The following is a 115,343-nucleotide window of genomic DNA, read 5'->3' on the forward strand; positions in this document are numbered from 1 at the left end:
CGTCAGTTGACTACGTATATTTTGAAGGATCACCGGGAGGGGGCTGCCGGTACACTGGCAGAGTTTTTGCCGCCTGCGTCCGCTTTGGTGAATGATGGAGCGGAAGACGAACTTCAGGATTCCGGAGATGAGAGCTTCGTGTCGATGGACCATCCTGCCTTGGAAAGCGAACAGTTCCTTTTTGCACAGGAAAGCGGAAATCCATCTGATGCGCAGGGATGGGAGGAGGAACACGAACCGATCGCGATCATCGGAATGAGCGGCAGATTTGCCGGTTCGGCCGACGTAAATGAGCTGTGGGAGCACTTATCCCGAGGCGAGGAGCTGATCGGCACCTCTCCAAGGTGGGACCTGTCCGACCACTATCCACCGGGCTCGGCATTCTGCGAGGCTGGGGGATTTGTGGACGGCATCGACCAATTTGATCCTTTCTTTTTTAACATTAACGGACTGGAAGCCACCTACATGGATCCGCAGCAGCGGGTCTTCTTGGAGGAATGCTGGAAAGCGCTGGAGGATTCCGGATACGCAGGCAATCGCGTTCAGGGGAGCCAGTGCGGCGTGTATGTCGGCTGCCTGGGCGGTTCCGGCGATTATTCGTCTCTGGCGGGAAGCGAGCGTCCGCCGCAGGCCTTTTGGGGAATGGCCGGGTCGGTCGTCCCTGCCAGAATCGCCTATTATCTGGATCTGAAAGGCCCCGCCATCGCCATTGACACGGCGTGCTCCAGTTCGCTGGTCGCCGTCCACCTGGCCTGCCAGGGGTTGAGGTCCAGGGAGACGGAATTGGCATTGGCCGGGGGCGTATTCCTTCAGTCAACGCCTTGGTATTATTTGAGCACCAACAAGGCGGGGATGCTATCGGCTACAGGGCACAGCTATACGTTCGACGAACGTGCCGACGGTTTCGTCCCCGGAGAGGGAGCCGGCGTTCTGGTGCTGAAGCGTCTGAAGGAGGCCTTGGCAGATGGGGACCGGATTTACGGGGTTATTCGGGGCAGCGGGCTCAATCAAGACGGGACGACCAACGGGATCACCGCGCCAAGCGCCCTGTCCCAGGAAAGGCTGGAGTGCGGCGTATATGACAAATACGGCATCGATCCTTCGCATATTCAAGTCGTCGAAGCGCATGGCACCGGAACGAAACTGGGCGATCCGATCGAATACCAGGCGATTACGCGAGCTTTCCGTAAGTATACCGACCGAAGCGGCTACTGCGCGATCGGCGCGATCAAGACCAATATCGGGCATGCCGCTCACGCGGCGGGCGTGGCCGGCATCATCAAAATTTTGCTTGCTTTAAAACACGGGCAAATTCCGCCTACGCTGAATTTCCACCAGGGCAATCCCGGCATTTCGTTCGAAGACAGCCCTTTTTACGTCAATACAAGCCTGAAAGAATGGACCCCGGAAGGGCAGCGCCCAAGGCTTGCCGCCGTCAGCTCATTCGGTTTCAGCGGAACCAACGCCCATGTCGTCATTGAAGAAGCTATAGCTCCTATGCGAGTATCGGCAAGCCGGCCGGGGCACCTGATCGTCTTGTCCGCACGGACCTCTGAGCAGCTGCGTGAGCAGGTTCGACAGCTGTCGGACTTCATGGCTGAGCACAAAAAAACGCCGCTTGCCGACATCAGCTACACGCTGCTGCTGGGGAGAAAGCATTTGAACCATAGGTTTGCCTGTGTGGTCAAATCGGAAGTAGAGCTACAATCACTCCTTCATGGGTGGCTGTCAGGTGGTCATCTGCAGCAGCAAGTCTTTACGGCTTCCTTTCAGGAAAACGAACGCAGCGAGAGGCTGACTCTAAAAAGATACGGAAATCAATGCATCCATGAGCTGCAGGGCATTCATGATCCGGACGAGTATATGGAACGCCTGACGGCCGTAGCAGAGCTTTTCGTACAAGGCTATGTTCTGGATATCGAGGCTTTGTTCCAAGGGACCGGGCATACCGTTGTCTCGCTTCCGTCGTATCCATTCGAAAAAGGAAGATACTGGATTTCGGAAACTTCCAAGGAACGGGAAGCAGCGCGGCGACTGCATCATCCATCCGGATCTCCTTTAGAGCGCCACCCGCTGCTGCACGACAATGTATCTGATTTGTCCGGTGTAAAATTCCGTTCCCTCATAACCGGAGATGAGGATTACCTGATCAAGCTTCAGGAAAAAGGAGGTTACCGTCTTCCTGGAGGAGCATGCCTGGAAATGGCGAGAGCAGGTGCCGCGCTGTCGTCCAATAGTTTGAAACTGCCGGCTGAGGACATCGTTCTTAGGGGCGTGGCATGGTCCAAACCGCTAGATCTGGTGCAGGATGGTGTCACCTTGGAACTGGAGCTGTTTGCCGAAGAGGACCAGACCCTCGCTTATGAAATTCGGGCACAGCCGCTGGCTGAGGGTACCGAGCCCGAGCCCGTCGTACTCAATCAAGGGTCGGTTCTTTGGGAGACGGTCCCGGAAGAGCGCGCAGATCTTTCGACGATTCAAGCCCGCTGCTCCATCCAAACCTGGACGAAACAGGAGTGGTACCGTTCATTTGAAACATCCGATATCCTCAGTGCGCCCGAACAGCGGATTATCGAGAGCGTATGGGGCGGAGACGGGAAGGTGCTGGCTAAAATTTCGGCTGACTGCTTGACGAATGACCAAGAGCACCGAATGGTGCTTCATCCCATCGTATTGGATCAAGCCCTTCAGCTAGCTTGCGCGATCGATTGGACCAGGGTGAATCCGCTGGGCGAACCGATTCGCTTTCGTGCGGCTTCTCTTCCGATCACAGCTGCAGAAATTCGAATCAAGGACACGGGTGCCCACGCAATGTGGGTTTACGTCTCGCTATGCGAACAGGATGGCGGTTTCAGTGAGACGCGGACGATTGATTTGGACCTATATGATTCAAAGGGAACTTTGTGTGCGCGATTCAGTCATTTGACGGTGAAAATGCCTGAGCGGGATTTCCGTTCCGCCGTAACAATTTCAGAAATGGGAGAGATGAGAAGATGAGCAGACCGACCCACGGGGATGGATCCGGCAAAGCAGCACCATCCGCAGATATTCTACAACTCACCCCGTTTTATCAAGAAACGGACTTTCAGGCTAATGAGTTTCAGGAGGCGGATGCTGCTTATACGCAGCACATTCTGTTTTTGTGCGGACTAGAACCTCACTTCCAGGATCTCTGCCGCAGCAGGCTGCCCGAAGCGCAGCAAATCGTTTTGGCAAGCAACCGCTCTGAACGGCCAGATCTGGATTTGATGGAAAATGCCGATCGCATGTTATTAGCACTTCAGGAGGCGATGAAAGACAGAGGAACAGGAAAAGTGTTGGTTCAACTCGTCATCCATTCAGCGGGAGAGCTCAAATTGCAGACGGGGCTGTATGCCTTTTTAAATACGGCTCGTCAGGAAAACCCCCGGATTGTCCCGCAGCTGATCGAGATCGGTGAAGGCGTGAACGAAACAGCAATTGTTCATTGGATCATGGAAGCGAAGTCCACCGGCAACTGTGAAAGACTCCGGATTCAATTCGGGTCTGTTAGCTGTTTTGGCTGGAGGGAAGAGAAGATGGAAGAAAGGGGTGCAGTCACCCCTTGGAAAGATGGAGGAGTCTACCTGATTACCGGAGGCATGGGTGGACTCGGACGCCAATTTGCAGCCGATATCTGCCGAAAAGCCATCCGCCCTGTCGTCATTCTTTCGGGCCGCGCTCCCTTGGACGCGAAGAAAGAAGAGCAGCTGGCGTTTCTAAGCTCCATAGGGGCGAATGTCGAATATATTCAGGCCGATATCGCGGACAAAGATCAGGTTGACGACCTGGTCCTGCTTCTGATACGCAAATATGGCGTTCTGAACGGAATCATCCACTGCGCGGGGGTCATCCAGGACGGATACATTCTAAGGAAAACGGTTAAGGAAATGCACAGGGTGTTGTCCCCCAAAGTGACAGGGCTGACCTTTCTGGATCAAGCAACACAAGACATGGCTCTAGACTTCCTTGTTCTTTGCTCTTCCATTGCCGGAAGCCTCGGCAACCCGGGACAGGCGGATTATGCGCTTGCCAACGCCTATATGGACGCGTACGCGGCCTACCGGAACCGGCTCGTTGCGGAAGGATTGAGATTCGGCCGGACGATATCGATCAATTGGCCGCTCTGGAAAGATGGGGGAATGGAAGTCGCAAACCATACGGAGGACGGCAGGAACGGAAACCGGGGACTGACCGCCATGGAAACGTCAGACGGACTCGAGGTTCTATATTTCGGAATCGCGACCAAACATGATCAGATCATGACATTATCCGGAGATATCGAACGCTGGAGGCATGAGCTGTTAGGCGCGGCTGAAAGTTCGCGTCTTTCTGAATCCACTAGCTCTCTGGCGCAAACCGCTGCATCGTTTACTCACTTAAACTCAGATATGCTGAAGGAACGTACCGCCGAACAGCTTAAAGAGCTGTTCGGGAAAACGATCCAGGTACCGTCTTCCCGAATAAGCCTTCACGAACCGTTGGAGAGCTACGGCCTCGATTCTTTGATCGTCAATCAAATGAATCGGCAGCTGGAGGAGATTTTTGGAGATCTGAGCAAAACTTTATTTTATGAATACATGACGCTGGGGGAGGTCGCGGATTATCTGTCATCGGCCCATACCGATGCATGCTTCCGCTGGAGCGGTTACGAAAATGAATCCGTTCAGGAAACGACCGCACCGGAGGAGCAAGCGCAGAGCGTATTTCCGACTCTGGTATCCCGAAGAAAAAATCGGCAGGCAGCATCAACCCTGCCTGCAACGGTGCAGACGGATCGACCAGAACGGCAGGAGAAACCGGCAAATGAACCCATCGCTATCATCGGGATAAGCGGCCGTTATCCACAGGCAGATGATGTCCAGCAATTTTGGGATAATCTGATGGCTGGGAAGGACTGTATTACCGAAGTACCTGAAGAGCGGTGGTCTTTAAATGGGTTTTACACGCCGGATCCCGGGACGGCCGTCGAAAGCGGCATGAGCTATAGCAAGTGGGGCGGCTTTTTGGAGGGATTTGCGGAGTTTGACCCGCTGTTCTTTAACATTTCCCCGAGAGAGGCCATGATGATGGACCCGCAGGAGCGTTTGTTCCTGCAAGCCTGTTGGCATGCGCTGGAGGATGCCGGTTATACACGCGAGCTGCTGTCAGTCCGGCATCGCCGGCGGGTTGGCGTGTATGCGGGTGTTACGAAAACGGGCCACGATCTATACGGGCCTGAGGTGAGGGATAAGGGGGATAATGTCCATCCCTACACATCGTTCAGTTCCGTGGCAAATCGGGTATCGTACTTCCTGAATGTCAACGGTCCGAGCATGCCGGTGGACACGATGTGTTCTTCCTCCTTGACAGCCATTCACGAAGCCTGCGAACATCTTCGCCGGGACGAGTGCGAGGTCGCCATCGCAGGAGGGGTAAACCTATATCTTCACCCTTCAAGCTATACCTTGTTAAGCGCGCAAAACATGCTGTCCGCGGACGGAAAATGCCGCAGCTTCGGCGAAGGAGCTAACGGTTTCGTACCCGGCGAGGGCGTCGGCGTCGTCATTTTGAAGCCCTTGTCCACCGCCGTGCGTGATCGGGATAACATCCATGCCGTCATCCGAAGCACCAGCATTAATCACGGAGGCAAAACGAACGGTTATACCGTTCCAAGCCCGAAAGCTCAAGGTGATCTGATCCGGGCCGCACTCGACAAAGCTGGCGTCGACGCCAGAACGATTACTTATCTTGAAGCCCACGGAACCGGAACCGAACTGGGCGATCCCATCGAGATTAAGGGTCTCACCCAGGCGTTTGCTGTGGATACGAAGGATACCGGTTTCTGTGCAATCGGTTCGGCCAAATCCAACATCGGTCATTTGGAGGCGGCAGCCGGCATCGCCGGCTTGACCAAAATCGTTCTGCAGATGAAGCACCGGAAGCTCGTTCCAAGCCTACATGTTTCACGGCTGAATCCCAATATTTCTTTTCAGAAGACGCCGTTTAAAGTGCAGCAGCATATGGAGGACTGGCAAAGGCCGATGATCCAGGAGGAAGGAAAAAAGCATGTCTATCCACGCAGGGCAGGTATTTCCTCGTTTGGTGCCGGAGGATCCAATGCCCATACCATCCTGGAGGAGTATTTGCCGGATGAACCGGGAATTACCCGGTTATCGCCTAAGCAACGAAAGCAGTCCATCATCGTCATCTCTGCCAAAAATGAAGCCGGCTTAAAGATGAGAGCGCAGCAGCTGCTCAAGGCCGTCCACGGCGAATTCGCGCTTGAAGCTGATATCGGCGACATTGCTTATACGCTGCAGGTAGGCAGAGAGGCTATGGAGGAACGGTTGGCATTTCTGGCGGGTTCCATGGAAGATCTGAGGTTTACATTGGAGCAGTTTGTCAGCGATCAGCAACGAAGCCTTCAGGACGGACTTTTCCGCGGGACCGTCATGGGGGGTGCCCAGGTAGAGGTCCAAGCCGAAATCGACCGGAACATCGAGGCATGGGTCCGGGATGAACAGTTCAGACCTGTAGCGGAACTCTGGGTGCAGGGCGCCGCACTTGACTGGGAACGGCTGTACGTGGACATGAAACCGAGGCGCATCAGCCTGCCGGGGTATCCTTTTGCCAAGGAGCGATACTTCATCAGAGATCAGGTGAGACGCACGCCGATCGTCAATAAAGAAACGTCAGCCGTTACTATGAAGAGCACAATGGCTCAACCGTCCACCGGCAAAGGACGGAGAGCGGAGATGCTCGGTCTGCAAGCAGTGCAATGCCTGGAGCTGGACGTGAAGGAGCAGATTTCGGGAATTCTTCATCTTCCCGTGGAGCGGCTGAATCTCAGCACCAATTTGGCGGATTTCGGATTTGATTCGATCAGCCTGTCCCAACTGGCAGCCCGGCTCTCCGGGCTACTCGGGATTGACCTTTCTCCGTCCGTCTTTTTCGGCCATTCCACGATTGAAAAGTTGTTGCATTACATGAGCCAGGAGTTTCGGGATGTCATCGCCGACTTTTACAGGGAAACGCCCGCAGCAGAGGGAGTACAGCCTCTCCCAACGCGGTTACGGACAACGGCGGTTAACACTGACGCAAAAGGACTGCCCCGTGCTTCTTTATCGTCGTCTGAAGAGCATCCGGAACCCGTCGCCATCATCGGCATAAGCGGCCGGTTTCCCGGAGCAAGAGACATCGAAGAAATGTGGTCCGTCCTTGCCGGGGGGCGCATCGAGGTTTCGGAAATCCCGGATGACCGGTTTGACTGGCGTTCGTATTACAGTGATTCCGGAAGTGCAGCGGGGTCCATGGACAGCAAATGGCTGGGAAGTCTTCCCGGTGTCAGGGAGTTCGATCCCTTATTCTTCGATATCGCTCCGAAGGATGCGGAAACGATGGATCCCAGGCAGCGACTTCTGCTGCAGGAAGCGTGGAAAGCGTTGGAACATGCAGGATATGGAGATGCCCAAATTAAGCAGGGGCGTATCGGCATGTTCGTCGGTGCCGAGCAAGGGGATTATCAGCAGCTCCTGCACGAACAAGGAATTACCTCCAACCATAATGCGATCCTTGCGGCAAGGCTTTCTTATTTCCTGGATTTGAAGGGACCTGTGCTAACGGTCGACACTGCTTGCTCATCCGGACTTGCCGCCGCACATCAAGCTTGCCTTAGCCTCCGCAGCGGCGAATGCGATACCGCTATTGCTGCAGGCGTGAATTTGATGCTTACTCCTGCTCCATACTTGGCGATGAGCAAGGCCGGTATGCTCTCCAAAGACGGGAAATGCTTGACGTTCGATAAGCGGGCGAACGGCTTGGTTCCCGGAGAGGCGGTTGCCGTTGTCGTACTGAAAAGGCTCTCCAAGGCGGAAGAGGATGGAGACCCGATCCTGGGTGTCATCCGCGGCAGCGGAATCAATTACGACGGCAGAACCAACGGAATTACTGCACCGAGCGCGGTTGCGCAGACGGAACTGATCCAGTCGGTGTACGATCAGGCCGGGATTCATCCGGAGCATATCGAATATATCGTCTCGCACGGGACAGGAACCAAATTGGGGGATCCGGTTGAGGTAGGCGCGTTGCAGGAAGCATTTAGACGTTACACGGATCAAAAAGGCTTCTGTGCCATCTCATCCAACAAGCCTCATTTTGGACACACGTTTGCCGCTTCCGGACTGGTCAATCTGATTCATTTGGTTCAGGCGTTCCGTCATGAGCTGATTCCTGGCAGCACACATTTGGAGCAGGGTAATGATTTTATACAGTGGGAAAACAGTCCCGTATATGTCAGCAGGGAGAGTGTCCCCTGGCCGGAAACGGAATCCGGACGCTTGGGTGCGGTAAGCGCCTTCGGCATGAGCGGCACGAATGTTCACATGGTTGTTCAAAGCTACGCTTCATGCCCTGAGCCCGAAACAGGAGTGGAACCCTCCCATTTCCTGTTCGCCCTTTCCGCCAAAACGAAAGAAGCGCTGGAAACCAAAGCCCGTGAATTGGCGGAATGGCTGCAAAAGGACTCCTTTACCGAACAGAATCTTGTAAACGTATGCTATACGCTGCTGACGGGAAGGCAGCACTTCCAGCACAGAATGGCGGTGGTGGCCAGAAATGTGCAGGAAGCCATTTTCCTATTGGCAGCATCCGGCGGAAGAGACAAACAGGCGAACCGTTTTACGGGAAAAGTAGCTGTTGATTTTGTCGGACAAAGCATGATCGGTCAATATGCATCCGACTTAACCCGCAGAGCTGCGGAACAGGAAGAACCAGAGGATACATATAAGGAAATCCTATTGGTCTTGGCGGATCTCTACTGCCAGGGATATTCCGTTGATGGAACTACCCTTTATGCCGGTTGCTTTCCACGCCGAATCGAACTGCCGCCCTATCCATTCGAAAGGGAACATTATTGGGCCGCCCATCAGAAATCGATGCCAACAACCCAAGAGCAAGGTTGGCTAAGCGTTCAGCCGCAAAGCGTACCCCTCCAAACGGAAACGATTGGAGGAGCGCATGAGATTGCCGAGTCGGGATATCGTTCGTCCCCGCTTCCTGAGGAAAGCGAGGTGCTGATGTCGTTCGAGGAGGTTTGGGCCCGGGAGGATCTTCCACATGACGGTTCATTATCTTGGAAGCCGCGTACGCTGCTCTGTTTCCTGAACGAAGATGAGCATAAACAGCAGCTATTAGCGATGGTCCGTGAACGGAGCCCAGAGACCCGCATCATGTTTATTTCCCGCCACACCCCCGATACCGGGCTGTCAGTGGACGAGCATACCTTAACTGTCACCGATCCGAAAACGTATGCGGATGCGCTCGCCAATGTGAAAGAGCGATTCCCCGAAGTGGACTCCGTTCTGTACATGTGGGCAATGGAGAATCCGGCGTTGTCCTGCGATTATGCATCGATTGTTCATATCATTCAAGCCATGGCCTCAGCCCGCCTGAAACCGAAACAGCTGCTTCTTGCGGGGCGCTGTTCCAATCCGCTGGAACGCTGCCACTTGGAATCATGGATTGGATTCGAGCGCTCGCTTGGACAGGTCATGCAGGGCATACAGGTGACCACCGCAATATTCGCTGCGAATTCCGGCCATGAAGAAGGACCGCTGGCCTGGTTCCGGCACATCTGGGATGAGCTTGGAGCCGAACTCGGGCAAAGCGTCCTGTACGAGGGGGACGACCGCCGCGTCTGCCGGGTCCACCCGGTGGCGGATCAGGAAATAAGCACCGATGAACGAAGCGTCCGCAGCTGGATCCGGGAGGGCGGCACGTACTTGATTACCGGCGGCTGCGGTGGGATCGGATTACAGTTCGCGAAGCATGCGGCAGCTAGGCATGCCGTGAACCTGATTTTGACCGGCAGATCCACGCTGGAACCGGCCAAGCAGTCGGAGATTGACGCTTTGGAGGCGCTAGGTTGCAATGTTTATTATTTGCAAGCAGACCTTTGCGATATCGAGGCTATGCGAAACGGTTTAGATGATGCACGGCGCCGTTTTGGAAAAATAAACGGGGTCCTTCATGCGGCAGGCATCTCGGACGGCAGAAACATTCTGCAGAAAGACGCGGAAGCGTTTTTGCAAGTGCTGGCGCCCAAAATTTCCGGCACCCTGATTCTGGATGAGCTTTTGCAGTCCGATCCGCCCGAATTCGTTTGCTATTTTGGTTCTTCATCATCCGTGCTGGGCGATTTCGGCGCCTGCGACTATGCGGTGGGCAACCGTTTTGAAATGGCTTATGCACAGCATCGGGCCGATTCGGTAATCGGGAAAACACGAATCATCAATTGGCCGTTATGGAAAGAGGGCGGCATGGGCTTCCACGATCCAGACAGCACAGATATGTATTTGCGAACCAGCGGGCTGCGTCTGCTCGAGACGGGAGAGGGATTGGATGCTTTTGACCGCATTCTCGCGTCGAAACAAACGCAGGTGCTGCTACTTCCGGGCCGTCCAAGCCGCATACGCCGTTTTCTGGGCATTTCCGGGTCAGAGGCAGATCGGATACAGGAAACTCAAACGGCAATCAATGCAACCTTCCAGGTGCCTCCGGACTCTCCGGGAGGAAAAGGACGCAAAAAAGAAATGAAAGGGTGGAGCATCGAGCAGTGTCTGGAGTGGGACATAAAGGAGAGGATCGTCGAACTGCTTCACATTCCGGCCCATCATCTCGATTCCGATGAAAACTGGGCCGATTTCGGCTTTGATTCCATCCATCTGGCCCAATTTGCCACTAGGCTCAGCGAGTATTACGGTCTCGACATTTCGCCGTCGATATTTTTCGGGCAGTCGACGATTGCTAAACTGACAGGCTATTTCATGGATGAATATGAAAAACCCATGCTGTCCTTCTATGCGGAAGGGCTGGACAGATCGGCAGAAGCAGCCAAAGCGAACGAGGAACAGATTCTGCTTGTCTCCGGAATACGGGAGCCTGCCGCGGATTCGAGCAGTCGCCTGGCTGCGCGCCCAAGCCCGATACAAGCTCCGGAAGCCGGTCAAGCCGAGATTACCCGACCACATGTGTCGGAACTCTCGCATTCGGTGTCGGAAGCCACAGGTGACCGAACGGAGCCTGTCGCCATCATTGGAATGAGCGGACGATTCCCTGGAGCCAGAACGATCGATGACATGTGGACCATTTTGTCGGAAGGAAAATCGGCCGTTTCGGAGGTGCCTCTGGACCGCTTTGACTGGCAGCATCATACCCGCGAGGCCGAAGCAGTCGGAGACAAGGTATTCTGCCGGTGGTCCGGAACGATTCCCGGTGTCGGCGAATTCGACCCCTTGTTCTTTGAGATCTCCCCCAAGGAGGCGGAATGGATCGATCCGCGCCAGCGTCTGCTGGTACAGGAAGCCTGGCGGGCGCTGGAGGATGCCGGATATGGGGAAGAACGGCTCAAGTCAAGCACGATCGGCATGTTCGTCGGCGTTGAGGAAGGCGACTATCATTTGTTGACTAAAGAGCAGGGCAGCATCACTTCCAATCACAATGCGATCCTGGCAGCAAGATTATCCTACGTACTCAATTTGTCGGGGCCGAATATGGCGATTAACACCGCATGCTCTTCCGGGCTGGTGGCAGTGCATCAAGCCTGCATGAGCCTACGAAACGGGGAATGCGACACAGCCGTCGCCGCAGGCGTCAACCTGATGCTTACACCTGATGCCTACGACGGCATCAGCCATGCGGGCATCCTGTCGGAGGACGGAACATGCTACGCCTTTGATCAGCGGGCCAACGGAACGGTTCCGGGCGAAGCGGTTGCGGTCATCGTACTGAAACGCTTGTCGAAAGCAGTGGCCGATCGGGACCCGATCTATGCGGTGATCCGCGGAAGCGGCGTCAATTATGACGGAAAGACCAACGGCATCACGGCACCGAGCGAAATGGCACAAGCACGCTTGATTCGTGACGTCTACCAGCAGTATCACATTGACCCGGAACGGATCGAGTATATCGTCACGCACGGCACCGGAACCAAGCTTGGCGACCCGGTCGAAATCAACGCTTTGAATGAGGCGTTCCGGACCTTTACGGGCAAACGGCGGTATTGTGCGGTAACGTCAGCCAAAACCAATTTCGGACATACTTTTGCAGCCTCCGGCCTCGTCAGCCTGATCAATCTGGTGATGGCCATGCGTCATGGCGTCATTCCAGCAAGCCTGAATTTCGAGCGTGAAAATGAGTATATCCGTTGGGACGACAGTCCGTTTTACGTCAATGGGGTCAGACGGACATGGGACGTATCCGGAAAGGGCACCCGGGTCGGTGCCGTCAGTGCCTTCGGCATGAGCGGGACCAATGCGCATATGGTGGTGGAAAGCTATCCGGATGCGGCAAACCGGGCGACAGCCGGAAATCCGCCGTATTACCTGCTTCTATTGTCGGCCAAGACCAAGGAAGCCCTGAGGACCCGGGCGGAGGACTTGACCGAATACCTGGCTGCCGGGGATCGGTCCGATGAAGAACTTAAGGAGATCAGCTACACCCTGCTTCAAGGTCGGCAGCATTTTCAATACCGGTCGGCTGTCGTGATTCGAGACTTGTCGGATGCCCAAAACGTGCTGCGGCAGTCCCTTCAGGGTATGAACTCCCCTCATTACGTGGAGGGCAGGGTATCGCGCCAATTCACCGCCCAACGGGCATTGAACCAGTATGTCGATGAGCTGATGCGGCAAAGCCAAAGTCAACGGGGAGATGCGCAAACCTACCGGGACACGCTGCTCGCTCTGGCGGATTTGTACTGCCAAGGCTATTCCTTAGATGGAGATCGGTTGTTTGGCGAGGAACCGCCGGGCTTTGTCCATTTGCCAACCTACCCTTTTGCCCGTGAATATTATTGGGTGAAGGCGGTACAAGGCCAGGAGGATGCCGCGTCCGCAAAGGTAATATCCATTCGGGAAAAGAGTGATAAGGATCTCTCCTCACGTGGAGATAGAGAGCCTACTCTGCCGAAGGATGGAATAATTCCGAATGACGTTAGAATCCAATCGGAACAGGATGGACAGATGCGTACCAACGGGCGCCATGATGAAACAACGGCGCTGGCGGCAGCGGCAGTCGGCCATTTAAGAACGATCGTGGCCGAGGTCACCGGCGTTCCCTACGATCGGCTGGAGGATGAGGCCTCCTTTGAGGAAATCGGTCTCGATTCCTTGATGATCACCGGATTGAACGCCAAAGTCGAACAGTGGATCGGAACGCTGGAGTCCACCTTGTTCTATCAATATAACAATATCCAGCAGCTCGCCGACTATTTGGCGGTTCATCACAAGGAGGCGGTGGAGTGCCTGCTTCCCGATGTTTCCGAGCCCTTACCAATCCATATTTCTGCTCCAAAAGATCGGAAATTGGCCAAGCAGGCTTCCCTTGTGGAGGAGACAGTCCCTGCACCATCTCACCGGGAAAGCCAAGATTCAGCGACTAAGAACGAGGCAGGTCCAGATGCCGGCGCCATATCTGGGCTAAACCTAAGCCCAAATGGAGGACAGAACGGAGCTGTCGATATTGCCATCGTCGGTTTGGCTGGTCGATATCCCCTGGCGGATACGTTGGATCAGTTTTGGTCGAATCTTTATGAAGGTAAAGACTGCATCGAAGAGATTCCTGCAAAGCGCTGGCCGCTAAAAGGCTTCTATGAGCCGGATCGGACCAAGGCGGTGGCAAACGGGCTGAGCTATAGCAAATGGGGCGGTTTCCTGGATCGGATCGAATACTTTGACCCGCTATTTTTCAACATCTCGCCTCGGGATGCCATGTACATGGATCCGCAGGAAAGGTTGTTTCTCGAGACGGCCTGGGCATGCGTGGAAGATGCCGGATATACCCGCGATTCGTTGAGACAAGACGGTTACGGGAACCAGATCGGCGTATTCGTGGGAGCAACGTTTAACAATTACCAGCTTTATATGGCTGATGCCGCGAACAAAGCCAATCAGGAGGAATACCTCGCAACGAGCCAAATGTTCTCGATCGCCAACAGAGTCTCCTACGTGATGAACTTTACCGGACCGAGCCTCACGGTGGATACCGCCTGCTCCTCATCCCTGTATGCTGTGCATCTGGCCTGCGAAAGCATCCGAAACGGCCAATCACGGCTGGCCATTGCAGGCGGCGTGAATTTATCGATTCATCCCAGCAAATACGTGACGCTCTGCCAGGGACAATTCAATGCATCGGATGGACGCTGCCGGGCATTTGCCGAGGGGGGGACCGGATATGTTCCGTCCGAAGCAGTTGGCGCCGTCCTGCTGAAACCGCTGGATGAAGCAATCCGGGATCATGACCAAATCTATGGGGTGATCAAAGGAACCGCTGTCAGTCATGCGGGCAAAACCAACGGATATACTGTTCCCAGCCCGGTTTCCCAATCCCAGGCGATCGACAAAGCGCTGGGACAGAGCGGAATTCATCCGCGAACCATCAGCTGCATCGAAGCCCACGGCACAGGAACAGCGCTCGGCGACCCGATCGAAGTGAAGGGACTGACCGACGTCTTCACCCGATATACCGATGCAAAAGGTTACTGTTCCATCTCGTCCGTAAAATCGAACATCGGGCATGCCGAAGCGGCCGCCGGGATTGCCCAATTAACCAAAGTGCTGCTTCAGATGAAGCACCGGACGCTGGTTCGTAATGTGATGCACGCCGGACTGAATCCCAACATCGATTTTGGTCGAACGCCTTTTACCGTACAGACGGCAACCGCTCCATGGGAGCGACCGGTCATTGACGGCAGGGAATACCCGCGCAGATCCGGCATTTCTTCGTTCGGGGCGGGTGGTGCAAATGCGCATGTCATCGTGGAAGAATACAACACCGATCCGCTGGATCACCACAACGATAATGGAACCGTTAACCGAGCCTTGATTTTGTTGTCCGCCAAAAACGAGGACCGGCTCAAGGCCCAAGCGGAGCGGCTGCTGTCCTCGATACGCCGCGGGCAGTGGTCCGATGAGCAGCTGCCGGACCTTGCTTACACCCTTCAAGTCGGGCGCGAGGCGATGGAGGAAAGGCTGGGCTTAATCGTTCAGAGCCTCGAGGAGCTTGAGAAGAAGCTCGATGCTTTTATGCAAGGAAGAGGGCTCGGCAAAATCTACGTTCGGGGACAGGCTAAACGGAATAAAGAGATTGTGTCCGTCATTGAGGCAGACGCCGACTTTCAGGAGACAGTGCTGAAATGGATGGAACGGGATAAATACGATCAGTTATTGGGACTGTGGGTGAAAGGACTGAATGTGGATTGGAGCCTCCTTTACGGAGAACGTAAACCATTCCGCATCAGTCTGCCAACGTATCCTTTTGCAGGTGAACCATACTGGGTTCCTGAGATTGAGAACTTATCCGCGCCTCGAGATGATCAGGCGGCATCTAGCGGTCCCCGGTCCGCTGTTCTTCATCCGCTATTGCATCGCAACACTTCGGACATATCGGGCGTCCGATTCAGTTCCACGTTCGATGGGACGGAATTCTTCCTGGCGGATCATGTGGTAAAGGGAAAACCAGTCCTTCCTGGCGTCGCTTATCTGGAGATGGCAATTCAAGCCGTGACACTAGCGATGCCGGAATCCGGCCTTCAGCACAGACATCCCGATATCCGGTTGAAAAACGTGGTGTGGGCCCGGCCGATCGCGATAGAGGGAACGCCAGTGGAAGTCCATGTGGATCTGCTCCAAGATGAACACGGCGAGATTGCCTACGAAGTTTATACCGTCCAACATCAAGCGGATGAGCAGGCGGAAGTGACCCTGCACAGTCAGGGTTCTGCGACCGTCGGCAGCTGTGGTGAGCGTCCGGTGATCGACTTACAGAAGGCCCGGTCCCGCTGCCGTCCCGATCCGATCCCTCCCGAAGAGCTTTATGCGCTTTACGGCAGCATGGGGATTCAATACGGTCCGGCACATCAAGGAATTCGGGGGATATGGACGGGAGACGGGCAGGTCGTGGCAGAAATCGCGCTTCCTGACGCACTGGCGGGAACGGAAGCGGATTTCCTGCTTCATCCAAGCCTGCTCGATTCCGTGCTTCAGGCGACCCTCGGCTTCGTGATGGGGCCGGACCGGAAGGCGGAAGGAGAGACAAAACCCGGTCTTCCGTTCGCGCTGCAAGAACTGGAAGTCTATGGCCGCTGCCCCGAAGCGGTGTGGGCGGTGATCCGATTTAGCGAAGACCACAAGCCTAACAGCCCGGTTCAACGGGTGGATATTGATGTATGCGATGAGATCGGAACGGTCATGGTGCGCATGAAAGGATTTTCCACCAGGATGCTGGAGGCGGCCTCGGCCGTTAAAGGACCGGAAGACGATGCCGGCGTGCTGTTGTTTGAGCCCATTTATTCGGAGAGTCCAGCGCCACTGTACGAAGGGATTCCGTCCTATGCCAGCCGCTTCGTGTTCCTGTGCGATTTGGAAGAAGCCTCCGCTATCCGTATAAACTCCAAAGAGTCGGCATTACCTACCCGGTTTGTCGCACTAAACATGGCGACCGGAAACATGGCGGAGCGTTATGCTTCATATGTGGAAGCCGTGTTCACCGAGATCCGGAGCGTTTTACGGCAGAAACCGAAGGATCGGGTTCTCGTCCAGGTGGTGATGCCGACCCGCGAGGAGCACCGGTATCTCGCAGGACTTGGCGGTCTATTGAAAGCCGCGCAGTCGGAGAGCTCCAAGCTGGTGGGCCAAGTAATTGAGCTTGATCGCATCGATTCCGGCCTTATCAACCGATTGGACGAGTGTGCGAAATGTCCGGGCGATTCCCGGATCCGCTATGCGGACGGCAAACGCTGGACAGCAGGATGGAGCGAGCTTGCAGGCAAATCGGACATGCTAGCGCTGCCATGGAAAGATCGTGGCGTATACTTGATCACCGGCGGCACAGGCGCCTTGGGATTGATGTTTGCCCGGGAAATCGCAAGTCAGGTTCAATCGCCGACTTTGATCCTCACCGGCCGTTCGCCGCAATCCGCTGCTGTGGAGCGAGCGATGCGCGATTTAAGCGACGCCGGAGCCCAAGTGATATACAAACAGGCGGACGTGGCAGACCATGAGCAAACGGCGGACCTGCTCCGGTGGGCAGCGGAACGGCATGGAACGATTAACGGGATCATTCATGCGGCAGGCATCATCCGTGATAATTTAATCGTCAACAAAGAGGTCGACGAGCTGCTGGGCGTGCTGTCAGCAAAAGTCGCAGGTCTTGTGAACTTGGACGAAGCTAGCCGCGAGCAGCCGCTGGACGTTCTGATTGCGTTCTCCTCCGTGGCCGGAGCCACGGGCAATCCGGGGCAAGCCGATTACTCGGCAGCCAACGCTTTTATGGATGCCTATGCCGCCTACAGAAACCATTTGGCCCAAGCGGGACAGCGGCATGGACGCATGCTGTCGGTCAATTGGCCGCTGTGGAAGGAAGGCGGCATGTCCGTGGATGAGGACGTCGTAAAAATCATGCGCCAAACATTGGGCACCTGGCCGATGGAAACCGGGGATGGAATCCGTGCCCTATATCAGGGGCTGGCTGCGGGAGCGGATCAGGTTGTAGCCATGGCCGGGCTCGGTTCAAAAATCCGTGCCAGAATGCTGCCATCGAATCCGTTGCCTTCAGCAGTACAAGTACAGGATGCCGATATGCCATCCAGGGAAACAGGTGCTGATACGTTGGAACAGATTTACACCGTGCTGCGGAAAAGTGTCTCCCATCTCCTCAAAGTCAAAGAGGAAGATATCGACGCCGATTCCGAGTTCAGCGATTACGGATTCGATTCCATTTCATTGACCCAATTGGCCAATCTGCTGAATGAAAAGTACCCGTTGGAGCTTACGCCAACGCTGTTCTTTGAGTACACGACGCTGGGCAGCTTTGCAGAATACTTGCTGGACCGTCATGCCGATGCATTTTCGGATCGTGCCGCTCCGGAAACCAGCCAAGCTGCAGCTCATGTATCTTCAAACGTCCGTTTTGCTGATGACGAGGATTCAGAGGACGCACTGCCGAATGCGGCAGAGCACACGATCCCTGTTATGCAGCCAAGGGGCGGATATCCCAGGCGATCCCGTGCTCCGTTGAGCGGAAAATCGGTAACAGATTCAGGACATGACGATTTAACCGTGCCTCCGGAAACCCCTGTTGTGATGACGATCCCCGAGCCCGAGCCGGTTGCGATTGTCGGTGTCAGCGGTGTCTTCCCGGGTGCAAAGAACATCCATGAATTTTGGAGAAATATTATAGACGGAAATAGCGCCATCACCGAGATTCCTTCGGATCGATGGGACTGGCGGGATTACGCTGGCGAATCCGCGGCGGAAGGAACGGTAACCAGCCTGAAATGGGGAGGCTTCATCGATGGGGTCAAAGATTTTGATCCCTTGTTTTTCAGTATTTCGCCAAGGGAAGCGGAACTGATGGACCCACAGCAAAGGCTGTTGCTGATGGAAGCCTGGAGGGCTGTGGAAGATGCGGGCATCGCAGTGCAGCGGCTATCCGATCATAGTACAGGTGTCTTTGTTGCCGCCGGTCCAGGGGACTATATGAGCATGACGGGCATCGAACAAGGAAATCCGCAAGCCATGACCGGCGTCGTTCCTTCGCTGATTCCGAACCGGATTTCCTATGCGCTGAATCTGCACGGACCAAGCGAATATTATGAAACCGCATGTTCGTCCACGCTGGTGGCCCTCCATCGTGCCGTCCGTTCCATTCAGGGCGGGGAATGCGATCAGGCGATTGTGGGCGCCGTGAATCTGTTGATTTCACCCGATCCTTTCGTCGGATTTGAATCGATGGGATATTTAAGCCCCGAGGGACGGGCATCATCGTTTCAGCCGGATGCGAGCGGATTCGTCCGCAGCGAAGGGGTCGGTGCCGTCATGCTGAAACCTCTGTCCCGTGCCATAGCGGACCGGCACGAAATTTACGCCGTTATTCGAGGGACCGGCATATCTCATGGCGGCAAAGGCATGTCTCTAACATCGCCCAATGCCCAAGGGATGAAGACGGCAATGAAGCAAGCTTTCCGCCAGTCCGGTATCGATCCGAGGACTGTTTCGTACATCGAAGCGCATGGGATTGCGTCTCCAATAGCAGACGGAGTCGAAATCCATTCCCTCAAAACAGGCTATCTTGAGATGGCGGAGGAAATCTCCCCCAAACCGTGGAATGATCCGTGCTATATCGGTTCGCTTAAGCCGCTAATCGGACACTGCGAGGTCGCTTCAGGAATGGCGTCTCTCATCAAAGTGCTCTGCGCTTTCCGGCATAAGGTGATACCTGGAATACACGGTTTTACGGAGCCGAGCGGCCAAATTTCCTTGAATGGCACTCCGCTGCGGCTGACCTCGGAGCACTTGACTTGGTCCGCATTGACGGATGCGGAAGGGCGGGAGCTTCCACGGAGGGCCGCGTTGAACAGTTTCGGGATCGGAGGGGTGAACGGACATATCCTTCTGGAGGAGTACACCTCTCAACATACGAAGGCGGCACAGGAACATCCATCAAACAGGAAGCACCTATTTGCTTTGTCTGCGCGAAATGGGGACCGCTTGAAAGCCTATGCCCGTCAGATGCTTGAGTATGTCGAGGGCATGGAGCGTCTGCCGCTCGCGGACATGGCGTTTACGCTTCAGCTTGGCAGAGAAGCCATGCATTCGCGCCTCGCCCTGATCGCCGGCACCCGTGAGGAACTGCTTGCCGGATTAAGTGCATTTTTGCAGGATGGCAAAATAACCGGATCAACAGTATCTTGTGCGGTTTCTATTGCCGTCGGCAGCGCAGAAAGCCCGCCAAAGGATGTTTCGGAGCAGGATGTAGCCGAATGGATAGCAGCTGAAAATATTCAGAAGCTTGCGGCTTATTGGGTACAGGGCGTCAGGGTGCCATGGGAGCAGCTGTATCAAGGAAGCAAACAATGCCGAATCCCGCTGCCAACTTATCCATTTGAAACCAGAAGGTGCTGGCGCGAAGTCCCGATGAGCCGCCGGGACGCGGAGGGTACAGCCAAGATGAACAACCTGGCCTGGGAGGAGACGGAGGCAGCCGCTGCCGCCATACAGGCAGGCAAACGAATCACTGGAGTCGTAAGCGCCCTGCTTGGGATGGATCCTGAAGAAATGAATCCCGACCTTCCGCTGGATCAATATGGACTCGATTCGATTCTGTTCATGCAGCTGCTGCAGCGGCTGCAGCAGCACATCGATCCGGGAATCGACTTATCGAGCCTTCAGGAATGCCATACTCTTAAAGATTTGATTCGGATTGTCCCGCCATCCGTTGTCCAAACACAGCGGGACAATCCCATTGATGGCGAACAGCGGGTTATACGCGAAGTCAGGACATGGCCAGCCTTTCCGGAGCTGATTTTGCTGAACTCAGGTTTCCGGACGCTGCGGCCGGTTTTCTGGTTTCACGGCGGCCTTGGCGGCGTAGAGATGTACCAGGATCTATCACGCCAGAGCGATCGACCATTCTATGGCATTCAGGCAAGAGGATGGATGTCTGAGCGGGCGCCGCTTCAGGGGGTGGCCGCTATGGCAGCCTATTATGTGCATATGATTCTCTCCGTGCAACCCGAGGGGCCGTACGATCTGGGCGGCTACTCCCTTGGCGGCGTGTTGGCCTACGAAGTTGCGAGACAGCTTCAAGAGCTGGAGCACAAGGTAAATACCATTGTCATGCTCGATTCCCCGTATGGCGAAGCTTTTCAGCAAGGGGAGATTTCCAGGCCGACAGCGGTGCTGCAGGCGGTCAATCTCGCCTTGGCTTCAAACCAATTTCAGCGTCCGGACACTTTTGCCGAAGCCCTCATCCACAGGGACGAGCTGGAGCTTGCCTCGGACGAAGAAGGGCTCCTGCGGCAGCTTATACAGCTAGGTTACGGGCGGGGTTTAACCAAAACGGAGCAGCAGATCCGCGCGATGATCGATGCAAATATCAAAATGCAGCACGCATACCAGTTTGACCGTTTCTCGGTGAAGCCGCTCAGTAATGCAGCGGAGATCACCTGCTATTATTTCCGTAACAAACGAGGCTTGATTTTCGGAGAGCTCGAACCGTACTTTTCCATTCACGAAGACACAACACCATTGGACCAAGCGGCTTATTGGGAAGAATGGGAGCGGCAGTTCCCCAACATTCACATGATTGACATTGATCCCTCCAATCATATGGTGCTGCTCTCGGAACCTCAGTCTTATGAGAAGATCTACGAGTTCTGCGCCCGGTTATATTCGAAGGAAGGTGCTTCGGAGGCATTTCTGAACGATTTTAAAAGAAGAACGGCAAACGCGATAAGCGGCTAAGCGCGCATCCCGGTCGTGAGGCTGTATGCTCCGCCATTCGACCGGGACCTGCGCTTCCGTTGAAGAACAGGAGAGGGGGGAGCTCAACTGAGCTATGATGTTTATCCGCTGCGAACCGTTTCCCTGCCTTTTATTAATTACACGTATATCGTGGTGGATTCCCGCACACGCCAAGGCATGCTGGTTGATCCGGCTTGGGACATCCAAATCATTACAGGTAAACTGAAGGAGCTGCAAGTGAAAGTGCAAGGAATCCTGCTGACGCATTCCCATCAAGACCATGTTCATCTAGCATCAGAGTTAACGGAAATTTACGGTTGTGCCGTCTACATGTCCGCGATAGAGGTAGAGGACTATGGCTTCAGATGCAAAAATTTGATAAAGGTGTATGATAGAGAGAGACTGCGCTTTGGAGAAACTACGGTGACGTGCATCTGGACGCCAGGGCACACCTCGGGAAGCATGTGCTACTTTCTGCGGGAATGCGTGTTCACTGGGGATACGCTTTTCATTGAAGGGTGCGGGGGATGTCAATTTAGAGGGAGCTCAGCAGACCAGATGTTTGACAGCATTCAAAAAATCAAAGCCAGTGTTACACCCGACATGCGCGTTTTTCCCGGCCATTCGTTCGGTGAAGCTCCCGGTGCAAGCTTTTCCCACTTGTATGACCGGAACATTTACGTGCAGCTGGAGTCCCGCAAGCACTTTGTCGACTTCCGTATGAGACCAAACCAAAGCCAAGCGTACCATTTTCAATAATCTGGAGGTTACTTCAACATCATGGCAAAACCCGTCGTTTTCTTGTTTCCCGGTCAAGGCTCCCAATATTACCAGATGGGAATCGAACTTTACGAACGGCATTCCGGATTCCGGGCATGGATGGACCGGATGGACCGGTGGCTGTATCAGTCGGCGGGCAGGTCTGTCGCCTTGGAATTGTACGATAGCGTCCGTAAAACGGGCGAACCTCTGGATCATTTATCCTACAGTCATCCGGCCATCTTTATGGTGGAATATGCATTGGCGCAGGTGATGATAGAAAACGGGGTATATCCGGATATCGTGCTGGGGACGAGCTTAGGCGAGTTTGCATCCTGTGCCGTTGCCGGCGTTATCGATTGGGAAACGGCTTTGGAGCTTGTTGCCGCTCAAGCCGACGTGGTCCAGCAGACTTGCGAGCCGGGCGGCATGATCGCCATCGTAAGCGATCCCGCGATGTTCGAGCAAACCGTTGAGCTGCATGCGCACACCGAGCTGGCCGCCGTGAATTTTCATTCCCACTTCGTCGTATCCGGCACAGCGGAAGGCATCCGGCAGGCCAAAGCATTCTTAACGCAAACCCGGACTGCCCATCAGGTGCTGCCTGTGCGCTACGGCTTTCACTCCGCATCAATCGACGCAGCGGAGACGGCGTATAAATCTTATTTGAAAGGGATCAAGTTTAACCGGCCGCAGGTGAAACTGATTTCCGGTCTATATGGGATGGGCATCACGTCGTTATCTTCAGACTATGTCTGGGACGCCGTTCGACATCCGATCCGTTTTCTGGAAGCGATCCAGCGGCTGAGCCCTTCGGAGCATATCTGCGTAGATTTAGGGCCGTCCGGAACGCTCGCGAATTTCACAAAGCATCTGTGGAAAGCATTATCCGGTTCAGGAGTGTACAGCGTGCTCAGTCCTTTTCAAAAGGATTTGGACCGGTTGGAAACGACGATACGCCGAATACAGCAAGAGTAGCGGTATTCTTGATCTAATCCCATTCCCACAAGCTGGGGATGGGATTTTTTTATGGGAATAAGTGTGAATAGAGCATGCATGGATGCTTACACAACTGCACCAAACCGGATTGAAAACGTAAATGATAACGTAATATATATTATGTTAACCAAAATTGGCTGATACAATTTTCTATTTATCACATTTATATTTAATATCATTAATAATATTCTCATTTCCCTGCAATTCACTCCAATTTATTCACTAGGGCTAACTCTGACCTTGACCTGGAGTCAGCTCCAGCGTTTACAATAAGGGGGAAAGGCGGTGACTTTCTATGTATAACATTCGGGAAGCTTCCACAATGACTGGATTTAGTCTGGACACACTACGTTATTATGAAAAAATGGGACTGATCCAACCAGCTTCGCGTGGAACGGGTGGTGTCAGGAGCTATAGCGATGCAAATGTCCACCAAATTTTATCGATCAAATGCTTAAAACAGAGCGGTTTGTCGCTGGAAGACATTAAGGATTTTATTGCCGACGGGCAGTGTTTCAGAAACAAGGAAGCTCTGGACGATGAAGAGATGAAGTTAATCCAAAGCCGGATGTCTATTCTAGCGGCTCAATTGGACCGGTTGGAGGAGCAGCGGCAGGCGCTGGACCAAACGATCGCGGAGGCACGGACCAAATTGGACTATTACGAAAAGCTTATGCAATCTTAACGAGGAAAAAAATGATTAAAGTAATTCCAAACTCGTGGAGCCAGGACATCTTGAAAGAAAGTGTGCCTTGGTCATCCGCGCAATAAATGGTTAACATAATATATATTACGTAACCATTACCTTTATTGTGTCCCGGTAGAGATTCAATGTAATGCAAAAAAAGCTTGTTTGGTTCGTATCGGTGTTTGTGCTGGTGGTGGTGTTAGTGATTACATATCTTGATTGTGGTCTTTTTTGGCTTGGTTTCGCGCCACTTTGATCCGGTTTCCGCAAATCTTCATGGAGCACCATTTCCGTCGTCCCGAACGGTCAACATAGAGCAGGACGCATTCAGGATTGGAACACCGATGAAGAAACGCTAATTCACCAGCTTCCAGCAGCCGGAGCGCGTCCAGGGCGACCAGGGACAGGATCGCATCGATGTCAGACCCCAGCGGAACGGGAACGAGTCTTCCGTCCAGGAAGTGATAGGACAATGGAGCCTTGGCAATGCACCATTCCATGATGCGGATCCATGAGCGGGTAACCTCTTGGCCGTCAGCCAGCCGCTCGTACATGTCTCTGACGACAATCCGAAATTCTTTAACTTTATTCAGCGCTTCTTTCGTAATCTCCGATGATGCATGCTGAAGTGAAGGCAGATTAGGCAGACTTTCCTTCATATGTAGTGCTTCAAGCCAAGAGGTTAGATCATCCGGACGGATCAGTAGATCATGGCGGATGCCTCTGCGAACCAGCTCGGTATTGACCAAATCCAGTGAAGGATGACCAGAGAGCAGTGGAAACGAACCTGTATTATTTAACGTCATGAAATATCCTCCGACTGACATTCTTTTTAACTAACCTAATAATAATGGATTGACAGGTTAATGGAAAGTACATATCATACTAACCATAATAACTTATTTTTTGCGGTTAGTTCATATCGTGAGGTGGAGTCCATGTCTAATATCATTAAACCCCCGTTTAACCATGAGTCGGCGCTTGCCAAGGTAAAAGCTGCCGAGAACGCCTGGAATACAAAAAATCCGGATCTGGTGGCGATGGCTTATTCTCCCGATTCGGAGTGGAGGAATCGCACCGAGTTTTTTAAGGGAAGGGAGGCCATCCGGGATTTTTTGAAACGAAAATGGGAGAAAGAACTGGATTACAAGCTCATGAAGGAGCTGTGGTGTTACACGGACAATCGCATTTCGGTGCGTTTCGAGTATGAATGGCGGGACGCTGACACGGGACAGTGGATGAGAACGCATGGGAATGAGCATTGGGAGTTTGATGAAGAAGGGCTGATGCGAAGACGGGATATGAGCGGCAACGATTATCCGATCCAGGAATCGGACCGCAGGTACAGATAATTCTCGTTACAAGCAGCAAGGGCGCCAACCGAGTGGATGGACGCCCTTGCATAAGTATTCATGTCATTTATAAGTTAACGATTCAGCTCAGTAATATGAAGTGAAATCGAGTTTTCGTCAGAGCTTTCCAGTGCTTTTCTGTTCAGCAGCAGGTCTTGCAGGTAGGAAGATATTTTGGAGTCCAGTTCTGTGATAATGAGCGATTTCATGGTTTCAATGTCCTCATGTGCACAAAAGGTGTGGTTCGAAATCAGCCCGTTCGCGTATGCCTTGGTATCGTCTTGGATCACACCGAGCTTTTCTTTATACACTCTCTTGACGTTGGCATCTTCTGATTTAATTTCGTAATAACGCCCGGTTTCCTTCAGGAGCTTCCATTCCTTGACGCAAACGACAAGTTGATCCTTATGCACAATGCCGGACACCTTAAATAAACGGATCGAGTTATTCATGTAGTTAATTACTTCCTTCTTCCTGTATGATCATGTTTTCATGCAGCCTCAGAATGGCCGCTATACATATTATCACCCCTTGATATTGGAAGCAAATGCTAATTATTGGCTTGCCATGTCAGTGGACGATTCGAAAAAAGCCGCCAGGCCTTTAGTGGAGGACCTTGCGGCAGGTTGGTATGCAGATGAAAAATATTTTAGACGGATTATGGAATCAACGATCCCTGGTGTAACGTCGGCGAGCTTAACAGCTCCATCCATTTTTTGATGGCCGTGATTAAAATAATAACGCCCAAGATCAGCATAATGATCGAAAGCACACCATTGAGAACGTTATATCCCGAAGCTTGCGGATTCAAGTACACATGACGTACCATCCAATATCCTGCGTAGTTCACCGTGACATATAGATACGCAAGCGGAATGATGCACGTCAGAGCGTAGATCGGCTTATCGGCGATTTTCAAAATAACGGTTGCTCCGATAATCAAGCCGATGGAAGCCATGAGCTGATTGGAGACGCCGAACAAGGCCCAAACCGAGCTGATATCACCGGAAAAGAGCAAGTATCCCCACATGAAGCAGGCGAGTGCACTCGCAAAAATATTGCCGGGCAGCCAATCGGTCCGCTTCAGCGGCTTATAGAGCTCGCCGAAAAAGTCCTGGATCAGATAACGGGAGACGCGAGTCCCGGAATCGATCGCTGTCAGTATGAACACCGCCTCAAACATGATGACGAACTGGAAAAAGAACGGTGCCAGATGGCTGAACCACGGAATTTTTGTGAAAATATACGACATGCCGACCGCAAGCGTGACCGCTCCACCGGTTCGGCCTTCCAGATCCATTCCGATTTCCTTGCTGAGCTGCGGAAGGTTTTCCACATGCATCCCAAGCGTCTGGAACACGGCCGGGGCGGAATTGATGGCGAAATAGTCGGCTGGATGCAGCGCTGTAGCGGCGATCAGCGCCATGATGCCGACCACGCACTCGACGAGCATCGCTCCGAAGCCGATGACCTTGATGTCGGTCCATTGGTTGATCATTTTTGGCGTCGTGCCGGAGCCGACGAACGCATGAAAACCGGAAATGGCACCGCAGGCGATCGTAATCGAAATGAAAGGCCAGACAGGACCTGCAATAACAGGACCCCCGCCTCCGGCAAATTCGGTAAAAGCCGGGAAGCGGATCACCGGGTTAATGACAAACACACCGGCAATAAGGGCAACAAACACACCGATTTTCATAAAGCTGCTCAGATAGTCCCGGGGAGCGAGCAGAAGCCATACCGGCAGCGCCGCTGCAAAGAAAGCGTAAATCGGCAAAATCACGGCCAGCGTCTTGGCATCCAGCGTCAGCCATTGGGCGATGGCCGTTTCCTGAATATAAGGACCGGCAAATACGCCGATCATAAGCAGAATAAATCCTGCGGTGGTCGCGGTCTTCAGCTTGCCGGTTTTTTTGTAATACAGGCCGACGCCCATGGCGATCGGAATCGTAATGCCGACGGCGAAAGTTCCCCAAGGATTGTTTTCGAGGGCATGGAGCACGACCATGGACAGGCCCGCCATCGTAATAATGATGATGAACAGCATGGCCAGCCCCGTGCAAAAGCCGGCGACCGGTCCAAGCTCTTCCTTTGCAACTTCGGACAGCGACTTGCCTTGCTTGCGCATGGACGCGTACAGGACGACCGCGTCATGAACCGCACCGCCGATGACGGCTCCGATCAGCAGCCACAAGAGGCCTGGCAAGTAACCGAACTGGGCGGCCAGGATCGGCCCGACCAGCGGCCCCGCGGCGGCAATCGCGGCGAAGTGATGGCCGAAGGTGACCCATTTGTTCGTCGGTACGTAGTCCTTGCCGTCCTCAAGGGCATGGGCCGGCGTAGGCGTGCTGTTGCTGAGCTTCAGCACCTTGGCGGCCATGAACGTCCCATATAGGCGGTAGGCGATCATGAGAATGCAGATGGATGCTATGACGATTGTAACCGCATTCATTTTTGGAGTTCCTCCTTTATTCACACCCCGCTTGTAACGGGTGAAGAGATTTTATCCGTACTATACCTGATGAAAACCGATTCAAGGTGTTTTCAGGCCGAAAAGTCGGGAGGAAAGGATGAACGGCCAAAAGAAGGCGGTGAATGGCAGGCAGATGTATTCCGGGTGAGCCCCCACAGGATAAGCCAGACAGGAAAGGGACTGCCGGCCATCTGCCACCGGTAAAGGAATGATCACAGATAGACGGTAGATTGTTGATTCTCAGCTACAATCCGAGCTGCTGCTTCAGTTCCTTGGTGAAGGATCGGCTGACGGGAACCTTGGATTCGTCTTTCATGACGAGAATACAGGCAGAGTTGAACCACGGCTGAATTTCGGTGACCGCGTTCAAGTTCGCCAGGTACGACCGGTGCACCCGGACGACGGAAGTTCCGGCCAGCCGGCGCTCCAGATTGACCAGCGGCTCGTTCAGCTTGTAACGGTCGCCTGTCGTGACCAGCTCGCTCTTGCCGTCCTCGGAACCCACATAGACGATGTTGTCGATATCAATAAGCAGTATCCGCTCTTCCGCGCTGACCGCCAGCTTGCCTGTACGATCAGGTCCCAGCGGAGGAGAAGGGGCTGCTCTTTTCTCTCGGGCGGTGCGGAGCTTCATGACTTTGTCGACGGTTTTCCGCACCCGTTCTTCCTCGAACGGCTTCAAAATATAGTCCAGAGCATTGACTTCAAAAGCCTGCAGCGCATACTCATCGTAAGCCGTGGCAAAGACGATATCTGGAACCTGCTCCAGAACTGAGAGCTGCTTGGCCAGTTCCATGCCGTTATCCTCCGCCAGCTGGATGTCAAGAAACACGACGTCCGGCGCCATCTCCGCAATCGATTGCAGCGCCGTCTCCAGCGAATCGGCCTCTCCGACAATATGAACCTGTCTGGTACGCCCGAGCAGATAAGCCAGTTCGTCCCGGGCGAGCGGCTCATCGTCAACAATGAATCCTTTAAGCATGCATTTCCCTCCTACGTGCAAGATGCAAAGGCAGCGTAATCACGACTCGGGTTCCAGGGGTACGGGCATCGCTTTCGATATGGAACGAGCCCTCGCTGCCGTAGATCTCCGTGATCCGCTTACGGATATTATGCAGCGCCGTGCCTGTACCGTCTTCCGAATGAACGGCCTGCTCACCAATCCGGTCCAGCAGCTCCGGCGGGATACCTTTGCCGTTATCTGCCGTGACAATTATGACTTCATGGCCTTTCTGGCTCGCGGCAATACATACGCTCCCTTTATGGTGAGGACCGAGTCCATGGAAGGCATGGCGCACGGCATTTTCGACCAAGGGCTGCAGCGTAAACGGCGGTATCTCCAAATCCGCCAGTTCCGGCTCGATATCGAATGTCATCTCGAATTTATCAGGGAAGCGTGCCTTCTCCAACGTCAAGTAGGCTTCCACATGCCTCAGCTCCTGGCTGAGCGGGATCAGGATCTGCCGTGCGCCATGAAGGTTGCTGCGGAAAAAGACTCCGAGCTGAATGAGCAGCTCCCGTGCTTTGTCCGGATCGGTCCGGCACAGCGCTGAAATTGTATTGATCGCGTTAAACAGAAAATGGGGATGCACCTGCGCCTGGAGCGCTTTGACTTCGGCATCCTTCAGCAGCCTGCTCTGCATCTCCGCCTCGGCCAACTCAAGCTGCGTGGAGAACAAGCGGCCAAGGCCTTCCGCCATTTCCCGCTGCACACGGTCCAGCCGGTCCGGGTTCGTATAATAAAGCTTCAGCGTCCCGACAGTGCCGCTCCGCACCTGCAGCGGAAGCACGATCGCAGCCTGCAGGCTGCAGCCATCATGGAAGCATTGAATGTCTTCCTTCGATGTCGCAACAGACATCCGTCCCTGTTCCAGAACGGACCGGGTAAGCTGAGTCGCAAGGCTGTGGAGCGGGACATGATGGTCCGAGCCGGCACCTACATGCGTGAGCACCTGCTCCCGATCCGTAATCGAGATCGCATCCGCATCGGTGGCATCCAGAATGACGCTTGCCGCTTCCCGGCACGATGCCGGGTTCAAGCCCTGACGGAAAAAGGGCAGCGTCCGGTCGGCAATATGAAGCACCTGGTTGGTCTGCAGGGCGCGAGTCCGCTCCTCCTCCTGCAGGATAGACTGAATGATCAGCATAAACATCAGGGTGCCGAATCCGTTCATGACGATCATCGGCAGGGCGATGACCGAAACCAATTGAACTGCGGCGTCGAAAGGGCGGGCTATCAGCAAAATAATCCCCATCTGTACGCATTCCATCAAGATTCCGATAGCAACCGCACGCCATGGCGCGCCGGGATCGGACCTCCGGAACCGCCTGCCGATCCAGCCGGTGACCAAACCTGCGAGTATGGTAGATATAGAGCAGGCGGCAGCCGTATATCCGCCAAGCGTCAGCCGATGGAGACCAGCGATCAGCCCGGCCCCAAGTCCGACCAGCGGTCCGCCAAGCAAACCGCCGATGGCCACGCCCATAATCCGCGTATTGGCCAGTGCACTGTCAACCTGCACGCCGGCCTGCCAGACTTCGGAGCCGATGGCACCTCCATGAATTTCTACACCGGTATAGTTACTGATCATGCCGAACACGCCGAAAATGACGATCAGCAGCAGCTTCGCGGGAAGCCGATCCTCATGATGCAGCGTCTGGCGGAACGACGTCATCCTGGACAGCAGAAAGGCGACGATTATCAGGATGCCGACCCTTTCCAGCATAAGAGGCAATAAATAGAACATGTCAGCATCATCCTCCGCAATCGTTCGTTGTTCGTTGATTTACCCGCGGAGCTAGTATAATCGGAAATTGCAGCGTTTTCAATCGGTGCTGTTTCGACAGATAACCTCAATCATTTAACGGCATGAACGACATAGAGGGACATCAGCGGATGTCGAACCTATGAACATTTTGCGATTACCCAAGAAATAATTTGATCGTTCGGAGTGCGGATTTCCCGTTTGGGTAGAGCTTCATTAGGGAGGGCTTCATCATCTCATTTGCCACCGCTTAAGCGAAGAAGAACATGAAGCCTAGGCGGCATATGGAGTAGTCAGGGCAACCAGCAAGCGCAACATCTCACCGTACTTCACCGTCTGACCTAAATGAGGCTAGCTTAAGTTTGAAGCTTACCGGAATTCCCCTAAAGTCGTCCAAGACATTTGTACACTAGGGGCGTTTGTTAATGTGTGTGAACCAGTGGCATCATGAATCCAGCCTGCTCCAGCTGCAGAGAGAACGAATCCCAATACAATATCGTGAGAACTCCAAGTGATCTTTGGCATACAAGATGATGTTTGTATCCATCATTCCGGAAGCACCATTGGCTGTGTAGATCACCAGATGCTCAGCGTCCACAGCAACAGGCCAACGGCTTAGCTCGGCCCAGCGTTCGAAGGTCATCAGCAGAAACCCGGTTGTATCGATGAACCACGGTCGGCGAATGACCGGTTTCCAGGGAAATGAATGGTATGGGGGAGAACATTAATTCCGCGTACATAGACATGACGAGCGAAGATTATGTAAGATCATACATAGAAGGGCAGTGCCGGTTCATACATTTCTTCGGAGCTAGGATGGCGACGGATACAAGAAAGCATCAAGGAAGAAGTGTTCCGTAAGATAGTAGGCACCCGGACCTTGCCGGGGCTCTGCCGAAAACATGTTTCAATACCTCCTCTTTACGTTTCATACAAGTCAAATTATAATTTTGAAAAAGGCGAAGGGAAAGGTGAAAGCTACAAGAATATTTTTCACCTTTTCATAGCAAAGGAGGGGAATTCATATGGACGTTGTCCATTACTACAATAAACTGAATCAACACTTTGCTTCCGAGCCCCGAGGCTCCTCGATCCAGGTGACGATGCAGGAGCTGGAGGACATATGGGAATGCACCCGGCGAAATGCACAGCTGCTCGTGCAGAAAATGAAGGAACTGGGGCTTATAGATTGGCAGAGCGGATTGGGCCGGGGCAATACGTCGCGGCTCGTTCTGGTTGCCGATGCACAGGAGCTGCTACTGGACAAAGCCAAAGAACTCGCTTTAAAAGGGTATGTCGGCGAGGCGTTCGGGCTGCTGCATGCGCATACGGACCCCCTGGCCGAATCCCAATTTTCCGATTGGCTGGCCGGGCAGTTTGGTGCGCAGAAGGCTTCCGACCATAAGGACATTCTCCGTTTCCCGTTTTACCGGCCGGTGCCTGATCTCGAGCCGCTGTTCGTCATTCGCCGCACAGAGACCCACCTGATTCGACAGATTTTGAACACGCTGGTGGAGTTCGACACGACCGGTCATGTGATCAAGCCGGGGCTCGCCCATTACTGGGAATCGGATCACGGGTACACCGAATGGACCTTTTATTTGCGTAAAGGAGTTCTGTTTCATCACGGGAAGGTAATGAAAGCCGAAGATGTTCAATTTACGTTCCAGCGCTTCGGGCAGCTGAATCCGCCGGACTGGTTCATGGCGAATGTGGAAAGGGTGGAGGTCCTCAGCGATACCAGCGTACGTTTTCACCTAAGCGAACCTAACGCCCTGTTTCTGCATCTACTAGCTTCGGAACGCTTCTCCATCGTCCCTAAGGATCTGGACCGCATTGCGGCGACCCGGGATATACGGCGGATGCCGGTAGGTACAGGCCCATTTGTCATAAAGGAGAACAGCGATAACGGCATGATCCTCGAAGCGAACGAGCGATATTTCCAGGGCCGGCCGATGATGGACCGCATCGAGATTTGGGTTTGGCCGAACTATTTGGAGCATCTGAAGCCCGACAGACTTCAGGAACGTGACACGCAGGTGCTCTATTTTGAACCGACAGGTAAGAAGAAAACGGGCACTTTGCTGACCCGGCTCGAAGAAGGCAGTACCTATCTGACTTTTAATCTGTCGAGGGACGGAATACTTCATGACATGAAGCTTCGGGAGGCAATCCATTTAGCTATTAACCGCGAACAGATGGTCAAGGAGCTGGGAGGAAGGAGAGAACAGCCCTCCTCGGGCTTTAATCCGTATGACCATGACGAGGCGTACGGGCGGGGCGGGGAATTGATGCTCGCGAGAACCTGCCTGGCCGAATCCGCCTACCGTGGAGAAATGCTGACCCTGTACACTTACGAAATGACCAGTAACGAGCTGGATAGCGAATGGATCCGTCGGGCCTGCGAAGACATCGGGGTGAAGGTGGAAGTCCATGTGATGCCGATCCGTGAGCTTACGAATCCTGTGGTCCTGAAACAAGCGGATATGATTTATGCCGGAGAGGTACTTGGTAACGAACCGTCCGTGTCTTTGATCGAAATGTACCGCTGCCATCACGGATATATCCGCAACCACTTGGACGAAGCCGCGAGGAATGGGGTGGACCGGGCGCTCTCCGAAGTCATGGCGGAACCGGATTACACGGTAAGAAGGATTTTGCTGAGGCGGATTGAAGATCAGTTAAAGAGAGACCATCATCTGTTATTTATGTACCACAGCATCCACATCGTCGGACATGATCAATCCCTGGGAGGCATTACTCTGGATACCTGGGGTAAAATCAACTACAAGGATGTGTGGGTCAAGCGCTGAGATTGCAGGAGCATGCAAAGAGGGACAGGCGTCAATGCATGAAGAGGACCCTTTTTCAAGGCTGGCAGGGGCCATTTGTCCCCATACTTCCGTCTGACATACAGTCTATAAGGGATGTGTTATCGTAAGGCTACCGTTTCTACAATTACAGATGAAAAGGACAGGGATCACTGATGGATATCGGATTTATGGACAGCATCGTGTATTTTCATACGAATCCGAGCGACAAGGATCAGAAGGAGGGTTTATTTCTATCCCACTCCCACCCATCCGCCGAAATTACCCTCCTCATCAGGGGAGAGGGTTATTATGCCGCTGGGGAACAGAACGTTGAAGCACATCCGGGGGATTTGCTGTTCATTCCGCCGGATCTGAAGCACAGCTACGTCTGTGTCAAAGCCTGGGAAGGCTATTCGCTGCATATCTATGATCAGAACCTTCCGCCTTACTGCCAGTACTTATTGTCGCATGCGTTTTCGCAGCGTCCGGGTCCGATCCTGAAAGCGTCTTTGACCCCTGGCGCCGCGGAGCGCGCGTTAGCCGGCATGCGCCAAATTGAGGAAGAATGCAGGCGGGAAGAAAAGACCGAATATTCCTATGATCTGCTGCGCAACGCGCTGGAGACGCTGCTGCTGGCTTACCATACGGGAACCTGCGACCAATCGGCTGAATCCTCCTCGGAGCATCCTGAAGAGCAAATGATTCAGGACGCGCTGAAGGAAATTCACCAGAATTACCATACATCGCTGAAGGTGTCGGATCTAGCGGCGAACCACTATTTGTCGGAAAGCATTTTCCGCAAAAAGTTTGCCGACCGCATCGGTATGTCACCTAAACAGTACATTATCTCCTTGCGGATTGACGAAGCCAAGCGGCTGCTGCACACCTCGCGCAAGCCCGTTGAATTTATCGCCTCCGAAGTCGGCTTCAGCTCGTCCAGCCGTTTTCATGACTTGTTCGTCAAGCATGTGGGCATGACGCCGATGGAATGGAGGCGCAGCGGGGAAAGTTAATGCTGTGAATAACTCGGGAAGGTCCTTGTACAAAGGGCCTTTTTGCTGTTAGCAGGGGCTGTGCCATCCGTTTGCCGGCATCTGGTAAAGAATGAATATAAAAGTTTTCGACCGTCGAAAACGAAACGATTCTATACATTTTCGGGAGAGTATGTAAGCGTTTTTATGAACTTGATTCTGAAATCGTTCGCTATAATAGGGAATACTCCAGGAGCCAATCTTCTGGAGAAGATAACCTAGACGGGGGGAACTGCATGAACCTCTTGAGCGGACGCAAAAGATTATCAGGCCTTTGTTTAAGCATTGTGCTCGGAGCCGTAATGATCGTCTCAGGCTGCGGCACCTCAGCTCCCGGCCTGGTGGACCGGCTCAGCGCCGGAGAAGTGAAAGATATGCAGCAGCCGGTACCGGATGCGCAGATCAAGTACAACAAGGACAAGATTTTCCACGTCTTGGGCGGATGGCCCAAGCCCCCGCTGTACCAAGGCAACCCGTTCGGCTCCGGAGGAACCGGGGATACGAACAACCGCTACATGTTTGAAGGCCTCTTCTTCTTTATCCGGTCAATGAACAATGTGTACAACCGGCTGGCGGAATCCTCCGAGGATACCGAGCAAACGACGACCGTACATCTGCATCAGAACGTAAAGTGGCATGACGGCGCCCCTTTTACCAGTAAAGATGTATGGGCGTACTACCGGCTGAACAACGGGGCCGAAGTGACGAAGTATTTGACTTCGATCGAAACCCCTGATGACTACACCGTTGTTTTTCACTGGATGAACCCTGCGCCGTATCCCGAACTCAGAAAGCTGCTCCTCGCCCAGGATCTCCAGGGCCAAATCCCTTACCACATCTACAAGAAATACGTGGATAAGGCCGACGCTTTGCTGAAAGAAGCGAAACCGCTTACAGACAAATCCAAGGACGGACCGTTCAACTTGGATATTACGGATGAGCTCAGCAAAAAAATCGCCCTGAACTGGAATGAATTCACCCGTGCGGGCCCGAAAATTCCGGTCGGCACCGGACCGTATAAGTTTGAAAAAGTGACGACGACCGATATGCTGTTGGATAAGTTTGAAGATTACTGGAGACCCGATGCGGTCCATTTTGACAAGATCTGGATCAAAAACGTGCCGGAGCTCTCGGCCCAATACGCTCTTGTCAAGGCAGGCAAGCTCGACTGGTACGACGGCACCCCGCCGAAGGACATCCTGGAATCGCTGCTGAAGCAGAACAAAGATCTGGTTCACTACCGGATGTATGATCCGGCGAGCGTGGGGCTGATGTACAACATCCGCAACAAGCCGTTTGACAACCTCAAATTCCGGCAGGCGCTGACCTATGTGCTGGATAAGAAAAAGCTGCGTGAAATCGGCAACTTTTACGGCCAAGAATACCCGAAAATATCGATGACGGGCATCATGCCTTCGTCACTCGAAAAAGAAGTCGACAAATCCGTCCTTGATCAGATGACCGATTATACGACGAACCTGGAAAAGGCGGCCGAGCTGCTGAAGGAAATCGGCTGGACCAAAGGATCCGACGGTTTATGGCGCGATCCTGACGGTAAGGTGCCTTCCTTCATCATCGGAGCGCCGAACAACTGGGCACCAGGCGTGAACTCGGCGCAGATCGCCGCGGAGCAGTTCACCAAATTCGGCATTCCGACGAAGCTGAAGGCTGTGGACAGCACCATCTACTTCTCCAACGCCGACAAAGGACAATACGATATGTCCATGGACTGGGTTGACGTGTCCTGGGGCTTCCAGAATCCGTGGAGCTCGATGCGGGTGCTGTTCTGGCAGGGAACGAAAACGAAGGTCGGCTTCCCGAACGTGAAGAAGAAGGACGCGGACGGCAACGAAGTCGATACTGGCAAACTCGATCTGAAGCTGAAGGGCATTGACGGGAAAGTGTACGATATCGACAAGGAGATGAAACGGTTCCCTTATGTTCAGGACGAACAGGAGCGCCGCAAAATCATCGACAACCTGGCCTGGATCGCCAACGAAAACTGCTGGGGCGTGAACTTCTTCCAGAACGCCACAGGCGCCTGGCTGAATACCAAAACAATGTCCGGGAACTTCCCGATGATGGACCAAATCATTCAATACAACCGGGATATGCCGCTCGCTACCGATCCGGATGAGCAGCTGGCCATCACCCACCTGAACCACGGCTTCAACTCAACGTACATGCCGGAAGAGTATTGGCCGAGATAACGGCCGCACAAGCCGGATAAACACTTGGAGGTGACAGGAATGAGCCTGAAAGGGGTCTTAAAAAGAATCGGTGTTTCCCTGATCACGGTCTTCCTCGCGATGCTGCTTACGTTTTTCCTGCTGCGGATGACGCCCGGCAGTGCGATCGATACGTGGGCGAGGGATTTTGCCACTCAGCGCGGGATGAGTCTCGAGGAAGCGTACCGCCAGATTACGGCCATGATCAATTATAATCCGAAGGAGCCGATCTTCACCCAGCTGGGACGGTACCTGGGAGGACTGCTGCACGGCAATCTGGGCATGTCCATGATCTATCAGAACGTTTCGGTGAACGAAATTATCGCCAACGCGCTGCCATGGACGCTGTTTGTGCTCAGCGTGTCGCTCGTTATCAGCTTCTTGATCGGCATTAACCTTGGCGCCATGATGGCGTTCAAGCGCAAGACGGTCCTGGATCCGATCATCTCGATCTATGCGATCCTGACGTCCTCGGTGCCTAACTTTATCGTCGGCATCCTGCTGCTTGTTATTTTTGCCTTTCAATTCGGCTGGTTCCCGGTCAACGGGGCTTATGACCCGATCGTGGAGCCCGGCTTCAACCTTCCGTTCATCCTAAACGTTCTGTATCACGGCGCGCTGCCGATTCTGACCTACGTCATTACGACGATTGGCACATGGGCGCTGACGATGAAGGGGAGCGCGGTCAATGTGCTGGGTGAGGATTATATCGTCGCCGCCAGCATCCGCGGGGTCTCCGAACGGACGCTGATGAGCCGTTACGTCAAGCGCAACGCCATGCTGCCGCTGATTACGACGCTGGCCGTCAATTTCGGCTTTATGCTCGGCGGATCGCCGCTGATCGAAAATGTGTTCAGTTATCCCGGTATGGGCTATTACATCGGGCAGGCAACACAGCAGCGCGACTATACTTTGATGCAGGGCTTGCTGCTCGTGACCAGCATCGCGGTCATTCTGGCCAACCTGGCCTCGGACCTCATTTATGCCAAGCTGGATCCGCGCGTCAAGCTGGAGGAGGGCTGACGGATGAGTCAAGGATTTATCGATTTCTGGCAGACGATGTACCGCAATAAGAAAGCGTTCTCAGGTATGATCATCCTGGCAATCTTCATCTTTATGGCCATCTTCGGGCCCATGATGGCCTCGCTGGACATGACCGTCAACTTCGACGGCCGGTATAAGAGCCCGTCCTTCGCCCACTGGCTTGGCACCGACTACGGCGGCAGGGATACATTCCTGCAGCTGGTATACGGTTCACGGGACGTGCTGTCGATCGGGCTGTTCGCCGCCCTGTTTACGCTGGTGCTCGGATTCGTGATTGGGGCGGTATCCGGCTTTGTCGGAGGCAAAACAGACACGGTGCTGATGTTCATCACCAACCTATTTCTGACCGTTCCGAGCTTTCCCGTGCTGATGATCGTCGCCGCGCTCGTGCAAATCAAGAATCCGATCATGTTCTCCTTTATACTGGCGGCATGGTCATGGGCGCCGCTCGCAAGGGCAATTCGGTCCCAGCTGCTGTCGTTGAAAAACCGCGAATTTATTATCGCCTGCCGGATTATGGGCCTGAAAACGCCCTATATCTTGTTCCGGGAGATTCTTCCGAACCTGACGCCGTATCTGGCGATCAACTTTATTATGGCGGCCCAAGGGGCCATCGTTGCCAGCGTCGGTCTGATGATGCTCGGTCTTGCTCCATATTCCCCGACCAACTGGGGGATGATGATCCAGCTGGCCGTACAGAACACCGGCGGCATCTTCAACCCCAAAGGCTATATCTATCTGATCTCGCCGATCATGTGCCTGGGGCTGTTCCAAATGGCCTGCATCTTTTTCAGCAACGGGCTGGAAGAGGCGCTGAATCCGAGACTGAGATCGTAAGGGCCGGCGATGAAGGAGGAGAAAATGATGGAACCATTGGTGGAAGTGAGGGGGCTGACGATCGAATTCCCGATGCGCGCAGGACTGCTGCGGGCCGTCAATGAAGCCGATTTTGTCATCCCCAAGGGACAGATCACGGCCCTGGTCGGGGAGAGCGGAAGCGGCAAATCCACGATGGCATCCGCCATCATGCGGGCGATTTCGGTTCCCGGACGCGTTGCCGGCGGATCGATTACGTTTGATGGCCGCGATGTGATGAGCCTGAGTAAAAAAGAACTGCAGGCTTATAAATGGGAGCAAGTGTCGATGGTGTTTCAGGCCGCGCAGAACGCGCTTAATCCCGTCGCCCGAATCAAGGATCAGATCATTGAGACGTTTCGAGCCCATTCCAAATCGTATACGGAAAAGCAGATGGTGGATAAAGCGCGGAATCTGCTCGATTATGTCCGGCTTGATCCGGACCGGGTACTGAATTCGTTCCCCCATGAGCTCTCGGGCGGGATGAAGCAGCGGGTCATGATCGCCTTCAGCCTGCTGCTCGATCCGCAGCTCGTCATCCTCGATGAACCGACGACTGCGCTGGACGTGATCACTCAAGCTTATATATTCGATATTTTGAAAAAGATCCACAAAGACATGAATATTACCATGCTGCTCCTAACCCACGATATCGGCGTCGTCGCCAAAGCCGCCGACCGGGTCGGCGTGATGTATGCAGGCAACGTCGTCGAAGCCGGCGACGTCTACGATATGTTCAAGCGGCCGAAGCACCCTTATACCGCGAAGCTTATGAAAGCTGTTCCGAGCTTGTATGAAGACGTGTCGGAACGGAAGGGGATCCCCGGATCACCGCCGGATCTGCTCAACATGCCGCCGGGATGTCCGTTTCACCCGCGCTGCGAGTATGCGCATGCGAAATGCAAGGAACAGAACCCGGTCAAGGTATATACGCCCGCCGGGCATGAAGTCGCTTGTCATTTATACCCGAATCCCGAGTCGGTTGCGGAGGTGCGTACGTCATGAATGCCAGAAATATCGAATTTGAGGTGGAGCCCAGACAGCGGCTGCGGGAAGCGGCCAGAACGGAGAGTTCCGATGTGCTCATGCGGCTCGATAGCGTAAGCATGTACTTTGAACGAAACCAGGGCATGTTTGGTCCCCCTCAGAAAGTGGGCGCCGTCGTCGATGTCAGCCTGGATATTCATCCCGGCGAAATCATTGCACTGGTTGGCGAGAGCGGATGCGGAAAGACGACGCTCGGCAGCATCATCACGGGCCTGCAGAAGCCGACTTCAGGCAAGGTGCTGTACAAGGGGCAGGAGGTAACGAAGCTCAGCGGCGAGAAGGCGAACCAATTCCGCGGCGACGTTCAGCTGGTGCAGCAGGATTCCTATGCCGCGCTGAATCCGATGCGGACCATTTACCAGTCGCTGTCGGCCCCCATCTTGCAGCGTAAAATCGTCCGCGGCCGCAAGGCGGCCCGGGCGCGGGTCATCGAGCTGCTGCAGACCGTCGGCCTGACGCCGCCGGAACGCTTCCTCGATAAATACCCGCACCAGCTGTCAGGCGGCCAGCGCCAGCGGATTCTGATGGCCCGCGCCATCTCGCTGAATCCGAAGATCATCGTGGCCGACGAGCCCGTCTCCATGATCGACGTGTCGCTTCGCATCTCGATCCTGAACCTGATGTCAGAGCTGAACCGCAAGCTGGACATTGCCATCATCTATATTACGCACGACCTGGCAACGGCACGCTATATCGCCGGAAGGGGCCGCATGGCCGTCATGTATCTCGGACGTGTGATGGAGCTTGGCGGGGTCAACGATGTCCTCAGCCATCCGAAGCATCCTTATTTGCAGGCGCTGCTGTCCGCCGTTCCGACGCCCGATCCCGAAATCGCCAAAGCGATGGCGGATCTGCCACTGCGCAGTCTGGAGATGCCGAACGCGGCCAAACCGCCGTCTGGCTGCCGCTTCCATCCGCGGTGCCCGATGGCCACGGACCGCTGCTCCTCGGAAGAGCCCCAGCTCCGCTTGGTGGGCTCGGAGCAGACGGCTTGTCATTACGCGGAGGAGGCGCATGAGCTGTGGCAGCGCAAGATGGCTGACATCGGCGCCATCAAAAGCGTGTGATGGGCGACTTCGGAGCCCTGTCCAGAATCGTTCTTTCGATGTCACTAGTCCTGCTGCTGCTCTGTTTCGTCTCCCTGTCGGCGGTAAAGCCCGGCTCCGGGCCGTATGTAGTGGTTGTTCTGTCGGTCTGGATCAATATCATTCTCTCCGGCTGCATCATTCTCGTTTCCGTCTGGCGTAAAATGCGGGATGCCAAGCGCCGCAGGTTGGAAGAGGCGCAGGAGCCCGATGGGAAATGACTTTCGGAACTAAAGGACGGACACCCAATGATTAATGGCATGAATTAATTACCGAATCACCCTTAAAAAGCACGATTCCCGCTGTGGGGAGCGTGCTTTTCGGTTTCATAAGCACGATGTTAAAGGAAAAAGAGGGTGTTACATTTTTTATTTAATCACATTAATTATAAATCTCATTAATAAGTATCGATCCGCCATGACCCGGCAGAGTCTTGCCCCGCATGTACAGGTTAATATCAAGTTGAAATCCTATGTAACTGATCCTCCAGGAGTAACCGCGTCCAACTTAATTAAATTTATATTTCGTATCGGGTTAACCCCCGTAACCCTTGCCTGTGTTCTCGCGTCGTTAATATACACACGTATATTCAAACCGTTTGGGGAAGGAGCAGGAATTTGGAAAAGGAAAGCAGACAGCTTCTTTTTATACTGATCAGTGCAATGTCTGTTACAGCCTTGGTCGTACTGATGATTTTGAGTGCAGGACATTTTTTGGACCGAAACCTTCGCCCAAGTACGATGCAAGACGCGAGGGTGCTTCTTCGAAGCGAGCTTCGTTTTCCGGATGAAGATCAGATTCGCTCAGTCCAGGTATATGACGATAAATTTATGGAACCGGAGATTCGAATCCGTTACCCGAATGGATTACGTTTGTCCGTCACCCGGCTGCGTGGTCCGTCCCCTTATCCGGTTCTGTCTCACCAGAAAGCCGTTCCATCCACGAAGGAGCTTCGCGATGACCAAACGGAGAAAGTGGTGTATCGTTTCGTGAAGGATGATTTTCTGTATACGCTGCACGGGGACGTCCCGGAGCAGGTTATTTCGGACACGGTCCTGCAGATCTTCAGAAACGAGTGAACAGGGGCGGATTGATTATAGGAGCTATGCACCACTCGTGCCGGTTAGCGGCGGTCTTTCGGCTGACCTTAGTCCCCTTGGAGGGGGAAAATGGTCCAGTTTTGGTTTGCATCCCCATATTCACTGCCCAACCCTAGACGAATATGAGGTATATTGGGGAGGAAGCGGATCTTATATCTTCACAGCTCTTGTCAGGACAGCCCCTCAGAATCAGGGTGATGCCATGAAGGAGGAGATTGAAACGGATACGATCTGGAACATCCGAAACGGAATCAGGGATATCGCCGAAGGGGTGTATCGGTGGGTGCAGGAAACGCTCCGGCGCCTCCCCTGGCTCAAAACCTTATATACGATATGGTGCTGGATATCCTTATTGTTTTTTATCCTTGGCCTGTTCCTGTACCGGGATTCACGCACAATGCTCGTTCAGTATTTATGGTCTTTTTATGTCATGCTGCAGTTTTGGTTTCTTTGCCGGAGCAAAACATTTACTTGGAAGCAGGCAGCCATGTTTATGCTGCTGGGCATCTTTCTCGTCATCCCGGTCACGGCGCTGACGCTGCTCGCGGCTCACGGCCTGTTTGGCGGAGATACGCGGGACACCTGGTCCCAGGCCGTCCTGACCCCGATCTTCGAGGAAGTGTGGAAGCTGCTGCCGCTCGGTCTGTTTCTGCTCTTTTCACGGCGCGCCTCTTCCATGAGCCTTGCCGATTATACGCTGGCCGGAGCCGGGGCGGGTGTGGGATTTCAATTGATGGAAGAGCTGACGCGCCGCTGGCTGAACTCCGGCATCATCGGGCGGACGTACGGCTACAGTGTGACGATGCTTGGAGGGGAAACGATCCATTGGGATTTTTGGACGCTGTTCCCCGGCCGGTTTGAAGAAAGCATCTTTCCGACCATCATGTCGGTCAGTCATCCTGTGCACACCGGCATGGTCGCCCTGGGGCTTGGTTTGGCCGTACGGTACCGCAAGCGGCTGAAGGCCGCCATCTTCGCCCTGCCGGCACTGCTGCTCGTCTGGTCGATCATCGATCATGCTGCTTATAACGGTCAGGGCTCACTGCCGGACTGGTTTATGAAAATCAGCGACCTGACCGGCAGCGGGTACCGGACGAAAGGCGTGTTCCTCCTGATGCTCGCGATTGGGCTCGTCCTGGATTACGTCTCGTTGAATCGGGTGAAAAGCCGGCTGCCGAGAATGGAAGGCGAAGGATGGATCAACCCGGTGTCAGAGCTGTGGTATATGCTGGAGTCTCTATTGACCCGCAGGGAACGGTTGGCGAGCGTCATGTCCTGGACCCGGGAACGCAGGGAGCTGGGCTTCTCGCTCCTATACGGCAATCAGGAAGCCGCCGCGCTGCAGGGTGACCTGCAGACGAGGATGCTGAAGCACTTCCGTGCAGCCGCCGGTGTAACCGCGGTCCTGCTGGTGATCGCCGGGCTGGCGGGCTTCGCCGCTTATTTCCAGGCGCACGTCCATCCCGCCGATCCGGCTTGCTTCTCATGCATGTTTGATTCGCTGCAGAACTGGTGGGACCGCCTCGGTTTTTGGGAAAAAAGCGCCATCGTGCTCGGGGCGTTCGCTTTGTCCTTGATGTTCGTCAGCTTCTGGCCCGCGCTCGGTATTGCCTTAACAGCAGCGAGCATACCGGCGAGCGGCCACGAAATCGCCAAGGATATCCGCGATCCGAAAAGGCTGCTCACCCCCGAAAATGCGATCTCTACGCTGCTTGCGCTGGCGCTGAGCCGGGTTCCGTTCGGCAGGCTGGCCGAACGCTTCGGTAAGAAGGGCGGCAGCAGGCTGAAGGATTGGCTGGAGAAGCTGCTTAAACGGCGAAAGGAGCCGAAGCCGGAACCCGACCTGCCCAAGAAGCCGCATAAGCCGGATGGGGAGGATCCACCGCCAAAGAAGGAGAAAGATCCCGAGGAGCAGCCGCCGAAGAACGATGGGGACGATTATGTGCATTGGAGCAAAGCGAAGTACCGTGGGGTAGAGCTCCACGATGCTAAGAACGGAGCGCTTGGGGAGTTTGACGGCGTCGATTTGGAGAAGGGCATCTTCTATGAAGCCAAGTCGGCGCAAGGGCTCGACCGCATCCATCCAAAAACGGGCAAGCCGCAGCAGACGCCGCAGCAATTTACAGATAAGCAGTTGTACCAGAAAACGAAGGTGCGGATCAACAACCTGATGCAGAAGGCGGTTGGGACGCGAACAACGCCTGATGGAACGGCGGAAATCCCGACGCTGGAGCAAATTAAAGGAATCCGGCATTTCGAGTTTCAGCTGGACGGGGACTCGCCGGCTCTGCGGGCGGCCGCGGAGAACAGTTTGAATAAGCTTCGCCAGGAGTTTCCGGATTACACGTTCAACATTCGATTTGGGGTGGTGGAATAACATGTCAATTAGCGCAATTATTGTGGACCCGGAGGACGAATTTGAACGGTCCTTTATGCTTCCGGTGGCGACGGAATCCTTTTTCCAGAAATATTGGGTGCCGGCGGTGGAAGAGTTGAACTTGCAGTGGGTCGCACTTTTCCAGGACGGTACGGACGTAGAGTCCGAGGACATCCCGGCTGTCTTGGGCGAAGTGTCCCAGCTTAAAGAATGGGCGCGAAGCCACATGCATGGGGACGACCTCGACCACATGTTACGCAGGCTCGAGCTGCTTGAGACGGAACTGCCGAAAGCGTACAGGCGCAGCGGTGCGGTTGTCTACATCGGTTAACATTGCCTGTTAACATTGGTGAATGAATGAAAGATTGTTTTAATCTCATAAGAGGCCATTGCGATCAAGTCCGGGTTACACAGACACCGGGCTTGATTGCTTTTATCCGCGCTACGCGATGAAATAGGAAAGGGGAGAATGAATTGAGGCAGTCTTATCGAATGGACGAAGGGGTTTTTGTGCATCACTTGAACGAAGCTTACGGAATCGCTGCCCGGAGGCTTATTTTTATCCCTTATGGAGATTCGGCCTATTCTTACCGGGTGGTGGGAGAAAACGGGATGCGATACTATATGAAACTGTTTGACCATGGCAATGACAGCCACCGCCAAGGCATCCTTCGCTGCAACCGTTATGTGCCGTTTATGTGGGAATTGCATCAGACCGGCCGATTTGTGGAGCTGCCCTGTCCGTACCGAACCTCAAGCGGCGCTTTTCTGCTTTCCCTCTCCGGCTGTACCGCGGTACTCTTTCAATTTATAGAAGGGGAGACCTGGGCTGAGGCTTACCCGTTTTCCAAGCCTAACTTGGAGCGTATTGGACGGCTGGCTGCGCGGATTCGGCAGTTAACTCCCTTCACTACCGCTTCCAGCCTTTCGAGTGAAACATATGATGTCTCCTTTTCCGAACATTTGACCCAATGCCTGCAGCAGCTTGAGCATCTTCAGCCCGGTGCAAGCCCCGCTAGCCAGCTGCTGCGTGAGCTTGTTATCCCTCAGCAAACGCGCATAACCGAGCTGCTGCACCAGATGACAGAGGTTCGTGAACCTCTCGTGCTTGATCCGGCCCCCAATGTGCTCTGTCACGGTGATCTGTGGGGAGGGAATCTGATGGAGACCGCAGACGGCAGGCTTGTCGTCCTGGACTGGGAAGCGGCCATGCTTGCGCCACCAGAGCTGGATATCGTGGGGTATATCGGGGACGGACTGGATCATTTTCTCACAGGGTATGAGCAGGAACTAGGACAACAGATGGAGCTGAACCTTGATTTACTGCGTTATTATGCATACCGCCATCATTTGAGGAACCTTACCCATTGGTGTATGAATATTTTGCATCGCAACCTGGAGCCGGATCAGCTGGATAACGACCTCGAAATGGTCCGTCATCACTGCTTGAACCGACTGGATACCGTAGAGGCTTCGCTGAGGAATGCGGCGAATCGAAATATTTAGAAGCCCGATATGAATTTAATAGCGTAAACAAGCGATATGCACAGCTACAGCCAGAAATTAATAGATTGCCGCCAATGTAAGCGTTGACATGAAGTTCTTTTGAATTTTTTCATACGTATCTCAAACCGTTTGCTTCTTTACAGCTGGCATCCGGAAGGAGTAAGATTCAATTCGTAATCGTGAACTTGTGAACCTGAAACGTAATACTCCTTGATCGCTGAATTCTGAAATCAGGAGCGGGGGAACCAAAGGGATGAAGTTAAACCTTCGTCCCAGGGGTGAATCACTTGATGTTCATTTATTGAGTGTAGGGATACTTTCGGTCCCGAATCCGTCAGCTAACCTCGTAAGCGTTATGAAAGAGGGATTTGTCGTGCGCGTAAAGCCACGGGAAGGTCCAGCTTTCCTGCGGCTTTTTTTGTTGTGCCCAAAAAGGGTTGAGCACGTGTCTAACGGGTACATCATGAGCATTCCAACTCTAACATTGGCGGTGACAAACATTTTATGGCAGCATTGAAAAGACTTCTGATCGGACGTCCGCTGAAGTCTACCGAATTGGGAGAACAAAAACTGAATAAGAAAAAAGCTTTGGCCATTCTATCCTCCGATGCGCTGTCGTCCGTAGCGTATGGGCCGGAGCAAATTTTGCTGGTTCTGGTCACGGTCAGCACGGCGGCGTTCTGGTATTCGATACCGATCGGAATCGGCGTACTGATTTTGCTGGCTGCACTCATTTTATCCTACCGGCAGATCATCTTCGCTTATCCGCATGGCGGCGGTGCTTACGTCGTCTCCAAACAGAATCTGGGAATCTATCCCGGGCTGGTGGCCGGCGGATCGCTGCTGGTAGATTACATTTTGACTGTTGCGGTCAGCGTTTCGGCTGGCACGGACGCGCTGACTTCGGCGTTTCCTGCGCTGCATGAGCATACGGTGGGGATTGCCGTCACCTTCGTCATCCTCATTACGCTTCTGAATTTGCGGGGCGTCACCGAGTCGGCCTCCATCCTGGCTTATCCGGTGTATCTGTTCGCCTTCGCGCTGTTCATTTTGATCGGCGTCGGTATGTACAACATCGTGACCGGCCACGTTTCACCGCATTTGCATTCGCCGGTCGGGACGCCGGTGGCGGGGATCAGCCTGTTCCTGCTCTTAAAAGCTTTTGCCTCGGGCAGCTCCGCCCTGACCGGGGTCGAAGCGATCTCGAACGCCATCCCGAACTTCAAGGATCCGGCCCCGAACAATGCGGCCAAAACCTTGATGGCTATGGGGATTCTGCTGGCTGTACTCTTCTCGGGCATCGTATTTCTTGCTTATTATTTGGGCATATCCCCAAATCCCCAGGAGACGGTCGTATCCCAGATTGCCAATCAGACGTTCGGACGGAATTTTATGTACTTTTTCATCCAGGGCACGACGGCACTGATCTTGATCCTGGCGGCCAATACCGGATATTCGGCGTTTCCGCTGCTGGCGGTCAATTTAGCCAAAGACCGGTTTATTCCCCGGATGTTTACTGTCCGCGGTGACCGTTTGGGATATTCGAACGGAATCATCATCCTTGGGCTACTGTCTATCGTGCTGATCGTCGCCTTCCACGGACAGACGGAACATTTGATCCCACTGTACGCGGTAGGGGTATTTATCCCTTTCACGCTCTCGCAAACGGGGATGATCGTCAAGTGGATCCGGGAAAAACCGCAGGGTTGGGTAACGAAGCTCGTCATCAATACGATTGGCGCGTTGATCAGCTTCACGGTGTCGGTGATGTTCTTCGCAACCAAGTTTGCGCAGATCTGGCCGGTACTGATCTTTTTGCCGCTGATCGTGTATCTGTTCCACCGGATCAAGAAGCATTATGAGGCGGTTGGCGAGCAGCTGCGGCTGTCGACGTGTGAGCCGGCGGTACCGATTGAAGGCAATGTGATCATTCTCCCCGTTTCGGGCATTACGCATGTCGTGGAGCATTCCCTGAATTATGCGCAGTCGCTCGCGGCGGATCAGATCATTGCGGTATATATTCCGTTTGAACGGGAAGAAGAGAACCGGTTTGAGGAAAAATGGCATAGATGGCGGCCTGACGTGCGCCTTGTGACACTGCATTCTCCGTACCGGAGCATTATTCATCCGCTTAGCAAATTTATCGATACGGTGCACCGGAAAGCCAGCGAATCCAACTACCAGGTCACGGTGATCATTCCGCAGTTTATTCCAAAGCGGAGCTGGCACAATCTGCTGCACAACCAGACGAGTTTGATGATCCGGACTTATCTTTTATTCCGCAAAGATGTTGTTGTGACGACGGTACCGTATCATTTAAAAAAATAGCGATTCAGATGGTTCAAACCATTCGTAATCAGGCCCCGGCATCTGTGCAGGCGGTCTTTTTTTTGCGTAAAAGCAGCGGATATATAGAAGGGAAAGAGTAATTCCTTAGGAATCGTGTCTTGAGGGTAACGTTTTTTTCCTGTAGAGGAGGCAATCCATTTTTCATGATGTGTCGGGTGTGAGAGCATGAACGCAACAAACGGTACATCAAGCGCGTCTAATCAACGTATATAGAACAGCAACAGGGGTGGAACAGATGAATGTGAAACTAATAACGATATTCGGTGCCGTACTCGGTTCTGTGCTCGTATGGGCAGGAAGCGCAGCTGCGGAAGAACGATTTAGCGATCTGCAGCACTCGAAGTGGGCGGAAGACGGCATCACCTATATGGCCGAACGGGGAACCGTCGCCGGATATGGCAATGGGAAATTTATGCCTGAAAGGCAAGTCACAAGAGCGCAGGCCGTTACTTTCATGGTGCGGGAGCTTTATCCGCAGGAGCTGCAGCGAGAAGCGGACGGCGGCATGACCTACACAGATGTGCCTAAGAACCATCCTTTTTATCTTGAAATTGCCATTGCCGCTAAACATGGGCTGGCCAGCGGGTTTCCTGACAGCACATTCCATCCGGATGCACCGATGAGCCGTGCCGAGACGGCAGCATTTCTTACACGGGCCTATTCACTCGTAAAAGGCCAGAAACCTGTAACATTGACGGATACAGCAAAGCATTGGGCGGCAGCGCCTATTCTCATGATGAGCTCCAACGGATTGATCGGCGGATATTCAGATGGCACCTTTCGTCCGGACCGATCTGTGACGCGAGCGGAGTTTGCTGTATTTATGTCGCGGGTCATTCGCTTCGAACGTCAAGGAGCCATTCAGGCACAGGATTGGGATAAGCTGATGTCCTACATGACGGTCAGCGAGCAGGTCGGCCAAATGCTCATGCCTGACATCAGGCAATGGAACGGGCAAGTGACGACTACGGTCAATGAAGGAGTCAAACGCAGCATCCATGATCAGGATTTGGGCGGACTTATTCTTTTCGATAAAAATATCGTAGATGCTCGGCAGGTCACCACTCTGACGCATGATCTGCAGATGGAGGCAGGCGACATTCCGCTGTTCCTTGGCATCGACCAGGAAGGCGGCGTCGTTAAACGAATCCCCGGAGGTACGAATCTGCCGGGTCAAATGGCGCTGGGTGCAACCGGAGATACAACGCTCGCCGAAGCTGCCGGACGGCTGACCGGGGAGGAGCTAACGGCACTCGGGCTGCAGGTCAATTTTGCGCCGGTGCTCGACATTAACAGCAATCCGGATAATCCGATTATCGGAATGCGGTCGTTTAGCTCGGATCCGGATTTGGTGACACGACTGGGTCTCGCAGAAATCCAAGGACTGCGGCAATCGGGAGTGATCGCGGCGGTCAAGCATTTTCCCGGCCATGGCGATACGGTTGTAGACTCCCATTTGGGAATGCCGGTGCTTTCGCATGATCGGGAGAGGCTCGAAGCGGTGGAGCTCAAACCGTTTCGGGCAGCCATCGATAACGGAGTTGAGATGATCATGACCGCACATATTGCATTTCCAGCAGTAGATAACGATCACGTCACATCGCTCAAGGACGGAAGCAGCGTACCGATTCCTGCTACGTTATCCAAGAAGGTACTGACCGGACTGCTCCGAGGGGAGCTTGGATACAAAGGCGTCATCATTTCCGATGCCTTCACGATGAATGCAATCGCGGAGCATTTTGGCGAAAATCAAGCGGTGGTGCGTGCCGTTTCCGCAGGTGTGGATATCATTCTCATGCCGCAAGATCCGACAGCCGCGCACCAAACGCTGGTGACCGCGGTGAAGAGCGGGGCGATACCGATCGAAACCATCCATTCGTCAGTGAAACGGATTTTGGAGCTGAAAGCGAAATACGGATTGTTTGACCGCAGCGAAAGCCTTACGCAGCAATTGGCCGCGCTTAACGGTGTCATTGGTTCCGAGAAGCATCGCACAGTGGAGCGGGAAATCGCAGAACGAGCGGTCACCTTGTTAGCCGGCCGTGACGGTGCGCAGCCGGATCAAATTCGTCAAGGCGATCGGGTTGCGATTGTCGCAGCCGACGAGGAGCAGGCTAAGCAGCTCGAGAGACAGCTGAAGCAAGCCGCAAATAACCTATCGCTGAAAACAGTAACAGCCCTAGTCGGGCAAGGAAAAACGAATGAGGCGCTTCAGGTGGTGGATCAAGCAGATTACGTCATCCTGGCTTCATATCAGTTCCGTAACGTGGCCAGTCAGTTTGGCTGGGCCGATGATCAAACGTTGATCGATGAGATGAACCAACGTAACAAGCGTTATACGCTGTTATCGCTGGGCAATCCATATGAGACGATCTATATCCAGAACATGCGTTCGGGAATCGCAGTTTACGGTAAGCAGGAGCCAAATACAGCCGCCGGGATCAAAGTGCTGCTAGGCCAACTGAAGGCCGGCGGGGTGCTGCCGGTGACAATTAAGTAATTATGATCAAGATGGTGGTTATTGACCTAACCGGGTTTAAGTGGTTGGGTCAATAAGAACAACTTAGCAATAATAGCCGCGCATAAGCGCGGTTTTATTGTGCTTTTTAAATAGACGGAAATAAATGATCAGGCGCATTATTATAAGAACGATTTAGATGGAGTTGCTGTCCATGAATATCAGCGGTGCAAATCTATAATTGGCTAATATATAAATTGATAAGCTAAGCCAACTGACACTAACACTAATGCACAATGAAGATCATTCGTAATGATAATAAGTATGTTATCGCGGAGCTTTTTGGAGCTTGGTATATAGAGGATGATGGAATAAGCGCCGCATACTGAATAGTAACTAAGATGAATAATGAATAGATGAATCTATAAGGCCATCTTTATAATTTATAATTACGTAAAATAATAATTTGACGAATAAATATATATAAGTTATTCTGTACATAAGGAGGTTTAGCAATAAATGGATAAAAACACGAAGCTGCATTACATGAAACGCGTTGACGATAAATGTGCGGAGCTTCCTTGGTACGTGACCGAATATATCGATAGCCGCAAACGCAAGCTGTCGCACACGACGCTGCTGAATTACTGCCACGATTACCTCATCTTTTTTGATTGGCTTGTGGCTGAGAAACTGGCTGCGGATGATCGTAAAGACATTGAATTGAATGTTCTGGAATCACTGACCGTGCGCGAAGTCGAAAATTTTCTGTCATTTCTGGAGTATCAGCTGGGCAATAACAAATACACGATCAACCGGAAATTGTCGGCGTTAAAGTCGTTGTTTGATTACCTGCAAAACAAGGCTGAAACGTCTGATCTCAAGCCGTATATTCAACGAAATGTGATGGCCAAGATCGACTTTAATTCCATTAAGGAAAGCCAAGAAACCGTGGCGAACCGCATTGAGGGCAAAATTTTGCGTGAAGACGATTTTGAGAAGTTCCGGCAGTTTGTGGCACATGATTTCGGTGAACTGAACAAAAGCAACAAACGTATGGTCCGGTTCCACGAATTTAACCGTGAGCGGGATACGGCCATCGTATCGCTGATCCTCGGGTCAGGACTGCGTTTATCCGAGGTAGCGGGAATCAATATTGAGGATTTGGATATGAACAAAGGCCAAGTGCGCGTGCTGCGTAAAGGCAACAAAGAACAATATGTATATTTTAGCCAGCAAGCCTTATTAGACCTGGAAAGCTACTTAAAAATCCGGGAAACGCGATATGTACCGGAAAAATCGGAAAATTACTTATTTATAGCAGCGCCAATCGGCCGCAAAGGCAAAAGCCGGCGGTTAACACCAAGATCGATTGAAAAGCTGATCGAAAAATATGCTGCAGCGTTTGGTAAACCGGCACTGACGGTGCATTCCTTGAGACATTCCTTCGCTACCCGCTACCACCTGGAGAACAACGACGTACCGAGGCTGAAGAACCAGCTGGGGCATTCATCGATCCAGACGACGATGATCTATACGCATTTAACGGATGAAGAGATGAGAAAAGCCGTTAACAATATGGATAAGTGATTGGAGTAGTGTGAATATATAAAAATAGAAAAATTGGCCGTTCATCCGGCCGTTTCTTTGGTACTTTTTCACAAAACTCGTATTTTGTACATATGTCTTCGCACTCGGCAATGGATCAACAGGAGCTCTGGCTCATTGAGGATTCATGTATGCACTGGAAGACTGTTACCGATGAAGACGGCTGGAGCATTAAGAAATTATCATACAAAACAAATTTCTACTCTGGCTTTTCTCCGAAGAGTTAAACTATCCTGCCCGTTAGCGTAATGAAGCTGCCGATCAGCACCGGCAGCTTCTTCCCCTCCATGAGCAAAACCGCCTGCAGTTCCGGCAACTTCTTGCCTTCTCATTTTTATCCCAGACCATAACAATTGAGCCATCTTCGGTAATTGGTATGCTGTGTACACCGGCAATTTTTTTATCAGTCGGAAAAGTACCATTTAAAGGACTTAGCATTTATATCCCTCCAATTTCACATGATTCTACATGTATTCATCGGAAAAATGGTAAAACCTTCTTACATTCTTGTCCGATATATGGAGAAATGCACTCATCCACATCTAAAGTGCTACCACGCAATCCTGCCCGTTAGCTTAATGAGATTACATGGATGTTAGATACTTATCTTATCGGTAATCGGCTCATGTTCTTGTCCATTACGGCAATCGGTACAAGTTCTTGTCCTGGGCTCGGGACAAGAACTTGTACCGATAAAACAAAAAAGCCGCTAAAATAGCGACTTTCAATGGGACTATGTTCTTGTCCTTAGACAGCATTGGACGCCCAAAAAAAGGTATAGAATCACCCAGGATTACCCAAAATAAAAAAGGGTAAGCTCAATTAATGAGTATAGCATAAATCTTCGGCCCGTATGACGACTCCCCTTCTAGAATCATCGGCATTCCCGGATTATGCGGTGCCCGTTAGGTATATTGAAAAATTCCGTTTTCAGCCTTTTCAAAGAGTCTTCCAAGGCCTAGCTGATATACAAGACTCCACGACGTGATATTTCATGTACGTAAAGTTCATCAATTTATGCTGCCGGATTCATGTGAACCAGGTGTATAAGCAGAGTCATACTTAACTCGAGCCACTACAACTTGAGTGTAATTTTCTCTTCCCCACTGCCTTAACTCTTTCATCGGCTGAAGCAATGTTTCCCCTAATGTTGTTAGTGAATACTCGACACTTAGAGGTATAGTAGGAGTAATGTGTCGTTGAACCACTCCATCACGTTCCAGCTTGCGCACCGTCTGGGTAAGCATTTTTTTAGATATCCCCTCCACCCTCCGAAGCATTTCTCCATATCTGATTTTACCGTCTTCCATGGCATATATAACAAGAGCTGACCACTTGTTAGAGATAATGTCAAGAACTTTGCTATAGCCGCAATTGGATAACGAAATATCAGATTGCTTAGTTGTTGATGAATGTGCCAAACAGTTCCCCTCCTATGCCCTATGAAGTTCCCTGGACACTTTAAAGTGCCTACTTATATCATTTTATTTTTTGTACTACTGTATGTCTATACCAGTACTGAGCCGCTTTAGCTAAATCTGCCATAGCAAAGACACTTCTTAAAGGCAAATCCGAGTGTTCCAACAGCAACAAGATGCGCTTCCAAAAGGGGTTACCTTGTACTGGATTACTTCGATGGGTGGGTAATAAACATGACAAATATTATAAAAATGCATCCTAAGCTATATGTATTGGATAACGGTCGAATGAGCACGGACAAAAATTGGATCATCTCCATGCACAATCCAGCAACAATTAATAATCCGAATGCCCAGACACAATTTGTGGAGTTCCCAATTTATACAGTATTAATTGATCATCCTGAGGGGAAAATCTTGTTTGATACAGCCTGCAATCCAAACTCAATGGGCGCTCAAGGGCGATGGGCACAATCGACCCAACTGTCGTCTCCATGGGTGGCAAGCGAGGAATGTTACCTGCATAACCGATTGGAGCAGCTTACGGTTAGACCCGAGGAAATAAAGTATGTTGTTGCCTCCCACTTGCATCTGGACCATGCTGGATGCCTCGAATTGTTCACAAACGCGACCATTATCGTCCATGAGGATGAGTTTAATGGAGCACTGCAGACCTACGCTCGCAATGAAAAAGAAGGAGCCTATGTGTGGGCTGATATTGACGCCTGGATCAAAAACCAACTGCAATGGAAAACGATCAAACCGGGAGAAGACAATTTGGATCTGGTGGAGGGTATCAAAATCTTGAATTTCGGAAGCGGTCATGCATGGGGAATGTTAGGTCTTCAGATCGAAATGCCAGAAACCGGCGGAATCATTTTAGCTTCCGATGCCATTTATACCGCGGAAAGTTTTGGTCCTCCGGTCAAGCCGCCTGGTATTATCTATGATTTGATCGGCTATCGAAATGCAGTAGAGAAAATCCGTACATTGGCTACCCGCACGAATTCCCAAGTGTGGTTCGGGCATGATATGGATCAATTTAAAACTTTGAGAAAATCTACTGAAGGATATTATGAATAACTCAATTTTCGCACAGCGGAAAAATAGACCTGAAGGCTTGTTCCTGAAATGTTAATGTATATTGAAATACTATAGCACATTAGAGCCGCAACGGCTATCTTAATGGCAGAGCGTCGATTGACTGATCAACAACCGTGCGACCGCCAGTGAAGATTGTAACCTACTATTCAATTAACGGGAAACAATAACACAATAAAAACAGCGGTGGTCCAGGACTTATCTTCTCGTCCAAGGCTTACCGCTGATAAAAATTGTAGACTAGTACGATCTTTACCACTAAATTTACCTTTCGCGTTTTCGCAAGCCTCGGACACAGCCTACTTCTAATCAAATTTAAGCTCATCTAGCATTCCGCATATACACTAAGTTAGAATTTATTCGTTACATTGAACTAACACAACGCGCTGGGATGCGGTAAATGCAACGAGGTATTGAGGACAGCATCGTCATGTTGAACCTGCTGCGTTTTCGAGATGTTGCTGTTTACACAGCCAATCATGAACTAACACCGGAAAAACACAGGGTTAGTCCAGAACTTTACCGTCCCGGACTAATCCTGTTTCAGTTATTTGGGTCTCTAAATGCATTAGCTTCGCATTAATATAGTGTGTTTCAATTTCTTCCCGGTGCGAATGTCTTTTCGTTTGAATGCCATTCTTAATGTTGAGACAAAAATATGATTTACTTGCTGGCAAGGGTCTTTTTCTATTTGCAAAAGTCTCGTTATACATCATGTATCAGACTAGAAGTGCGAAATATGGCATACGAATCCCTCTCTTTCCACGCATTTTATCCATTAGCATAATCTGTTACTCAGGAAAGATACAATGGATAATTTGATTTTAATTGAAGTTACCATCTGGATATTACCACACTCTACTGCTCGTTAGCGTAATGAAGCTGCCGATCAGCACCGGCAGCTCTTCCTGTTCGTTATTCAACTATCGTATCCCTCTAGGCCCCGTCCAAGCTACAGTTTTCTTTTCGCGAAGGTATTGACTCGCCGTTCGAAGGAAGTGTGGGACAGATTTGAGCGGACTAGCAAATCGTCGTCACCCACACTGCAATTGAATTATCGATATTAGCGTTTGAGAAAAGATATTAATATGTAAAACTACTAATTCGCCCTATTTCTATAAGATAGTTAGCAGCAACCTTTCTTAACGAACATAATTCAATATTAAAGTAATTAGTCGACGTTTGATGTTGATAATAAGTTGAAAGGCGCGGGTTACAAGGCTTGTATCCGCCAAAAAAGCGTCAAGACAATAATGTCTCGACGCTTTTATGCTGCCTTTTTGCCTTTAAAATTATTGAATTTTTATAAGAATAAGAGCATTTTCCTCTTAATTCACTTCATTCTCGACCTAACGATAACATTTATAGATTCGTCGATATTTTTGTCTTCGTATTCACTTTAATTCAAACTCCATAAACACATCTGCTCTTACATAAGGCATAGGCCCAATTTGTTGAACAGGAACGTGCTTGAACCCAACCGATTCGTAAAGATGAACAGCGTTCGGCAACTTGGTGCTACTGCCCAAAAAGAGCTTTGTTGCGCCAAGCCCGCGTGCACGGTTAATGGCGGCATGGATGATTATCCGTCCGTATCCGCGCCCCCGTGACTCGGGTGTAACGCTCATCTTCGAGAGCTCGAACACACCGGCGCCTTTCGGAACGAGTGCAACGCAACCGATGATCGAATCACCATCTCGCGCGATAAGCACGTCTCCTCCTTTGTTCACGATGTTCTCCACTGGGTTATTGAGGATAACCCGGTCCTCCTCTTCGATGGTAAAGAGGAGGGCAATCCATTCCTCGTTAAGTGTTTTGAAGGCTCGAGCCTCATCGGGTGTCTTCATCGAAGTAATCGTGAGCACTGTTTCAAGCATGCTATGTTTCCTCCTCTTGAATGTTTGATTTCTAGTATAGAAATATCCAAACGATTGATCAATTTCAATAATTCAATTATTATCATTGATAACATCTATGATTGACAGTCACAGCCCAATCAAATGTCTAGTAAGTAATTGGCAAGCCTATCAAACCGGAAGTGCGCGCCGCATCATGCATTACACCAATTCCTTTATTTATTCGGAATATTTATTTCCGTCGCCGCCTGACATGAAAAAATCCTGAAAAACTGCCTTTCAGAACTTTTTCATTTCACCTTCATTCTTTTGATACCAGTTTACTCCAAAGACTAACCAACTTCATAACTACGTCGCTTACATTTTTCTGCTACTTATCTTATCGGTAATCGGCTCATGTTCTTGTCCATTACGGCAATCGGTACAAGTTCTTGTCCTGGGCTCGGGACAAGAACTTGTACCGATAAAACAAAAAAGCCGCTAAAATAGCGACTTTCAATGGGACTATGTTCTTGTCCTTCGACATATATTAGCTATAATCTGTATTATACACGTAATTTACTGGAATTACCCGAAAGTTACCGGCTTGCCAACTTCGACTCCGTGGAAGTCCTGGGCCCGAGCCACTTGCTTAGACTTAGCGATATCCACCCCGACTATGAGAGTCGTTGAGGTGATTTGAGTTATTCGCTCGTTTTGAGTAGAATTCATGTTGTATTCTCCTTGGTTTTGTTTTGGTATCCTTCGCTGGCCAGCTACCGGGATCCAAAACAATTTTACCAAGGCACTTTTACAATCATAAGCAGTTTAGAATAAATTAAGGAGCCTTAGTCCGGTGAAGTATCGAACTAAGGCTCCTTAGTGCTCTTTTCATTGTTCCCGCCTAGGAAGGACCCAGTTGGGGCGTGGGAAGTGGCAGGTGTAGCCGCTCGGATAGCGCTCCAGATAGTCCTGGTGCTCCGGCTCTGCTTCCCAGAAGTCGCCGACCGGCATCACTTCGGTGACGACCTTGCCCGGCCACAGACCCGACGCGTTCACGTCGGCGATCGTCTCCTCCGCCACCTTTCTCTGCTCGTCGCTCGTATAGTAGATCGCCGAACGGTAACTTGTGCCGATATCGTTGCCCTGACGGTTCCGCGTCGTAGGGTCGTGGATTTGAAAGAAATACTCCAGGATGCGCCGGTAGCTCGTCTCCGCTGTATTGAAGACAATTTCGATCCCCTCCGCATGAGTGCCATGGTTGCGATAGGTCGCGTTCGGAGTGTCACCGCCAGTATAGCCGACGCGAGTCGAGATGACTCCGGGAAGCTTGCGGATCAAGTCCTGCATCCCCCAGAAGCATCCCCCAGCGAGTACAGCGCGTTGATGCATGTTAAACCTCCTCAACTTGATTGGGATATTTACCGTGGCATTATACCTGTTTACATCAAAATTATTTTGCCTTTCCCCAATAAGAATATTCATCTAGTTTATGGAATGGACGCTCATACCTGGCGCCGACAGCCAAATCCTTTTAAAGATTTTAAAGAGCGCTGTTTAATTACGTTGGTTGCGTACGACCACCGGCCGCCAACCCGATCATGCAAACTTGTTGAAGAGAATCTGAGTTGGCCGTCCACTGCCGGAACCTATGTCAGAAAAAAAATTACTGTGCCGTAAATTGCATGAACTTAAGAAAAAAATAGATTGTCAAAATCACTAGGGATATAGTAACAGTAGCCGCGAATGTAAATCGAATCACATTCTGATTGTCAAAAACCCAGTCGCTGAACTTACTCGTAATATTTCCTCCTTCAAATGTTTTGGCAGCCTCCTGAACGAAAATGTCTGATCCTAAAATAAAGTATTCCGTAGCTTCGTCAACCATTTACTGTGACCAGCCTATGTAATCTAGGGTGGCGGCCTGATCCTTAATTGAACATCATCATGAGCGTAACGATGTCGCGAGCGTGAACAAAAATTTCCGGCCGATCCTGGACGAATATATCAAAGACATGGATGATGACGAATACCTTATCGCTTTCCCTTTCTGCCGATCAGTCGCCATGCCGCCTATAAAATTCTTCGTGATGAGGGGGATGACGAGACTGGCAAAGTTAATTATATTGTTGAAAATAAATAAGCCGCGGTTTACGCGGCATAAGTTTGGTATAATGTTTTTCTTTCTTAATAAAGGTTATGCCCTATCCAACTCAGTAGTGGCTCCTCTTTTGGTTCCCAACCCAATAATTTCCTCGCATTCACCCCACGAACACGGCTATTGGAAGCGAGGGATGACCGTACCCAATCCCCCAGCTCAGCAATTGCGTCGTTAACCGACCAACTTATTGTTTTGCCTTGATAACCAAGGGCTTCGCTGATAGCTTTTGCAATGTCTCCGAAGGAATCCTCCCCGTTTTCAGCGAAAAAATAAGAAGCCGACGGTGCTTTCACAAGAGCCAACAGGTAAAGCTGTGCTAAATCTTTAATATGAACGTTGGACCAGCGGTTAACACCTTTTCCGACATGGACGCCTGCCCCCATTTCCTGAGACTTACGAACAAGTTGCGGCACCTGAGCACTTTCTGCTGGCAATCCAAGTGCTTTTCCATAAATCATAGAGGGAACGATCACAATACTTCTGACCCAATCATCAATGCCGGCCCTGCGGACAAGTTTATCAATATGGGCGCGATACGCCCGGATATCCATTGGAACAAAAGGAGTTTCCTCGTCATATATTTTTTCACTTATGGTATCGCCAAGGGCATCATCGCCAATAACGCTTGATCCGGACGTGTGTATAAAAGCCTTTCCCGTACCTCGCAATGCCCCAATAATCGTCACCACAGAGGCCAGGTGATCTGCGTTAGCAGCGTTAATGACAGCATCACTACGTTGTGCGAACTTTATTAAGATATCTACATCATTAAGTGTTCCTAGTACGGGTTCTACCCCAAGTTGTTGGAGTGCAGCTACTTTTTCCTGGTTGCGAATCAGGCCGTATACGGTGTGTCCTGCGTCGACCAAAGTCTTTGCAACTGATCCACCGATATAGCCTGAAGCACCTGTTATAAATACTTTCATCTATACTCCCCCATCCTATTATTATTCAGCAAGGATTGGGTTAGGAATTACACCTAACTCGTTACATCCCTTCGTCTATGACACGGAAATATTATATAAGCTGCTTGACCTGTAAAACAAAAGTAAATGAAAAAGTTCACTATTTGAAACTTATTAACAACATACCGTCTAAACTCAGTCCTACAGTTAATTTTGGGCTGACAATTTCTAATCAACAAAAAAAGCCGTGCAGCGAACGCTGCAGGCCTAAATCGTATAATCATGATTTTTCAAAATCCTACTTAAAAATTGTCTCGTACCTCGTTCCCTGGGATTGCTGAAAATATCCTTCGCGGACCCTTCCTCAACTACTACGCCGCCATCCATAAATAAAACCTTAGTACCTACCTCTTCAGCGAAAGCCATTTCGTGCAACACTACAACCATCGTTGTGCCTTCCTTCGCTACTTGCACAACTTCCCCCACCAAATCCGGGTCCAATTCAGAGGTAGGCTCATCTAATAAAATCACTTCGGGATTAACGGCTTGTTGTTGTCGTTACGTAAGCTCCTAAAGCCTTTGCTATCTGAATTGCTGTCGTGCCGTTCCCGCCGCCTCCGCCTGATAGCAGTACATTCTGCCCTTCAATGACTTGTCCAAATTCCACTAATGTTTGTAAAGCCGTAAAGATACAAGAGGTAAGGCTGCCGCTTCGGCATAATTTAAGTCCTCTGGCATCAAAGAAACGAAGCGTGCCGACACTCCTTAGTTACTATTATGAGGTTGAAAAGTAGATCTTGTGTTGTTCTATCTAGATTGATCGTTGTTCTTCTACAATCTTCTGTTTGATTTGTAAGTATTTCGTAAACCTGAGTAATTATATAATCAAAAAGTCGCATTGATTCTATAGTTTCTAATAAGTGCTTATGCATGGATGGGGTGTAAAGACTAGATCAATAGTTTTCTTTATTTGAAACTTTCTAACTTATTTTGAATTCCCCCAATGAATTACTTAAGATAAGCCATATTACCAGTATTTCTCCATATTTCAGTAACACAAATATGTCACTTTAGGAGTGATACATGACAAAAATAATTGAACATTTGGTAAGTTCTGTGACATTCCGGCTAGACATTAGTATCTGAATATAACTTAGGCATCGGGACATAAAATTTGTTACTAAGGGGTGCACTTCATGACTGTCATTACAATTTGTGCGATTCTAAAAGCAAAATCTGGTCAAGAGGAGCGGTTACACGATGAGTTACTCAAACTCATTGAACCGTCACGTGCTGAGAAAGGCTGTATACAATATAAGCTGCATCAATCCATCGAAGAGAAAGGTACATTTGTCTTTTATGAAACTTGGGCCGATGAGAACGCCATATCTGAACATGTAAATACTGAGCATTACAAAACATACCGAAAAAATATTGAGACGATTATCGATACAATGGATGTGTATCGTTTGCATAATCTGGAATCATAATATCTAAGTAAATCAATTTTTAATAATGAGCATTACTTTCTTTAGTCGTTAATATCAATGCATTTCTCTCGTAATAAGTTTCTATTATAGAAACTTTTTTTCTTTATTTGAACTTTATTGATACCTAGCTTAATATTAGCCTACATAAAGGAGGTGAATGTATGAATTCAAAAATCATTATTGCACTAATCTCCCTTGCGTTAAGTGCTTTTGCCATTGGAACAACGGAATTCGTTATTGTCGGTATTCTACAAGAGGTGGCCACTGACCTCGGGATTACTGTAACGCAAGCAGGAACACTGGTGTCCGGATATGCCATTGCCCTTGCCATTGGAACACCGATCGTGGTAGTAATGACCGGAAAGTTGCCTAAAAAAGGATACTTGGTGTTCCTTATGATCGTGTTCACTGCAGGGAATGCTCTGGCAGCTGTAGCTCCGACCTATTCGGTCCTGCTCTTGTCTAGGATAATTACAGCTGTTTCTCATGGTGTATTTTTCGCTGTTGCAGCTACAGTTGCAGCCGATATGGTCCCGGCTAATAAAAAGGGCACCGCCATTTCCATTATGTTCACCGGGTTAACCGTGGCCACCATTCTCGGGGTTCCACTTGGAACGTATATTGGACAAGTATATGGTTGGCGGATGTCATTTGCCGTAGTCGCTGTATTAGGTCTAGTCGCATTGTTGGTCAGTCTAGTAGCCGTAGAAAAAGTCCCACGTTCAATGCACTCGCCGAGCTTGAGAGATGTAGGAAGTTTGATTGCTAACCCTAGGATCATTACTGCTTTGCTCATGACGGTACTCGGTTTCGGTGGCACTTTCGCCTTATTTACGTATATCTCTCCAATCCTTGAAGAGATTAGCGGGTACGCAGTTTCGTCTATTTCATGGCTGCTGCTGATTTATGGTATTGCCGTGGCAATCGGGAATATCGTCGGGGGAAAATTAGCAAATGGACATCCTGTAAAGGCACTCCGTTTCGTATTCTTGTTTCAGGGCATTGCCTTACTGCTGCAAATCTGGCTACTTCCCAACAAGACGCTCACCATCTTTTCCCTGATAATCATCGGCTTGTTCGCATTTATGATGTCTCCCGGCGTACAGGCCTATATTCTAATGCTTGCAGAAAAGTTGGTACCTTCTGCGAAGGATGTCGCTTCAGCATTAAATATCTCTGCATTTAATATTGGGATAGCCGCTGGTTCAACATTGGGTGGGCTTGCAGTAGACCATATGCATATTATGGACACGGCTTGGATTGGTGCAATTATGGCGGGATTCGCCTTTTTACTGGCAGTAATCAATTACAGAATGGACAAAAAACAGAAACTTTTTATTGAGGAGAGAGGATAAATGAATTTGAATGAATTAGACCTTTCGGAGAAAGAATTGGAATTTACAACTTTTAGCCATCAAGATGCACTTGCTATTGGGAACCGGATTGTGCAGTATGCCCAAGAAAACAACGTGGCTGTAGCCATTCATATTGAACGTAACCGAGTTCCTGTGTTTACTCACTTGATGGATGGCACCTCAGAAGAAAACTACACGTGGTTGTTTCGCAAAAAACGGATCGTTGACCACTATAACCGCAGTTCTGCCTACATCGATGAGCGCTTTACCCAAAGTGGTGCTTCGCATGCAGAACACTCCCTGCTTTCTACTGCAGAATATCAGGCGGTGGGCGGTTCTATTCCAATCCGTGTCAAAGGTGTTGGTGTAGTGGGTTCTGTTACGGTAGGAGGATTGACCGGCGAGTTGGATCATGCTTACGCTGTTGAGGGCATTCGCCTGTTTCTGAATGGAAAATAAGTGGTCCCAGTTACGACCAGTTTCATTAATATACATGAGAGGGTTGGGCGTAAAACCCCTGCCCTCTTTTTTGTATTTGCACTTAGTCCATGAGCCGTACCACTATTTTATGTAGCATTATGGGTATGCTTGTAAATATCCAATTATTTCATAATGCTGGGCTCTTCTAAAAACCCAATCACCCAAACCTGTACATCTTCACTTCATACATTTTACAATGGAGCATACAAAGGGTTTTAATTTATTTGTCAATTTCACTTAAATTAACTCCGAAGTCGGGTATAAGTCATGGATACAGCAACCCTGAAACTACATTAGAAACATGGAGACAAGGAAAATACAAGCTTTGAGGTGAATCAATGGATCAATACGAGGTTTCAACCCTAAAGAAAGGACTACTGATTCTTGACGCGTTGCAGCAAGGTGAACCGATGAGAATGACTGAGATCATGCAGCGGTTTAACCTTAACAAGTCTACGACCTTTCGTCTTCTATATACGCTGGAAATGACAGGCTTTATTCAAAAGGAAGGTCATGTGTACAAAGCTTCTGATTTAAAGGGTAACCATCCATCATCAGTAAACATACGACTGAATTGGCTAGTCGTTCCACCCCTGCAACAATTAGCACAGGAACTTGGAGAAACAGCATATATCGGGATTTTAGATGGAATGAAGGTGATGACAGTACAAGTGGTAGAGGGAAATCATGCCATACGTAGCCATACACAAGTAGGAGATTCCGCTTATGCCCATCTAAGTGCGTTTGGAAAGGTTATTTTGGCACACCTAAATGATGAACAATTAAAAAAAATGCTTACACATCTTACCCAGCACAAAGCAACAAAACAAACCTTTGACGATAACCACTTGTTAAAGGAACATCTGAATGTGATCCGTCAACAAGGGTACGCTATTGATGATGAAGAAACAGAAGTGGGTTTACGCTGCGTTGCTGCACCGATATTTTATAATGACAATGTGATTGCAGCGTTGGCTGTATCCGGCCCTGCCGCAAGATTAAGCCGAAAAAGAGATCGGGCAGTTAGTAAAAAATTGAGGGAATGTAGCGCTAAGATATCCAGTCTCCTTTAGTATATTTACTAACTTGTTCAGACTGTTGTTACCATAAAAACTTCCTAATTGTAGAGTACGTAATTACAGCATCTTTCGAAGGAGCCCCTGAATCTGGAGGCTCCTTTTGGTGTCGTGAAATAAAGTGGACTCTCCCCACCTAAAGGACGAATAACAAAAGGCTACATGATTGTTTCTGTATCAGAAACATTTAAGGGTCATTTTGTTTGTTTTCAATTCGTTGAGTATGATTAACGAGAATGTTCACATAATCCTTTTCGGGAGTGGATCACATGAATATTGAGCAATTGGAGTATCTGGAACATTTGGAGTATTTGGAAAAGGAACTTATACTAACAGATTTCACAAACGATAATGCTCTGGAATTGGGATTGATTATTATTAATCTTGCGAAAGCACAGAAAAACCCAGTAGCTATTCTAATCGAACGAGACAACGTCCCTATTTTCACTTATCTAATGGAAAATGCATCTATTGAATGCATCCCTATGTTGTACAGAAAAAAAAGGATCGTTGATCAATATAACAAAAGCTCCGCCTACATTTCATGTTTTTCTCCTTTAGAATTTAAATCACTTGGGGGTTCGTTTCCGCTTCGTATAAAAAATGTCGGAGTGGTTGGTTCCGTTTCGGTCGCTAGCTATTCTGGCATTATAGACCATAATATTACCGTAGAAGGATTACAGCAATTCATACGTTTTTACGAGGACTGATTTTCTTATGTTTTTTGATTAAACTCGATGAATTTCGTCAACTGTTCACGGTTTGGTGTCTCCACATCCCCCTCCGATGATTGCCATTGAAGCTTACGCTGCAGACCTGGGCATGATCATTCTTTACTCGTTCCTTGTCCGTATTCCTGCAGCGATACTTGCCGGACCGGTGTTCGGTAAATTCATCGGGAAACGGATACGAACCGAGCCACCTGAAGAGCTTGCCGAGCAGTTTTCAATCAAAACCGAATCGGGGACTGCCCGACTTCGGCATCACTTTGTTTACGATCCTGCTGCTGGTGGTTCTAATGCTTATCGGCTCTGCAGCCGATATTATCGATCCGGAGTCCCCAAGCTCCATATCTGTAATCTGCAAAATTATTGGTCATGAAGTCGTTGCACTGCTCATTGCTGCGGTCTTCTCATTCTTCTCGCTTGGATTCGCTCGCGGCTTTCAATAAGCATGATCTCTCCCGCTTCACCAGCGAATGTCTCGCTCCGATCGCTCCGATCATTCTGATCATCGGCGCTGGCGGTGCATTCAAGCAAGTTCTGATTACTAGCGGTGTCGGCAATGCCATTGCCGAAATTGCAACCAGTGCAAATATCAATGTTATCCTGTTTGCTTGGCTTGCCTCTGCACTCATCCTGGTCGCAACCGGTTCGGGGACCGCAATATGGTAGTGCCGTTATTTTGTTTAGTCGGGTCAATTGGTATAACGTCTACAACTTCATTCTCGCTTGCCCTAGAATCTCACAGCCATAGCTGGAAGTGCGTCTGCGCTCCTGGGCCTGTTGCCGTTCCTGCTCGGGGCTGCCAGATCTCCGCTAGTCGGTATCGCTGGATAATTTACTGCTATTACTATGGGCTTAATCATCCTTGTGACCAGTTTACTCGCGCTTTTGGCATACTACGGCCTGCGTAAATGTGGATTCCTAAAAACCGTGGAATTACTGAGGTTATTGTTAACCTTGAAGTTCATTCACGTCGTATCGTGACCATTATGCAAATTTTCTTTCAGTGCTTCACTTATGATCTTCGTGATGGGTAAATTCCGAAGTTTAATATGATAAGCCAGGTACAGCTCATTGGTCACCTTAAAACGAGGAAATATTATTTTTACGGTTTTATTATGCAATGACTTTTTAAGCATATACGTTGGTAGTGCACTGATTCCCTCCCCATGTTCTATTGCTGTCAAAATCGAATGAAGATCCGGAAGAACGTGCTTGATTTGCATATGCGGCCTTTTCTTAAAGTGTTCTCTCCAAAATCTTCGTATGATCGGCAGATCACTACCATAACTGATCCAGTCTTGTGAGCACAACCAGGCTTCAAAACGTTCGCTATCTTCAAAATCGATTTCTTCAAAGTTATAAGGTGCAACCAACACAAACTCTTCCTGAACATAATGGATATATTCGATACCAGGGGCAGGGATTTTTTTTGACGTTATAATCATGTCGAGCTTTTCTTCGATTAATAACTCAAGAATATCGGAGGCAATCCCAAAAGTCGCATTAATCCGAAACGGAAATTTTCCCAAATGGGGGGCTAAATTCTCATGAAAATATTCATGGGCTGTACCAATCTTAACCATAGGGATAGTTAAAGAAGTGTCCATCTTGAATTTTTGTGTAGTTTCTTCCAAGGCTTCGATCAACGGAACCACTTGTGTGTAAAGTTCCTTCCCTTTTTCAGTGGGGACCATCTTTCTTGTGGTTCTGGTAAATAATTTTTCGCCAAGTTCGGCTTCCAATGCCGCAAGATGTTGGCTCATTGCCGGTTGAGTCATTAGCCTTGTTTTGGCTGCTTCCGATACTGATCTAAGTTTATAGATGCTGATAAAACTTCGGTACCATTCAAAATCGACCATTGCTTCATCCCCTTTAGCTATGGAAATATGAAGAAGGGTAAGCATAGCTTACCCTTACCGTAAATCAAGCCTTAATACTCTTTTTCTGTTGTTGAGCACCCCATAGCGTAAATACAATTCCGACAACGGTAACGATGGAAGCAACCCAAGGAACAGCAGCTAGTCCTCCCCCAAATTGTACATCTATAACCAAGCCTCCGACATATGCACCAAGCGCATTACCAAGGTTAAAAGCTGCAATATTTAAAGTCGACGCAAGCGTTGGAGCTTCTTTGGCCGTATTCAGCATGTGGAGCTGCAATCCCGGTACTGTTCCAAAAGCAGCTATTCCCAATATAAAGATAGTGATCAAAGCAGGCACTTTATACTGATCCGTAATTGCGAATACTGCCAAAACGATGGCCAACAAAACGAGTATCCCAAGGAGAGACGGCATTAATTTACGGTCAGCCAGTTTGCCACCAATGATATTTCCAATCGTGATTCCGGCCCCAAACAAGACAAGAATGTAAGAGACGGAATTTGCCGAAAATTTTGTAATATCAATTAATATCGGCGAAATATAAGTGAACGCTGTAAAAACTCCTCCAAAACCAAACACTGTCATTAAAAGAGCAACATGAACAGCTGGTCGACGCAGTACACCGAGCTCCTGCCTTAGGCTGGATGGAGATGCTTTTACTTTTGGCACGAGTATGGATATTCCAATCCAAGCAATCAATCCTATTACTGTGATCGTCCAAAAAGTGGATCTCCATCCAAAAGCTTGCCCAATAAATGTGCCGATAGGGACACCCAATATATTTGCGAGTGTCAGACCGGTAAACATGATGGCAATCGCTCCAGCCCGCTTTTCCTTAGGAACCAGTTCAGCTGCGATTACAGATCCAACACCAAAAAAAGACCCATGAGTTAATGCTGCCAGGATGCGGGCTACCATTAAAACACCATAGTTCGGTGCAAGAGCAGCCAAAGCATTACCTGCTATGAAAAGAATCATTAGAAAGAGCAGCAACTGCTTTCGTTTCATTCGATGAGTCGCGACTGTGATGATGGGAGCACCTATGGCAACGCCCAGTGCATACCCAGTAATGAGTAGCCCAGCTGATGGGATGGACACCTGCAAGCTTTCTGCCACTTCAGGAAGCAACCCCATAATAATAAATTCGGTCATCCCAATCGCGAATGCCCCTAATGTTAGCGCAAGTAACGCCAATGTGGGGCTTTTACTTGCAGGTTTATTTTCTGTATTTACTGCACCCAAATAAATAACCCCCTATCCATTTATACAAAAAAGAAGCATGGGGCCACTACTTAATATAAACAGCAGCCCCATCACCCCTTTAACCTAGTTTTTCAATAACAGCTCTGGTAACAGTCAGAGTGGACTGAGGATTTTGACCTGTAATCAAATTTCCGTCAACTTCAAGATGGGGTGTCCAATCTGGCGCCGCCACAAAAATGGCTCCCAGTTCACGAAGCTTACTCTCAAGGAGGAAAGGAAGAACATTATCCAAGCCAGTTTGTGCCTCTTCCATATTTGTGAATGCATTCACTCGCTTACCTGCTACAAGGGGCTGTCCATTCGATAATTTGACTCCTGTTAACCCTGCAGGACCATGGCACACTGCAGCAACTATTTTCCCCGCTTCATAAAAGTTACGGACCAATTGATGAAGGAGTTGATCATCCGGCAGGTCATACATTGTTCCATGACCGCCGGGCAGGAAAACCGCATCAAATTCATGGATAGATACATCACCGATACGAACTGTATTTTCAAGGTGCACTGCGGATTCTAAAATTTCGCTTGGAGTATCATCATTCACGCTGTTTGGATCGATTGGACTTCGTCCTCCGAGCGGGCTTGCCACGGTAACCTGGTAGCCTTTCTTAATAAACTCGACATAGGCTTCAGCGAATTCGGATAACCAAATGCCCGTTTTTCTTCCATCTTGTATATCTGAATGATTAGTTACTACAATCAAAATGTTCTTGTTCACTTTACTTCCTCCCTTTAGTTTGTTGGTTGGTTACAGAGATTATTCTACGATCCACCTACCAATAAGACAAATTAGATTATAACGATGTATCCATAAATAAATTTATAATAATCCTGTTGAAGAACATGACAAAGACTCTTCCGACTACTTGCCGGAAGAGTCACTTCATGGCTAACAGGATGGTGCAGCAGATTCTTAATTAATTTTCTCAGAAAACGCTGGAAAGACTAAAGCAGGAAGATCTCACGGTGAATCAGGACCGTAAACTTCAAATTCCCAAATGGAGTAACCGTATTGGGTCGCTCGGGTTGTGCCATACATTCGTACATATCTTGCATTCGTTTCCTCAAACTTAATCGTTTCAAGCCCTCCTTACCTTCGGTCGTGCTATATACGTCTCTCCAGTTTGCTTCGGCAGTTGGGTCGTCGGTCACCTGAATTTTATAGCTTTTTCCATAGGCAGCTTCCCAATACAGCCTTACCTCATCGATCGGTTTTCTTTCCCCCAGATCCACATAGATCCAGCCGGGGTCCACTCCGCGCTTAGTTCCAAACCGTGTGGACATATTTCCGTCGGTGGCGTAGGGGGCTGTGTCTATAGTTCCGTCATTCGATGATCCGACAGCTGGCCGGTTCAGGGCAAGGTTAGTGCGCGGAAGCGGCTCCTCATGCTGTACCGGAAGAATTTTCGCGTCGCTGTAATATTCCTTACTCAGAAAATTCATCTCTTGAAGCGTGGTGGCGGGCATGCTGCTTCCCGGCATATACACATTCTCGAACAGCAGGCCGGAGATCATAGCCCCATCCTGCCCATTGATCTTAGCGAAGCTTTCGCCCGCGTCGCGCACCGTAATATTCTTGACAGTGACGCCGCTGATCGGCCCCACGCCAAGACTCCCTCCGTTCACGGTAAACATCGTCATCCAGGCGCTGTTGTCTTCGTTTTTGCCGCTGATATCCTCAACGTCCATCCGTTCGAACTTGACGTTCTCGACCTTTCCCGTACCATACTTATGGTGAATGGCAAAGCCGACAGCCGCCTTGTAGACGACGCCGTCCCGGAAGGTGATGTCCCGCTGGTCCTGAAGAACGCCTTGGCCGATCTTGAATCCGTAGCATTTCGTCCATGCCACGGCATCCTCGATTAAAACATGTTCAACAGGCTCCGGTTGGCCCGGCCAAGGCACTTTGCCCGATGCAATGTCCGTATCCTCCGCCCACGCTTTCGTGGAGTAAGGATCATCCAACGAGATGCCGATCGAATGGCGCACCAGCACATTTTGCGATTCTGTCACATCAATGCCGTCGTTTTCCCCCATATTCAGGCTGTTCAGCATCTTTAAATTGGTAAACGTCAGGTCGTTGGAACGAACAGGCACCACCGCCCAGGCAGACGATTCCCGAATGAGTACCCCGTCCATGGAAAAATGGGACGTTGCAATCGGAACGACCAGGTTATTGATCATGCCGGTTCCGTTCGTGCTCTTATCGTCATGGAGAGCCTGCCCATTGCCGTCGATCGTACCCCTGCCGTAAATCCGGATGTTGGTGGAATGAAAGGCGGTTGAAATCCACCAGGTTGCGGGTCTGCCCATTGAATCTTTAAACCAGTGCTCTGTATAATCGCTGGTCCTGCCTGTACCGACGAAAGTCGCACCCGGTTCCATGTACAGCGCCGTGTTGCTCTTCAGCGTAAGATTGCCGATATAGTAAGTCCCTGCCGGTACGTAAACAATGCCCTGTGCGCCGCCCCCCTGACTCGTCCCATAAGCGCTTGCATCGTCGATAGCCTGCTGAATAGCAGCCGTTCTCCCTTGAGCGCCTGTGTTCTCTCCATGCGAAGCGACACGATAAGGTGCTTTCGTAATATTGAAGATTCCTTGCCCTTCCTTCTTTGGAACATCGGTTTCGGCCGGATCAGCTGCGATCACCATCCGAGTAGCCCGGTTGTTCATCATGACGATTAGGTACTCGTCAGATTGTGCGGTGAAGGTAAGGGTGGTTCCAACCACTTTGTCCGCCGTAATGCCGAGCTTCTTCGGACTGATGGAATATTCATGCACCTTGTCCGTATTCAGAATCGTAAGCTCGTACGTAACCGGACCTTTGGACATGGAGAAATGGGCATAATCATAATCACCAAACCCCTTGACAACGGGAATCTCCACGCCGTTAGCTTTGAGCGTATAATTGGCCGAAGCCGCGTATCGCTCTGAGGGCGTATATGCATAGATCGTCGCGGGTACGGTTCCCTCACTGGTGACCCTCTCTTTCTTTTCTTCCGCCCGAACATTCGTACTCGTCATCCATACCGACACAACTAACGTAAGCGTCAATAAAGCGTAAAACCAGTTCCTAACCTTCGCCATCCGAATTCGCCTCCTTCATTCGTCCGTAAACCCTTTCAAAGCGTCGGGGCATATCAGGTCTGTGGCAGAGCCCCTTCTGTATGCCTGTTTTATAAAGCCTCCGGCGTTTCCAGCACAATCTGCGGACGATCCGAAAGCCCAAACCTGACGAAAGCATAGCGCTGCTCATAAATCGAAGTACCGGGATCGAGATCCTTGTCTGTCCATCCAGGTGTATTCTTAAAGCTGTCCGGACCCACCTTATATACCTCGCCTTTGATGTGGTGATGAGGACCAAGCACATTCCGGCAGCTTCCCGTTAGCTCCAGCTCGATGCGGTTTTCCCCTGGCTGCAAATGTTGCGTAATATCTGCCTCGTAGGGTTCCCATACAAAAGCTCGCACCTCTCGGCCATTTATCCGCAGTCGACTGACAATGGCGTCCGGCGGCGTTCGGAACTGCCAGGTCGCTCTACCCCAACCCTTTTGCGGAAGAACTACAGTCTGTTCCAGAGTGAAGGTCCCCGCAAAAAAGGGATATCCCTGCTCTGCCAAGTGGTCGGCATGAACCTGATCCGGCTGTTCTACCAAAGAAAAAGGCCCGTCGTTAAAAACGGCACGACGCTCCCCGAACGTCCACGGCGATGTGGACTGAGCCGAAAAATCCCCCAACAAATAGATACTTTCGAGCTCTGTCTCTATGGTCAGCTTGTTGCCTTCGGATTCAAATTGATGTGCGCGCTCCAAAGCCTGACTCATTTCGGGGGAAAGATGAAACGTTGTTTTCAGCCCAATACGGTTGATCCCTGGTTTCGTAAGGTCCCGAATATCCAGCATTTTAAAGGAAGTATCCATCCACCAGCCCTCACTGACGGGTGCAACCGGTTGTCCGTTGATCGTGATCTGAAACAAATGGGGGTTTTCCATGACGAGATACAGGGCCCGATCATGCGATGGGCTCAATTGGCTATGAAATTCAAATTCCAGTTCAACACTGGAGCGGCCGATATGAAGCAGACGCTCCTGAATAATGAACAATGGCTGGGGCTCGGACCAATTATCGTCTTCTATTCGGAAGCGGCATGTGTCCAGTGTCAGGCTGTTCTTACTTGTCTCGGTGATTTTCCATAAATCGTTCAGACGGATGACGGCTTCTTCCGCCGGTTTACCTAGGGACTTCACGGGCGTTGATAGCTGCTGTTTCTTTACAGGGTCGAGTTTGATCATATGAGATCCCGCCGCAAACAGCGGCAAGATCACCTTCACGCCGCCATCGATTGTCTCCCAACTTACAGATTGGATCTCTCCACTTTCCAAGTCAATCAAGGAAACTTCACCGGTACGATAAATGTGGACATACACTTCCCCATAACTTCTCTCGTCCGAATTAACCAAGTAAAACAAAGTAGTACCGTCCAACTCCAATTCCTGGACGTTCACTCGGTCGGACACCACGGGGGTACCCGAAATATCCGTCAAATAAATGCTTGGCCCAGCCGCCCGGTATACATGTTGTACTAAAGATTCCCGGTTCCAAGCAGGCTGAGACGCCTTGGAGATCCACTCTCTGGCTTCTAAATTGTATTCGCCGCCAACTAGTCGCGGAAAAGGCCCATACGCGAGCACTGTACCTCCATTCCGGACGAATCGGAGCAGCAGCTCTGACGTTGTTGATCCCATGGTGACACCAGGTGGTACAATGACGACGCTATAGGTTGCGTTTCCGACCCTAAAGCGGTCTCCCCGCACCTCGCCATGACGCTCAATCATGAACTCACTCCCGTAGTCGTGCCCGATTAGTGATTGGCACAGCCAGCGAGATAACTGCACAAAGGCGTGATGGTACTGCTCACTTGCGGATGCGTCCGTTCCCTCCTGGAGGACCCACGCCGACCGGATTGGATGAAGAAGCAGCACCTCCGCCTGTCGATGGCCCTCCGACAGAAGCATGGACAGTCTCGCAAAATAATCATTAAACAGCCGATAATCGGGCCACCAAGGCTGTTGATAGAAAAGTGAAGGGGGGTAATCCCGCTTGCGCAAGCCTTGCAGAGAATAGCTCTGTAAATGCGGACACATGAGATTGATCCCATGCACGAACTGCCATTCCCCGATCCGCCGAAGCTCCTGCAGGCTAACGTTCCAGCCGGAGCACCCGAAGCTTTCCGTAATCGCCTGGCTTTTGCCTAGCTGTCTCGCGACCGAGCTCACCTGCTTCGGAACGATCGGATCGTCGCCGACGAACCGACCAAGCCAGTCACATCCTGGAATTTGCAAATATTCATAAAAGGAAAGCGGATCACCGACCGAAGTCACCTGATCCATCAACGTCTGCTCATCCACAACATGGCCTGTTGCTGACCATCCCCTGCTCCCGCACCAATCGCCGATTTGCTTGGCATAGGCTTCTGTGAATAATTCCGTAACACAGTACCAATAATCGTATCGGACTTTGCGGTAGTGTTCCGTTTCCGTAAATAAGGCAGGCAGGTGAGGAAGAAGTGAATAGCCACACTTCTGCTCAAAGGCAGCAGCGAGATCGAACGACCATGGTAATTGTCGGCGTGCAAACTGCGGTTCATCAGTAAATACGCCTTTAAGGATCGAACCGTACAATTCGCCAAACCGCTCCCAATAAGTATCATAGATCTCTCGAATAAAGGCGCCGACCGCCTGCTTGCTTAGTGTATCAATATAGTAGGGATTGACTTCGTAATAAACGCGCAAATCCGCGTTATCGATTTCCTTCAGGTCCAGCAAGCGGAATCCCTGTTCCGTCCGCTTGTATAACGCAATTATTCCGTCTGTCCTGTGATTGAACGGAGCGTATTCAACAGCCAGTCTCTTTTGTTGGTACTCTATCCCCAGAGCCGGAACCTTGCCGTCCCCAAAACCACTGGGCCAGCCATTTTCGTCGTACAGCCAAGGCTCCATGCCAAGCTTGCGGCTCTTCTCGATGCTAACACGTACGGCCTCCATCCATTCTTCTTCCATGTAAGGCGTCTGAAGGCCGCCACGGGCATGCATGAAAAAGCCCCCGATGCCGGCCTGATGCATCTCCTCGATCTGTCGGATCAACTCACTCGAATCTAGCTTGTCATTCCAGGACCACAGAGGCACTGGTCGGTAACGGGACGGCGGATTCTTCAGCTGCTCCCATGCTTTCACATTCCATCCCACCCTTTCAGCCCTCCAGGCACAATTTCAACAGATCATCAATATTAGCGGTAGCCAGACACTCCACGGTATCCGCCGAGCCATAATAGATTTTTACCTGGCCGTCATCTTCCAGCACCATGCCTCCCGGAAAGATCACATCGTTGCGGAACCCACCACCCGTCTCATAATCAGTCTCGGGGGCGAGCAACGGCTCGCGGTACATGCCGACGATCTTTCTCGGATTCTCTAAGTCGAGCAGCATGAGTCCGGCCGTGTAGCGTTTCTTCCACGTGTCCTCCCAGCCGTTTTTCCCGCGCGCCGGATCAATATCAACCGCATGGAACGTCGTAAGCCACCCTTTCTCCGTTTTGATCGGTGGGGCAGCCGGCCCAATCTTGTCATTTGAGAAGGGGACATGCTCAACGGCCATAAGGAGATCGGAATTACCCCAATATTTGAGGTCGGGGGATTCGGAAATCCATATGTCGAATCGATCGACGCCGCCCCGGCTGTACACGGTAAACGGCCGCTCCAGGCGGACATAGTTGCCCCCGATCTTCTCCGGGAACAGCACCATGTTGCGCAAATCCGGCGTGGATAGGCTTAGTATTTCAAAATCGATAAAATCGTCCGTGACGGCAACCCCGCCGCGGATGCCGTGGTGGGTATCAACAGCGAAGCACATGTAACAGCGACCGTCGATCACGGTCAGTCGCGGATCGTAGGCCCGGATGATTTCCTCGTCATGAAGCTTGAAGCACGGCTTCGGCTGCACGTCCCATTGGATGCCATCGCTGCTGAACGCGACGCCAAGATCCGTGGTATGATGCGGCTCAAGAGTCTGCTTCTCCAGTGATCCGTAATCATTACGGAACACCATCACATACCTTCCTTTAAATTTGGTGACACCGGCATTAAAGACCAGCGCCGTGGGGTAGGGCACGCGCGCGGCATCCAGAACGGGATTATCCGGGTGGCGCCGGATGACGGAACTGGATGACAGCTTTCCTATAATCGGTAAACTCATCTTGAATACAACCTCCTTGATCAAGTGCTGCCGCTATCCTTTCAGGGAGCCGGCAGTCATCTTCATGAACGACTTGTTGGCAAAAAGATACACAACGAGGATCGGCAGGATCGACAAACAGGCTCCCGCCATCATATAGTGAGTTTGCGATGCCGCCGATACCCCGTATTTCAGGTTGGCCAGCCCTACGGTCAGCGTCTGAAGTTCAGGCTTGCTCAGCGTAAACACAAACGGCAATAAGTACTCATTCCAAGCCCCACGGAACGCAAACAATGCACATACCCCCAGCCCTGGAGTGAGCAGGGGCAGAATGATCGTCCAGAACGTCCTCCCCCGCGAGCAGCCGTCGATCCGGGCCGCCTCGTCCAGCTCCTTGGGTATGCCAGTCATAAAACTCTGTATTATAAAAAAGGCCGAAGCGTGCGCGCTGATCAAGATCAGCACGACCCCCCACAGCGTATTGTGCAGGTGCAGCTTAATCATCAGCTCAAACTGCGGACGTAGCACCACCGCGCCAATGGCGACGAACATCGTAAACGCCTGCATGCCCACATACACTTTTTTACCTGGGAACTCCATCCGGTTCACCACGTAAGCGGACATCGAGGAAACGAACAAAATGCCGATGGTCGAAGTAACGGCAACGAAGAGACTGTTCACCGTGTAGGTCGAAAAATTGGCCTGCTTCCAGGCCTCGGAATAGTTATTGAACTGCCAGATTGTCGGCATCAGTGTAGCGCCTGCGGTCAGCTCGGCATTGGTCTTGAATGAACCTAGAATCGTAATGAGCACTGGAAATAGCGTAAGAAACGCGACCAGCACCAAAAACACCCACATCAAAGTTCTCGATGCGATTTTCATGAACGCGTCCCTCCTTATTCGTATTGGCTCATCCGCTTAGAAACGTAGAAGTAAAGAATCGTAATCAGGCCTACAATCACGGCCGTAACGAAAGCTACCGCGCTGCCATATCCCATCTCTTGAACCTGAGTTGCTGCACCCGAGCCGGCTGTCGGGAAAAACAACTTATAAACATACAAAAACATAACGTTGGTTTTCCCCACCGGCCCCCCGTCTGTCATGACCATAATGCTCTCGTAGCCTTTGAGCGCATTGATGATGGCCAACATAATGATCATCTGCATGACCGGTCCCAGCATCGGGATGGTAATATAGCGAAACTGCTGGAGTTTATTCGCTCCATCGAGGGCGGAGCTTTCATATACGTCCTCCGGAATGTTTTGTAATCCGGCTAGAAACAGCAGCATGTAATTGCCGACGGCACCCCATACCGCCACCAGGATGACCGTCAGCATGGAGTAGTCAACGCCCAGCCAGTCCACAGCGCTGCCAATCAGTTTATATTTCATCAGAAATTGGTTCAGGATGCCGTTGTACGAATTGAAGATGGTGAAGAATACGACGGCCATGACGGCCGTGCTGATGATCGTCGGCATAAAAATAATGGCGCGAAGCAAGTTTCTGCCCCGGATCCTCTGATTTAACAGAACGGCCAGAATGAGGGCAAGCGGAATCGAAAGCACCAGCTTGCCGCCGGCATACACGAACGTATTCACGACGGAATTCCAGAACTCATGATCCTTGAATACGCGGGTAAAGTTATCGAGGCCGATGAATTTTTCGGCTCCGTAACCTTTGTAGTCATAGAACATATATCGCATGGCCCAAGCAATCGGATAGATGCCAAGAACAACCGTGAGAATAAAGCTCGGCAGGATATAGCTGTAAGAAAAGGCAAGGTTCTTCGCTTTATTCATCTTCTATCACTCCTTGTGATCTCTTTCGTCCGGATAGGAAAGGGATGGGGCTTCCCCCATCCCGCCGGACGTTTGTTTATTTGGTGTATTGTCCGGCTAACTTCGCAGGGTCGAAATCGGGCATCGGTTCGGCCTTGACTTCCCCGCTGGCTTTGGCGGCATCGAGCGCCGAGTTATACCGTTGATTCAGATCCGCTATGACAGCGTCCAGGTCGCCACCACTGACGATGTACTTAAAGAAGGCGTCGTCTGACTTGGTGCCTTGAACCGCTACAGTGGGAGCGACCGGCCAAACGCCGTCGTATTTGTTCGGCAGGAAACCTTCAATTCCCTTAACGCTCGGCGTAGCTGCAGCCTCGCTTACGGACGGCACCATGGCGATGCCAAAGCCCTTCTCCTGATACTGCTTGAGCGTTGAATCGTTGTACATGTACTGCATGAATTTCCAAGCCGCTTCCTTCTCTTGGGTCTTGGAACTGATGGCTAGCCACTGACCGCCAAGGAAACCGGAAGCTCCTTTGAAGCTGCCGTCGATGGATGGAGCCGGTGCAGCTGCCCAGTCGATCTTTGCCGGGAACTGGGACTGGTACACGCCGGCTTCCGCCGAGAATGACAGATACATGCCGATTTTCCCTTCGGCAAACTGTGCCCGCAGCGGATCGATGTCCAGGGATTCGACGCCGGGCAGCATGCTGCCGTCATCCTTGATTTGCTTGAACGCCTGGATGATCGGTTTAAATGGACTGAAGTCATAGCGCGCCGTTTTGAAGTCGTAACCGAAACCGCCATAACCGCTGACTTCGGCGATAACCCGTGCGGAGCGTCCCAGCGCACTCGCCGGGCTCTTGAAGTTCTGCGCGAAACCGTATGCTCCGCTGCCTTTGCCGACCTCGGTGATCTTCTTGGCGTCCGCGACGAGCTCATCCAGCGTGGTCGGCGGACTGGCGATACCCGCCTTTTCAAAGAGCTCCTTGTTATAGATCAGCCGCATCGTCGTGCCGTAGTTCGGCAGGCTGTAGCGTTTGCCGTCAAAGCTGTTCAAGTTATCCATAAGCGGAAACTTTTCCTTCAGCTCATCCGTCATGAACTCGTCGATCGGCGCCAAAAAGCCTTTCTTGTAGAACGTCTGAATCGTGTTTTCCTTGACGCGGATCACGTCAGGCGCTTCCGAAGTCTGGAATGACATATCGAGCGCCTGGTCGAAATCATCGCCTTTGATGACCAGCTCCACTTCGATGTTGTCCGGATTCGTTTTGTTAAACTCATCCACCAGTTCCTTGATATACTCAGAATCATGGCGGTCACCGGTCCAGTACGAAATCTTCGTCTTTTCACTAGATGATCCGGATTCCGGACTCGCCGATTCCTTGCTTCCGCAGGCCGTTATGCTTCCGATAAGTACCACGCACAAAGCCATGATCCACAGCTGTTTTTTCATTGATTGACCTCCCCTTTTCTCTTTATGAACTGTTCTTCCTCATTATAAATTCGGGCCAGCTCTTGCATAATGCGGGTAACCACACATTCAGGGCAGGTTTTCTCCACACGTTTCTCGGCAAAACAGCCCTGCTTCCGTCCAAGACAAGAAGCAGGGCTGTCCTTCATTAAATCGGTGCTATGGTTAGTTTTCTAGGCCAGATCCACGGGTGGTTCGATTTTCCCCGTGCTATACAATTTAAATTCTGACGGAGTCATATTGGTATGCTTCTTAAAGATCTCGCTGAAGTACCGGCGGTGTTCGTAGCCCAGCGCCTGCGCGATTTCCTGTACCTGGTATCCGCCGATCAGCATTTCCTTGGCTTTCTCCATCCGCTGGTGAATCAAAAATTGCTGAAAGGAGATGCCGATCACCTTCTTGAACAGGTTAGAAAAGTAACCCGGGCTGATATTAAACTGCCTCGAGCAGTGCTCCAGCGATAAATTCAGGTGAAGATTGGCGCCGATATAATCTTTGGCCTCATAGATCAGCTTTGTCGGTTCATCCGAACGCTCCCGCTCGATCCAGGAGCAGGCATCCAAGCATATGTCTTTCACGGTCTCCTTCATGGTCTGAAAAGAGGAATGCTCTACATCGGAGACTGCATGCCATTTCTCCTCCAACTGGTTCACCCGCTCCAGAGGGAACAGCTCTAGCATCGTCCGGCACATTTTCGTAACCATCTCAAAGCACAAACTCTGAATATACCGAGGCTCGGGCAGCGGATCGCACTGCAGCAATTCGTTGAAAATTTGCTCGAGGATCAGCCGGCATTTATCCGTGTTGCCTGACCGCAGAGCAAATAAAAACTCTTGTTCCGTCGCTGCGGAATAGTTCGGCAGAACGTGCCTTGGCTCGGTGTGGGACAAGCGAATATAGCTGTTAATGCCATTACCATCGGTATAAAAGTGGTAGGCAAGGGCGCTGGATGCTTGATCGTACGCGACCGGCAGCTCTTCAATCGTTTTCGCCCCTTGCCCCAGTCCGATGGAAACCGTGGAGCGGGTGAATTGGAAAATATTTTGACGGCAGGCCTCCGATACCTGTTCGGCAAGCGAATGGTCCGAACCGTTGATCAAACAAACAAAGCGGTTTATTGCCTCACTGAACACCACACCTTTGGAAAACATGAAAATGGTCTCTTCGAGAATATTCCGTAGGCTGAACCGGATCAGTTCCACCTCGCGAGCCGGCTGAGATCGATACTTATCCATAAAGTGGTCCAATTCGACGATAAACAATTGAAAATGCTTCGGCTCTAAAGGGATGTCTAGCCGGCCCCATTGGAGTGCGGCCGCTTCCGTGCTTACTGGATGTTTGACCAGAAACGACAAATATTCCTGCTGGAGGACAGGAAGGCTTTTTCGCATATCCTGCTCCAGCTCATTCCTTTTGGATTGCTCCTGTCGCTCTATGTCCGAAGCTGCTTTGGCTTTCAGCACCACGCTGACAATTTCATCGATGGAGAACGGCTTCTTGACGAAATCGAACGCGCCGAGGCGAATCGCTTGCCGGGTATAAGAAAAATCCGTATACGCGCTTAAAATGACAATTTTCGTAGAAGGCGCACTCTCCAAAATCGCCTGGGTCATGGCCAGTCCGTCCATTTTCGGCATTCGGATATCGGTCAAAACAATGTCGGGCTTCCTCTCCTTCACCATTCTTACGCCCTCCTCTCCATCAAGCGCCGTACCTGCCACCTCGATTTGATGGTCTAGCCATCTCGGCTTTCGCGAGATCATGTCAACGACGCTCTTAATATCGTCAATAATGCACAGCTTGGTCATGGTTTGCTCTCTCATTCGATCCACCTTCCCCTGATGTCATCGGTATCCACAAGTCTGTTCTTGAGCCCTCGCCGGGCGTGCTGGAAAAGACCATCCTTGCCTCTTCTCCGTAAAAAAGGCTCAGTCGGTGTTTAATGTTCTTCAGCGCATACCCTTTCTTCGTTGAAGACGGCGACAGCAGTGCCTGTTCTACCTTGTCTACGTCCATCCCTTTGCCGTTATCTTCGATCGTCAGGTGAAGCCGATCCCCATCCCTGATTGCACCAATCCGGATTTCACCTCCGGAGGTGAAATCCTCGAAGCCGTGCTGGATACTGTTCTCCACGATGGGTTGGAGCAAAATTTTGGGTAGAGGACTTCGCAGAAGCTCTTCATCCGTCACCTTAATCTCGTATGTGAACAGGCCCTCATAGCACTTCTGCTGAATGGCGCAATATTGCTGAACATGGGACAGCTCATCATCAAGTGAATTCCAATCCTTTCCCCCACTTAAGCCGATTTGGAACATTTGGGATAAGGCCATAATCATTTCATTGACGTCGTCGTTTTCACCCAAAACCGATTTGCAATAGATTGTATTTAACGTGTTATATAGAAAATGCGGCTCCATCTGGGCCGTCAGCGCTCGCATCTCCGCTTTGAGCTTACCCGCCTCGCTTTCCCTCACATCGTCGATCAGGCGATTGATCTCGTCAAGCATCCGGTTGAACTGATTTCCGACTTGGGCAACTTCGTCGTTAGAGCGGCTTGAGAACCGGACGTTCAGGCGGTTGTCCTCTACCTCTCTCATCAGCCTTTGCAGCTTGAAGAGTGGAAGGAGAAGCAATGTGGTTAGCTTGCTGGATAGGAGCCATGACAGCAGAAGAAAGATCACCATAATCAGGATGGTCGTGCGCTTGACGCCGTTCATTTGCGACAGCAGCTTGTCCTTCTGCTGAATACCGAACAATCGCCAGTCCGGTACCATGGAGGACTTGGTGTAATTGACCAGGTAATCAGTTGTATCGAACTTATGAAAGAAGGATCCCTGGCTGCTTTCAGTAATGCTTCTCAGAAACGGCTCGTCCCTATTTAACGGATGGTGCAGGGACCAGGCTGTTTGAATGACTTCCTCCCCATGGGAGTCCACGATGAAATAATCATCATCGTCATTGGAGGTATGCTTGTTCACCGTGTTGATTAAGCCATTCTCATTCACATTGACCACGACAAATACGTTTGTACTGGTGATATTCCCCTGCATACCCTTTGTCATGAAGGAGACGACTCTGCTGTTTCCCGTGAAGAATTTATCCGTGTGACCTTTCACCCACAATCCACCATCATTGTCTTTGAGGTCATAATAAAAATTTGATTCGTAAAAGGATTGGGTCTGAGATCGACGCTGCGATACGGGGTAATAGTCGCCGATTGGGGTGGCAATCAATATGCTTTCAATCAGCGGTTCGTTGAATGTAACCTGCGACAATACATACTGAAGCTCCGACAGATGCACGTAATAGTTCGCGATGGTGTTGCTCTGGACATCCAACATCATCTGCTTAAAAGCATCGCTGAGCATTAGCGAACGAACGGAAGTCGAGATACTGTACAGCTTGTCGTCCAGAATCTGGGCTGTTTTATTCACCGTTTCTTGGCTGGACGCAAAGGCATTCTTTTGCAGTTCTCTCGCGGCTATCCCATATGAGGCGATGCCGACCGTCCCGACTGCAAGCGTTATCATCATGATAAATGCCAAACGGACCCTTTGTTTGAAGGAGATCCCGAACATCTTCTGCTTGATCTGTTCGTTCCATTGGATAGTCATCAATCCCTGTTTCCTTTCCCTTGGTATGAATCGGATTCATGCTGGATTTGTTTTGGTCTCATTCTACAATAATTTAATGTTTTAGCAACTATTTTTGAAAACTGGCCATCAATAGAAACAATCTATATACACTTCACGTTTCCTTCACAGCAAACCCTTTATTGATTTAAACGCGATATATTCAACGAGGCACGGAAAACTAGATGGACTTTTAAAGATAAAAATCCCCGCCCCTCTCAACAAAAAATAAATGTTCAGATCGTTGAATCTTCATTATTATGCAGTGAAAATACTTACACTTTTTGCATAAAAAAACCTCCCTGATGCACATTAAAAATGAATTGGAGGGATGACCATGGAATTGGAGGAGAAGGATCTTACAACAGATCTTGGGGTCAATGAGGCTATTCTGCGAGAACTCCTTCATAATTCATCTGACGTGGTGTTTCGGAGGCTTCCTTTGGATGGTCAAACGCTTTTGCTCATTTACGTGGAGGGATTATGTGATACTAATTTGGTGGAGCAAATCATTCTTAAACCCTTATTCAACCAAGGTCTTTTGGGTAGCGACACCCTTCTCAAGCAAGCAGTTAACCAGCTATTTCTTCCGGTGTTAAAGGTAACCACCGCTACGAAAGCAGGACAAGTGGTCAAGGGAATATTGACAGGACAAGTAGCCCTCCTTGCTGAAGGAGACTCCGAGGCACAGCTAGCAGATTTCCAGCACTACCAGGAGCGTAGTGTTGAAGAGCCCTCGACGGAGCCCGTTGTACGAGGACCCCGAGATGGCTTTACGGAGTCTCTTCGAGTAAACACAGGTTTGATTCGAAAGCGACTCTGCACCCCCCAATTGGTCAACAAATCGTTCCAAGTTGGAGAAAAAACCGATACAAAAGTTGAACTTCTCTACTTAGATGGGGTAGCTAAAGCTTCTATCGTGGAAGAAGTAACTCGCCGCATCAGTGAGATTCGAATAGACGGGGTCCTGGAATCGGGATATATTGAGGAACTGATCGAAGACACTCCATTTACACCCTTTCCTCAGATTCAGAATACAGAGCGACCCGATGTCGTTTGTGCTGCATTGTTGGAAGGGAAAGTGGCAATCGTTACAGCGAATACCCCTTTCGTGCTGATTGTTCCAATGACGTTCTGGTCCGGTCTTCAAGCATCGGAAGATTATTACGAGCGTTCAATTTTCACCACACTTGTAAGGTGGGTTAGGTACTTCATGTTCCTGATCGCCCTACTGCTGCCGTCGGTTTACGTTGCTCTAACTACTTTTCATCCACAAATACTTCCAACAGTTCTTCTAATTAGCATCGCAGCGGCAAGGGAAGGTGTCCCCTTTCCCGCCGTCATGGAAGCCCTCTTGATGGAATTTATGTTTGAAGCCCTTCGCGAAGCCGGCGTCCGACTACCGAAAACAATTGGTTCAGCCGTCAGTATTGTGGGAGCACTGGTTATCGGCCAATCCGCTGTTGAGGCTGGTATCATCTCTGCTCCCATGGTCATCGTTGTGGCAACGACGGGGATCGCGTCATTTGGCATACCGCGTTACAATCTCGGAACCGCTCTGCGGATTCTTCGATTTCCTATGTTGTTACTCGCTGGATTTATAGGAATTTACGGTATCCTGGTCGGCATTACGGCGCTCCTAATCCATTTGTCTTGCCTACGTTCATTTGGCGTCCCTTACCTTAGTCCTGTTACTCCCGAAACGACAGGCTATGTAAAAGATCTCATTTTTCGAGCACCGAGATGGAGCTTACGATATCGTCCTAAAAACACGGCTGGGAGTAACGACAAACGAATCTCATGATAAGTTGCTGTCATAAATCCAAAGGAAGGTGACGGCCCATGTATTTTAAATTTGGGATTGCCCTTTTACTTATTCTAGTGCTCACGACAGGATGCTGGGATCAAAAGGAGCTTAGCAGCCGGTCCATCTGGATCGGCTCAGGGTTTGACAGGGACGGGAGGGGGGATATCGTATTAAGTGGCCAAATTCTGATCCCCGGCAAACAAGGCCAAACCGGAGGAAAAGGAGGTTCCTCCGGAAATGGCACAAGCAATTTCGTGGTTTCGGGAATGGGAAAAAACGTTAGTCAAGCCGCAGCCGATTTACAAGGAAGTCTATCCAGGGAAGTATTTCCGAGCCACCGTAGGGTCGTTTTTCTTGGAGAACAGTTCGCAAGAGATGGTGTCACGGATATGCTGGATGAACACTCTAGGAATCCACTGGTCCGGTTACGAACTGATATCTTCGTCGTAAAAGATGGTACCGCACGTGAATTGATCCAATCAACATATCCCTTGGAGAAAATACCCGCGATCGGCGCATATAAAGAACTGGAACATACGAGTGGCATGAAACAAGCCACTTTCATGAGATTTTTAAGGGCAGCTAGCAGCGATGGTGTTAGCCCCGTATTACCCGTGATCTCTTTGAATCGGAAAGGTAATAAAATTGAGGACGTAACTAAGCAACAATCATTTCGGATGAATGGCATAGCCATTTTCGATAAAAAAAAGCTGAAATTAAAAGGTTTTATCAGTCAAGAAGAAGCGTTAAATGTAAATTGGATTACAGGTGTTTTAAATAGCACCACTGTGACAACGCCCATTCCGAAAAATCAAGGGAGAGTCAGCATTCACTTGTCACGGATAGGGCGTAGAATCTTACCAGAAAACCACAATGGAAAAATCGTCTTTCATGTCAAGTTAACGGGCAAAGGCGTTATTCGTGAGAACCAGACTCGGTTGGATCTTCGTAGCCCAACTAATGTCAAGTTAGTTAAACAAGCATTAGAAGTTGAAGCAGCAAAGGAAATTAAAGAAATCATCTTAAAAATGCAGAACACATACCAAGAAGATATTTTCGGATTTGGTGAGACTTTGCACCGGAAAAGCCCGTCAGCTTGGAAAAAAATAAAAGACAACTGGAATAATTATTTTACAGCAGCAGAATTCGATGTCAAAGCTGAATTGACCATAACCCAAATAGGGTTGACGGGGCCAGGTTTGTATCTGCGGGAGGAAGAAACGATCAAATGAATACACCGAGAATTTCTAACATACAGGTATTTTGGATCACGTTTTCGATCGAGTGTGCTATGACATTGTTCTTCACGCAATCGCCAGTCATCCAAACAGCGAAGCAGGATGCGTGGATTTCTTACCTGGTCGGCGGAGCTATTGCCTGCGGAATCACTCTTCTTTCCAGGGCCCTGTCCCTTATGTACCCTGAACAATCGCTCAACGACTTCAGTACGAAAATCTTAGGGAGTTGGTTTGGGAAGATTTTGGTGGTCCCCTTTTTATTAATATGGATAGTCATGTCTGGGTCTCTTCTTCGTCAATTTTCCGATTTCTTTCAAATGATCTTGTTTGATCGAACCCCTACAAGCGTCCTGATGCTTCTCATGATGGTAATAGTGGTAAGCTTAGTTTGGGCTGGAGGAATCGAGGGAATTGGACGATGCAGCCAATTGATGGGACCCGTCATATTGTTGATCATTGTTGCGATCACTTTATTGAGCTTTAACAATTACGAATTAGAACAAATTTTCCCTATTTTTTCGGATTCAGGAGCAAGAGCAATTATGCGAGGAAGTCTGGCGCCGGCCTCGGTTCTGGGAGACACCGTATTTCTGTTGATGGTGACCAAGTTCATGGAGAATCCCCGTCAAGGTACTAAATTTGCCGTTTGGGCTGTCGCGTCAGTTGCCATCATTTCCTCTGTGCTGACCTTAACGGCTTTATCCATCTTCGGATCTGCATTAGCATCAAAGATGCTGTTTCCAACATTTGAGATGATGCGATACGTCTCACTTATGGAGTTCATCCAGAACATCGAAATTTTTTCGTCTGTTTTATGGTTCTTCAGTGTGTTTCTCAAATTGAGCCTTTATTTATTTATTGCTTGCTACGGGATGTCCCAATGGATGGGCTTGAAACGTTGGAGTATTTCAGTCTGGGTAATTTCTCCGGCCGTATATATTATAGCTTGGATTTTTCCTAAAACTGTCCTCTACACTTCCCAAATTCAGCTTCATCTAAGCGTTCGTTACGTGATGCCTATTGAGTTGATCGGTATTCCATTCCTTATGTGGATGATTGGCAAGGTTCGAAAACGGCGATCACATCCGAAAAAATTGTAGGTGAAACCTTACGATCTATGTTCTTGTCGTCTGGTTTTGACAAGAAAATATAATAGCCGCAACTACGCGGATTATGGGAAAGAAGAAGATGAAGATGATTTCTGGTACAGGTTGTACGCCGGTCCACAGTTGATGGAATTTGATTGTGAAGAGCTTAAATATATCCGAAAACGCGAGGGGTATAGACAAAAGGAGGTTGTCGAAGCAATCGGAGCCTCGGTTCGTTCCTAAGCGATGGCGCGGGAGCGTCCTTTTTTATTGAACCAAAAAATGAGTTTGCTTTAAAAGGTATCAAGGTGATTAAAAAGCGATTATGTGGGTAAAGAACGAAGTACGATAGCGTAATAGACCGCCTTTTTACAAAGGCGGTTTTTTTATTGCTAAAAAGGAGTGAACGGATTGCTGACGGCGATAAAGTTACCGGAACGATTCAAACATACTCCGGGTCGTTCTGGATTCTGTGCTCGATCTCAAGCCTCAAACGCTTGGTTTGGGCTGTATCGATCTGAGCTTGTACGTCCAAACGTTCGCGCTTACACCAAAGCGTATTTTTATTATGCAATATGTCCCTCTATTTCTGCTCTCAATTGTTCAAACCAATCTAATCGGTAATCGGCTCATGTTCTTGTCCTTTTCGGCAATCGGTACTATCTTTGGTTTGGGACAAGAACTTTTACCGATAAAATAAAAAAGCCGCTATAATAGCGACTTTCAATGGGACTTTGTTCTTGTCCCCCGACATCTTTCATGATTTGATTCTAAGCGGAACCTCAAGCAGCTTCTGAACGTCTTATAAATAAAGGAGCTGATTTACCCATGGTTCAAACATTCTACCTTGTTTTCGGAACTATTTTTATTACACTCGGCATCCTGAGTCGCATTAAGCCCACGTTTGGCTGGAATATGAATGAAGCGTGGAAAGTAAAAGACGACTCCGAGCCAAGTGACGCCTACATTGAAGCTCGAAAATTCGGCGGGTTTATTGCAATAGTGATTGGTTCATTTTTCTTTGCGCTTTAACAAAAAAACCTTCTCCTCTCCGGAAGAGATTAAAGGTTTTTTATGCAGCTGCCTTTTTTTATTGAACTAACGTTTCCCGTTAGCTCAGCGCGACAAGTTAATAATTTTAAGCATCTCCAAAACAATTTATAAAATTTGCCGTTTAGTAAGCAATACCTACACGTGATCTTATGAAATTGCAATCTTTAATCTGGTTGTACGTGAATTTTGCTGTATCCAACACAGATATTTTAATGCCGCCTTCAGGTAAAATATTCCGTTCCACACGATATTCCCCTATATTTTCTCGGTTCTCCAAAAAAGTAGGACATACGATAGTCCAATGAAGAGTTGAATGTTTTAACAAATTATATACCTGATGATGTTCTTCTGCTGCACGGGTTGACCTACGCTTGGATTCACTTGATTGATATCTTAAAAAAGGAGAGGAGATCTCACTTTGAAGAATACCGGCCGTTCCTACGGTTATGATACGTTGTATACCTGCGTTATACATTGCTTCGATGATTAATGGCATACTAACGGATAGAGTTGTTGTACCATCTGTATTTAGTGCGCTAATAACCAAATCATTTCCGTCTATTGCATGTGTGATATCTTCTTTATTTAGAACATTACCTTTTAGAATAGTCAAATTTTTATTAAAATTTTGAATCTTCTCTGGGGTACGGACTAATACTGTCACATGATGTCCGTCATGAAGAGCATGTTTAACAATATGGCTCCCTACTCGTCCAGTTGCACCTAAAACCAATAGATTCATAAAAAGAACCTCCCAAAGCCAATAACTTACATTTATTCTCAGCGTTTCTTATTCGAGAGGCGGTCTCATTTTCAGTCTTAAAGAAGAGGTCCCAAGTAACGAACCATAGTAGCTTGGGACCCTTCGAGCTTTATTATCTATACTCAGTTAGTTATCAATGATGAATGAAAGGTGCATTCTTCATATATTGCGGAGTTTCTGTGAAGGCTTGAAAGTTCCCCTTTCTTATCGTGCCATCCCGGAAGCGATTCAATATTGCCTGCATGCGGCCAGGAATCACATCGTAAATCCGCAATTGCATGAGCATCTCGCTCTTAAATTTTACCATATCGATTGAAAATCGTTCTTACCAATGGCCGGCACTTTGACCGCCATCGACATGAAGAACCTCACCGGTGACGAAATCTGCAGATTCCAGATAAAGAATGGCGTGGACGATTTCTTGAACCTCGCCCATGCGCCCCATTGGGTGTAGTTTACTCAAAAAATCATGGATTTCTACCGGATGCATCGGCGTCTTAATGACTCCAGGCGCAACAGCATTCACGCGGATGCCCTTGTCTGCAAACTCAATCGCCAGTGACTTGGTTGCTGATGTCAGTCCGCCTTTCGTCAGCGCAGCCAGCACGGAAGGTGCGGCTTTTATTGGCTGTTCAGCGACGCCTGCCGTAATGTTAACGATGTGCCCAGCGCCAGTCTTCAGCATTTCTGCCGCTGCATACTGGGTAACATAGAAGAAGCCTGCCACATTAGTAGACAGCACCGTTTCAAATTCCTCGGCTGTGTAGTCTGTAAATGGTTTTCCCAAGTAAATCCCCGCATTGTTCACAAGCGTATCAATACGCTCAAAACGAGTAAGTCCTTCGCTGATCAATCGCTTCGCTACCTCAGGATTCGAAATATCTCCAGCCACATAGGCAACTTGGGTATTCGTGGAATCAATTTCTCTTGCCGCTTCAGCCAGCGCTTGTTCACGGCGACCGTTTATAACGACCTTTGCTCCTTGTTTGACCAATTCAATGGCGAGTGCTTTTCCAATCCCGCTGCTGCCACCTGTAATTATAACAACTTTGCCATGGATACTCATTTCCTGCACGCTCCTTTATAAATAAAAACCTACGGTGTTGGCCGTGAACTCATCTTAAAAAAAGGACGAGAACCTGGACTAATGAAGGGCTGCTGCGTAGCCTACTAAGATTATCTTTCAGGTTTGATACGGACAACAATCAATAATGGTGAAGTGACTGCTGTCCGGTCATCCCTACGCTCAGATAGATTGAACATTCACGAAGAAAAGGTAGTGAACAAATCTCTTAATTCGCGAAGGATAACTTCCTGATATTCGTTGTTAACTTGATAGAGATCGCCGATCTTCCGATAGGTTAGGTTCAGTTTCTCCTTATAATTGGCTGCCTGTTTATTGGGATTGTTCTTTTTAAACCGATCCATCACGGCCTGGATATAGGCCGGACGAGCTCCCCATCTGCCTAGAACATCTCCGGACGCATTCAAGAAAACCGCGATTGGCTGATTTCGCCCGCCATCCGTGAGAAAGAGATCCATAGTTTCCAAATGCTTTTCCATGAGCAACACTTCAGTAGAAATACCGCTCTGCTCCATCACTCGAAACAATAAGGGGACGTTCCAGATGACGTCCGGGCACCAATCTGTACATAGAATCAAGCAGTGGAGGTCGGAGGGATTGTTTAAAGTGGTGAAAAATACTTTCTGATCTTCTTGCGCCCATGTGAAATTCTCGTAAACGGAGATGAACCGCTCTTTGGTATTCGTGATATTACTGGTCTCCATCGTCCGATTCTGCATGCCATCTATGAATTGTTGAGGTGGAATTCCTTGACCGATTTTGTGTTTTAAGTTCAATCGTGCTCCCATTACTTCACGCTTCCTCCTCATTATTTTTGGGGTACTGCCGAATGCGGATCTCATAAAACTCCATCGAAGAATCATTTTCAATTAGGTAAAGGTATTCCCCCAATCCTTCCTTCTTCAGATCCTCCTTTGGAATAAAGCAAAGTGCTGCTGAGTTAATCATGGTGAATAGGTGTATCTTCTGACTCTCGGGCCTGCTTGATAGCAGCCTCCAATAGATCTTTCGGTTGCACCCCGACTAGTTGGTTCACGACTTGCCCGTCTTTGAATATTAACAGGGTGGGAATGCTCATGACGTTGTACTTGGCCGCGGATTCCGGATTATCATCCACGTTGATTTTTACGATTTTGGCTTTATCGCCGATCTCGGTAGACAGTTCGTCTAGTATCGGAGCTACGATTTTACAAGGTCCGCACCAAGGTGCCCAGAAATCGACGAGCACAGTGCCCGCTGCGGTCTCATTTTGGAAAATAGCATCTGTTATCGGTTGAACTGACATGGCATATGCCTCCCTAAGGAATTTTTGATTCGTTATGCGAAAATATGAAGCGTCTGCTCGGACAAGAACCGTTCTGCATCCAGCGCAGCCATACAGCCGCTGCCAGCCGACGTAATGGCTTGGCGATAAATGCGATCCTGCACGTCACCGCAGGCGAAAACGCCAGGTATGGCGGTTTGGGATGTGCCCGAAATGACTTGCAGGTAACCTAGCTCATCCGTTGTCAGCTGCCCGCCCAAGAAGCCCGTATTCGGCGTGTGGCCGATCGCCAGGAAAATCCCGTCGGCTTCCAACAGTTCCTCTTCGCCCGTTTCGTTGTTACGCACTTTCAGTCCGCTTACGCCCATCGGACCAGCCGTTACTTCAAGCGGTGTCCGGTTCAAGCTCCAAGCTATCTTCTCATTTCCGCGCGCGTGATCTTGCATGATCTTCGAAGCCTTTAGTTCATTACGGCGATGCACGACGCGAACTTCGGACGCGAAACGGGTCAGGAATTTCGCCTCTTCCATCGCAGTATCTCCACCGCCAATCACGATGATTCTCTTGTTGCGGAAGAAGAAACCGTCGCAGGTCGCACAGGTGCTGACACCTCTGCCAATATTCTCAGCTTCACCAGGGATGCCCAGCTTCTTGGCCGATGCACCTGTCGAAATAATCAGTGAATCAGCCGTCAATTTACTGCCGTCCTCCAAGAACAGTGTGAACGGCCGATTGGACATGTCCACTCCAGTCACCAGACCAGACTGAATCGTAGCACCGAAGCGCAGTGCTTGCTTGCGCATGTTATCCATAAGCTCGGGACCCATAATTCCGTCTGGGAACCCGGGGAAGTTATCGACCTCCGTTGTTGTCGTCAATTGACCACCGGGTTGAATTCCTTCAATGACAAGTGGAGTAACATTCGCTCTTGCCAGATAGATTGCCGCTGTTAGACCTGCCGGACCTGTACCGATAATAATCGCTTTGTAATGCATAGGTAGACTCCTCCTCGGTTTTCATCCATATCACGTAGCATGTAACTTGCTTACAAATAGATTTGAAACAAAACGTATGAGAGAAATACTCCAATGACCTGTGGTGTTTTTCCAGATAAGGCTAAAAAATTTCGAGCATCTCCCTTACAAATTTCGTTCATTCCTAGTTTTATTTTACAAACCAATTCTTTTATTTATCTGTAAACCAGATTACAATTGGGCACGCGATCAGCCTTCGACTGGCTGGTGAGCTTCCGAACGCATCGGAGCGGCCAAAAGTGATAACGACCTTCTGCTTCGCGGGTTACATCGGTCTTGATTATAAATCCAAATAAAAACGGTGTTCTGTAAAGTAGCTTACAGTTCTTTACCATATTTAAAATACGAAATACGGGAAGACCAATGTAAAGTAGATTACAGACGCCGATTCGGCTGGCATGATAATCTGCAAGAAGCGGACAGCCTGCTATGGACAATGGTTATCAATTAACCGCATCTATTTTCCTGGCGGGAGAAAGTTTCCCCATTAAAAAGTAGGAATGCAAACATGAAAGGAGAATTCGGATGTAGATACTCGCTCGTTTTGGGAGGAACAGCGTTTATCGTAGCCGGTTGGTTCGTCTATGATCGTGGAAGGTCATGAAGTGACCATTGCAACAAGAGGTCAGACACCGGATAATTCTGGCGATCCCGAGACCCGAATAAAAGCGGACAGGACGAATCGGGAAGCAATAACGAGTTTGCTTTGAAGTTCGACAGGGTTATCATATGATCAAACAGCACAGGAATAAGATTATTCTCGAGGGTTCTTTACCAGAGTCGGCTATCTATGAGATGGTTAAGCACTCTTACGTATTTTTACGACGAGTAGCTGGAATATCCGGGCCATTAATCGGGGACACTGTCAACAGCCCGCGTTATCGCGAGTTACTCCGTTCGCGCTTCGGCCTGTAGCCGTGATGCCGCGCTCTAGAAATTTTCACTTTCTTCCTCTCACTTACGAAGATTACCGCTCACATTACAAATTTAGGAGGCAGTAACTTGACGCAATTATTATATATCACCGCTACCCCCAAGTCGCCGGACCGTTCAGTCGGCCTGCAAGTCGGACGGGCGTTTCTTCAAGCCTATCAGGAAGCTCATCCGGACGACAGCGTGCGAGTATTCGATGTCTACCAAGAAACGTTCCAGACAGTCGATGGCGATGTCGTGCGGGCATGGGAGAAATTAAGAAAAGAACGCCTGGACTTTTCCGAACTAAGACCCGTGGAACAGCAGAAAGTTAATGCCCTTAACGACATTACCGAGATGGCAATGCGCGCCGATAAATACGTGTTCGTTTCCCCCATGTGGAATTGGGGCATTCCCCCTCGGCTCAAGGCGTTCATCGACGCCTTCGTCATTGTCGGCAAGACGTTCCATTACATTGAAAGCGTGCCGGTCGGCCTGCTGCGCGACAAAAAAGCGCTGCACATCCAGTCAAGCGGCGGGATTTACTCCGTAGGGCCGGCAGCGGCCATGGATTACAGCCACCCCTATCTGCGCCAGGTGCTCGGCATCGTCGGGATTCGTGACATCCAAGCACTGTACGTTGAAGGCCATGATTTTCAGCCGGAGCGCGCGGAAGAGATCATCCGGGCAGCAATGGAACAGGCCGTCAAGCTTGCCGCGGCCTGGTAACGAACCGGACGTGAAAATCCCCCTCGAGGGGATTTTTTTGTTAACCGCTCCCCATTTTTACGTCTCGCAGTGCTTTTCTTAACACTGTCTTAAGACACTCGCAATCGCCTTGATTCCCTCTAAAATGTTGATTTCTCCCACATTACCAAATCCCATAATAAGTTGATTTTCGTACCTTCCTTTTACAATGGTGTATCTTTCTGCTGGATACACTTTAATATGAAGTTCCTCAAGTTGAGCGACTACTTGGGAGCCGCAGAAGCTTTCGGCCATTTCCGCAACCAAATGCAGGCCTGCCGCATCCCCGGATATTTTCACTCTGTTGCCGAAAATGTTGGACAAACCTGCGATGAGGCATTTTCGTCTTTTGCTGTAAATACGCTTCATACGGGCGATGTGGTGTTCCAGGTGGCGTTCGGTGATAAATCTCGCCAAAGTGATTTGCGGCAAGATCGGACAGTGCATATCTAACAGCTTTTTTAAACGAAGAAGCGGATCTAGCAGCTCATGAGGAACTACCATATAACCAATACGCAATGCAGGAAACAAGTTTTTACTGAAAGTCCCGATATAGACGATACGTTCCGAGTCGAGCTCTCGTAGGGCATGTACCGGCATTCCTGCATACCGGAATTCGCTGTCGTAATCATCTTCGATAATATAACATCCGGTTTGTCGGGCGTAATCTATAAGCTGAATGCGCCGCCCAATGGAAAGAATGCTGCCTAAAGGAAATTGATGTGAAGGAGTGACGAACACGCATTTGGGGCGCCGATGAGTCGGCAGGTCGTCAACGCGCAGACCATGCTCATCTACGGGAACCGGGATAATATCAGCACCTGTCGATTCAAAAATATGTTGAATAAAGGTGGCGTTAGGATCTTCTATGGCTACTGCGTCCCCCGGTTTCAATAATAGCCTGGACAGCATGGCTATGGCTTGAGTCGCTCCGGCGGTTATGATCACTTGCGAAGGCAGACACCGAATCCCTTTGGTATGCAGCAAAACCTGACAAATATTCGTGCGAAGTTGCCAATTGCCTGCAGGGTCATCGTCATAGCCAAAGTCTCCTGAATGAGTATTTGTATATGCGGCAATAGCGGTTTCTTTCCATTTCTTGAAAGGGATGTGTTCCAAAGCCGGAAAACTTGGGCGAAAATCAATGCCTTGGAAGCGAGCCGGGGGTTCCGCAACAGTCCCTTCACCGGTAGAATGGATCTCTTGAAGCTGTGAATAGAATTGTCGTTTGGTTCCGCCAAGATCAACGACATAGCTCCCAGAGCCTTGTCGGCCTTCCAAGTACCCTTCGGCGATTAGCTGTTCAAACACGTCCACGATAAGTGCACGTGATACTCCGAATTCGTTTGCCAAATCCCGCGTCGATGGTAGTTTAACACCGGCTGCATAGACACCTTGAAATATCTGTTCGCGCAGCAAGGAATAGATTTGTTTGGTTTTAGTCTCAACTGTAGCAGGCGTGCGTGGAGGCATAAAGCATTTCTCCTTCATTTAAAATAAGTGGTATGCTGATTTTCAAATAAAAGTGGATCTGATTGAATCCAATTTTACATGCTAAAATGAATAATTACCAATACAAAGCTTGGGATAGAAGATGAACTGATGAACCTCCGAACCTTGTCCTATTCGGACTCGTGAACGAGGGACGTCCGAAATAGTGAAGCAAACTCAGCCTCAGGGAATACTGTCGAAGGCGGCGACTGGGTTCTGATACCGCCCTCTTTATGGCATCTATGTATTGAGGTCTACGATTAGTTTAATCGCACCTATACTAGAGGTCATTCGACGATATCTGGGCATGAATGCATTTGCTCCCAGTTTATTAACCTCTATCCTGATTCTTTGCATGGGCTTACTTTCGCCCGCTATCCATTCGACTCGTATCTATTCGACTCGGCAATCATACTGTGAACAGGGGATTGCCTGTTCACTGGTTATGATATAGTGTGTGGCATTTTTGCGTATGGTTGCGCATTCCGCTCCATGCTACTTCATACTGCTATTTTGGAACAAAACTTATCCCCTTCTGCCAGGATAAGGAAGCAGTCGAATGCCGTTTTCGCCGATTCGGAAATCAATTGCGTGTAAGGTCCAGGAAAGTATATACGCGACTGGGTATTCGAATAAAGGGCTGTAACATTTAAATATTTACAAACCAACCAAGGGAGAAGCATGGCAGCTTATCAAGAATCCGTATCCCGTTGGCTAACACCATTTGGAGGCTCGATAATCAATGAACAAGCTCTGGTATTTATCGCAAATCAGCATCTTTGAAGAAATGTCGCAAGAAGAGATACGAGAGATCGATCAGTTAGATACCATCCATCATTTCAATTGGATTACAAAAAACACATTGGTCCAAACCCCCGAGTCCGCGCGTGAGGGACTCTATTTCGTCAAGGAGGGCAAGCTTAGACTCTATAAACTGAACGACAGCGGAAAACAGTTCACGCTTGGCATTCTTACAAGAGGAAATATATTCGGAGAGTTAAATTCATTCTCGTTCGGAACCAGGCAAGTATATATTGAAACGTTGGAATCATCGCTTCTTTGCACCATGTCCGAGCTTCAGTTCGAACGGCTGATGATCAATCGGCCTCAGCTTGCGCTCAAATTTCTTAAAGCACTCAGTGACCGGTTAAAGGAGCGGGAGGATCAATTGGAGCAGCTTGCGCTTCATGGTCTCAGGAAACGCTTGCTCCATCTCCTCTCCACACTGAGCACAAAGTTCGGCATCATTCAAGACGGATATGCCCTGATCGATCTGCCTCTTTCGCATCAAGAGATTGCCAATATGCTCAGTGCTAGCCGTGAAGCGGTTAGTGGCGTGATGAGTGAACTTGCCAAGGAAGGCGTCGTTAAGACATCTCGCCTGTCTGTTCAACTTGCTGTTACAATACTTGAAGAACATATTCCTCAAAATTCTACACATTGATACTGAAGATGCCCTGCCGAAGGTCTTTCCTGGGCATTGAGGATTACCAATCTAATGCAATTTTTGACAATCTTTATAGTCCAAGATAAAAAAGCGATCGTTTCCGAAAGGAAATGATCGCTTCCTCCTCAGCTTCAGATGAAATCCGAAAACCGCTAATGATAGTTCCCTTGGCTTTTGTGAGTTATTCTTATATGAGACGTACAACAGAAACATATGAGTGCATGAACGAAATCTAAATGGCCTATTTGCGTACCTGACGCGTAAATAAGACACCTATTATGGTGTCTCGTGATATTCGGTAGCCATATATTGCTATGGAGTGAAAGACTCCTTTCTCACCCAAGCTCCACCCTCATCCGTACTCCGGTAAAACATCGTAGCGTAGCGGAGTGCTCCGCGTGCCGCTTCTTCAACAGATGAATATCTATTTTCCGATGGTTTGTGAGGATCGGTTTTGTCCGCGTCTTTATAGTAATGGCTTAGCTCATAAAAATAATGGCCGTTCTGATTTCTGAGAATATCGATTTCAATTTCTTTACCATCGATGATAACCTTCAGTGTTCGGAAAATCTCGTGAACGGCTTGAATATCGGCGTGAAGATTTTTGAGTTCAGACAAATTTAACATCATCAGTATCCTCCCAATAGCTTCCTTTACCAAAGTAATCTTTACATACGCTGTTGAGTGACTGCAGCATATCGATCATTCCTTTTAAATCACAGGTATGGAAGGTATCATTGATTTCACGGTTTTCCTCCGTAATTGAATATACATGGATCTCAGCGCAGCCATCCCATCTAATATTTACATCAAAACGCTTATCTTCTGTTTCGAGTTCTAGCGCTGCAATTCCGCCGTTTTCATCTCTTTTATGTTCGGTCTTTATAATCCACATTCTAATACACCACCTTGCGCTTATATTACCCAAAAGCTGAAAATTTATTGCTATCATAACAGGATTTGGAATCCATTTTGCATGAAATAAGGAGAAATACCGTTCTTGTGATATAACTCCTTTGGTTACTGTTTTATTCGGTTTCTATATCAGGTATATCATCAAAGACGTTCGACTTCGGCACTTGGGTCATATTTTCTTTTTGCTGAACCCAATACCCGATATTGTGGTACCAATCCTGAAAAGAGTCGTCCAATTGCTGTTCCCGATTGCGGTCCTCATTAACGTCGGAATCAACTTCCGTCTCCTCCCCAAGAACCCCATAAGTATCCTTATTAACCGAGTATTTCCGATCTTCGGTATCATTAAATGTATCCATGTAGATTTAACCTCCTATAGTCTCATGCCCTTTACTCATTTATTTAATTTGCATGCTCAAGGAAAGATTTATACAATCATATTGATTCTTCGCAAGCAGGCATCGGATTTTTGATTTGGGATCTGCTGGGAGTGATAGATGAATAAACGGACGAATTCTGCTGCGGCGCCCTGGCATCCTCATCCGAATATTAGATGAGCTGGGACATCGAGGTGTTTTTATTAAGTGTCCCAAATCACTAAGTATCTGCAGAAAGAGATTCCATGCGCTCGTCACCCAATTACTCCATCGTTTGATCCATCATCTCCATAGAATTAAACAAAGAGACTGTCATGGTGACAGCCTCATGGTTATGTTTATTTAAAAACTTTTATACGTTCTTGTACCGGATTAAATTTCTTGTCACCTGCTGCGGCAGACGGTTTACCGAACGGCATTTGGGCGATCAGTTTCCAACTTTCCGGCAACTCCCATTCTGCATTTACCCGTTCATCAATTAATGGATTGTAGTGCTGCAAGTTTACACCCAGCCCCTCTGCCTCCAACGCCATCCAGATCACCAATTGGTGCATTCCATTGGTTTGCTGTGACCAAATCGGGAAGTGTTCTTGGTAAGAGGGATATTGTTTCATAAAATTATTAATAATTGACTGATCTTCAAAGAAAAGGACTGTACCATATCCTTTCCGAAATCCGTTCATTTTTTCCTGAATAGAAGCAAATTGTTCGGCAGGAACGTATGCTTTGAGAACTTCGGACGTAATATCCCATAACTTGTCATGTTGTTCTCCCAAGAGAAGAACAATACGCGTAGTTTGGTTGTTAAACGCCGATGGTGTATGTTTGACGGTTTCTTCGATTATTTCTTGGATACTTTGATCCGAAATGGGCGATTCTTTGCTAATTCCATAAACGGAGCGCCGTTCGCGTAGTGCAGTCAATAAATCTTTCTCCAAGGTTTTCATGATACCTCTCCTTATCTTATTTTTCCTTTTTTCATCGATTGCATCGGTGACAATTTCTGAAGTGGAAGAGTTGAGCCAGAAAGTATCGATTGAAGTGAATTCGTATATTTGATAAAGTTGGACAAAAAACAGAAGCCCATGAGGATGTTCACCCCCGAAGGATCCAACAACAATTACCAAATTGAATGAAACGAAACTGCTCAACGAACCAATTTGGCAATTGATACTCCCCTGTGACCATGAAGCCCATTTCCTTATGACTCATTCACGAACACGGATGACCGTCTTTCCCTTGACCCGCTCGGTTGCGTTAAAAGCGGCGACGGCATCGTGAAGAGTGGCGATTTGGCCGATGTTCGTCCGCAACCTTCCGTCACGCACTCGCTGGGCGATCTCACTCAGTTGGGCGCGATCGGACACGACAACGAAGTCAACGGCCAGGCCGTTGGCTGGCCGCGCCTCAGGCGGTCCGGCGATGGTCACCAGCATTCCTCCAGCTCGGACCAGACTCGCGGACCGCTTCCCGATGTCACCGCCGAAGACATCGAAAACTAGATCGACACCGCCGACATCTTCCAGTGAGTCGTTCTCAAGGTCTACGAACTCCTGAACACCGAAGTCGAGCGCCATCTGGCGGTGGGCAGCGCGTCCGGTGCCGATGACGTAGGCGCCGGCCTGGCGTGCGAGTTGTACTGCCATCGAGCCGACTGCGCCTGCAGCACCGTGCACAAGGACGCTCTGCCCCGCCCGGAGGTGACCATGTTCGAACAGACCTTGCCAGGCGGTCAGGCCCGTCATTGCGACGCCAGCGCCCACGGTGAAGTCAACATCGTTCGGCAACGGCGCGAGGTTACGTGCCTCAACAACTACATACTCTGCGAGGCTGCCGTCGCGAGTCCAGTCAGTGAGGCCGAATACGCGCTGTCCCACCGACAAGCCGGTTGTGCCATAGCTGAGGGCGGTGACCACTCCGGCCACCTCGTGGCCGGGGATCGACGGCGTCCGGTCCCGCCCGATACGATCGGTCCAGGTCGAGGGCCACGTCAGCTCATCCCAGGTGAATCCCGATGCATGAACCTGAACGACGACATCGCCGTAGCTCGCGCCCGAGAGGCTGGCGAGCCTCGCCGCGTCCGGTTTCGGCCGCTCCACCAGCTTCATCCCGGACATTCCCGCAGCCTCGTCCGTCACCACAATCGCTTTCATTTTCTCTAAGATTTCCATGATACCTCTCCTTACATTTTTCGTTTTTCAATGTTTCAAGTTCCTATGCTTGCGAGACACATTTCATTTTAATCACTACACAAAAAAAGTTATGTAAAGTAAACTACATACTTGAATCGATCCACATGATCTTATAACGTTAAAATAATAAAATCACAGTTCTTGAAAGCACCGGAGAGATTAGCGATGATCCCCCGCGTTGGATTATATTTATTTGTCCTTTGCCAGCATAAGCATATTTTATACAGGGAGTCATATCGATAACCGTTCCTCATGTTCCTGTTCCAAATCCTTTTTCTCTATGCTCTATCAAATATTCTTTTCGTAAGTTTCATTAAAAAGACGGTAAGAAAAAAAAGCCGCCAAATTAGGACGGCAAGGAAAAGGTCACTTTAACTCAATCTTTTGGAGCAGATATTGGCAAAAGTGTTTTTTTACCCTTTTTAGTTTAGAATATCCGATTGATATTATGCATGTAGAAGGCTTACTTTTTAAATCGTTCGATCCATCTAGGCACAAATATCAATTCCAAGATATTTATCACCACAAATACCAGATAAAAAAGTTCACCCGTTAATGAAAAAGCTAAAGCCGAGATAATTGCGCCAATCCAGACGAGTCTTTTATATATGTTTATTGTCTTTACCATAAAAAATTACCTTATGTTTATTTTCACATAGTTGCCCCTTTATTCTGGATTATCCAGATTGATTTTATACATGTTTTAGGCATACTCAACATCGACGGCCTGAACTAAAGATATCCCAAATGAAATCATCTTCTTCGCTCCTTACCTCGGTACATCTCATGCCATGGCCTTGAAAGCATTTCTGATTCCCTCTTAAAGGCGGTCCCTGATTACTCAAGTTGCTCAATCCTTTGACCGAGCTTGATCTGCGTTTATATGGTGAATTGACCTTAAACTGCAGAGATGCCTTTGGAAATGTGTAAACCGGCAGAACAATGTAAAGTAGATTACTTACAGCGATTCAGCCGGATGTTAATATGCAAGAAACAGGCAGCCATGAAAAAATAATAATCGCGTTTTACCACTGTCATCATGATAACGTATGCGATAAATCTGCCTGATCCTCAAGACTCCAGAATAGCTGTGGGAGCTATGGTGGCCGGGTTAGACGAAATATTTTAATCTTGAGGGCTTATAATAGTAACACCGAAATCACCGAAGATGATCTTATGCTGGAACAATACAGGTATGATTTAAACGCAAAAATGACTATTCCGAAGGAAAATGTCAATCTGAGCTGTTTCATGTGGAATACGCAAGGAATAAAACTTATCCCTTTTGCCATGCCTTAGGAGATGTCGAATTCCTGAGCGCGTTTGCTTGGTTGTGTCTTCGCCGATTCGGAAGCCGATTTCAGGTATGCTCTAGGAAAACATTGCGCGACTTGGTTTTGGGATAACCGACTGCAGCATTTAAAACTTTACGAAACAGCCATTCGGATTCATACCAATTAGTCAAGTATCCGTATCCCGCAGGCTAATACAATTTGGAGGAACGATATTCAATGAACAAGCTCTGGTATTTATCTCAAATCAGCATTTTTGAAGAAATGTCCCGAGAAGAGATAAGAGACATCGATCAGTTAGATACCATCCATCATTTCAATTGGATTACAAAAAATACATTGGTCCAAACCCCGGACTCCACGCTCGAGGGCTTCTATTTCGTCAAGGAGGGAAAGCTTAGACTTTATAAACTGAACGACAGCGGAAAACAGTTTACGCTTGGCATTCTCACAAGAGGAAATATATTCGGAGAGTTAGATTCATTCTCTTTCGGTACCAGGAAGGTTTATATTGAAACGATGGAATCGTCGCTTCTTTGCTCCATGTCCGAGCCTCATTTCGAACGGCTTATGATCAATCGGCCTCAGCTCGCGCTCAAATTTCTTAAAGCACTCAGTGACCGGTTAAAAGAGCGGGAGGATCAATTGGAACAGCTTGCGCTTCATGGTCTTAGAAAGCGCGTCCTTCATCTCCTTTCCACATTGAGCGCCAAATTCGGCGTCATTCAAGATGGATATGCCCAGATTGATCTACCTCTTTCACATCAAGAGATTGCCAATATGCTTGGTGCTAGCCGCGAAGCGGTCAGTGGCGTGATGAGTGAGCTTGCTAAGGATGGCGTCGTTAAGACATCTCGCCTGTCTGTTCAACTTGCTGTCACTATGCTTGAAGAAAATAATCCTATAAACCCTAAACAATGATAGCAAAGACCACCGGGTTTTGGATTTACCCCTGTCAAGTAGACAGTTATAAAAAGGACCTAGGCAACCTTAGTTCGGTACTCAATCGGGCTAAGGTTGTTTTTTGGGAATCGGTGATGATTATAGAGGCGAAGATTATTAAACAGAAATATAACATTGAATTTCATCTACGAGTTGCTTTTGGTTTGTGTAGTGATGTATCCGCAAGGATTCCCTCTTGAAATGGCTAAAAAAACTATCCATACATGCGTTAACGAACAAGGACCTTTGCGATTTGGTCACCATCCAGTACTCGCAAAAAAACAATTGTCTCAATGATATCTCCTAAATGATATCTCCAAATTGGCATTTCGCCCCCAACGCTCGGAGACGAATTATGCCGCGCTCGCCGCAGTCGATCTGATGATCAAGGATATCCGTGCGTTTCGCTCAGGCGTCCATCTGCATCTCAAACTAGAATGCAAGTGCCCTAACTGGATTCACCGAAGACTCCCCGAGTATATGAAAAGCAACCTTCCCGGGATATCAGTATTTATCTTGCTCCGCCACCCCATAGACAACTTCAAGACGTTTGTCTTAGCCAGTTTCGTGGCTTGAGAGCCAAACCCAAAAATCCATAGGGATTGTTTATTTCATCGTCCGTTCCATCCGCACAGAATCGATAAAAAACGTTTGGCTTCTTCATCAGACAAGCGGCGGCCGTTGACGCTTTATCCCAACCATCCCATTCTTTAAATCGTTGCTTGCGAAAAATTGATGTACCCCACCGGAATTCCTGCCAATCTGCGAAGCATCGTCAATTGGCCGATATGGCAACAGTGAATCGGAACCTCACTGCACCTAACCAATGACCAAGCAATTTTTCGGCGTTTAAAACCGGAGGTTGAGAATTCTTTTCCATTAATTTATCCCTTCTGAATCAACTTGTTCTCTTCGAGACGCCGTCTTGTGAACTATGTAAACGCACGAACAGGGTATAAGGCCACTGCCGGTGCACCCGCCCAATGGCCGTTGAGCCCAGCTTTTTATACGCGAGATAATGACATCCAATTTAAGGCCTATCACCTGTTCTAAAACATCCAAGGTGGAATTGAGGATCGGATTGTAATTCAGCACAAGCCGGAGTTATGTTCATCATTTTTGAACAATTGTCTCGAGAAGATATAAAAGAGAGTGATGGGGAAATAGATTCGGAGAGTCAATTTCATTCTCTTACGGAATACGAACTTCTTAGCAACACCACTTCTCGGACTCAAATTTCATAACCCATTCGGAGACAGGAAAAACGAGCGATCAATCGGAATCGCTTGTGCTTCATTATCTTAGAAAACGCGTGTTCCATCTTCTTTCAAACTTTGAACCATTCGGCGACATCCAAGATAGATATGCCCTGTTCCTTTTTATATCAAGAGATTAGCCATATGCTTGGTGTTCACAGTGATGAGTAAGCTAATTAAATATGCCTTCAAACGCTACCATTGATAAGAAAAGACCACCTGATTTCCGGTGGTCTTTGGTTTTACTTTAAGGCCATACGTCACGCTTCTAAAGCCATCTATGACCGGGCCTCCCTGATGAAGATGATACGAAGCCTGGTTCACTGTCCCTTGGGCCCTTACGTACGAACACGGATTATCGTATTTCCCTGATCCGCTCGGTTGGGTTGAAAGCAGCGACGGCATGGTCGAGGCTGGCGATTTGGCCGATGTTTGTTCGTAGCCGACCATCCCGGACGCGCTGGACGATCTCACCTAGTTGTTCACGATCGGCCTCGACGACAAAATCAACCGCCAAGCTTTCGGTCGGCTGTACCTCGGGCGGGCCTGCGATGGTCACCAGCATTCCGCCTGTACGAACCAGACCCGCGGACCTCTTCCCGATGTCACCACCTATCACGTCGAAAACCAGATCGACGCCAACGAAGTCTTCCAGTGAATCGTTGTCGAGGTTGACGAACTCATGCGCTCCGAAATCGAGCGCCGTCTGACGATCTGCTGCACGTCCGGTGCCAATGACGTAGGCTCCCGCCTCTCGGGCGAGCTGCGTCACCATCGAATTGACTCCACCGGCCGAGCCATGCACGAAGAGACTCTGCCCCGCCTGGAAGCGGCCGTGCACGAATAGTCCTTGCCACGCAGTCAGACCCGAGATCGGCAAGCTCGCACCTACCGTGAAGTCGATATCGCTTGGCAGCGGTGCAAGATTGCGCGCCTCGACAGACACATATTCCGCTAGGGTGCCGTCGCGAGTCCAGTCCGCGAGCCCAACCTCAATCCACATTAATTGGTATAAATGTGAGAAAAATTATATTTATTTAACCCATTTCACAACATCATCAAAGGGTCTGCGTATTCTTGGTCCCGGCTCTTTTTTGCGATAACCGAAGGCGAGCATGACCGAAATGGTAAAGTGTCCGTCTTCCAGCAGTCCTTCCTCTTCCAATATCCGATTCATTGTCTCAATATCAAAACCTTCGATCGGACATGAGTCAATGCCAATTAATGCTGCAGCCGTCATCATGTTCGCAAGCGGAATGTACGTCTGTTTGATGCCCCAATCCGTAAGAAAACGATCATGATCCAAGAGCTTGAAATCATTTCTCTGGAACTCTTCATAGATTTCAAGATGCCTTGACAGTCGTTCCTTCGGAACGGCTTTGGATTGCTGCTCCAACTGGTAGGCGGAGTCATATCTCATATCTTGTGCGGTCCTGGATAGAATAATGATGAAATGGCTGGCTTCTGGTAATTTGCTAGCCGCTCCATAAGAAACGTCTTTTATTTTGTTCAGAAGCTGTTCATTTTGAACAACTACAAATCTCCACGGCTCAGCGCTAAACGAGCTGGGCGAAAGCCGGCCCGTTTCCAGAATAAATCTAAAGTCCTCGTCAGAAATGGTTTTGTTAGGATCGAATTCTTTGGTTGCATGCCGAAAATGATGAGCTGCCAAAATTTCTTCCTTTGTTATTGTCATGATATCCTCCCTAAAACTAGTAAATTCATGGTGGGTCCATGTACAGCAGGATCCGTTTTTTCAAATCGATCCACACGCTATCAACAGTGTTACAGTACGAAAAGATAAAAAATCGTTAGAGCTTTCTTAGTTCTCGCAAAATTTCCTCCGGACTTTGACGCTGCATGAAATTCGGATTGACATAAGCGGAGCGGATATTAGCGCTCTCATCGATCATGAATGTAGCTGGAACCGGCAAAACCCATTTCGAGGTATTATTGTACTCTGCAAGATCGAGTCCGGCACCTTCCATGATTTCCTGTACTCCCGACGGAACATCGAAGAGCAAATTGTATTTGGCCGTTACCAAGCCATTCGGATCGCTAAGGACTTGAAATTCCAATCCTTCCTTTTCTTGTAGGGATAACGAATGATCAGGCTTTTGTGGGCTAATCGCGATAAGCTGCGCCCCGATCGCCTGGATTTCCGGTAATATCTGCTGGTAAGCCCTTAATTGCATATTGCAAAAAGGACACCATCCCCCTCGATAGAAGACGAGCACAACTGGCCCTTTCGCGAGCTCTTCAAATAAAATCACATCTTGGCCTAGTGCGTTTTTTAATTTAAAATCTACCGCCTTATCGCCTGGTTGCTTCCCGGAAGCGATCCCCGTTTCCTGAAGCTCCTCGATCATTTGACTCAGTTTAATCTGCGCTTCAATAGGTGTACTTACTTTAAACTGCTGAGCGGCTTCTTCCAGCTGTTCGGTTAAACTTTGGTTGCTCATTGTTCTTAAACCTCCAATATTGATTTGATGGTTTGATTATAAAGGCAGGTTTAAGCTCAGTTCTGTAAAGTAGATTACAGTTCATAGTATCCATATTTTGAACTAATCAATATGGACAAAGTTAGTCGTTGTAAGTATCATTTTCAAAAAAGTGAAGGTATTCCCCATATCCTTCCTTCTTCAAATTCTCTTTTGGAATAAAGCGCAGTGCTGCTGAGTTAATGCAAAAACGCATACCCCCTTTATCCTGCGGTCCATCGTCAAAGACATGGCCCAAATGGGAATCACCTTCATGGCTTCTCACTTCGGTACGGACCATGCCATAGCTTTGATCAAGCTTTTCGGTCAAGTGTGACTCTGCGATCGGTTTGGTAAAGCTGGGCCATCCACAGCCGGAATCATATTTATCCTGCGAACTGAAGAGGGGCTCTCCCGATACAACATCGACATATATCCCTTCTTGTTTATGATCCCAATATTCGTTATTAAATGCCGGCTCTGTGCCGCTATTTTGAGTCACTTCATATTGCATCTGAGTAAGTGTCTTCTTTAATTGATTCGGATCCTTCTTGAGCTTCCAATGCTGTTCAATGAATTGATCCCTGCCGGATCCTTTGCGATACATTTTATAGCGGAACGGATTAGTTCTATGATAGTTCTGATGATAATCCTCTGCTGGATAGAATGTTTGTGCCGGCAAAATATCCGTCACAATCGGTTTATTGAATCGGCCACTCTCAGCAATTTTTCGCTTTGATGCTTCCGCCTTGTTCTTCTGATCCTCATTATGGTAATAAATAGCTGTCCTGTAGGATTCTCCTCTGTCGTTAAACTGCCCACCCGGATCGGTCGGGTCGATTTGTGACCAATAAATGTCCAGTAACTTGTCATAGGGAAACACTTCCGGATTAAACGTAATTTGCACCGCTTCCCTATGTCCGGTAGTCTCGGAGTAAACCTCCTCGTAGGTAGGATTATCCTTATGTCCACCTGTATAGCCGGAAACGACCTTAATAATGCCCGGCATTTCTTCAAACGGCGATACCATACACCAGAAGCACCCGCCAGCAAAAGTAGCCAATTCTTTGTGTTTATCGTTTGTGCTGTTCATTTCAACACCTCATCTCTTCAATATTCAAGATCACGAAAATTTTAGAAAAAACATGCTTCATTACAGTGATTCAGCCGGCCGGACAAACCCTTGGTAAACATTTATGTATTATCCTCATTTCCCCCTGATTTCATGCATTAAAGCAAGGCACGTGATGTCTGTGTCATTAAGGAATCCACACTCTCAACTGCATATAGTAAACTCCCTTTCGTAAAGAGGGTACGACCATGAAATTGATTTGACTTGATATATATTTTGAATTATATTCATGACAAATGCTATCGACGATTAATCATGTCGCCATGTTATTCGATCGCATGCAGTGTTGGTTATCCTGATTCAGTTAGTCTTGAAGTCGGCAAATATTTTATTGAGAACTACCGTAAGATAATCCGAACGAATTGATTAAGCAAATTAATCTTTATGGCAAAGAAATTCCGGAAATAAACACAACCGTTCATAGCGCAATCTCCAGCATTATTCTTAGGGGTTATTCACGATATATTCGAAGTACCGACAAAATCTCTGAGGTCGATGGGGCTATTACTGCCTTTAGAAGTTAACGAACGTTCTTTTTATAATATAAAGAAACTGAAAATTATTACAGCAGACGGTTTAGATGATTGGGGTAGAACACACGATGTAATTACGAAGGAGATGAGTCGTTTTGAAAAATAATTTTATCGAGTACTGTCTAAACAAAAAAGGAGCGATTAAAGATTATCCCTCGGGACCCGATCCAATCGCGATAAAAATTGCAGGTAAAATATTCGCTCTTTTATTTGAGAAAAAAGGGTACTTGGTCCTAAAATGCGACCCCGTAATTGCCGAAAACTTGAGAGAGCAGCATGAAGACGTTAAACCGGGGTACCATATGAACAAACAGCATTGGAATACGATTATTCTCGGGGGTTCTTTGCCAGAGTCGGCTATCTTTGATATGATTGACCATTCCTACGATTTAGTTGTACAAAGCCTTCCAAAGAGCAAACGAGAGTCCATTTAATGATTTTCAAGTAATTCCCGACTCAACCTCAGCTGCTGTGGATTGATCGGCCGGGCCCAAATCCTACCGTGTAAAGTGCTAGTTGCCGGAAAGTGTGTATCGAGGCATAGAGCCACAAGTCATCCAACTTGCAGCTGGGAGTACGTCGGGCATCGTTTCGCAATCCAGATTTGAACGCCTGTGACCACTTTCGCTCCCTCATATCGTTCCTTCTAACGTTAATAGCCCCTTGCACTTAATCACCCTCGCAAGATGCAAAGATAGCCTGTAACGCGACTTACCATGGTTTATTTGGCTCGAATCGACTGTTACTTGTTCATAATGTTGTTCATAATGGTTCCACAGTATCCTTTGTAAAAAGCTCTTTTTATACTTGGGTGGAGTCACAAAAAATATCGACTGATCAAGTACAGTAAGCATTGATCTGTCATTCGTACTATCAGGCCATTGGATAAAAACGGGTAGCGACTAAGGAAACACGTTGTGGTATCTAGTACCGAGTTCAAGTCGCTACTGACGTTACAGCAAACTCATTGAAAAAAGAGGATTCCCTTGAGAAGCACGAAATAAGGGCCTGGCCAATATAACGCGAAACATTCGTTAAGCTCCCATCCCCCCCTGATGAAAGGAACTACAGCAGGTTTTGGTCGAAGTTCTGAAATTACCGCAGAGTGAGAGCCTCACTCTGGTGGTCAAAACAGTCAATCATGTCGACCAGCTGCCCGCCGTACTCGCACATCTCCCAAGCTGTACACTCCAGTTATATTCCCAAATGCGTCATTCTTGAAATCGCGGTTCGTCGTGTCCCTGTCTATGATGAAGCATCTAAACGAAATGGTGTTGTTGAAAAAAATAGAGAGTTAATAGCACCAATTTTTGGTATAAAATCACTTAACAATGTAATGTAGATTACAGATGTTCATTCAGTCAGCATGTTAACTTGTAATAAAAATAGACAAGTACTATTGATCAGTCTATTTTATTTTGTACTGTATGGCAGGACAAAATATCGCTCCATGAATAAAAATGCGGAAGGAGATATGGATGAAGGTACTCGTTTTAGGAGGAACAGCATTTGTCGGTCGCAGGTTAGTTCATTTATTACTCAGCGATGGCCATGATGTGACAATTGCAACAAGAGGTCAGACGCCGGATGATTTTGGCGACGCCGTGACCCGTATAAAGGTGGACCGCACGAATCAGGATGCCATGAAGGAAGCGTTCGGCAATTGTTATTATGATGTCGTCTACGATCAAATCTGCTTTAATCCTAAAGATGCCAAGATTGCCCTGGAAGCGTTTGGCGACCGCATTAAGCGCTATGTACTAACCTCAAGTATGGCGGTTTATAACAGTAAAGATACCGAAATCACCGAAGACGATTTCATACCGGAACAATACAGCTATGATTTAGACGTTCAGAACTATGACTATGCTGAAGGAAAACGCCAAGCCGAAGCCTATTTCTTCCGGAATGCGGTATTTCCCGTCGTTGCCGTTCGCGTTGCCATGGTCGTATCGGGAACCGACGATTATACGGGCCGTTTTGATTATTATGTGAAGCATGTTGCTGAACATAAGTCGATCGGTGTGTTGGAAGTCGAGCACCCTATTACTTATGTGACAGCGTGGGATGCGGCCGAATTTCTTCATTTTATCGGAGCCAAATCCGATATTGTCGGACCAATCAATGCAGCGAATAGAGGTTACCTCAGCATCCAAAAACTCTGTTATGAGATAGGGGACTGCTTGCATACGCCCCCCCTGTTTCATGTAGGCCGGCATGAAGAACAAACCTTATCCCCCTACGCCATGTTCCCTTATACTTGGAAGATATTGAATGCCAGAGCCGCATCTTTAGGATTTGATTTTCCGCCCATTCAAAAATCGATTTCGCTAATGGTCCAGGACTGTGTTTCTAAATGGGAAAGAAGCTTAAAGGATGAACTTGATGCATTTCAGGCTCAAAAACAAATGTCGCCAGATGCCGCGGCGGCATTTGCCAGATTGCTTCAGGACCTTCGAGATCAAGGTGCAGGCAAAGGACCGAATATCGGAGATAAGGCTCCCGATTTTACTCTGGAAGATGCTACGGGCAAACCCGTCACATTATCTGAAGAACTAACCAAGGGCCCCGTCATTGTCGTGTTCTATCGGGGTGAATGGTGTCCGTACTGCAATTTGCAATTGAAGGCCTATGAGCGCATCATCAATGAGATTAAAGCTGCTGGTGCTCAATTGATTGCCATTAGTCCGCAAACACCGGATCATTCGCTTTCCATGAAAGAAAAACATGAACTGAGCTTCCTCGTCCTTAGCGATACAAACAACAAAACAGCGGAGAACTATAATCTTAAATACAGGCTGCCTGACTTTATGCAAGCCATTCAAAAAAGATCTGGTATTGAGCTGCATCAATATAACGGTGACCATACATTTGAGCTTCCTGTCACAGCCACGTATATTATCGATAAAAAAGGAACCGTCAGAGCTGGTGCTTCAGATGTAAACCATAGAACGCGGATGGAACCGTCCGAGGCCTTAAAAATAGTCCGTTCGTTGCAATAATGGCCACTTACGATGGTATAAGGAGGAAAACAATGTCCAAGTTGGCTCATGCTTTTGGTATAAAATTTGAAACATTCGGAATTAACTGCCTGTTTATCGCTTTGGCGATTGTTTACATTTGGATTGGCGGGATGAAATTTACGGCTTACGAGGCGAACGGGATCGCGCCGCTTGTCAGCAACAGTCCGCTCTTGGGGTGGCTTTACGATGTGATGCCGGTCCGTACGTTCTCTTCTCTCCTCGGGGTTCTGGAGATTCTCATCGGTCTTCTCCTGCTCGGCCGTTTTGTGTCCACAAGGCTGTCGGCTGTCGGAGCGGCGCTTTCCTGCATCATGTTTCTGACCACGATCAGCTTCATGTTTTCCACACCCGGCGTTATTGAGCCGAGCCTTGGTTTTCCGGCTCTCTCGGCGTTTCCGGGACAATTTCTCTTGAAGGATCTTGTCCTGCTGGCTGCTTCGGTATTCGCCCTCGGTGAATCGCTGAAGACGGTTCGCAGCGAAACAATTCAATGAATCCCGACCCTAGCAGCAAACGGTCGGTCTTCCGCGGCGTTGAAAGCCGTCGGAGGGGATTGCAGCGCCCGTCTGCTTTGCCAAATCGGCAAGGCAGCGGGCGTTTTTCATTTTTGGGGTCCCTCCTGCCTGAAGCGATTTGCCCCCGGGGACGGTCGTTCAATTTTAACCCCTGTTAACGGAATGTGCTGAGTGCATGACAGCAAGAAAGAGACGGCGGGCCCAGGTTCGACAGGTCAAAGCCTATGTGGAAGAAGCGGACGACGGGTCCGCTTCTTCCGCGTTTACGCACCGCCGCAGCCGGTTGCCGAATACTCGTGACGGATTTTGGGAAAATAACCTTATCTGCTAAGTAATGGGGTGATGGATGTGAAAACGGGCAGGGATCGTGGGAAGGTCCCGTTTGAAGAGGAAGACCATGGTGAGGTCGTACCCGATCTCGCATATAACGAATCGGCATTAAAATCGATATTTCGGGGCTGCTCCGACGTGATCTTCCGCAGCATCCGGCTCGGCGGCGAGACCCGGTGGATCGTCGTTTATATTTCTTCGCTGGTGGACAAAAAGATGCTGGACGAGCATATCCTGAGCCCGCTCATTAAACGCCGTACCAACCCGAACGAAAACGTAAGCGGCAGTATCGAAGCGCTCGACGACCTGTTCATCTCCATCGGCGAAATCACGCTCGCATCCAAAATCTCCGAAATCGTGCGGTATGTACTGAATGGCTATGCCGTCGTTCTGGCGGCGGGAAACAGGCGGGCGATGGCCGTTTCGGTCAGCGGCAAGGCGCAGCGCAGTCTTGAAGAGCCTACCTCCGAACCGGTCATCCGCGGGCCGAAGGACGGATTTATCGAAAATAATTCAACCAATATCGGGCTGATCCGCAGCAGGTTGAAAACGTCCCGCCTGAAAATCGAAACCTTTACGGTCGGTGATCTGACTCAAACCGAGGTTGCACTGACTTATATTGAGGGCGTTTCCGACGCTTCTCTTGTGGAAGAAGTCCGGAAGCGGATCAGCGAAATTCGCATCGACGGTGTGCTCGATTCGAACAATATCGAGGAATTCATCGAGGATACCGCCTTCTCCCCTTTCCCGCAGGTTCAGAGCACGGAGCGGCCGGACGTCGCCGCCGCGGGGCTGCTCGGGGGGAATATCGCCATTCTGGTCGATTCCACGCCCTTCGCGCTCTTGCTTCCGATGACGTTCTGGGCCGGCATGCAGGCAAGCGAGGATTATTATATCCGGTGGCCGATCGCAACTTTCGTCCGGTGGATCCGCTTAATCTTTCTGATGATCGCGATCTTTGCTCCCGCCCTATATGTGGCCGTGACGACCTTTCACCAGGAGATGATTCCTACCAGTCTGCTGCTGAGCATTGCAGGCTCCAGGGAGCCGGTTCCATTTCCGGCGCTTATCGAGGCGTTATTGATGGAAATCATCTTTGAGGCGCTGCGCGAAGCCGGGATTCGGCTGCCCAAACAAATCGGACAGGCGATCAGCATCGTTGGGGCCCTCGTCATCGGTCAAGCGGCCGTGCAAGCAGGCATCATTTCGGCCCCAGTCGTCATTATTGTATCGATCACGGGCATTGCGTCGTTTACGATCCCGCGGTACAGCTTTGCCAACGGGATTCGGCTGCTGCGGTTTCCGATGCTATTCCTGGCGGGGACCTTGGGGTTATATGGAATAGCGCTTGGATTTTTGGGCATTTTGCTGCATGTCTGCACACTGCGGTCGTTCGGCGTTCCTTATTTCGCTCCGGTGGCTCCGCTTTCGCTGCGGCATCTCAAGGACGTAGTGTTACGCGTACCTGTGTGGAACAAAACAAGCAGGCCGCCGGCAGCGGAATCCGAGGAACGAGGAACAAGGTAAAACGGCAGAGGAAGAAAGGAAGAAAGGAAGAAAGCGTCATGATAAGACCGATCATGTGCGTCGTCCTACTAGCCGCCGTGCTGCTGACAACCGGCTGCTGGGACCGTACGGAAATCAATGACCTTGCCTTCGATATGGGCACCGCGTTTGACCTGACGGAGAAGGGGGAACTCCAGGCGTCTATCCAGATCGCGCTTCCCCAACAAGCAGGAATGATTGGAGGAAACAGCCAGAAAGATAAATTTTTTGTTCTGACTGCTTCCGGAAAAAACCACATTGAACTTCAAAAGCAGCTGCAGAAAAAATTGTCCCGGCAGCTGTTCACGTCCCATCGCGGCGTGATTTTTATAAGCGAACGGCTGGCCAGACGGGGCCTTGACGATGTGCTCGATGTCTTCACGCACGATCCCCACAACCGGTTAAGGACTTATATTATGGTTGTAAAGGATCAGGACGCGAAAAACATCGTGCAGGTCCGCTATCCATTCGAAGAGGGGCCGTCCGAAGCGGTAAGGGAAGCGGAGTCTATGGGGGGCCAGCTGTCGGTTACGCTGCGGGACTTCTTTATTGCCGCATCGAGCGAAGGAGCGAGCCCGGTAACGGCAGTCATTCACCCCGAAATACCCGACGGGAAAATCGAAAGGGAAATGTTTCGTTTCACTGGCGCGGCCGTATTCAAGGGGCTTAAATTAGCCGGTTTTTTAAACGAAAAGGAAACGGACGGTCTGCTGTGGCTTACCGGACGAATGGGACATAGCCGAATTACCGCCGCTCTTCCGGAAGGGTACGGCAATGTCGGGATGGTCCTGATCGGCGCCAAGCGAAAGATAACCTTTATGGGAAGCGGCGGCAAAGTCAAATTTAACGTCCTGCTGACAGGTGAAGGGGACCTGTTCGAAAATAATTCGCGGCTTGATGTCAGCAATATGCAGAATCTCCGGATTGCGCAGAAAGCTTTGGAGAAAGAGGTAGAAAAACAAGTGCGAGACTGTTTGTTCAAAATCCAGAAGCAATATAAATCGGATGTCGCCGGATTCGGCGGCGTCCTGTACAGGAGCCACCCACGCAAATGGAAACAGATTAAGAATAAATGGGACAAAGTGTTTCCCGAAGCGGAGATTACAGTTACGGTCAAGCTTAATTTGCGTGATACCGGGGTGGCGGGACCGCCTCTGCAGTTGAAAGAAAAGGAGATCGTCAATTGATACTGCAAATTATCGGATATCTCGTACTGCTCGCAGTCTGGACGTATGTCCGGGTCCATTCCCTCTTGCTCAAGCGGGAGCCTTCGGCGGCCTTCCTGTACGGCATTATCATGTTGATCTGCATCGTGATCGGCTCGCTGTTAATGGCAAGGGTCACAGTGCCGAGCTTTAATGTGCCGGCTGAGGCCGCTTTCAGATGGATTGGCAGGTCGCTGCTAAAGCAGTGAACTAGCCTTTCTTTTGACGGCGTCGATGGCAAGGAGCAGTGACGGCACCAGATTTTGCGTGAGAATCGCCCATATGGGATAGGTGAACGTTTCGAACTGCTGAAACTGCGCCTTGGTTTTGAACGCCCACACCGCGCCGATGATTGACAGCAGCGAAAGCGGGGCGACAAGATTCCGGTAATTGCGGATCCCGAACACATTGGTCAGGCAGAGGGCCAGCAAAAACAGGCATACGGCCACCTTTACGAAAACACCCGATACCCAAATCGCGAAGACAATGGCTTCCAGCCGTTCGAAGGAGCCCTGAATGCCAATATACTGAATCAGAGACAGAAACGAATAAGTCAGCTTACCGGTAATAGGACCAAAAGTCATGACCGTCAGCAAATCGACAATGACGATCAGCCCAACGATACCGAGAAGCGCAAGCATTCCGGCCTTGCGTGCCTCGCGGCGTTGTTTCAGAAACGGAATCAACCATCCGATCAGAAAAACTTGGTTGATGTTTGCCGATAGGGGAAGGGACCCCAGCAGCACCGGCACGAAACCCTCCCCCATCACTGGCATCAGATGCGTCACGTTTGTGTCCTGCAGTGCGAGCATAAAGAGCGGCACCAGAACCATGAAGATGAGCAGCGAGAGAAAGATGTTGCATCTACCGATCACTTCGATTCCCGCATAAACGGCGAGTGCGCTAAGCGCCACGATCGTCAGCCCTCCGACGACGGACGGCGTTCTCGGCAACAGAAATGTATTGATAAACCGCGAGTGTTCATTGATGGAAACTGTGACTAACGAAAACCAGTAATAGAAAAAAAAGAGCCCAAGCCCTTTTCCGAGCCATTTGCCCACGATCTTTTCGCCGTATTCCAGGATCGTAAGACCTGGATAAAGATTTCCAAGCGCCGTCATAACCAAAATATTGGTGACCCCGAGCAAGGCGCCCGGAAATACCGCCAGCCAGGCGTTTTGCCCAGCAAATGCGGCCGTAATTCCGGGTGCGGGAATGACAAGCGCGGGAAACACAAATGTAAACAGCAGCAGGCCAAGCTGGGTTCCGGTGATTTGTTCGGTAACTTTCATTCGGCTCTCCTCGTCAAGGGCAGTGGACTTTGTTTCTAGTTTCTCCTTTATTCTGGAAGGCCATACCACTTGCGAAGAAGCCGCGCTATTGGAAGACCGCCGGACAAGCGGTCTTCACCGAAAAGTGCGAACTGACGATGGTCCTTTAAGGATTCCCTATAATGAAATTGAATTTGTCGAACGCCTAATAACTCTGAATTGATTAAGGAGGACCGCCTAATTGGCGTTTTTTTTGATGATTTTTGTATACGTGGGGTTGTTTCATTAAAAGTATATGAAGAGCTTGGGCTCATCGAATAGTTAAATGAAAATAGTGGATTTTTGGATAGTGGTAAAAAGGCTTCAATGAATTTTTTGCCCCTCCACCGGTTAGATTACATTCGTACTGTTCTATAAAGGGGGTGAAGGAGATGACAGTTTCTTCTCAGGTCAAAACAACACTTGCTTCCCTAAAAAGTGCCCAAGCTAACTTGGAGACTTTTGCTCTTAGCACACAAAACCAGGAAGCGAAAAACTTGTTTACTCAGGCGGCCCAGCAAACTGGCCAGATCGTACAGCAGGTGGAAAGCCGGGTTCAACAGCTAGAAAATGAGGAACCTCAATACAAGGGGTTTTAGGATTGTATTCCTTGTTGCAGTGTAAAATTAAGCTTAGGTGATAGATCATTACCAAACGCGGCCCCCCATCTTGGGGGGATAATTTTATCATTTAAATACTTATATCATCACGCTGACTGATATAT

Annotated in this window: 78 protein-coding genes, 3 pseudogenes and 1 riboswitch (1 of these 82 running past the window's edge); of the genes and pseudogenes, 43 read left to right on the forward strand and 38 right to left on the reverse strand. The window is 49.5% G+C overall.

Translation table 11 applies throughout. From position 1 onward, the window contains the following. The 5 genes from IAE55_RS03960 to IAE55_RS03980 all read left to right on the forward strand — a co-directional run. Nucleotides 1–2,997, forward strand: partial view of an SDR family NAD(P)-dependent oxidoreductase gene (locus tag IAE55_RS03960; RefSeq protein WP_200630983.1) — the end only. 7,542 nt of this gene lie to the left of the window's left edge; 2,997 of the gene's 10,539 nt are visible here — the last part of the coding sequence; the start codon falls outside the window, past its left edge; its stop codon occupies nucleotides 2,995–2,997. Then, nucleotides 2,994–21,296, forward strand: coding sequence for an SDR family NAD(P)-dependent oxidoreductase (locus tag IAE55_RS03965; RefSeq protein WP_200630984.1), 18,303 nt, complete (start codon nucleotides 2,994–2,996; stop codon nucleotides 21,294–21,296). Before IAE55_RS03960 ends, IAE55_RS03965 begins: the two co-directional genes overlap by 4 nt. Before the next feature lie 147 nt (nucleotides 21,297–21,443). Beyond that, entirely contained in the window at nucleotides 21,444–22,055 is a 612-nt protein-coding gene (locus IAE55_RS03970) for an MBL fold metallo-hydrolase (RefSeq protein WP_325168601.1), read from the forward strand. 21 nt (nucleotides 22,056–22,076) lie between these two features. After that, complete coding sequence (locus IAE55_RS03975; protein WP_200630985.1) at nucleotides 22,077–23,033, forward strand: acyltransferase domain-containing protein; 957 nt, start codon at nucleotides 22,077–22,079, stop codon at nucleotides 23,031–23,033. Between the two features lie 316 nt (nucleotides 23,034–23,349). Further along, entirely contained in the window at nucleotides 23,350–23,739 is a 390-nt protein-coding gene (locus IAE55_RS03980) for a MerR family transcriptional regulator (protein ID WP_105442876.1), read from the forward strand. Nucleotides 23,740–23,948: 209 nt separating this feature from the next. Here the strand turns inward: IAE55_RS03980 and IAE55_RS03985 are convergent, their stop codons facing one another. Further along, nucleotides 23,949–24,548 (reverse strand): CGNR zinc finger domain-containing protein, encoded by a 600-nt coding sequence (locus tag IAE55_RS03985; RefSeq protein WP_200630986.1) that lies wholly within the window; start codon nucleotides 24,546–24,548, stop codon nucleotides 23,949–23,951. A 132-nt stretch (nucleotides 24,549–24,680) separates the two neighbouring features. Between IAE55_RS03985 and IAE55_RS03990 the strand changes: the two genes are divergently transcribed. Continuing rightward, nucleotides 24,681–25,094 carry a nuclear transport factor 2 family protein gene (locus IAE55_RS03990; protein ID WP_200630987.1) on the forward strand — a complete coding sequence of 138 codons (414 nt, stop codon included), beginning with the start codon at nucleotides 24,681–24,683 and terminating at the stop codon, nucleotides 25,092–25,094. Between the two features lie 74 nt (nucleotides 25,095–25,168). Here the strand turns inward: IAE55_RS03990 and IAE55_RS03995 are convergent, their stop codons facing one another. The 4 genes from IAE55_RS03995 to IAE55_RS04010 form a co-directional block, all read right to left on the reverse strand. Then, the gene (locus tag IAE55_RS03995; RefSeq protein WP_116230386.1) at nucleotides 25,169–25,546 is read right to left on the reverse strand and encodes a hypothetical protein; all 378 of its coding nucleotides are present in this window, start codon (nucleotides 25,544–25,546) and stop codon (nucleotides 25,169–25,171) included. Nucleotides 25,547–25,752: 206 nt separating this feature from the next. Further along, nucleotides 25,753–27,546: a carbon starvation CstA family protein gene (cstA, locus tag IAE55_RS04000; RefSeq protein WP_200630988.1), complete on the reverse strand. Its 1,794-nt coding sequence runs from the start codon at nucleotides 27,544–27,546 to the stop codon at nucleotides 25,753–25,755. A gap of 265 nt (nucleotides 27,547–27,811) precedes the next feature. Next, nucleotides 27,812–28,549, reverse strand: a complete 738-nt coding sequence (locus IAE55_RS04005) for a LytR/AlgR family response regulator transcription factor (RefSeq protein ID WP_200630990.1) — start codon at nucleotides 28,547–28,549, stop codon at nucleotides 27,812–27,814. Further along, nucleotides 28,542–30,314, reverse strand: coding sequence for a sensor histidine kinase (locus tag IAE55_RS04010; protein WP_200630991.1), 1,773 nt, complete (start codon nucleotides 30,312–30,314; stop codon nucleotides 28,542–28,544). Before IAE55_RS04010 ends, IAE55_RS04005 begins: the two co-directional genes overlap by 8 nt. Before the next feature lie 1,043 nt (nucleotides 30,315–31,357). Here IAE55_RS04010 and IAE55_RS04015 point away from each other — a divergent pair. The 15 genes from IAE55_RS04015 (at nucleotide 31,358) to xerS (ending at nucleotide 51,815) form a co-directional block, all read left to right on the forward strand. Next, nucleotides 31,358–33,145, forward strand: coding sequence for an ABC transporter substrate-binding protein (locus IAE55_RS04015; protein ID WP_145164353.1), 1,788 nt, complete (start codon nucleotides 31,358–31,360; stop codon nucleotides 33,143–33,145). Between the two features lie 173 nt (nucleotides 33,146–33,318). Beyond that, nucleotides 33,319–34,158, forward strand: coding sequence for an AraC family transcriptional regulator (locus tag IAE55_RS04020; RefSeq protein WP_145164355.1), 840 nt, complete (start codon nucleotides 33,319–33,321; stop codon nucleotides 34,156–34,158). Nucleotides 34,159–34,412: 254 nt separating this feature from the next. Then, nucleotides 34,413–36,386 (forward strand): ABC transporter substrate-binding protein, encoded by a 1,974-nt coding sequence (locus IAE55_RS04025; protein ID WP_145164357.1) that lies wholly within the window; start codon nucleotides 34,413–34,415, stop codon nucleotides 36,384–36,386. Nucleotides 36,387–36,425: 39 nt separating this feature from the next. Beyond that, nucleotides 36,426–37,427, forward strand: coding sequence for an ABC transporter permease (locus IAE55_RS04030; RefSeq protein ID WP_076165307.1), 1,002 nt, complete (start codon nucleotides 36,426–36,428; stop codon nucleotides 37,425–37,427). A gap of 3 nt (nucleotides 37,428–37,430) precedes the next feature. Beyond that, nucleotides 37,431–38,285 (forward strand): ABC transporter permease, encoded by an 855-nt coding sequence (locus tag IAE55_RS04035; RefSeq protein WP_145164359.1) that lies wholly within the window; start codon nucleotides 37,431–37,433, stop codon nucleotides 38,283–38,285. Between the two features lie 24 nt (nucleotides 38,286–38,309). Next, on the forward strand, nucleotides 38,310–39,308 hold the full coding sequence (locus IAE55_RS04040; protein WP_145164361.1) for an ABC transporter ATP-binding protein: 999 nt from the start codon (nucleotides 38,310–38,312) through the stop codon (nucleotides 39,306–39,308). Further along, on the forward strand, nucleotides 39,305–40,417 hold the full coding sequence (locus tag IAE55_RS04045; RefSeq protein WP_200630992.1) for an oligopeptide/dipeptide ABC transporter ATP-binding protein: 1,113 nt from the start codon (nucleotides 39,305–39,307) through the stop codon (nucleotides 40,415–40,417). The genes IAE55_RS04040 and IAE55_RS04045 overlap by 4 nt, the downstream gene beginning before the upstream one ends. Continuing rightward, nucleotides 40,417–40,656, forward strand: coding sequence for a hypothetical protein (locus tag IAE55_RS04050; RefSeq protein ID WP_145164363.1), 240 nt, complete (start codon nucleotides 40,417–40,419; stop codon nucleotides 40,654–40,656). The genes IAE55_RS04045 and IAE55_RS04050 overlap by 1 nt, the downstream gene beginning before the upstream one ends. Nucleotides 40,657–41,052: 396 nt before the next feature. Then, nucleotides 41,053–41,514, forward strand: a complete 462-nt coding sequence (locus tag IAE55_RS04055) for a hypothetical protein (RefSeq protein WP_200630993.1) — start codon at nucleotides 41,053–41,055, stop codon at nucleotides 41,512–41,514. A 223-nt stretch (nucleotides 41,515–41,737) separates the two neighbouring features. Continuing rightward, the gene (locus IAE55_RS04060) at nucleotides 41,738–43,912 is read left to right on the forward strand and encodes a PrsW family glutamic-type intramembrane protease (RefSeq protein WP_145164367.1); all 2,175 of its coding nucleotides are present in this window, start codon (nucleotides 41,738–41,740) and stop codon (nucleotides 43,910–43,912) included. 1 nt (nucleotide 43,913) lies between these two features. Further along, on the forward strand, nucleotides 43,914–44,243 hold the full coding sequence (locus IAE55_RS04065) for a hypothetical protein (RefSeq protein WP_145164369.1): 330 nt from the start codon (nucleotides 43,914–43,916) through the stop codon (nucleotides 44,241–44,243). 143 nt (nucleotides 44,244–44,386) lie between these two features. Continuing rightward, nucleotides 44,387–45,418: a phosphotransferase enzyme family protein gene (locus IAE55_RS04070; protein ID WP_200630994.1), complete on the forward strand. Its 1,032-nt coding sequence runs from the start codon at nucleotides 44,387–44,389 to the stop codon at nucleotides 45,416–45,418. A gap of 205 nt (nucleotides 45,419–45,623) precedes the next feature. Continuing rightward, a riboswitch (cyclic di-AMP (ydaO/yuaA leader) is annotated at nucleotides 45,624–45,787 on the forward strand. A gap of 135 nt (nucleotides 45,788–45,922) precedes the next feature. Further along, nucleotides 45,923–47,746: an APC family permease gene (locus IAE55_RS04075; protein WP_145164373.1), complete on the forward strand. Its 1,824-nt coding sequence runs from the start codon at nucleotides 45,923–45,925 to the stop codon at nucleotides 47,744–47,746. A 256-nt stretch (nucleotides 47,747–48,002) separates the two neighbouring features. Beyond that, nucleotides 48,003–50,267 carry a glycoside hydrolase family 3 N-terminal domain-containing protein gene (locus tag IAE55_RS04080; protein WP_145164375.1) on the forward strand — a complete coding sequence of 755 codons (2,265 nt, stop codon included), beginning with the start codon at nucleotides 48,003–48,005 and terminating at the stop codon, nucleotides 50,265–50,267. A 477-nt stretch (nucleotides 50,268–50,744) separates the two neighbouring features. Continuing rightward, entirely contained in the window at nucleotides 50,745–51,815 is a 1,071-nt protein-coding gene (gene xerS / locus IAE55_RS04085) for a tyrosine recombinase XerS (protein ID WP_116230371.1), read from the forward strand. A gap of 1,028 nt (nucleotides 51,816–52,843) precedes the next feature. On the opposite strand, the gene IAE55_RS04090 is transcribed toward xerS, so the two are convergent. Then, a complete protein-coding gene (locus IAE55_RS04090; protein WP_234489266.1) occupies nucleotides 52,844–53,254 on the reverse strand; it encodes a winged helix-turn-helix transcriptional regulator in 411 nt (136 codons plus the stop codon). A 231-nt stretch (nucleotides 53,255–53,485) separates the two neighbouring features. On the opposite strand from IAE55_RS04090, the gene ahlS reads away from it, so the two are divergent. After that, nucleotides 53,486–54,334 carry an AhlS family quorum-quenching N-acyl homoserine lactonase gene (gene ahlS, locus IAE55_RS04095; RefSeq protein WP_200630996.1) on the forward strand — a complete coding sequence of 283 codons (849 nt, stop codon included), beginning with the start codon at nucleotides 53,486–53,488 and terminating at the stop codon, nucleotides 54,332–54,334. Between the two features lie 1,412 nt (nucleotides 54,335–55,746). On the opposite strand, the gene IAE55_RS04100 is transcribed toward ahlS, so the two are convergent. From IAE55_RS04100 to IAE55_RS33720, 5 genes and pseudogenes are all read right to left on the reverse strand, one after another. Continuing rightward, nucleotides 55,747–56,229, reverse strand: a complete 483-nt coding sequence (locus IAE55_RS04100) for a GNAT family N-acetyltransferase (protein WP_105446210.1) — start codon at nucleotides 56,227–56,229, stop codon at nucleotides 55,747–55,749. A 552-nt stretch (nucleotides 56,230–56,781) separates the two neighbouring features. Continuing rightward, a pseudogene (locus IAE55_RS33715) lies at nucleotides 56,782–56,919 on the reverse strand (IS110 family transposase); the annotation flags it as partial. Between the two features lie 159 nt (nucleotides 56,920–57,078). Continuing rightward, nucleotides 57,079–57,579 carry a peptide-methionine (S)-S-oxide reductase MsrA gene (msrA, locus tag IAE55_RS04105; RefSeq protein ID WP_200630998.1) on the reverse strand — a complete coding sequence of 167 codons (501 nt, stop codon included), beginning with the start codon at nucleotides 57,577–57,579 and terminating at the stop codon, nucleotides 57,079–57,081. 795 nt (nucleotides 57,580–58,374) lie between these two features. Beyond that, on the reverse strand, nucleotides 58,375–59,274 hold the full coding sequence (locus IAE55_RS04110) for an NAD-dependent epimerase/dehydratase family protein (protein WP_200631000.1): 900 nt from the start codon (nucleotides 59,272–59,274) through the stop codon (nucleotides 58,375–58,377). A gap of 246 nt (nucleotides 59,275–59,520) precedes the next feature. Then, a pseudogene (locus IAE55_RS33720) lies at nucleotides 59,521–59,799 on the reverse strand (amino acid ABC transporter ATP-binding protein); the annotation flags it as partial. Nucleotides 59,800–60,449: 650 nt separating this feature from the next. On the opposite strand from IAE55_RS33720, the gene IAE55_RS04120 reads away from it, so the two are divergent. The 6 genes and pseudogenes from IAE55_RS04120 to IAE55_RS04145 form a co-directional block, all read left to right on the forward strand. Further along, nucleotides 60,450–60,743, forward strand: coding sequence for a putative quinol monooxygenase (locus tag IAE55_RS04120; RefSeq protein WP_105446227.1), 294 nt, complete (start codon nucleotides 60,450–60,452; stop codon nucleotides 60,741–60,743). A 161-nt stretch (nucleotides 60,744–60,904) separates the two neighbouring features. Next, the gene (locus tag IAE55_RS04125; protein WP_145164388.1) at nucleotides 60,905–62,098 is read left to right on the forward strand and encodes an MFS transporter; all 1,194 of its coding nucleotides are present in this window, start codon (nucleotides 60,905–60,907) and stop codon (nucleotides 62,096–62,098) included. Then, on the forward strand, nucleotides 62,099–62,557 hold the full coding sequence (locus IAE55_RS04130) for a heme-binding protein (protein ID WP_200631003.1): 459 nt from the start codon (nucleotides 62,099–62,101) through the stop codon (nucleotides 62,555–62,557). It begins immediately after the preceding gene. Between the two features lie 359 nt (nucleotides 62,558–62,916). Further along, nucleotides 62,917–63,651 (forward strand): IclR family transcriptional regulator, encoded by a 735-nt coding sequence (locus tag IAE55_RS04135; RefSeq protein WP_200631005.1) that lies wholly within the window; start codon nucleotides 62,917–62,919, stop codon nucleotides 63,649–63,651. Between the two features lie 272 nt (nucleotides 63,652–63,923). Beyond that, on the forward strand, nucleotides 63,924–64,364 hold the full coding sequence (locus tag IAE55_RS04140) for a heme-binding protein (RefSeq protein ID WP_105446214.1): 441 nt from the start codon (nucleotides 63,924–63,926) through the stop codon (nucleotides 64,362–64,364). A 37-nt stretch (nucleotides 64,365–64,401) separates the two neighbouring features. Further along, nucleotides 64,402–65,036: pseudogene (locus IAE55_RS04145) on the forward strand (GntT/GntP/DsdX family permease); the annotation flags it as partial. A 311-nt stretch (nucleotides 65,037–65,347) separates the two neighbouring features. Here the strand turns inward: IAE55_RS04145 and IAE55_RS04150 are convergent. The 11 genes from IAE55_RS04150 to IAE55_RS04200 all read right to left on the reverse strand — a co-directional run bounded on the left by IAE55_RS04150 (nucleotide 65,348) and on the right by IAE55_RS04200 (nucleotide 81,626). Beyond that, a complete protein-coding gene (locus IAE55_RS04150; protein ID WP_200631007.1) occupies nucleotides 65,348–66,241 on the reverse strand; it encodes a LysR family transcriptional regulator in 894 nt (297 codons plus the stop codon). A 64-nt stretch (nucleotides 66,242–66,305) separates the two neighbouring features. Beyond that, on the reverse strand, nucleotides 66,306–67,505 hold the full coding sequence (locus IAE55_RS04155; protein WP_145164398.1) for an MFS transporter: 1,200 nt from the start codon (nucleotides 67,503–67,505) through the stop codon (nucleotides 66,306–66,308). A gap of 79 nt (nucleotides 67,506–67,584) precedes the next feature. Continuing rightward, the gene (locus IAE55_RS04160; protein ID WP_200631009.1) at nucleotides 67,585–68,244 is read right to left on the reverse strand and encodes a type 1 glutamine amidotransferase domain-containing protein; all 660 of its coding nucleotides are present in this window, start codon (nucleotides 68,242–68,244) and stop codon (nucleotides 67,585–67,587) included. 227 nt (nucleotides 68,245–68,471) lie between these two features. Beyond that, a complete protein-coding gene (locus IAE55_RS04165) occupies nucleotides 68,472–70,613 on the reverse strand; it encodes a glycosyl hydrolase family 28 protein (RefSeq protein ID WP_234489267.1) in 2,142 nt (713 codons plus the stop codon). Between the two features lie 89 nt (nucleotides 70,614–70,702). Then, on the reverse strand, nucleotides 70,703–73,771 hold the full coding sequence (locus IAE55_RS04170) for a glycosyl hydrolase (RefSeq protein ID WP_200631011.1): 3,069 nt from the start codon (nucleotides 73,769–73,771) through the stop codon (nucleotides 70,703–70,705). A gap of 4 nt (nucleotides 73,772–73,775) precedes the next feature. Continuing rightward, on the reverse strand, nucleotides 73,776–74,777 hold the full coding sequence (locus IAE55_RS04175) for a glycoside hydrolase family 130 protein (protein ID WP_145164406.1): 1,002 nt from the start codon (nucleotides 74,775–74,777) through the stop codon (nucleotides 73,776–73,778). Nucleotides 74,778–74,810: 33 nt separating this feature from the next. Beyond that, nucleotides 74,811–75,638 (reverse strand): carbohydrate ABC transporter permease, encoded by an 828-nt coding sequence (locus IAE55_RS04180; RefSeq protein WP_200631012.1) that lies wholly within the window; start codon nucleotides 75,636–75,638, stop codon nucleotides 74,811–74,813. 14 nt (nucleotides 75,639–75,652) lie between these two features. Next, nucleotides 75,653–76,555, reverse strand: coding sequence for a carbohydrate ABC transporter permease (locus tag IAE55_RS04185; RefSeq protein ID WP_145164409.1), 903 nt, complete (start codon nucleotides 76,553–76,555; stop codon nucleotides 75,653–75,655). Nucleotides 76,556–76,631: 76 nt separating this feature from the next. Next, nucleotides 76,632–77,993, reverse strand: a complete 1,362-nt coding sequence (locus IAE55_RS04190; protein WP_145164411.1) for an ABC transporter substrate-binding protein — start codon at nucleotides 77,991–77,993, stop codon at nucleotides 76,632–76,634. Nucleotides 77,994–78,184: 191 nt separating this feature from the next. After that, nucleotides 78,185–79,834 (reverse strand): response regulator, encoded by a 1,650-nt coding sequence (locus IAE55_RS04195; RefSeq protein ID WP_200631013.1) that lies wholly within the window; start codon nucleotides 79,832–79,834, stop codon nucleotides 78,185–78,187. Further along, nucleotides 79,797–81,626 carry a cache domain-containing sensor histidine kinase gene (locus tag IAE55_RS04200; RefSeq protein ID WP_200631014.1) on the reverse strand — a complete coding sequence of 610 codons (1,830 nt, stop codon included), beginning with the start codon at nucleotides 81,624–81,626 and terminating at the stop codon, nucleotides 79,797–79,799. The genes IAE55_RS04195 and IAE55_RS04200 overlap by 38 nt, the downstream gene beginning before the upstream one ends. Nucleotides 81,627–81,981: 355 nt before the next feature. Here IAE55_RS04200 and IAE55_RS04205 point away from each other — a divergent pair, with 355 nt between their 5' ends. The 4 genes from IAE55_RS04205 to IAE55_RS04220 all read left to right on the forward strand — a co-directional run bounded on the left by IAE55_RS04205 (nucleotide 81,982) and on the right by IAE55_RS04220 (nucleotide 86,809). Next, nucleotides 81,982–83,448: a spore germination protein gene (locus IAE55_RS04205; protein ID WP_234489268.1), complete on the forward strand. Its 1,467-nt coding sequence runs from the start codon at nucleotides 81,982–81,984 to the stop codon at nucleotides 83,446–83,448. A gap of 38 nt (nucleotides 83,449–83,486) precedes the next feature. Beyond that, nucleotides 83,487–84,683, forward strand: coding sequence for a Ger(x)C family spore germination protein (locus IAE55_RS04210; RefSeq protein WP_200631016.1), 1,197 nt, complete (start codon nucleotides 83,487–83,489; stop codon nucleotides 84,681–84,683). Beyond that, nucleotides 84,680–85,789: a GerAB/ArcD/ProY family transporter gene (locus IAE55_RS04215; RefSeq protein ID WP_200631018.1), complete on the forward strand. Its 1,110-nt coding sequence runs from the start codon at nucleotides 84,680–84,682 to the stop codon at nucleotides 85,787–85,789. Before IAE55_RS04210 ends, IAE55_RS04215 begins: the two co-directional genes overlap by 4 nt. Nucleotides 85,790–86,605: 816 nt before the next feature. Beyond that, entirely contained in the window at nucleotides 86,606–86,809 is a 204-nt protein-coding gene (locus IAE55_RS04220; protein WP_145164419.1) for a DUF6199 family natural product biosynthesis protein, read from the forward strand. A gap of 142 nt (nucleotides 86,810–86,951) precedes the next feature. Here IAE55_RS04220 and IAE55_RS04225 read toward each other — a convergent pair whose 3' ends face one another. From IAE55_RS04225 to trxB, 5 genes are all read right to left on the reverse strand, one after another. Further along, nucleotides 86,952–87,572: an NAD(P)-dependent oxidoreductase gene (locus IAE55_RS04225; RefSeq protein ID WP_200631020.1), complete on the reverse strand. Its 621-nt coding sequence runs from the start codon at nucleotides 87,570–87,572 to the stop codon at nucleotides 86,952–86,954. A 346-nt stretch (nucleotides 87,573–87,918) separates the two neighbouring features. Continuing rightward, nucleotides 87,919–88,659 carry an SDR family NAD(P)-dependent oxidoreductase gene (locus IAE55_RS04230; RefSeq protein WP_145164423.1) on the reverse strand — a complete coding sequence of 247 codons (741 nt, stop codon included), beginning with the start codon at nucleotides 88,657–88,659 and terminating at the stop codon, nucleotides 87,919–87,921. A 197-nt stretch (nucleotides 88,660–88,856) separates the two neighbouring features. Then, complete coding sequence (locus IAE55_RS04235; RefSeq protein WP_200631022.1) at nucleotides 88,857–89,465, reverse strand: thioredoxin family protein; 609 nt, start codon at nucleotides 89,463–89,465, stop codon at nucleotides 88,857–88,859. A 152-nt stretch (nucleotides 89,466–89,617) separates the two neighbouring features. After that, nucleotides 89,618–89,962, reverse strand: a complete 345-nt coding sequence (trxA, locus tag IAE55_RS04240) for a thioredoxin (RefSeq protein ID WP_200631024.1) — start codon at nucleotides 89,960–89,962, stop codon at nucleotides 89,618–89,620. Between the two features lie 32 nt (nucleotides 89,963–89,994). Then, the gene (gene trxB / locus IAE55_RS04245; RefSeq protein WP_200631026.1) at nucleotides 89,995–90,936 is read right to left on the reverse strand and encodes a thioredoxin-disulfide reductase; all 942 of its coding nucleotides are present in this window, start codon (nucleotides 90,934–90,936) and stop codon (nucleotides 89,995–89,997) included. Between the two features lie 1,041 nt (nucleotides 90,937–91,977). Here trxB and IAE55_RS04250 point away from each other — a divergent pair. Continuing rightward, entirely contained in the window at nucleotides 91,978–92,616 is a 639-nt protein-coding gene (locus IAE55_RS04250) for an FMN-dependent NADH-azoreductase (RefSeq protein WP_200631028.1), read from the forward strand. Between the two features lie 78 nt (nucleotides 92,617–92,694). Here IAE55_RS04250 and pdxR read toward each other — a convergent pair whose 3' ends face one another. Further along, a complete protein-coding gene (gene pdxR / locus IAE55_RS04255; protein WP_186382106.1) occupies nucleotides 92,695–94,107 on the reverse strand; it encodes a MocR-like pyridoxine biosynthesis transcription factor PdxR in 1,413 nt (470 codons plus the stop codon). Nucleotides 94,108–94,867: 760 nt separating this feature from the next. Between pdxR and IAE55_RS04260 the strand changes: the two genes are divergently transcribed. Then, nucleotides 94,868–95,569, forward strand: coding sequence for a Crp/Fnr family transcriptional regulator (locus IAE55_RS04260; protein WP_183577123.1), 702 nt, complete (start codon nucleotides 94,868–94,870; stop codon nucleotides 95,567–95,569). Between the two features lie 315 nt (nucleotides 95,570–95,884). Here the strand turns inward: IAE55_RS04260 and IAE55_RS04265 are convergent, their stop codons facing one another. The 5 genes from IAE55_RS04265 to IAE55_RS04285 all read right to left on the reverse strand — a co-directional run bounded on the left by IAE55_RS04265 (nucleotide 95,885) and on the right by IAE55_RS04285 (nucleotide 99,035). Continuing rightward, complete coding sequence (locus tag IAE55_RS04265; RefSeq protein ID WP_234489269.1) at nucleotides 95,885–96,202, reverse strand: hypothetical protein; 318 nt, start codon at nucleotides 96,200–96,202, stop codon at nucleotides 95,885–95,887. After that, on the reverse strand, nucleotides 96,183–96,467 hold the full coding sequence (locus tag IAE55_RS04270) for a hypothetical protein (RefSeq protein WP_200631030.1): 285 nt from the start codon (nucleotides 96,465–96,467) through the stop codon (nucleotides 96,183–96,185). The genes IAE55_RS04265 and IAE55_RS04270 overlap by 20 nt, the downstream gene beginning before the upstream one ends. Nucleotides 96,468–96,600: 133 nt before the next feature. Next, nucleotides 96,601–96,846 (reverse strand): hypothetical protein, encoded by a 246-nt coding sequence (locus IAE55_RS04275; protein ID WP_200631032.1) that lies wholly within the window; start codon nucleotides 96,844–96,846, stop codon nucleotides 96,601–96,603. 356 nt (nucleotides 96,847–97,202) lie between these two features. Then, the gene (locus IAE55_RS04280; protein ID WP_186382112.1) at nucleotides 97,203–97,802 is read right to left on the reverse strand and encodes a nitroreductase family protein; all 600 of its coding nucleotides are present in this window, start codon (nucleotides 97,800–97,802) and stop codon (nucleotides 97,203–97,205) included. 270 nt (nucleotides 97,803–98,072) lie between these two features. Then, entirely contained in the window at nucleotides 98,073–99,035 is a 963-nt protein-coding gene (locus IAE55_RS04285) for an NADP-dependent oxidoreductase (RefSeq protein WP_200631034.1), read from the reverse strand. Nucleotides 99,036–100,567: 1,532 nt separating this feature from the next. Between IAE55_RS04285 and IAE55_RS04290 the strand changes: the two genes are divergently transcribed. Next, complete coding sequence (locus tag IAE55_RS04290; RefSeq protein ID WP_145164442.1) at nucleotides 100,568–101,269, forward strand: Crp/Fnr family transcriptional regulator; 702 nt, start codon at nucleotides 100,568–100,570, stop codon at nucleotides 101,267–101,269. Between the two features lie 1,632 nt (nucleotides 101,270–102,901). On the opposite strand, the gene IAE55_RS04295 is transcribed toward IAE55_RS04290, so the two are convergent. From IAE55_RS04295 to msrB, 4 genes are all read right to left on the reverse strand, one after another. Continuing rightward, nucleotides 102,902–103,492, reverse strand: coding sequence for an NADP-dependent oxidoreductase (locus tag IAE55_RS04295; protein WP_200631036.1), 591 nt, complete (start codon nucleotides 103,490–103,492; stop codon nucleotides 102,902–102,904). A gap of 87 nt (nucleotides 103,493–103,579) precedes the next feature. After that, nucleotides 103,580–104,242: an NAD(P)H-dependent oxidoreductase gene (locus IAE55_RS04300; RefSeq protein ID WP_145164444.1), complete on the reverse strand. Its 663-nt coding sequence runs from the start codon at nucleotides 104,240–104,242 to the stop codon at nucleotides 103,580–103,582. A gap of 115 nt (nucleotides 104,243–104,357) precedes the next feature. Then, nucleotides 104,358–105,008, reverse strand: coding sequence for a peroxiredoxin-like family protein (locus tag IAE55_RS04305; protein ID WP_145164446.1), 651 nt, complete (start codon nucleotides 105,006–105,008; stop codon nucleotides 104,358–104,360). Nucleotides 105,009–105,129: 121 nt separating this feature from the next. Continuing rightward, a complete protein-coding gene (gene msrB, locus IAE55_RS04310) occupies nucleotides 105,130–106,119 on the reverse strand; it encodes a peptide-methionine (R)-S-oxide reductase MsrB (RefSeq protein WP_200631039.1) in 990 nt (329 codons plus the stop codon). Between the two features lie 667 nt (nucleotides 106,120–106,786). Between msrB and IAE55_RS04315 the strand changes: the two genes are divergently transcribed. The 7 genes from IAE55_RS04315 to IAE55_RS04345 all read left to right on the forward strand — a co-directional run bounded on the left by IAE55_RS04315 (nucleotide 106,787) and on the right by IAE55_RS04345 (nucleotide 113,518). Further along, on the forward strand, nucleotides 106,787–107,125 hold the full coding sequence (locus IAE55_RS04315; protein ID WP_145164451.1) for an MmcQ/YjbR family DNA-binding protein: 339 nt from the start codon (nucleotides 106,787–106,789) through the stop codon (nucleotides 107,123–107,125). A 1,044-nt stretch (nucleotides 107,126–108,169) separates the two neighbouring features. Continuing rightward, a complete protein-coding gene (locus IAE55_RS04320) occupies nucleotides 108,170–109,693 on the forward strand; it encodes a redoxin domain-containing protein (protein ID WP_186382107.1) in 1,524 nt (507 codons plus the stop codon). 32 nt (nucleotides 109,694–109,725) lie between these two features. After that, entirely contained in the window at nucleotides 109,726–110,208 is a 483-nt protein-coding gene (locus IAE55_RS04325) for a YkgB family protein (protein WP_200631047.1), read from the forward strand. A 196-nt stretch (nucleotides 110,209–110,404) separates the two neighbouring features. After that, complete coding sequence (locus IAE55_RS04330) at nucleotides 110,405–110,560, forward strand: hypothetical protein (RefSeq protein ID WP_186382108.1); 156 nt, start codon at nucleotides 110,405–110,407, stop codon at nucleotides 110,558–110,560. Between the two features lie 17 nt (nucleotides 110,561–110,577). Next, the gene (locus IAE55_RS04335) at nucleotides 110,578–112,086 is read left to right on the forward strand and encodes a spore germination protein (RefSeq protein WP_325168598.1); all 1,509 of its coding nucleotides are present in this window, start codon (nucleotides 110,578–110,580) and stop codon (nucleotides 112,084–112,086) included. 38 nt (nucleotides 112,087–112,124) lie between these two features. Beyond that, complete coding sequence (locus IAE55_RS04340) at nucleotides 112,125–113,291, forward strand: Ger(x)C family spore germination protein (RefSeq protein WP_200631057.1); 1,167 nt, start codon at nucleotides 112,125–112,127, stop codon at nucleotides 113,289–113,291. Beyond that, nucleotides 113,288–113,518 carry a hypothetical protein gene (locus IAE55_RS04345; protein ID WP_105446258.1) on the forward strand — a complete coding sequence of 77 codons (231 nt, stop codon included), beginning with the start codon at nucleotides 113,288–113,290 and terminating at the stop codon, nucleotides 113,516–113,518. The genes IAE55_RS04340 and IAE55_RS04345 overlap by 4 nt, the downstream gene beginning before the upstream one ends. Here the strand turns inward: IAE55_RS04345 and IAE55_RS04350 are convergent. Next, nucleotides 113,507–114,601, reverse strand: a complete 1,095-nt coding sequence (locus IAE55_RS04350; protein WP_200631058.1) for a GerAB/ArcD/ProY family transporter — start codon at nucleotides 114,599–114,601, stop codon at nucleotides 113,507–113,509. The two genes, IAE55_RS04345 and IAE55_RS04350, sit on opposite strands and share 12 nt — an antisense overlap. A gap of 410 nt (nucleotides 114,602–115,011) precedes the next feature. On the opposite strand from IAE55_RS04350, the gene IAE55_RS04355 reads away from it, so the two are divergent. Further along, nucleotides 115,012–115,218, forward strand: a complete 207-nt coding sequence (locus IAE55_RS04355) for a DUF1657 domain-containing protein (RefSeq protein WP_105446200.1) — start codon at nucleotides 115,012–115,014, stop codon at nucleotides 115,216–115,218. Nucleotides 115,219–115,343: the final 125 nt, after the last annotated feature.

The organism is Paenibacillus sp. S28 (assembly GCF_016624415.1).
In the GTDB taxonomy this organism is placed as follows: domain Bacteria; phylum Bacillota; class Bacilli; order Paenibacillales; family Paenibacillaceae; genus Paenibacillus_AQ; species Paenibacillus_AQ favisporus.

Excerpts from the sequence above, each read along its gene's own strand:
- IAE55_RS03965 (WP_200630984.1), top strand. The coding sequence starts at position 2,994 with ATGAGCAGACCGACCCACGGGGATGGATCCGGCAAAGCAGCACCATCC.
- IAE55_RS03975 (WP_200630985.1), top strand. The coding sequence starts at position 22,077 with ATGGCAAAACCCGTCGTTTTCTTGTTTCCCGGTCAAGGCTCCCAATAT.
- IAE55_RS03980 (WP_105442876.1), top strand. The coding sequence starts at position 23,350 with ATGTATAACATTCGGGAAGCTTCCACAATGACTGGATTTAGTCTGGAC.
- IAE55_RS03985 (WP_200630986.1), bottom strand. The coding sequence starts at position 24,548 with ATGACGTTAAATAATACAGGTTCGTTTCCACTGCTCTCTGGTCATCCT.
- IAE55_RS03990 (WP_200630987.1), top strand. The coding sequence starts at position 24,681 with ATGTCTAATATCATTAAACCCCCGTTTAACCATGAGTCGGCGCTTGCC.
- IAE55_RS03995 (WP_116230386.1), bottom strand. The coding sequence starts at position 25,546 with ATGAATAACTCGATCCGTTTATTTAAGGTGTCCGGCATTGTGCATAAG.
- cstA (WP_200630988.1), bottom strand. The coding sequence starts at position 27,546 with ATGAATGCGGTTACAATCGTCATAGCATCCATCTGCATTCTCATGATC.
- IAE55_RS04005 (WP_200630990.1), bottom strand. The coding sequence starts at position 28,549 with ATGCTTAAAGGATTCATTGTTGACGATGAGCCGCTCGCCCGGGACGAA.
- IAE55_RS04010 (WP_200630991.1), bottom strand. The coding sequence starts at position 30,314 with ATGTTCTATTTATTGCCTCTTATGCTGGAAAGGGTCGGCATCCTGATA.
- IAE55_RS04015 (WP_145164353.1), top strand. The coding sequence starts at position 31,358 with ATGGACGTTGTCCATTACTACAATAAACTGAATCAACACTTTGCTTCC.
- IAE55_RS04020 (WP_145164355.1), top strand. The coding sequence starts at position 33,319 with ATGGATATCGGATTTATGGACAGCATCGTGTATTTTCATACGAATCCG.
- IAE55_RS04025 (WP_145164357.1), top strand. The coding sequence starts at position 34,413 with ATGAACCTCTTGAGCGGACGCAAAAGATTATCAGGCCTTTGTTTAAGC.
- IAE55_RS04030 (WP_076165307.1), top strand. The coding sequence starts at position 36,426 with ATGAGCCTGAAAGGGGTCTTAAAAAGAATCGGTGTTTCCCTGATCACG.
- IAE55_RS04035 (WP_145164359.1), top strand. The coding sequence starts at position 37,431 with ATGAGTCAAGGATTTATCGATTTCTGGCAGACGATGTACCGCAATAAG.
- IAE55_RS04040 (WP_145164361.1), top strand. The coding sequence starts at position 38,310 with ATGATGGAACCATTGGTGGAAGTGAGGGGGCTGACGATCGAATTCCCG.
- IAE55_RS04045 (WP_200630992.1), top strand. The coding sequence starts at position 39,305 with ATGAATGCCAGAAATATCGAATTTGAGGTGGAGCCCAGACAGCGGCTG.
- IAE55_RS04050 (WP_145164363.1), top strand. The coding sequence starts at position 40,417 with ATGGGCGACTTCGGAGCCCTGTCCAGAATCGTTCTTTCGATGTCACTA.
- IAE55_RS04060 (WP_145164367.1), top strand. The coding sequence starts at position 41,738 with ATGAAGGAGGAGATTGAAACGGATACGATCTGGAACATCCGAAACGGA.
- IAE55_RS04065 (WP_145164369.1), top strand. The coding sequence starts at position 43,914 with ATGTCAATTAGCGCAATTATTGTGGACCCGGAGGACGAATTTGAACGG.
- IAE55_RS04075 (WP_145164373.1), top strand. The coding sequence starts at position 45,923 with ATGGCAGCATTGAAAAGACTTCTGATCGGACGTCCGCTGAAGTCTACC.
- IAE55_RS04080 (WP_145164375.1), top strand. The coding sequence starts at position 48,003 with ATGAATGTGAAACTAATAACGATATTCGGTGCCGTACTCGGTTCTGTG.
- xerS (WP_116230371.1), top strand. The coding sequence starts at position 50,745 with ATGGATAAAAACACGAAGCTGCATTACATGAAACGCGTTGACGATAAA.
- ahlS (WP_200630996.1), top strand. The coding sequence starts at position 53,486 with ATGACAAATATTATAAAAATGCATCCTAAGCTATATGTATTGGATAAC.
- IAE55_RS04100 (WP_105446210.1), bottom strand. The coding sequence starts at position 56,229 with ATGCTTGAAACAGTGCTCACGATTACTTCGATGAAGACACCCGATGAG.
- msrA (WP_200630998.1), bottom strand. The coding sequence starts at position 57,579 with ATGCATCAACGCGCTGTACTCGCTGGGGGATGCTTCTGGGGGATGCAG.
- IAE55_RS04110 (WP_200631000.1), bottom strand. The coding sequence starts at position 59,274 with ATGAAAGTATTTATAACAGGTGCTTCAGGCTATATCGGTGGATCAGTT.
- IAE55_RS04120 (WP_105446227.1), top strand. The coding sequence starts at position 60,450 with ATGACTGTCATTACAATTTGTGCGATTCTAAAAGCAAAATCTGGTCAA.
- IAE55_RS04125 (WP_145164388.1), top strand. The coding sequence starts at position 60,905 with ATGAATTCAAAAATCATTATTGCACTAATCTCCCTTGCGTTAAGTGCT.
- IAE55_RS04130 (WP_200631003.1), top strand. The coding sequence starts at position 62,099 with ATGAATTTGAATGAATTAGACCTTTCGGAGAAAGAATTGGAATTTACA.
- IAE55_RS04135 (WP_200631005.1), top strand. The coding sequence starts at position 62,917 with ATGGATCAATACGAGGTTTCAACCCTAAAGAAAGGACTACTGATTCTT.
- IAE55_RS04140 (WP_105446214.1), top strand. The coding sequence starts at position 63,924 with ATGAATATTGAGCAATTGGAGTATCTGGAACATTTGGAGTATTTGGAA.
- IAE55_RS04150 (WP_200631007.1), bottom strand. The coding sequence starts at position 66,241 with ATGGTCGATTTTGAATGGTACCGAAGTTTTATCAGCATCTATAAACTT.
- IAE55_RS04165 (WP_234489267.1), bottom strand. The coding sequence starts at position 70,613 with ATGGCGAAGGTTAGGAACTGGTTTTACGCTTTATTGACGCTTACGTTA.
- IAE55_RS04175 (WP_145164406.1), bottom strand. The coding sequence starts at position 74,777 with ATGAGTTTACCGATTATAGGAAAGCTGTCATCCAGTTCCGTCATCCGG.
- IAE55_RS04180 (WP_200631012.1), bottom strand. The coding sequence starts at position 75,638 with ATGAAAATCGCATCGAGAACTTTGATGTGGGTGTTTTTGGTGCTGGTC.
- IAE55_RS04185 (WP_145164409.1), bottom strand. The coding sequence starts at position 76,555 with ATGAATAAAGCGAAGAACCTTGCCTTTTCTTACAGCTATATCCTGCCG.
- IAE55_RS04190 (WP_145164411.1), bottom strand. The coding sequence starts at position 77,993 with ATGAAAAAACAGCTGTGGATCATGGCTTTGTGCGTGGTACTTATCGGA.
- IAE55_RS04195 (WP_200631013.1), bottom strand. The coding sequence starts at position 79,834 with ATGAGAGAGCAAACCATGACCAAGCTGTGCATTATTGACGATATTAAG.
- IAE55_RS04200 (WP_200631014.1), bottom strand. The coding sequence starts at position 81,626 with ATGACTATCCAATGGAACGAACAGATCAAGCAGAAGATGTTCGGGATC.
- IAE55_RS04205 (WP_234489268.1), top strand. The coding sequence starts at position 81,982 with ATGGAATTGGAGGAGAAGGATCTTACAACAGATCTTGGGGTCAATGAG.
- IAE55_RS04210 (WP_200631016.1), top strand. The coding sequence starts at position 83,487 with ATGTATTTTAAATTTGGGATTGCCCTTTTACTTATTCTAGTGCTCACG.
- IAE55_RS04215 (WP_200631018.1), top strand. The coding sequence starts at position 84,680 with ATGAATACACCGAGAATTTCTAACATACAGGTATTTTGGATCACGTTT.
- IAE55_RS04220 (WP_145164419.1), top strand. The coding sequence starts at position 86,606 with ATGGTTCAAACATTCTACCTTGTTTTCGGAACTATTTTTATTACACTC.
- IAE55_RS04225 (WP_200631020.1), bottom strand. The coding sequence starts at position 87,572 with ATGAATCTATTGGTTTTAGGTGCAACTGGACGAGTAGGGAGCCATATT.
- IAE55_RS04230 (WP_145164423.1), bottom strand. The coding sequence starts at position 88,659 with ATGAGTATCCATGGCAAAGTTGTTATAATTACAGGTGGCAGCAGCGGG.
- IAE55_RS04235 (WP_200631022.1), bottom strand. The coding sequence starts at position 89,465 with ATGGGAGCACGATTGAACTTAAAACACAAAATCGGTCAAGGAATTCCA.
- trxA (WP_200631024.1), bottom strand. The coding sequence starts at position 89,962 with ATGTCAGTTCAACCGATAACAGATGCTATTTTCCAAAATGAGACCGCA.
- trxB (WP_200631026.1), bottom strand. The coding sequence starts at position 90,936 with ATGCATTACAAAGCGATTATTATCGGTACAGGTCCGGCAGGTCTAACA.
- pdxR (WP_186382106.1), bottom strand. The coding sequence starts at position 94,107 with ATGCCTCCACGCACGCCTGCTACAGTTGAGACTAAAACCAAACAAATC.
- IAE55_RS04260 (WP_183577123.1), top strand. The coding sequence starts at position 94,868 with ATGAACAAGCTCTGGTATTTATCGCAAATCAGCATCTTTGAAGAAATG.
- IAE55_RS04265 (WP_234489269.1), bottom strand. The coding sequence starts at position 96,202 with ATGATGTTAAATTTGTCTGAACTCAAAAATCTTCACGCCGATATTCAA.
- IAE55_RS04270 (WP_200631030.1), bottom strand. The coding sequence starts at position 96,467 with ATGTGGATTATAAAGACCGAACATAAAAGAGATGAAAACGGCGGAATT.
- IAE55_RS04275 (WP_200631032.1), bottom strand. The coding sequence starts at position 96,846 with ATGGATACATTTAATGATACCGAAGATCGGAAATACTCGGTTAATAAG.
- IAE55_RS04285 (WP_200631034.1), bottom strand. The coding sequence starts at position 99,035 with ATGGAAATCTTAGAGAAAATGAAAGCGATTGTGGTGACGGACGAGGCT.
- IAE55_RS04290 (WP_145164442.1), top strand. The coding sequence starts at position 100,568 with ATGAACAAGCTCTGGTATTTATCTCAAATCAGCATTTTTGAAGAAATG.
- IAE55_RS04300 (WP_145164444.1), bottom strand. The coding sequence starts at position 104,242 with ATGACAATAACAAAGGAAGAAATTTTGGCAGCTCATCATTTTCGGCAT.
- IAE55_RS04305 (WP_145164446.1), bottom strand. The coding sequence starts at position 105,008 with ATGAGCAACCAAAGTTTAACCGAACAGCTGGAAGAAGCCGCTCAGCAG.
- msrB (WP_200631039.1), bottom strand. The coding sequence starts at position 106,119 with ATGAACAGCACAAACGATAAACACAAAGAATTGGCTACTTTTGCTGGC.
- IAE55_RS04320 (WP_186382107.1), top strand. The coding sequence starts at position 108,170 with ATGAAGGTACTCGTTTTAGGAGGAACAGCATTTGTCGGTCGCAGGTTA.
- IAE55_RS04325 (WP_200631047.1), top strand. The coding sequence starts at position 109,726 with ATGTCCAAGTTGGCTCATGCTTTTGGTATAAAATTTGAAACATTCGGA.
- IAE55_RS04330 (WP_186382108.1), top strand. The coding sequence starts at position 110,405 with ATGACAGCAAGAAAGAGACGGCGGGCCCAGGTTCGACAGGTCAAAGCC.
- IAE55_RS04340 (WP_200631057.1), top strand. The coding sequence starts at position 112,125 with ATGATAAGACCGATCATGTGCGTCGTCCTACTAGCCGCCGTGCTGCTG.
- IAE55_RS04350 (WP_200631058.1), bottom strand. The coding sequence starts at position 114,601 with ATGAAAGTTACCGAACAAATCACCGGAACCCAGCTTGGCCTGCTGCTG.
- IAE55_RS04355 (WP_105446200.1), top strand. The coding sequence starts at position 115,012 with ATGACAGTTTCTTCTCAGGTCAAAACAACACTTGCTTCCCTAAAAAGT.